At 70.9% G+C, this 112,562-nt stretch carries 106 protein-coding genes (2 of these 106 only partly in view); 53 read left to right on the top strand and 53 right to left on the bottom strand.

What is annotated here, in order from left to right; genetic code table 11:
- From ACIRU3_RS00525 to ACIRU3_RS00535, 3 genes are all read left to right on the top strand, one after another.
- Positions 1-173, top strand: the 3' end of a protein-coding gene (locus ACIRU3_RS00525) for a MarR family winged helix-turn-helix transcriptional regulator (RefSeq protein ID WP_404050498.1). It extends 331 nt beyond the left edge of the window; 173 of the gene's 504 nt are visible here — the last part of the coding sequence; the start codon falls outside the window, past its left edge; its stop codon occupies positions 171-173.
- Positions 174-303: 130 nt separating this feature from the next.
- Entirely contained in the window at positions 304-807 is a 504-nt protein-coding gene (locus ACIRU3_RS00530) for a sigma factor-like helix-turn-helix DNA-binding protein (protein ID WP_404049325.1), read from the top strand.
- 79 nt (positions 808-886) lie between these two features.
- Complete coding sequence (locus ACIRU3_RS00535; RefSeq protein WP_404049328.1) at positions 887-1,135, top strand: hypothetical protein; 249 nt, start codon at positions 887-889, stop codon at positions 1,133-1,135.
- 29 nt (positions 1,136-1,164) lie between these two features.
- Here the strand turns inward: ACIRU3_RS00535 and ACIRU3_RS00540 are convergent, their stop codons facing one another.
- Positions 1,165-2,319, bottom strand: coding sequence for a cystathionine gamma-synthase (locus tag ACIRU3_RS00540; RefSeq protein WP_404049330.1), 1,155 nt, complete (start codon positions 2,317-2,319; stop codon positions 1,165-1,167).
- Positions 2,320-2,462: 143 nt separating this feature from the next.
- Here ACIRU3_RS00540 and ACIRU3_RS00545 point away from each other — a divergent pair, with 143 nt between their 5' ends.
- From ACIRU3_RS00545 to ACIRU3_RS00570, 6 genes are all read left to right on the top strand, one after another.
- The gene (locus ACIRU3_RS00545; protein ID WP_404049333.1) at positions 2,463-3,581 is read left to right on the top strand and encodes a hypothetical protein; all 1,119 of its coding nucleotides are present in this window, start codon (positions 2,463-2,465) and stop codon (positions 3,579-3,581) included.
- 198 nt (positions 3,582-3,779) lie between these two features.
- Positions 3,780-5,417 carry a M48 family metallopeptidase gene (locus tag ACIRU3_RS00550; RefSeq protein ID WP_404049335.1) on the top strand — a complete coding sequence of 546 codons (1,638 nt, stop codon included), beginning with the start codon at positions 3,780-3,782 and terminating at the stop codon, positions 5,415-5,417.
- 58 nt (positions 5,418-5,475) lie between these two features.
- Positions 5,476-6,567, top strand: a complete 1,092-nt coding sequence (locus ACIRU3_RS00555) for a hypothetical protein (RefSeq protein WP_404049338.1) — start codon at positions 5,476-5,478, stop codon at positions 6,565-6,567.
- Between the two features lie 101 nt (positions 6,568-6,668).
- Positions 6,669-9,104, top strand: a complete 2,436-nt coding sequence (locus ACIRU3_RS00560) for a SpoIIE family protein phosphatase (RefSeq protein WP_404049341.1) — start codon at positions 6,669-6,671, stop codon at positions 9,102-9,104.
- A 55-nt stretch (positions 9,105-9,159) separates the two neighbouring features.
- On the top strand, positions 9,160-10,266 hold the full coding sequence (locus tag ACIRU3_RS00565; RefSeq protein ID WP_404049343.1) for a serine hydrolase domain-containing protein: 1,107 nt from the start codon (positions 9,160-9,162) through the stop codon (positions 10,264-10,266).
- Positions 10,267-10,373: 107 nt separating this feature from the next.
- The gene (locus tag ACIRU3_RS00570; RefSeq protein ID WP_404049345.1) at positions 10,374-11,117 is read left to right on the top strand and encodes a hypothetical protein; all 744 of its coding nucleotides are present in this window, start codon (positions 10,374-10,376) and stop codon (positions 11,115-11,117) included.
- Positions 11,118-11,150: 33 nt separating this feature from the next.
- Here ACIRU3_RS00570 and ACIRU3_RS00575 read toward each other — a convergent pair whose 3' ends face one another.
- Positions 11,151-12,194: an NAD(P)-dependent alcohol dehydrogenase gene (locus ACIRU3_RS00575; protein WP_404049347.1), complete on the bottom strand. Its 1,044-nt coding sequence runs from the start codon at positions 12,192-12,194 to the stop codon at positions 11,151-11,153.
- Between the two features lie 180 nt (positions 12,195-12,374).
- Here ACIRU3_RS00575 and ACIRU3_RS00580 point away from each other — a divergent pair, with 180 nt between their 5' ends.
- Entirely contained in the window at positions 12,375-13,274 is a 900-nt protein-coding gene (locus tag ACIRU3_RS00580; protein ID WP_404049350.1) for a helix-turn-helix domain-containing protein, read from the top strand.
- A gap of 28 nt (positions 13,275-13,302) precedes the next feature.
- Here ACIRU3_RS00580 and ACIRU3_RS00585 read toward each other — a convergent pair whose 3' ends face one another.
- The 6 genes from ACIRU3_RS00585 to ACIRU3_RS00610 form a co-directional block, all read right to left on the bottom strand.
- A complete protein-coding gene (locus ACIRU3_RS00585) occupies positions 13,303-14,073 on the bottom strand; it encodes a group II truncated hemoglobin (protein ID WP_404049353.1) in 771 nt (256 codons plus the stop codon).
- 82 nt (positions 14,074-14,155) lie between these two features.
- Complete coding sequence (locus ACIRU3_RS00590; protein ID WP_404050500.1) at positions 14,156-17,398, bottom strand: S8 family peptidase; 3,243 nt, start codon at positions 17,396-17,398, stop codon at positions 14,156-14,158.
- A gap of 301 nt (positions 17,399-17,699) precedes the next feature.
- Complete coding sequence (locus ACIRU3_RS00595; protein WP_404049356.1) at positions 17,700-18,383, bottom strand: ABC transporter ATP-binding protein; 684 nt, start codon at positions 18,381-18,383, stop codon at positions 17,700-17,702.
- Positions 18,384-18,497: 114 nt separating this feature from the next.
- A complete protein-coding gene (locus ACIRU3_RS00600; protein ID WP_404049359.1) occupies positions 18,498-19,982 on the bottom strand; it encodes an ABC transporter permease in 1,485 nt (494 codons plus the stop codon).
- A gap of 143 nt (positions 19,983-20,125) precedes the next feature.
- Positions 20,126-21,373 (bottom strand): Ig-like domain-containing protein, encoded by a 1,248-nt coding sequence (locus ACIRU3_RS00605; protein ID WP_404049362.1) that lies wholly within the window; start codon positions 21,371-21,373, stop codon positions 20,126-20,128.
- A gap of 219 nt (positions 21,374-21,592) precedes the next feature.
- Positions 21,593-21,940 (bottom strand): hypothetical protein, encoded by a 348-nt coding sequence (locus tag ACIRU3_RS00610; RefSeq protein ID WP_404049364.1) that lies wholly within the window; start codon positions 21,938-21,940, stop codon positions 21,593-21,595.
- A 110-nt stretch (positions 21,941-22,050) separates the two neighbouring features.
- Between ACIRU3_RS00610 and ACIRU3_RS00615 the strand changes: the two genes are divergently transcribed.
- Complete coding sequence (locus ACIRU3_RS00615) at positions 22,051-22,386, top strand: LAETG motif-containing sortase-dependent surface protein (protein ID WP_404049367.1); 336 nt, start codon at positions 22,051-22,053, stop codon at positions 22,384-22,386.
- A 42-nt stretch (positions 22,387-22,428) separates the two neighbouring features.
- Positions 22,429-23,223, top strand: coding sequence for a hypothetical protein (locus tag ACIRU3_RS00620; RefSeq protein WP_404049369.1), 795 nt, complete (start codon positions 22,429-22,431; stop codon positions 23,221-23,223).
- 66 nt (positions 23,224-23,289) lie between these two features.
- Here the strand turns inward: ACIRU3_RS00620 and hutH are convergent, their stop codons facing one another.
- The 3 genes from hutH to ACIRU3_RS00635 all read right to left on the bottom strand — a co-directional run bounded on the left by hutH (position 23,290) and on the right by ACIRU3_RS00635 (position 27,128).
- Positions 23,290-24,858 carry a histidine ammonia-lyase gene (gene hutH, locus ACIRU3_RS00625; protein WP_404050503.1) on the bottom strand — a complete coding sequence of 523 codons (1,569 nt, stop codon included), beginning with the start codon at positions 24,856-24,858 and terminating at the stop codon, positions 23,290-23,292.
- 100 nt (positions 24,859-24,958) lie between these two features.
- Positions 24,959-26,110 carry a diguanylate cyclase domain-containing protein gene (locus tag ACIRU3_RS00630; RefSeq protein ID WP_404049372.1) on the bottom strand — a complete coding sequence of 384 codons (1,152 nt, stop codon included), beginning with the start codon at positions 26,108-26,110 and terminating at the stop codon, positions 24,959-24,961.
- A 223-nt stretch (positions 26,111-26,333) separates the two neighbouring features.
- Positions 26,334-27,128: an enoyl-CoA hydratase/isomerase family protein gene (locus tag ACIRU3_RS00635; RefSeq protein WP_404049375.1), complete on the bottom strand. Its 795-nt coding sequence runs from the start codon at positions 27,126-27,128 to the stop codon at positions 26,334-26,336.
- Between the two features lie 204 nt (positions 27,129-27,332).
- Between ACIRU3_RS00635 and ACIRU3_RS00640 the strand changes: the two genes are divergently transcribed.
- The gene (locus tag ACIRU3_RS00640; RefSeq protein WP_404049378.1) at positions 27,333-27,947 is read left to right on the top strand and encodes a hypothetical protein; all 615 of its coding nucleotides are present in this window, start codon (positions 27,333-27,335) and stop codon (positions 27,945-27,947) included.
- Here ACIRU3_RS00640 and ACIRU3_RS00645 read toward each other — a convergent pair.
- Together ACIRU3_RS00645 and ACIRU3_RS00650 are read right to left on the bottom strand one after the other, a co-directional pair.
- The gene (locus ACIRU3_RS00645) at positions 27,922-29,046 is read right to left on the bottom strand and encodes an adenylate/guanylate cyclase domain-containing protein (protein WP_404049381.1); all 1,125 of its coding nucleotides are present in this window, start codon (positions 29,044-29,046) and stop codon (positions 27,922-27,924) included. The two genes, ACIRU3_RS00640 and ACIRU3_RS00645, sit on opposite strands and share 26 nt — an antisense overlap.
- Positions 29,047-29,587: 541 nt before the next feature.
- Positions 29,588-30,448: a biotin--[acetyl-CoA-carboxylase] ligase gene (locus ACIRU3_RS00650; RefSeq protein ID WP_404049383.1), complete on the bottom strand. Its 861-nt coding sequence runs from the start codon at positions 30,446-30,448 to the stop codon at positions 29,588-29,590.
- Positions 30,449-30,559: 111 nt separating this feature from the next.
- On the opposite strand from ACIRU3_RS00650, the gene ACIRU3_RS00655 reads away from it, so the two are divergent.
- The 4 genes from ACIRU3_RS00655 (at position 30,560) to ACIRU3_RS00670 (ending at position 33,247) form a co-directional block, all read left to right on the top strand.
- Complete coding sequence (locus ACIRU3_RS00655; RefSeq protein ID WP_404049386.1) at positions 30,560-32,152, top strand: acyl-CoA carboxylase subunit beta; 1,593 nt, start codon at positions 30,560-30,562, stop codon at positions 32,150-32,152.
- 24 nt (positions 32,153-32,176) lie between these two features.
- Entirely contained in the window at positions 32,177-32,386 is a 210-nt protein-coding gene (locus ACIRU3_RS00660; RefSeq protein WP_404049389.1) for an acyl-CoA carboxylase epsilon subunit, read from the top strand.
- Between the two features lie 88 nt (positions 32,387-32,474).
- Positions 32,475-32,603, top strand: a complete 129-nt coding sequence (gene mmpB, locus ACIRU3_RS00665; protein ID WP_404049392.1) for a morphogenic membrane protein MmpB — start codon at positions 32,475-32,477, stop codon at positions 32,601-32,603.
- A 26-nt stretch (positions 32,604-32,629) separates the two neighbouring features.
- Positions 32,630-33,247, top strand: a complete 618-nt coding sequence (locus ACIRU3_RS00670; RefSeq protein ID WP_404049394.1) for a Maf family protein — start codon at positions 32,630-32,632, stop codon at positions 33,245-33,247.
- Here ACIRU3_RS00670 and ACIRU3_RS00675 read toward each other — a convergent pair.
- The gene (locus ACIRU3_RS00675) at positions 33,219-33,788 is read right to left on the bottom strand and encodes a hypothetical protein (protein WP_404049396.1); all 570 of its coding nucleotides are present in this window, start codon (positions 33,786-33,788) and stop codon (positions 33,219-33,221) included. The genes ACIRU3_RS00670 and ACIRU3_RS00675 overlap by 29 nt on opposite strands.
- Before the next feature lie 390 nt (positions 33,789-34,178).
- On the opposite strand from ACIRU3_RS00675, the gene ACIRU3_RS00680 reads away from it, so the two are divergent.
- Complete coding sequence (locus ACIRU3_RS00680; RefSeq protein ID WP_404049399.1) at positions 34,179-35,951, top strand: biotin carboxylase N-terminal domain-containing protein; 1,773 nt, start codon at positions 34,179-34,181, stop codon at positions 35,949-35,951.
- A gap of 175 nt (positions 35,952-36,126) precedes the next feature.
- On the opposite strand, the gene ACIRU3_RS00685 is transcribed toward ACIRU3_RS00680, so the two are convergent.
- Both ACIRU3_RS00685 and ACIRU3_RS00690 read right to left on the bottom strand, forming a co-directional pair.
- Positions 36,127-37,065: a DeoR/GlpR family DNA-binding transcription regulator gene (locus ACIRU3_RS00685; RefSeq protein ID WP_404049401.1), complete on the bottom strand. Its 939-nt coding sequence runs from the start codon at positions 37,063-37,065 to the stop codon at positions 36,127-36,129.
- Between the two features lie 166 nt (positions 37,066-37,231).
- Positions 37,232-38,680, bottom strand: coding sequence for an NAD(P)H-quinone dehydrogenase (locus tag ACIRU3_RS00690; RefSeq protein WP_404049404.1), 1,449 nt, complete (start codon positions 38,678-38,680; stop codon positions 37,232-37,234).
- Positions 38,681-38,775: 95 nt separating this feature from the next.
- On the opposite strand from ACIRU3_RS00690, the gene ACIRU3_RS00695 reads away from it, so the two are divergent.
- The 3 genes from ACIRU3_RS00695 (at position 38,776) to ACIRU3_RS00705 (ending at position 41,923) form a co-directional block, all read left to right on the top strand.
- The gene (locus ACIRU3_RS00695; RefSeq protein ID WP_404049407.1) at positions 38,776-39,213 is read left to right on the top strand and encodes a gamma-glutamylcyclotransferase; all 438 of its coding nucleotides are present in this window, start codon (positions 38,776-38,778) and stop codon (positions 39,211-39,213) included.
- A 125-nt stretch (positions 39,214-39,338) separates the two neighbouring features.
- Positions 39,339-40,175, top strand: coding sequence for a purine-nucleoside phosphorylase (locus tag ACIRU3_RS00700; protein ID WP_404049410.1), 837 nt, complete (start codon positions 39,339-39,341; stop codon positions 40,173-40,175).
- Positions 40,176-40,291: 116 nt separating this feature from the next.
- The gene (locus ACIRU3_RS00705; protein ID WP_404049413.1) at positions 40,292-41,923 is read left to right on the top strand and encodes a phospho-sugar mutase; all 1,632 of its coding nucleotides are present in this window, start codon (positions 40,292-40,294) and stop codon (positions 41,921-41,923) included.
- A gap of 128 nt (positions 41,924-42,051) precedes the next feature.
- Here the strand turns inward: ACIRU3_RS00705 and ACIRU3_RS00710 are convergent, their stop codons facing one another.
- A complete protein-coding gene (locus ACIRU3_RS00710; protein WP_404049415.1) occupies positions 42,052-42,741 on the bottom strand; it encodes a PH domain-containing protein in 690 nt (229 codons plus the stop codon).
- 131 nt (positions 42,742-42,872) lie between these two features.
- On the opposite strand from ACIRU3_RS00710, the gene deoC reads away from it, so the two are divergent.
- Genes deoC through ACIRU3_RS00725 form a run of 3 tightly spaced genes read left to right on the top strand, consistent with a single transcriptional unit; the run spans position 42,873 to position 46,191 of the window.
- Positions 42,873-43,832: a deoxyribose-phosphate aldolase gene (gene deoC, locus ACIRU3_RS00715; RefSeq protein WP_404049418.1), complete on the top strand. Its 960-nt coding sequence runs from the start codon at positions 42,873-42,875 to the stop codon at positions 43,830-43,832.
- A 12-nt stretch (positions 43,833-43,844) separates the two neighbouring features.
- Entirely contained in the window at positions 43,845-45,290 is a 1,446-nt protein-coding gene (locus tag ACIRU3_RS00720; RefSeq protein WP_404050506.1) for an aldehyde dehydrogenase family protein, read from the top strand.
- Positions 45,283-46,191 (top strand): aldehyde dehydrogenase family protein, encoded by a 909-nt coding sequence (locus ACIRU3_RS00725; protein WP_404049421.1) that lies wholly within the window; start codon positions 45,283-45,285, stop codon positions 46,189-46,191. The genes ACIRU3_RS00720 and ACIRU3_RS00725 overlap by 8 nt, the downstream gene beginning before the upstream one ends.
- Positions 46,192-46,298: 107 nt before the next feature.
- Here ACIRU3_RS00725 and ACIRU3_RS00730 read toward each other — a convergent pair whose 3' ends face one another.
- The gene (locus ACIRU3_RS00730; protein ID WP_404049423.1) at positions 46,299-46,724 is read right to left on the bottom strand and encodes a hypothetical protein; all 426 of its coding nucleotides are present in this window, start codon (positions 46,722-46,724) and stop codon (positions 46,299-46,301) included.
- A gap of 160 nt (positions 46,725-46,884) precedes the next feature.
- On the opposite strand from ACIRU3_RS00730, the gene ACIRU3_RS00735 reads away from it, so the two are divergent.
- Entirely contained in the window at positions 46,885-47,487 is a 603-nt protein-coding gene (locus ACIRU3_RS00735; protein ID WP_404050508.1) for a uridine kinase, read from the top strand.
- Between the two features lie 160 nt (positions 47,488-47,647).
- Here ACIRU3_RS00735 and ACIRU3_RS00740 read toward each other — a convergent pair whose 3' ends face one another.
- Entirely contained in the window at positions 47,648-48,385 is a 738-nt protein-coding gene (locus ACIRU3_RS00740; protein ID WP_404049426.1) for a SigE family RNA polymerase sigma factor, read from the bottom strand.
- Between the two features lie 228 nt (positions 48,386-48,613).
- Between ACIRU3_RS00740 and afsQ1 the strand changes: the two genes are divergently transcribed.
- From afsQ1 to ACIRU3_RS00765, 5 genes are all read left to right on the top strand, one after another.
- Positions 48,614-49,291 carry a two-component system response regulator AfsQ1 gene (gene afsQ1, locus ACIRU3_RS00745; RefSeq protein WP_404049428.1) on the top strand — a complete coding sequence of 226 codons (678 nt, stop codon included), beginning with the start codon at positions 48,614-48,616 and terminating at the stop codon, positions 49,289-49,291.
- Positions 49,288-50,871, top strand: coding sequence for an ATP-binding protein (locus tag ACIRU3_RS00750; protein WP_404049431.1), 1,584 nt, complete (start codon positions 49,288-49,290; stop codon positions 50,869-50,871). Before afsQ1 ends, ACIRU3_RS00750 begins: the two co-directional genes overlap by 4 nt.
- Positions 50,868-51,479: a hypothetical protein gene (locus tag ACIRU3_RS00755; RefSeq protein WP_404049434.1), complete on the top strand. Its 612-nt coding sequence runs from the start codon at positions 50,868-50,870 to the stop codon at positions 51,477-51,479. The genes ACIRU3_RS00750 and ACIRU3_RS00755 overlap by 4 nt, the downstream gene beginning before the upstream one ends.
- A 104-nt stretch (positions 51,480-51,583) precedes the next feature.
- Positions 51,584-52,144: a VanZ family protein gene (locus tag ACIRU3_RS00760; protein WP_404049436.1), complete on the top strand. Its 561-nt coding sequence runs from the start codon at positions 51,584-51,586 to the stop codon at positions 52,142-52,144.
- Between the two features lie 93 nt (positions 52,145-52,237).
- A complete protein-coding gene (locus ACIRU3_RS00765; protein ID WP_247472803.1) occupies positions 52,238-52,438 on the top strand; it encodes a PspC domain-containing protein in 201 nt (66 codons plus the stop codon).
- A 98-nt stretch (positions 52,439-52,536) separates the two neighbouring features.
- Here ACIRU3_RS00765 and ACIRU3_RS00770 read toward each other — a convergent pair whose 3' ends face one another.
- Together ACIRU3_RS00770 and ACIRU3_RS00775 are read right to left on the bottom strand one after the other, a co-directional pair.
- Positions 52,537-52,893, bottom strand: coding sequence for an ATP-binding protein (locus tag ACIRU3_RS00770; RefSeq protein WP_404049438.1), 357 nt, complete (start codon positions 52,891-52,893; stop codon positions 52,537-52,539).
- Between the two features lie 148 nt (positions 52,894-53,041).
- Complete coding sequence (locus ACIRU3_RS00775; protein ID WP_404049441.1) at positions 53,042-54,250, bottom strand: adenosine deaminase; 1,209 nt, start codon at positions 54,248-54,250, stop codon at positions 53,042-53,044.
- Positions 54,251-54,372: 122 nt separating this feature from the next.
- Between ACIRU3_RS00775 and ACIRU3_RS00780 the strand changes: the two genes are divergently transcribed.
- Entirely contained in the window at positions 54,373-55,134 is a 762-nt protein-coding gene (locus tag ACIRU3_RS00780; RefSeq protein ID WP_404049443.1) for an alpha/beta hydrolase family protein, read from the top strand.
- A gap of 4 nt (positions 55,135-55,138) precedes the next feature.
- Here ACIRU3_RS00780 and ACIRU3_RS00785 read toward each other — a convergent pair whose 3' ends face one another.
- A complete protein-coding gene (locus tag ACIRU3_RS00785; RefSeq protein ID WP_404049446.1) occupies positions 55,139-56,089 on the bottom strand; it encodes a LysR family transcriptional regulator in 951 nt (316 codons plus the stop codon).
- 63 nt (positions 56,090-56,152) lie between these two features.
- Between ACIRU3_RS00785 and ACIRU3_RS00790 the strand changes: the two genes are divergently transcribed.
- Together ACIRU3_RS00790 and ACIRU3_RS00795 are read left to right on the top strand one after the other, a co-directional pair.
- On the top strand, positions 56,153-57,436 hold the full coding sequence (locus ACIRU3_RS00790) for an MFS transporter (RefSeq protein WP_404049449.1): 1,284 nt from the start codon (positions 56,153-56,155) through the stop codon (positions 57,434-57,436).
- A 213-nt stretch (positions 57,437-57,649) separates the two neighbouring features.
- Positions 57,650-58,663, top strand: a complete 1,014-nt coding sequence (locus tag ACIRU3_RS00795) for a sigma-70 family RNA polymerase sigma factor (protein WP_404049451.1) — start codon at positions 57,650-57,652, stop codon at positions 58,661-58,663.
- Here the strand turns inward: ACIRU3_RS00795 and ACIRU3_RS00800 are convergent.
- The gene (locus ACIRU3_RS00800) at positions 58,547-58,933 is read right to left on the bottom strand and encodes an STAS domain-containing protein (RefSeq protein ID WP_404049454.1); all 387 of its coding nucleotides are present in this window, start codon (positions 58,931-58,933) and stop codon (positions 58,547-58,549) included. The two genes, ACIRU3_RS00795 and ACIRU3_RS00800, sit on opposite strands and share 117 nt — an antisense overlap.
- Positions 58,934-59,034: 101 nt before the next feature.
- Here ACIRU3_RS00800 and ACIRU3_RS00805 point away from each other — a divergent pair, with 101 nt between their 5' ends.
- Positions 59,035-59,955, top strand: coding sequence for an AEC family transporter (locus tag ACIRU3_RS00805; protein WP_404049456.1), 921 nt, complete (start codon positions 59,035-59,037; stop codon positions 59,953-59,955).
- 166 nt (positions 59,956-60,121) lie between these two features.
- On the opposite strand, the gene ACIRU3_RS00810 is transcribed toward ACIRU3_RS00805, so the two are convergent.
- From ACIRU3_RS00810 to ACIRU3_RS00845, 8 genes are all read right to left on the bottom strand, one after another.
- Complete coding sequence (locus ACIRU3_RS00810; protein WP_404050510.1) at positions 60,122-61,399, bottom strand: thymidine phosphorylase; 1,278 nt, start codon at positions 61,397-61,399, stop codon at positions 60,122-60,124.
- 78 nt (positions 61,400-61,477) lie between these two features.
- Positions 61,478-61,882 carry a cytidine deaminase gene (locus tag ACIRU3_RS00815; RefSeq protein ID WP_404049459.1) on the bottom strand — a complete coding sequence of 135 codons (405 nt, stop codon included), beginning with the start codon at positions 61,880-61,882 and terminating at the stop codon, positions 61,478-61,480.
- The gene (locus ACIRU3_RS00820) at positions 61,879-63,141 is read right to left on the bottom strand and encodes an ABC transporter permease (protein ID WP_404049461.1); all 1,263 of its coding nucleotides are present in this window, start codon (positions 63,139-63,141) and stop codon (positions 61,879-61,881) included. The genes ACIRU3_RS00815 and ACIRU3_RS00820 overlap by 4 nt, the downstream gene beginning before the upstream one ends.
- Positions 63,141-64,262: an ABC transporter permease gene (locus ACIRU3_RS00825; RefSeq protein ID WP_404049463.1), complete on the bottom strand. Its 1,122-nt coding sequence runs from the start codon at positions 64,260-64,262 to the stop codon at positions 63,141-63,143. Before ACIRU3_RS00825 ends, ACIRU3_RS00820 begins: the two co-directional genes overlap by 1 nt.
- Positions 64,259-65,923: an ABC transporter ATP-binding protein gene (locus tag ACIRU3_RS00830; RefSeq protein ID WP_404050512.1), complete on the bottom strand. Its 1,665-nt coding sequence runs from the start codon at positions 65,921-65,923 to the stop codon at positions 64,259-64,261. Before ACIRU3_RS00830 ends, ACIRU3_RS00825 begins: the two co-directional genes overlap by 4 nt.
- Positions 65,924-66,157: 234 nt before the next feature.
- A complete protein-coding gene (locus tag ACIRU3_RS00835) occupies positions 66,158-67,204 on the bottom strand; it encodes a BMP family protein (RefSeq protein WP_404049465.1) in 1,047 nt (348 codons plus the stop codon).
- A gap of 215 nt (positions 67,205-67,419) precedes the next feature.
- Positions 67,420-68,448: a BMP family protein gene (locus ACIRU3_RS00840; RefSeq protein WP_404049467.1), complete on the bottom strand. Its 1,029-nt coding sequence runs from the start codon at positions 68,446-68,448 to the stop codon at positions 67,420-67,422.
- Between the two features lie 287 nt (positions 68,449-68,735).
- Positions 68,736-69,959, bottom strand: a complete 1,224-nt coding sequence (locus tag ACIRU3_RS00845) for an amidohydrolase (protein ID WP_404050515.1) — start codon at positions 69,957-69,959, stop codon at positions 68,736-68,738.
- Between the two features lie 226 nt (positions 69,960-70,185).
- Here ACIRU3_RS00845 and ACIRU3_RS00850 point away from each other — a divergent pair, with 226 nt between their 5' ends.
- Positions 70,186-70,872 carry a class I SAM-dependent DNA methyltransferase gene (locus tag ACIRU3_RS00850; RefSeq protein ID WP_404049468.1) on the top strand — a complete coding sequence of 229 codons (687 nt, stop codon included), beginning with the start codon at positions 70,186-70,188 and terminating at the stop codon, positions 70,870-70,872.
- 46 nt (positions 70,873-70,918) lie between these two features.
- On the opposite strand, the gene ACIRU3_RS00855 is transcribed toward ACIRU3_RS00850, so the two are convergent.
- From ACIRU3_RS00855 to ACIRU3_RS00875, 5 genes are all read right to left on the bottom strand, one after another.
- Positions 70,919-72,115: a cytochrome P450 gene (locus ACIRU3_RS00855; protein ID WP_404049470.1), complete on the bottom strand. Its 1,197-nt coding sequence runs from the start codon at positions 72,113-72,115 to the stop codon at positions 70,919-70,921.
- 357 nt (positions 72,116-72,472) lie between these two features.
- Entirely contained in the window at positions 72,473-73,621 is a 1,149-nt protein-coding gene (locus tag ACIRU3_RS00860) for a hypothetical protein (protein WP_404049473.1), read from the bottom strand.
- Positions 73,622-73,668: 47 nt separating this feature from the next.
- Entirely contained in the window at positions 73,669-74,607 is a 939-nt protein-coding gene (locus tag ACIRU3_RS00865; protein ID WP_404049476.1) for an N-acetylneuraminate synthase family protein, read from the bottom strand.
- A 12-nt stretch (positions 74,608-74,619) separates the two neighbouring features.
- The gene (locus ACIRU3_RS00870; protein WP_404049478.1) at positions 74,620-75,915 is read right to left on the bottom strand and encodes a cytidylyltransferase domain-containing protein; all 1,296 of its coding nucleotides are present in this window, start codon (positions 75,913-75,915) and stop codon (positions 74,620-74,622) included.
- Between the two features lie 32 nt (positions 75,916-75,947).
- Positions 75,948-77,267, bottom strand: coding sequence for a DUF6716 putative glycosyltransferase (locus ACIRU3_RS00875; protein ID WP_404049481.1), 1,320 nt, complete (start codon positions 77,265-77,267; stop codon positions 75,948-75,950).
- A 198-nt stretch (positions 77,268-77,465) separates the two neighbouring features.
- Here ACIRU3_RS00875 and ACIRU3_RS00880 point away from each other — a divergent pair, with 198 nt between their 5' ends.
- Positions 77,466-78,443, top strand: coding sequence for a glycosyltransferase family 2 protein (locus ACIRU3_RS00880; RefSeq protein WP_404049484.1), 978 nt, complete (start codon positions 77,466-77,468; stop codon positions 78,441-78,443).
- Positions 78,440-79,774, top strand: coding sequence for an alpha-2,8-polysialyltransferase family protein (locus tag ACIRU3_RS00885; RefSeq protein ID WP_404049487.1), 1,335 nt, complete (start codon positions 78,440-78,442; stop codon positions 79,772-79,774). Before ACIRU3_RS00880 ends, ACIRU3_RS00885 begins: the two co-directional genes overlap by 4 nt.
- A gap of 55 nt (positions 79,775-79,829) precedes the next feature.
- On the opposite strand, the gene ACIRU3_RS00890 is transcribed toward ACIRU3_RS00885, so the two are convergent.
- Together ACIRU3_RS00890 and ACIRU3_RS00895 are read right to left on the bottom strand one after the other, a co-directional pair.
- Positions 79,830-82,145 carry a glycosyltransferase gene (locus ACIRU3_RS00890; protein WP_404049490.1) on the bottom strand — a complete coding sequence of 772 codons (2,316 nt, stop codon included), beginning with the start codon at positions 82,143-82,145 and terminating at the stop codon, positions 79,830-79,832.
- A complete protein-coding gene (locus tag ACIRU3_RS00895) occupies positions 82,142-83,605 on the bottom strand; it encodes a glycosyltransferase family 29 protein (RefSeq protein WP_404049492.1) in 1,464 nt (487 codons plus the stop codon). The genes ACIRU3_RS00890 and ACIRU3_RS00895 overlap by 4 nt, the downstream gene beginning before the upstream one ends.
- A gap of 263 nt (positions 83,606-83,868) precedes the next feature.
- Between ACIRU3_RS00895 and ACIRU3_RS00900 the strand changes: the two genes are divergently transcribed.
- Both ACIRU3_RS00900 and ACIRU3_RS00905 read left to right on the top strand, forming a co-directional pair.
- Positions 83,869-85,062, top strand: a complete 1,194-nt coding sequence (locus ACIRU3_RS00900) for an acyltransferase family protein (protein WP_404049495.1) — start codon at positions 83,869-83,871, stop codon at positions 85,060-85,062.
- A 153-nt stretch (positions 85,063-85,215) separates the two neighbouring features.
- Positions 85,216-86,151: a class I SAM-dependent methyltransferase gene (locus ACIRU3_RS00905; protein ID WP_404049498.1), complete on the top strand. Its 936-nt coding sequence runs from the start codon at positions 85,216-85,218 to the stop codon at positions 86,149-86,151.
- 9 nt (positions 86,152-86,160) lie between these two features.
- Here the strand turns inward: ACIRU3_RS00905 and ACIRU3_RS00910 are convergent, their stop codons facing one another.
- The gene (locus ACIRU3_RS00910; RefSeq protein ID WP_404049500.1) at positions 86,161-86,817 is read right to left on the bottom strand and encodes a TetR/AcrR family transcriptional regulator C-terminal domain-containing protein; all 657 of its coding nucleotides are present in this window, start codon (positions 86,815-86,817) and stop codon (positions 86,161-86,163) included.
- A gap of 71 nt (positions 86,818-86,888) precedes the next feature.
- On the opposite strand from ACIRU3_RS00910, the gene ACIRU3_RS00915 reads away from it, so the two are divergent.
- Entirely contained in the window at positions 86,889-88,262 is a 1,374-nt protein-coding gene (locus ACIRU3_RS00915; protein WP_404049503.1) for an FAD-dependent monooxygenase, read from the top strand.
- Positions 88,263-88,435: 173 nt separating this feature from the next.
- On the opposite strand, the gene leuE is transcribed toward ACIRU3_RS00915, so the two are convergent.
- On the bottom strand, positions 88,436-89,086 hold the full coding sequence (gene leuE / locus ACIRU3_RS00920; RefSeq protein WP_404049506.1) for a leucine efflux protein LeuE: 651 nt from the start codon (positions 89,084-89,086) through the stop codon (positions 88,436-88,438).
- Positions 89,087-89,178: 92 nt separating this feature from the next.
- Positions 89,179-90,759, bottom strand: a complete 1,581-nt coding sequence (locus ACIRU3_RS00925) for a methylmalonyl-CoA mutase (protein ID WP_404049509.1) — start codon at positions 90,757-90,759, stop codon at positions 89,179-89,181.
- Between the two features lie 80 nt (positions 90,760-90,839).
- Here ACIRU3_RS00925 and ACIRU3_RS00930 point away from each other — a divergent pair, with 80 nt between their 5' ends.
- Positions 90,840-91,706 carry a L,D-transpeptidase family protein gene (locus ACIRU3_RS00930; protein ID WP_404049511.1) on the top strand — a complete coding sequence of 289 codons (867 nt, stop codon included), beginning with the start codon at positions 90,840-90,842 and terminating at the stop codon, positions 91,704-91,706.
- Between the two features lie 210 nt (positions 91,707-91,916).
- Here the strand turns inward: ACIRU3_RS00930 and ACIRU3_RS00935 are convergent, their stop codons facing one another.
- The 8 genes from ACIRU3_RS00935 to ACIRU3_RS00970 all read right to left on the bottom strand — a co-directional run bounded on the left by ACIRU3_RS00935 (position 91,917) and on the right by ACIRU3_RS00970 (position 99,467).
- A complete protein-coding gene (locus ACIRU3_RS00935) occupies positions 91,917-93,071 on the bottom strand; it encodes a hypothetical protein (RefSeq protein WP_404049514.1) in 1,155 nt (384 codons plus the stop codon).
- Entirely contained in the window at positions 93,071-93,733 is a 663-nt protein-coding gene (locus tag ACIRU3_RS00940) for an RNA polymerase sigma factor (protein WP_404049517.1), read from the bottom strand. Before ACIRU3_RS00940 ends, ACIRU3_RS00935 begins: the two co-directional genes overlap by 1 nt.
- Before the next feature lie 271 nt (positions 93,734-94,004).
- Positions 94,005-94,772 (bottom strand): hypothetical protein, encoded by a 768-nt coding sequence (locus ACIRU3_RS00945; protein WP_404049520.1) that lies wholly within the window; start codon positions 94,770-94,772, stop codon positions 94,005-94,007.
- Positions 94,773-94,874: 102 nt separating this feature from the next.
- The gene (locus ACIRU3_RS00950) at positions 94,875-95,507 is read right to left on the bottom strand and encodes an RNA polymerase sigma factor (protein WP_404049522.1); all 633 of its coding nucleotides are present in this window, start codon (positions 95,505-95,507) and stop codon (positions 94,875-94,877) included.
- Between the two features lie 357 nt (positions 95,508-95,864).
- A complete protein-coding gene (locus ACIRU3_RS00955; protein WP_404049525.1) occupies positions 95,865-96,251 on the bottom strand; it encodes a hypothetical protein in 387 nt (128 codons plus the stop codon).
- Positions 96,252-96,397: 146 nt separating this feature from the next.
- Entirely contained in the window at positions 96,398-96,955 is a 558-nt protein-coding gene (locus ACIRU3_RS00960; RefSeq protein WP_404049528.1) for a hypothetical protein, read from the bottom strand.
- 91 nt (positions 96,956-97,046) lie between these two features.
- Positions 97,047-97,733 (bottom strand): DUF4328 domain-containing protein, encoded by a 687-nt coding sequence (locus tag ACIRU3_RS00965; protein ID WP_404049530.1) that lies wholly within the window; start codon positions 97,731-97,733, stop codon positions 97,047-97,049.
- A gap of 81 nt (positions 97,734-97,814) precedes the next feature.
- Positions 97,815-99,467 carry a glycoside hydrolase family 20 protein gene (locus tag ACIRU3_RS00970; protein WP_404049533.1) on the bottom strand — a complete coding sequence of 551 codons (1,653 nt, stop codon included), beginning with the start codon at positions 99,465-99,467 and terminating at the stop codon, positions 97,815-97,817.
- Positions 99,468-99,621: 154 nt separating this feature from the next.
- Between ACIRU3_RS00970 and ACIRU3_RS00975 the strand changes: the two genes are divergently transcribed.
- From ACIRU3_RS00975 to ACIRU3_RS01020, 10 genes are all read left to right on the top strand, one after another.
- The gene (locus tag ACIRU3_RS00975; RefSeq protein WP_404049536.1) at positions 99,622-100,194 is read left to right on the top strand and encodes a 2-oxo-4-hydroxy-4-carboxy-5-ureidoimidazoline decarboxylase; all 573 of its coding nucleotides are present in this window, start codon (positions 99,622-99,624) and stop codon (positions 100,192-100,194) included.
- 188 nt (positions 100,195-100,382) lie between these two features.
- Positions 100,383-100,763: a succinate dehydrogenase, cytochrome b556 subunit gene (gene sdhC, locus ACIRU3_RS00980; protein WP_404049538.1), complete on the top strand. Its 381-nt coding sequence runs from the start codon at positions 100,383-100,385 to the stop codon at positions 100,761-100,763.
- A 5-nt stretch (positions 100,764-100,768) separates the two neighbouring features.
- Positions 100,769-101,251 (top strand): succinate dehydrogenase hydrophobic membrane anchor subunit, encoded by a 483-nt coding sequence (locus ACIRU3_RS00985; protein ID WP_404049540.1) that lies wholly within the window; start codon positions 100,769-100,771, stop codon positions 101,249-101,251.
- 19 nt (positions 101,252-101,270) lie between these two features.
- Positions 101,271-103,025: a succinate dehydrogenase flavoprotein subunit gene (gene sdhA, locus ACIRU3_RS00990; protein WP_404049542.1), complete on the top strand. Its 1,755-nt coding sequence runs from the start codon at positions 101,271-101,273 to the stop codon at positions 103,023-103,025.
- Positions 103,025-103,786 carry a succinate dehydrogenase iron-sulfur subunit gene (locus tag ACIRU3_RS00995; RefSeq protein WP_116148275.1) on the top strand — a complete coding sequence of 254 codons (762 nt, stop codon included), beginning with the start codon at positions 103,025-103,027 and terminating at the stop codon, positions 103,784-103,786. The genes sdhA and ACIRU3_RS00995 overlap by 1 nt, the downstream gene beginning before the upstream one ends.
- Positions 103,787-103,921: 135 nt before the next feature.
- A complete protein-coding gene (locus ACIRU3_RS01000; RefSeq protein WP_404049545.1) occupies positions 103,922-104,503 on the top strand; it encodes a hypothetical protein in 582 nt (193 codons plus the stop codon).
- An 82-nt stretch (positions 104,504-104,585) separates the two neighbouring features.
- Positions 104,586-104,996 carry a VOC family protein gene (locus ACIRU3_RS01005; protein ID WP_404049548.1) on the top strand — a complete coding sequence of 137 codons (411 nt, stop codon included), beginning with the start codon at positions 104,586-104,588 and terminating at the stop codon, positions 104,994-104,996.
- A gap of 107 nt (positions 104,997-105,103) precedes the next feature.
- Positions 105,104-105,511 (top strand): hypothetical protein, encoded by a 408-nt coding sequence (locus tag ACIRU3_RS01010; protein WP_404049549.1) that lies wholly within the window; start codon positions 105,104-105,106, stop codon positions 105,509-105,511.
- Positions 105,508-106,017, top strand: coding sequence for a thiol-disulfide oxidoreductase DCC family protein (locus ACIRU3_RS01015; protein WP_404049552.1), 510 nt, complete (start codon positions 105,508-105,510; stop codon positions 106,015-106,017). Before ACIRU3_RS01010 ends, ACIRU3_RS01015 begins: the two co-directional genes overlap by 4 nt.
- Positions 106,018-106,026: 9 nt before the next feature.
- Positions 106,027-106,773: a TetR/AcrR family transcriptional regulator gene (locus tag ACIRU3_RS01020; RefSeq protein ID WP_404049555.1), complete on the top strand. Its 747-nt coding sequence runs from the start codon at positions 106,027-106,029 to the stop codon at positions 106,771-106,773.
- On the opposite strand, the gene ACIRU3_RS01025 is transcribed toward ACIRU3_RS01020, so the two are convergent.
- From ACIRU3_RS01025 to ACIRU3_RS01035, 3 genes are all read right to left on the bottom strand, one after another.
- Positions 106,774-108,318 carry an ABC transporter substrate-binding protein gene (locus ACIRU3_RS01025; RefSeq protein ID WP_404049557.1) on the bottom strand — a complete coding sequence of 515 codons (1,545 nt, stop codon included), beginning with the start codon at positions 108,316-108,318 and terminating at the stop codon, positions 106,774-106,776.
- A gap of 212 nt (positions 108,319-108,530) precedes the next feature.
- Positions 108,531-109,793, bottom strand: a complete 1,263-nt coding sequence (locus ACIRU3_RS01030; protein ID WP_404049560.1) for a metallophosphoesterase — start codon at positions 109,791-109,793, stop codon at positions 108,531-108,533.
- A gap of 16 nt (positions 109,794-109,809) precedes the next feature.
- A complete protein-coding gene (locus tag ACIRU3_RS01035; protein ID WP_404049563.1) occupies positions 109,810-110,049 on the bottom strand; it encodes an SCO4848 family membrane protein in 240 nt (79 codons plus the stop codon).
- A gap of 91 nt (positions 110,050-110,140) precedes the next feature.
- Between ACIRU3_RS01035 and ACIRU3_RS01040 the strand changes: the two genes are divergently transcribed.
- Positions 110,141-111,376 (top strand): D-alanyl-D-alanine carboxypeptidase family protein, encoded by a 1,236-nt coding sequence (locus ACIRU3_RS01040; RefSeq protein ID WP_404049566.1) that lies wholly within the window; start codon positions 110,141-110,143, stop codon positions 111,374-111,376.
- On the opposite strand, the gene ACIRU3_RS01045 is transcribed toward ACIRU3_RS01040, so the two are convergent.
- Complete coding sequence (locus ACIRU3_RS01045; protein WP_404049569.1) at positions 111,324-112,241, bottom strand: YihY/virulence factor BrkB family protein; 918 nt, start codon at positions 112,239-112,241, stop codon at positions 111,324-111,326. The genes ACIRU3_RS01040 and ACIRU3_RS01045 overlap by 53 nt on opposite strands.
- A gap of 85 nt (positions 112,242-112,326) precedes the next feature.
- On the opposite strand from ACIRU3_RS01045, the gene ACIRU3_RS01050 reads away from it, so the two are divergent.
- A protein-coding gene (locus ACIRU3_RS01050; RefSeq protein WP_404049571.1) for a decaprenylphospho-beta-D-erythro-pentofuranosid-2-ulose 2-reductase crosses the window boundary here: on the top strand, positions 112,327-112,562 show its 5' portion. The gene runs 520 nt beyond the window's last position; only the first 236 of its 756 coding nucleotides appear in the window; it begins with the start codon at positions 112,327-112,329; its stop codon lies beyond the right edge, outside the window.

Here is a 112,562-nt window from a genome sequence, read left to right on the forward strand (position 1 = left end):
CGCGGCTGGAGGAAGTGCGATCGTCCAGGCGTCAGTTGATGGCCGAGCTGACACACGACTGGGCACCGGAGGAGCGCGAGCAGTTCTGCACGCTCCTCACGCGCTTCAACACCGCGCTGTCCGCGCGGATGGCGGTCCAGGGGCCGTCCGTGGAGCAGCCGCCGGCGTCCTGAGGCACACCGCACCGGTGCGGTCCGAAGTCTTGACCTTGGGCCGCCGCTGGCCTCATATGAGACCGGGTCCTGCGTCGTGCGCGGTTCGCCTGTCCCGTACCGGACAGGGCCCCCTCAGGGGGGAGGCGTGGTGCGTGATCGGCAGGCATCCCGTGCTGCCCGCCGGGCCCGGGAGTTCGAGGCGTTCGTCGCCGGCGCGGCGGGACGGCTGCTGCACACCGCCACGCTGCTCACGGCCGAGGCGCCGGACGCCAACCCGCGCGCGCGGCGCCTGCTGACCCTGGCGCTCGCCCACACCTACGCCCGCTGGAACCGACTCCACGGCGAGGACCCCTACGACTGCGCCCGCCAGTACCTCGCCACCCGCTTCGCGCACGGGTCGTGGCACCACTACGGCGCCTTCGGCCGCGCCCGGCCGCATCCGCGCAGCATCCTCGCCGCCCTGAACCCGCAGGAGCGGCTGGTCCTGGTGCTGCGGATGTACGAGGGAGTCGCCGAGGAACAGGCGGCGGCCCTGCTCGGCCTGCCCGTCGAGCGGGTCCACTCGATCTGCGACCGGGCCACGGCCACGGTGCTGCATCCGGCGCGTACGACCGCCCCGCGCGCGGTGGGCGCGAAGGTGGCGCCGTCATGACGCGGCGGCCGGACCGCGCCCTCGTGAGGCGGCAGTCGGACCGCCCCCTCATGCGGCGGAGGCCGGGCGGGAGGCTCCGGTGAACCGTTCCCAGCGGGAGGCCGCCGTACGGCGGATCCTGGAGCAGACCCCCGCACCCGTGCCGCCGGACCTGTGCGGCGAGGCCGTCCGCCGCGGCGACCGACTGCTGCGGCGCCGGCGGATCGTCCTGCGCCTGTGGTGGCTGCTGCTGTGCGCCGCGGCCGTGGCGTTCACCGTCTGGGCGGTCTCGGTCCACCCTTGGGTGGAGCCGCCTTCGCAGACGACTCCACCGGTCACCGGCTGGTGACGGCAGGGCCCAGCCCTGGCCGAGTACACCTAGCCCAGGGCCTGCTGCAGGTCCTCCAGCAGGTCGTCGACGTTCTCGATGCCGACGGACAGGCGCACCAGGTCGGAGGGGACCTCGAGGGCGGAGCCCGCCGCGGAGGCGTGCGTCATCCGGCCGGGGTGCTCGATGAGCGACTCGACGCCGCCGAGGGACTCGCCGAGGGTGAACACCTTGGCGCGGTTGCACACCTCGACGGCGGCCTCCTCGCCGCCCTCGACCTGGAAGGACACCATGCCGCCGAACGCCTTCATCTGCTTGGCGGCGACCTCGTGCCCGGGGTGCTCGGGCAGTCCCGGGTACAGGACGCGGGTCACGCGCGCGTGCCGGGTCAGCATGTCGGCGATCCGCGTGGCGTTCTCGCTGTGCCGGTCCATGCGCACCGCGAGGGTCTTGGTGCCGCGCAGCACCAGCCAGGAGTCGAAGGGGCCGGCGACGGCGCCCATCGCGTTCTGGTGGTAGGCCAGCTCCTCGCCCAGCGCCTGGTCGGAGACGATCAGCGCACCGCCGACCACGTCCGAGTGGCCGCCCATGTACTTGGTCAGGGAGTGCACGACGACGTCCGCCCCGAGCGACAGCGGCTGCTGGAGGTAGGGCGTGGCGAAGGTGTTGTCGACGACGAGCCTGGCGCCCGCGTCGTGGGCGACCTGGGCGACGGTGGCGATGTCGGTGATACCGAGCAGCGGGTTGGAGGGGGTCTCCACCCACACGGCCTTGGTCTTCGGGGTGATCGCTGCGCGGACGGCGGCCGGGTCGCTGGTGTCGGCGACGGACCACTCCACGCCCCACCGGCTGACGACCTTGGCGAAGAGGCGGAACGTGCCGCCGTAGGCGTCGTTCGGGATCACCACGTGGTCGCCGGGGCTGAGCAGCGTACGCAGCAGGGCGTCCTCGGCCGCCAGGCCGGACGCGAACGCCAGACCGCGGCGGCCGCCCTCCAGCGCGGCGAGGTTCTCCTCCAGGGCGGTCCTGGTCGGGTTGGCGCTACGGCTGTACTCGTAGCCGCCGCGCAGACCGCCGACGCCGTCCTGCTTGTAGGTCGAGACCTGGTAGATGGGCGGGACGACCGCGCCGGTGAGGGGATCCGCGGTGTTGCCCGCGTGGATCGCGAGGGTCTCGAAATGCTGACTGAAGTGCCTGTCGCTCATGTGCACCGAGCGTAGTGCGCTCGGTGCGATGGTGGCGTCCCGACGGACTCCCGGCTCCCTCCCGGAGGGCCGCGGGCCGGGTTTTCCACAGGCCCGGCGGGCGGGGTTGGCCAATTGTCGGCGACGTCTGGTTCGCTTGAGGCATGGCAATTCTCTGGCTGCTCATGGCACTGGTCCTGCTGAGCTTCGTGCTGCTCCCGCTGCTGCGGCGCAGGCGCGGCGCGATCGAGCAGGTCTCCCCGGGGCACCCGGACGCCGCCGACCCGGCGAAGTACGGCTTCGTGCGCCAGGAGGAGCTGGACGTGCGGATGCCCGGCTCCGACCAGGACCTGCTGGACGTCCTGGACCTGGTGCAGCGCACCCACGACTACCACGCGGCCGCCCAGTTGCTGGCCGGAACCGAGGCCGAGGGCGAGCCGCGCTGGCAGCGGGTGCAGGCCTTCGCGGGTGCGGCGGCGCTGGAGCTGCAGCAGCGGCCGGGCGGAGTGCACGAGACGCCGGGCGGACAGTGGCTCAGGGTGTGGCGGGCCGAGCAGCCCAAGGACGCGGGCGGCGCGGCGGTGCACGCCGAGTTCCTGGTGCAGCAGGCGTGGCGGACGTCGACGCCGGGCACGGACGACTTCCGGATCATCATGGAGGAGGCCAGGGAGGCCTGCGGGCAGGCGGCGCTGCTGGCCCCCGGCGACCCGGTGCCGTACATCATCGAGCTGTCCATCGCCCGGGGCCTCGCCTGTCCGCGGCCCGAGTTCGAGAAGCTCTGGCTGAGCGTCCTGGACCGCGCCCCGAACCACATGGGTGCGCATCTGGCCGCGCTGCACTACTGGTGCGAGAAGTGGCACGGCTCGCGCGAGCAGGCGTACGCCTTCGCCGAGGCCGCGGCGGCCCGCGCCCCCGAGGGCTCGCTGCTCGCCGCGCTGCCGCTGTTCGCGGTCTTCGAGCATCTGCCCGAGGTGAACCTGGTCGCGGGCCTCTACCAGAGCGAGGTCGTCACCAAGGCGATGCACGGCGCCCTGCACGCGGTGCACGCGGCCCGTCCCGACGACCCGATGCTCGCGCACGTCCGCCATCTGCTGATCTTCTTCCTGGTCCGCGCCGAGCGCTGGGCGGAGGCCATGGACCAGCTCATACACGTCGACGGCCACGTGGGCGCGCTGCCCTGGACGCTGTCGGAGGACCCGGCCGCCGAGTTCGCCCTCTTCCGCGCCCTGGCGGTGGCCGGCTACGAGGCGAACGGCGGCAGCCCGGCGAGCCTGCCCGGCTGACCTGCCGGCCCGCGGATCACTCGGATTGCCCTGCTGACCTGCGCTAGGGCATACTCCGCATGCTCCGAGTTTGCTCTTGCTTTGCCTTGAGCCGGCTCGGGTGTGCTCCGTATCCCCCCACACTCCGGCAGCACCGCACCGCGGTGTCCGCCATGTCCATTTCTCCGGTTCTCCGGGTCCTGTGGGGGGATCTGCCCGATGGGCGCAACTCTGCGCGCGCTGCGCGCCCTCGTCCTGCTGTGCGGCTTCTATCTGCTGAGCCTGCTGCTGCTCGCGGTGCTGGCCGGTGCCGACGTCGCCGCGTATCTGTGGGGGCTGCGCGGCCCGGCCCTCCTGAAACTCGTCATCGTCTCCGCGCTCCTCGCCGTCCCTGTCCTGCGCGGCGTGATGATGCTGCGCACACCGCGCGGCGAGGACCCGCCCGGCATCGAGGTCACCGAAGCCGACGAACCCGGGCTGTGGGCGCTGGTCCGGGAACTCGCGGCGGCGACCGGCACCCGCGCCCCCGACAGGATCCTGCTCACCGCCGATGTCAACGCGGCCGTCGGCGAACACTCCCGCCTGCTCGGCCTGCTGCCCGGCCCGCGCCGCCTCTACCTCGGCGTACCCCTGCTGACCGGTCTGACCGAGGCTCAGCTGCGCTCCGTACTCGCCCACGAATACGGCCACTTCACCGGCGGTGACACCCGGCTGTCCGCGCTCGTGGTGCGTGGCCGGGCGCAGATCGCCCGGGTCATCGGGCAGTTCCGCGCCAAGGCCGACGGCAAGGTGGCCGCCGAGCGCGCCCGCCAGGAGCAGGCCTCCGCCGAGCGGGTCGCGAAGGGCAAGAAGGCCAGGAACGTCGACACCGGCGGGGCCGGGGCGACGTACCGGATGATGGCCTCGGTCTACACCCTGTACGGCAAGCTCTACCTGCGCGCCTCCCTCACCACGGCCCGCGCCCAGGAGTACGCCGCCGACCTGGCCGCCGCCCGGATCGCCGGACGCGACGCGACCGCCTCGGCGCTGCGCCAGATCCCGGTCCTGGCCACCTCCCACGAGTTCTACCTCGACTCCTACGCCACCCTCGGCCTGCCGGTGCACCTGCTGCCGCCGCGCGGCCAGTTCTTCGGCGGCTTCGGCCGGCTGCTGACGGCCCGCGAGGCGGAGCTGGTGAAGCTGCGGGACCGGCTGCCGACCGAGCCGGCATCGCCGTACGGCTCCCATCCGCCGATCGCCGAGCGGGTGCGCCGGATCGAGGCGCTGCCCGCCGACGGGCGCGCCGAGGAGGCCACCGGCACGGCCCTCGCCCTGCTCACCGACCCGCAGCGGACCCTGGCCGCGCTGGAGGATGCCGTCCTGAGCGACGAGGTCCTCGCCTTCCGGCGAGCCGCCGAGTGGCAGGAGCTGCTGGACGCCTCCATGGCCGAGGGCATGTCCTCCGTGAACACCCCGCTGCACCGGGCGCTCGCCGACTACACCGGCCGGCCGGCGACGCTGTCCGCGCTGCTGGAGGTCATCGACGACGGCCGGCTGTGGCGGCTGGCCGAGCGGCTGCCGTTGTCCGAGCAGGCAGCAGCGGCGAAGGGCCGGGCCTTCCGCGAGTTCGTCCGTCCCCGGCTGCACGGTTCCCTGCGGACGATGGTGCTGGCCGAGTTCAGCGCCCGGTCGCTGCTGCAGTGGGAGTTCTCCTGGGCCCGGGCGGCCACCGTCCGGCTGCCCGGCTGGGCGTCCGAGAACACACCGGACGACGGTCCCGAGGCCGCGCTGGACGCGGCGGTGGACGCGGCGCTCGCCGACCACCCCGACACCGCACCGCTGCGGGCGCTGCTGCCACCGGCCGCGACGCCCGTGTGAACACCGGGCACCCCGCCCTTCCGCCGCCGCCCCTACGACGAACGGACCGTACCCTCCCATGACCGTCCTGCTCTGGATCCTGGCCGTCCTGGCCGTCCCCACGCTGATCTTCGCGGTGTGGATCGCCGGGGTGTTCCTGAAGGAGTTCTTCAACCCGAGCCCCGACGACGGCACCGAGGCCGCCGGAGCCGCCGAGAAGCTCGGCCTGCTGCCCGCCGAACGTCAGAACATGGACCACGCCTCCGCGCTGCCCGCCGGCTGGGCGGCCGCCCTCGCCGCGGTGCGCCACGGCGACTGGCAGCCCGCCGCCGAGCAGCTGAACCTCATCGGCCGGGACTGGGAGCGCCGCACGACGGTCACCGGCTATCTGGCCGAGCTGGCGGCCAAGGACGACGAGTGGCTGCTGGCCTGGGAGGCGGCGCGCCCCGAGGACCCGGACGCGGCCGTGGTCAGGGCACAGAGCACGGTGAATCTGGCCTGGGAGCTGCGGGGCGCGAAGAAGGCCCACTACACGACGCAGGAGCAGTTCCAGGGCTTCCACCGGACGCTGAAGGGGGCCCGCGAGGAGATCGTGCGGGCGGCCGCACTCAACCCCGAGGACCCCACGCCGTATGTGTCGGAGATCTGGGTGGCGCTCGGCCTCGGCTACCCGAACGCCGAGATGGACAAGCTCTGGTCGGAGATCAAGAGCCGCGCCCCGCACCACTTCGGGGCCCACTTCTCGGCCCTCCAGTACTGGTGCGTGAAGTGGCGGGGGTCGCAGCAGCTGGCGTTCGACTTCGCCGAGCGTGCCGCGGCCGAGGCACCGCTGGGCAGCCTGCTGACGGTGCTGCCGCTCATCGCGCACTTCGAGCACGACGAGTCCACCGACACCGCGGCCGACAACACGCCCGAGATGCTGGCCAGGGTCGACGCGGGCCTCGCGGACGCGGCGGCCGCGGACCCCGGGCACCCGGGGCTGGCGAACCTGCGCCACCTGCTGGCGTTCTATCTGCACCTCCAGGACCGGCACGAGGCGGCACTGGAGCAGTTCAAGCTGGTCGACGGCTACGTGGAGGCGCTGCCGTGGAGTTACCGCGGCGACGGCGCGGCCGCGTACTACTGCCAGGTGCGCAACGACACCGTGCAGGCGGTTGCGGCCACGGACTGACCTGTCCCGGCCGCTGCGGATCGGGAGCCGACAGGAGCGGGAGGGTCGCGAACGGAGACCGCAAGGAGGAGCATCGAAGTCACGTAGGCAAGGTGGTGGCCATGGTGACGCCGTCGATGCATTTCAGCGAGAGCCCTGAGGACCCGTTCGCCCTCGGACGTGGCGCCTCGGCTGTGCTCGACGTTCACGGCACCGTGGTCGGCTGGAGCACCCGTGCACAGGAGTTGCTGGGCTATTCGGCCAAGGAAGTGATCGGTCGGTCGTGGCGGGAACTCCTGGTCGACGCCCGTGACCTGCCTGTCGCACGGACCGTCGTCGTGGACGCCGTGAGGACGGGGGGCTGGTTCGGGGTCCTGCCCGTCCGGCACCACGACGGCCGGCGTGTGGAGATGGGTTTCCGGGCCCGCGCGGTCACTCGGGACGGGGACAGTCAGGAGTGGGTCCTGGTCGGAGCCCCCGCCGCAGAGGTCATCGCCTGGCAGCGGGACCGTGCGCTGCTGGACGGCCTGTACCGCCGGTCCCCGATCGGTCTGGTCGTCCACGGCCCGGACATGCGAGTGATTCGGGTCAACCGCGCGGTCGAGAAGGCGAGCGGTGTCCCGGCCGAGGCGCCGGTGGGCCGTCTCCCCCGCGAATTCATGCTCGCCGAGGACGCACGTCACGAAGAGGAACGGGTACGGCACGTCCTGGAGACCGGCGAACCGTTGATCTTCACGGAACAGTCCGCCCGGGCACTTCACGATCCGGGCCGGGAGCGGATCGTGTCCGTCTCGGCGTTCCGGATGGAAGACCCCTCGGGCCGGGTTCTCGGTGTGGCCGAGACGATCTGGGACGTGACCGACCGCCACCGCGCCCAACGCAGGCTCGCCCTGTTGAACGAGGCGAGCGCCCGGATCGGAACCTCACTGGACGTGACACAGACCGCTCGGGAACTGGCCGCGGTGGCCGCCAACGGCCTGGCCGACTACTGCTCGGTGGACCTCCTCAAGCCGGTGACACTGGGCGACGAGCCTGCGTCCATTGCGTCGGGTCCGCTGCTCCGGGCTGCCCTCTCGCCCCCGGAACACCGCGTCCCGTTCCAGGAAGGCGATGTGGTCCCGCTGCTTCCGGACTCTCCGCAGGCGCGGTGCCTGACCGAGCGTCGCCCGATTCTCGACCGGCTGCTGTCCCTGCGCCCCGAGTGGTACGCCATGGACCGGCGGCGGGTCGAGATCGCCCTGGGGCTCGGCGTTCATTCGCTGATCGTGGTGCCCTTGGTGGCACGCGGCCTGGTACTGGGCCTGGTGAGTCTGTGGCGGGTGAGCCATTCGGAGCCGTTCGAGGACGACGATGCCGCGGTGGCCCAGGAGCTTTCCTCACGTGCGGCCGTCTGTATCGACAACGCGCGCCGCTTCACCCAGCAGCAGAGCGCCGCCCTGACTCTGCAGCGCAGTCTGCTGCCGATCGCGGCGTCCGACCTGCCGGCCGTCGAGACGGCCTGCCGGTACCTTCCGGCGAGCGGTGAACCGGGCATCGGCGGTGACTGGTTCGATGTGATCCCCCTGTCGGGAGCCCGGATCGCCCTCGTCGTGGGAGACGTGGTCGGCCACGGGATCCACGCCGCGGCCTCCATGGGCCGCCTGCGCGCCGCCGTGCGCACCCTGGCCAGCCTCGACCTGGAACCGGACGAGGTGGTGGCGCGGCTGGACGATCTGGTCAGTCTGCTGGCCACCGAGCTGGAGGGGAACACCGACGGCAACGGGTCGGCGATCGAGCAGATACTCGGGGCCACCTGCGTCTACGCGGTCTACGATCCGGTCTCCCGGCGCTGCTCCATGGCCCGCGCCGGCCACCCGGCACCGATGCTGACCACACCGGACGGCCAGGTGACCGTGCTCGACCTGCCCCCGGGCCCACCGCTCGGACTGGGCGGACTGCCGTTCGAGACGTATGACCTCGACTTCCCGGAGGGCAGCCTGCTCACGCTCTACACCGACGGTCTTCTGGAGGCACGCAACAGCGACATCGACGGCGCGCTGGAGCACCTGCGCGCGTGTCTCACCCACTCCACCCACCCGCTGGACGGCATCTGCCACGCCGTGGTCGAAGCGCTGCTGCCCAAGGAGTGTGTCCCCATCGACGACATCGCGCTGCTCATCGCCCGTACCCGGGTGCTGCCCGCGGAGAACGTCGCCACCTGGCAGCTGCCCCTGGAAGCGACCGCCGCCGCCCTCGCCAGGGAGCTGACCACGGCGAAACTGACCGAATGGGGGCTGGAGGAACTGACCTTCACCACCGAGCTGGTCGCCAGCGAACTCGTCACCAACACCTACCGGTACGCGACCGGCCCCGTCACCCTGCGCCTCATCCGTACACACTGCCTCACCTGCGAGGTGTCCGACGCCAGCCACACCTCCCCGCACCTGCGACGGGCCCTCAGCACGGACGAGGGCGGCCGCGGGCTCTTCCTGGTCGCCCAGCTCACGGAGCGGTGGGGCACCCGCTACAGCCACGAAGGCAAGACGGTCTGGACGGAACAGCCTCTGCCGCACGCGTGATCGAGGCCGGGAAATTCGGTTGCCCCCGGCGGGCCGCTCGGGCTGAATACCCGGCATGGCCGACATACAGGGCTCATACGACGACCTGTTCACCGCGGTGCCCAGCGCGCTGGCCCGGCTGCTGGACGACGGAGACGTGGGCGGCTCGGTCGCTGTCTTCGTGGACGGCGAGCCGGTGGTGGACGTGTGGGGCGGGTTCGCCGACGCGGAGCGCACGACCCCCTGGCAGCGGGACACGATCACCAACGTCTGGTCCGTCACCAAGACGATGACGGCGCTGTGCGCGCTGGTCCTGGCCGACCGTGGCGCGCTCGACCCGGCCGCGCCGGTCGGCCGGTACTGGCCGGAGTTCGCCCGGGCGGGCAAGGAAAAGGTGCTGGTACGGCATCTGCTCTCGCACACCGCGGGCCTGCCCCACTGGGACGGACCCGTCGAGGATCTCTACGACTGGCCGGCCGCCACGGCACGTCTGGCCGCGCAGGCTCCGCAGTGGGAACCCGGAAGCGCGGCCGGTTACCACTCGCTCACCCAGGGGTTCCTCGTGGGCGAGGTCGTACGCCGGATCACCGGCCGGACCCCGGGCGAGTTCTTCGCCGAGGAGGTGGCCGGGCCGCTCGGCGCCGACTTCCACATCGGACTGTCCGACGAGCACGACCACCGGGTGGCGCGCACGGTCCCGCCGCCCTCCCACGACGAGGACTACACGGCGAGCGCGCCCCGCGGCAGCGCGGCGCCCTCCACCGCCACCGCCATCCGGGTACGTGACGGGAACAGCGTGGCCTGGCGCCGTGCGCAGATCCCCGCGGCCAGCGGCTTCGGCAACGCCCGCTCGGTCGCCCTCGTCCAGTCGGTGCCGGCCAGCGGAGGAGCGGTGCGCGGGACGCGACTGCTGTCGCAGGCGGGGTGCGACCTGGCGAGGGAGGAGCAGTTCGACGGCGACGACCGCATCCTCGGCATGCCGGTCCGCTACGGCCTGGGCTACGGGCTGTTCGGCAACACCTACGGGTGGGGCGGCTGGGGCGGATCCATCGTCATGAGCGACCCCGGTGCCCGTATGACGGTGGCCTACGTGACGAACCAGATGCGCGAACCCGCAGCCGACAACCGGGGCCTGGAACTCGTGACGGCGGCCTACGAGGGGCTGCAGGGCCTGCGGGCCTGAACCGAGGCGCACCTGCGTGCCGCCCGGCGCCGCGAGCAGCCCCCGCGGCGACCGGGTCGTGACCCGCGCGCAGGACACCGCGCACAGCGTGCAAGGGAGGAGTCCGGATGAGCAGCCCTGTGTTTCTGATCGGTGGCGGGTGGGACGCCGTGGAGGTGTACGAGCCGTTTCTGCGGCAGACCGCGGCGCATGCCGGCGGTGTGCCGCGGATCGGGTGCGTGGTCGTCGACGAGGGGGACGGGGCGGAGCAGTTCGAGCGGTACGCGGGGGCGTTGCGGAAGGCCGGCCCGTGCGCGCCCGTGCCGTTGCTCGTGCCGCTCGGCGGGCGGTTCGAACCGGAGGGCGCGCTGGACGGTGTCGACGGGCTCCTGGTGTGCGGTGGTCTGACGCCCGCGTATCAGGAGGCGTTCGCCGGCTGCCTGGACCGGCTGCCGCGGCTGCTCGCCGAGCACGGGGTGCCGTACGCGGGCTTCTCCGCGGGCGCGGCCGTCGCCGCACGGCGGGCGGTGGTCGGCGGCCGGCTGCTGGACGGGGTGCCGGTGTGCCCGGAGGACACGGCGGAGGACCTTGCGGAGATCGAGGTACGAGCGGGTCTGGGGCTCGTGCCGTACGCGGTGGACGTGCACGCCGCGCAGTGGGGGACGCTGGCACGGCTGGTCGCGGCGGTGGGACGCGGGAAGGTTCCGTACGGCGTCGCCCTCGACGAGAACACCGTGGTGGAGGTGGTGGGCGGGGGCGGCCGGGTGACGGGGCTCGGGCGCGTGCATGTCGTACGGCCCGGCCGGGACGCCGACGGCGACGGGATCGCGGTCGTACGGTCCTACGGCGCCGGGGAGGACTTCGGTCTGTGACTGCCGGGCCGCTCGGGGCGGCCCGGCCGGTCCTCAGATGGTGGCCGTGTCGATGACGAAGCGGTAGCGGACGTCGCTGGCCAGCACCCGTTCGTACGCCTCGTTGATCTCGGCGGCGCTGATCAGCTCGATCTCCGCGCCCAGGCCGTGCTCGGCGCAGAAGTCCAGCATCTCCTGGGTCTCGGCGATGCCGCCGATGCCGGAGCTGCTCATGCTGCGGCGGTTGCCGAACAGCGACTGGAGAACGATCTGCACCGGCTCCTCGGGGAGACCGACGTTCACCATGGTGCCGTCGGTGCGCAACAGGGACACGTACTCGGAGAAGTCGAGCGGTGCCGAGACGGTGTTGAGGATGATGTCGAACGTGCCCGCCAGCTCCTCGAAGGTGTCCGGGTCGCTGGTGGCGTAGTAGTGATCGGCACCGAGCCCGAGGCCGTCGTCCTTCTTGCGCAGGGACTGCGACAGGACGGTGACCTCGGCGCCGAGCGCGTGCGCGATCTTGACACCCATGTGGCCGAGACCGCCCAGGCCGACGACGGCGACCTTCTTGCCCGGACCGGCGCTCCAGTGCTTCAGGGGCGAGTACGTGGTGATGCCCGCGCAGAGCAGCGGGGCGGCCACGTCCAGCGACAGCCCCTCCGGGATGCGGACGACGAAGTTCTCGTCGACGACGACCTTCTCCGAGTAGCCGCCGTAGGTGGGCTCGCCGTCCTTGCCGATGGCGTTGTACGTCCAGACGGTGCCGCCCGTGGAGCAGTACTGCTCCAGGCCGGCCTTGCAGTTGTCGCACTCACGGCAGGAGTCGACCATGCAGCCGACGCCCACCCGGTCACCGACGGCGAACTTCGTCACGCCCGAGCCGACCTCGGAGACGACGCCCGCGATCTCGTGGCCGGGGACCATCGGGAAGATGCCCGGGCGCCAGCCGTCCTGGGCCTGGTGGATGTCGGAGTGGCAGATACCGGCGAACTTGATGTCGATCAGGACGTCGAACTCGCCGACCGCACGCCGCTCGATGGTGGTCCGCTCCAGCGGGGCCTTCGGTGCGGGCGCGGCATAGGCAGCAACAGTGGTCATGCCGGGTTCTCCTAGCAGCGGTTTTCGTGCCCGGTCGCCTTCCGGCCGGGTACGTCGTCGAGCCTGCCGCAGGTTCCGTCCACCACCCAGTCCACACCTTTGCGTACGACTGCCGTGCCTACCACTGGCGGGGTCAGGCTCGCGTGCGTACGACCAGGTGACAGGACCGATACTGGCCGTATGGACGAACAGCCGGAAGCCGCCGCGGCCGGCCGACCCCTGGACCGGCGGGCCGAGCTGAGCGAGTTCCTGCGCAGCCGGCGGGCCCGGCTGAAGCCTGAGGACGTGGGACTGCCCGACTTCGGACGGCACCGCCGGGTGCCCGGGCTGCGCCGCGAGGAGCTGGCGCAGCTGGCCGGGGTGTCCGTGGCCTACTACACCCGTCTCGAGCAGGGCAACGGACGGAACGTGTCGGCGGAGGTGCTGGAGTCGATCTCCCGCGCGCTGCGGCTGACCGACGCCGAGCACGCGCATCTGACCCACCTGGCCAAGGGCAAGCAGCACAAGAAGAAGGTGTCGGCGCGGCCCCAGCAGGTGCGGGTCTCACTGCGGCAGCTGCTCGACACGATGGACGGGGTACCGGCGTACATCGTGGGGCGGCGCTCCGAGATCCTCGCGTGGAACCGGATGGCGGCGGCGGTCTTCGGCGACTGGAGCGAGCTGCCGGCCACGGAGCGCAACTGGGCACGGCTGGTGTTCCTGAAGCCCGAGTACCGCGATCTCTACATCGACTGGGAGCAGAAGGCCATCGACATCGTCTGTGCCCTGCGCATGGACGCAGGCTGCTATCCCGACGACCCGCGGCTGTCCGCGCTGGTCGGTGAACTCTCCGTCAAGAGCGAGGAGTTCCGGCGGCTGTGGGCGACCCACGACGTCAAGGAGAAGAGCCACGGGCTGAAGCGGCTCCGCCATCCGCTGGTGGGCGAACTCTCCCTGAACTACGAGACGTTCAGGGTCTCCGACGACTCGGACCAGGGCCTGGTCGTCTATCACGCCGAGCCGCACTCGCCCTCGGCGGAGGCACTGCGGCTGCTGGCGAGCTGGGGAACCGACGCGACGGCCGTACGGCCGACGCTGTGAGGCTCCCCGGCCCGCCCGCGCGCTCCCGTCACCCCTGGTACGGCGGTGCCGCTCCCCAGGTCCACTTCGGAACCGGCTGTTCGGCCGGCGGCTTGGCGTCCGGGCCGGAGAAGTAGACGGCGAGCCTGGTGCCCCACTCCACGTAGGCGAGGAAGGCCGAGCGGAACTCGGCATCCGTGGGCAGTCCCGCCTCGTCGGCCGCGTCCTGGATGAGAGCGACCCAGCGCCGGCGCTGCGGCTCGCCGATGTTCCTGCCGAGGTGCTTGGCGACCATGTGCCCGTGCCCGCCCTGCGTCTGGGAGTAGCGGGCGGGACCGCCGAAGACCTCCCCCAGCCACAGCGCCACATGGGTGGCATGCTCGGGGGCCAGGCCGGCGAAGAGCGGGGCGAGGAGGTCGTCCTTGAGGACCTTGCCGTAGAAGATCTCGGTCAGCCGGGCGAAGGCCTCCTCGCCGCCCGCCCAGTCGTAGAGGGTGGGCACGGCCGCGCCCGTGCCGTGCACCGCCGTGGGCAGGTAGTGCCGCATCTCGTCGATGTGCTCGACATAGGGGCGGATCTCGGCCAGGAACGGGGGGAACTCCTCCGACTTCCGGAAGCCCTCCAGATGGTCCTGCGTCGACGTCCAGGTGATCCGGAGGATGTAGTGCTCGTGGTCCTCCTCGCAGCGGGTCAGCTCGTAGTCGACACACTGCGGGGCCGCGGCGAGGTGGGTCGCCGCTCGGGTGTACGCGGACAGGAACTCCGCGGACTTGTGCTCGGGGATGCGATACCGGATGTACTCGACCGTGTGAGCCGTCATGCGTGCACACAAGCACGAACGGCCCGCCGGAAGCTTCCGCTCCGGCGGGCCGTTCGCTCACGGCCTACTCAGGTACGGCGGCTCACTTGCCGTAGTACGCGTTGTAGATGGTGATCGTCGACGTGTTGCCCTTCTTGTCGGCGATCTTGGCGCGGAACGAGACGGCCTTGTTCTTGGCCGGGTTCTTCACGGTGATCTTGCCGCCGCGGACGTCGACCTTCTTGAAGGTCTTGCCGTCGTAGGAGACGTACACCGCGAGGGACTTCAGGTTCCTGCCCGCGGCCGAGCCCTGGACGGTGACCGGGAAGGTGACCGTCCGGCCGGCCTCGACGCGGCTGTCCAGGCCGGTCTTGGCGCCGAAGTGCAGCGCGGACACGGGGAGCTTCGCGAAGCCGCTCGCGGGCTTCTTGGAGCGGAAGGTCCACGTCGCGTCGATCCGGGAGGAGGCGTCCGAGACCTTGGCCGAGCGCTTGACCGAGGTGGTCAGCTTGTAGGCGGCGTCACCGGCCGGGACCTTGAAGGGCTTGTCGCCGAACAGCGGGTCGTCGTTGGATCCGACCTTGGTGCCGTTGCGGTACAGGGTGGTGTTCACCGAGGAGAACGTCGAGTAGCCGACGTGCCCCGCGCCATCGGCGAACAGCGGCAGCGAACCGTAGATCTCGTTGCCGTCCCGGAAGACACCGAGGTCGGCGTTGACGAGCGGGGCGAAGACCGCGGTGTTGAGGGTCTTCGTGTACGTCTTGCCCGCCGTGTAGGACTGCGCGCCCACCGAGTAGGCGGCGTCGGCGATCGGGAACCCGTCCGAGTCGACCCCGCCGTCCTGCTCGAACTCCAGCTGCCACTTCACGCCGCCCTTGGCGGACACATGCGCGGTGCGGGTGCCGGGCAGCTTCTGCGGGATGCCGATGGAGCTGGCGCCGGAGCTGCCGGGCAGCCAGCCGACGACGTTGACGGAGCCCTTCTTGCCGCTCGCGGCGGCACCCATCCGGGCCTTCAGCGTGGCCAGGTCGCTCGCCTTGTAGTGCTTGGTGTAGCCGGTGGCGAGCTGCTTGACCGGGCCGCCGGAGGTGACGTCGTACTGCTCCGTCGCGCCCTTGGACCAGTGGGCGTCCCACTGCTGGAACAGCGTGCCGGAGGGCAGCTGCGGGCCCAGGTGGGCGGTGTGGAAGTTGTTGTACGTGTCGAGGAACCAGCCGTAGCCGAACTGGCCGTCGCCGATCGTGACGTCCCACTCCGGCGAGGCGAACTCGGACTTGACGCCCGTGGCCGGGACGGTGATGTCCACCGGCTTGGACTTGCGCGCGTCGATCGTGATCGTCTGCTTGCCGGAGACGGTCAGCTTCGGCTGGGCGATCCAGTCGACACCCTTCGTGGCGTCCTGCGGGTCCACGAAGGTGGCGGTGTTGAGGATGTACGTGCCCTTGGGCGCGCGCACCTTCACCGTGCCGGACTTGTCGTAGGGGTTCAGCCACTGGCCGTTGGCCAGGCCCGCCACGCCGGTCAGGTCGGTGTTGTAGTACGGAGCCGGCTTGCCGTCACGGCCGATGAACTTCAGCGTGAGGTCGTACGACTCCACCTCGCGCTGCACCGCGGCGGCCGTGCGGACGGTCTGCCCGCCGCCGGTCGCGGTGACGTACGCGGAGTAGGCGCCGTCGGTGGTGCCGCCCAGCTTGGTGTTGACGGTGAGGTCGACGGAGGCCTTGCCGTGCGCCGGGACCGTCACCTTGGCCGCGCCGAGCTTGAAGAAGCCCGCCGGAGCCGCCTGGCCCTTGGGGTTGGTGGCGGTGCTGGTCAGGTCGAGGGTGACGTCCTTGTCGCCCAGGTTGCGGTACGCCACCTGCTTGGTGACCGGCTTGTCGTCGGTGTGCGGCCACTGCTGCACACCGAAGCTCACCGACACCGGGTCGGCGATCACGGACTGCTTGATGGCCTTGTCGACGGCGATCCGGCCCGAACCCTGCTGGAACGGCGTGTACGTGCCGCCCTTGGCGGAGCCGGTGAGCGCGCCCTTCAGCTCGGCGTAGCCCCAGTCGGGGTGCTCCTGCTTCAGGATCGCCGCGGCGCCCGCGACGTGCGGGGTGGCCATCGACGTACCGGAGATGGTCAGGTAGCCCTCGGGCTTCTCGCCGACCTCCTGGTCGATGACACTGCCCTTGGCCGCGGCGGCGGTGATGTCCACGCCGGGGGCGGTGACGTCCGGCTTGATGGCGCCGTCGCCGGTGCGCGGGCCGGTCGAGGAGAAGTCGGCGAGCTTGTCCTTGTCGTCGACCGCGCCGACGGTCAGCGCGGCGTCCGCACTGCCCGGCGAACCGATCGACTGGGGGCCCTCGTTGCCCGCGGCGATCGCGAACAGGATGCCCTTCTCGGCGGACAGCTTGTTGACCTCGGCCTCGAGCGGGTCGACCTCGGGCGTGTCGTACCCGCCGAGGCTCAGGTTGATGACGGTGGCGCCCTGCGAGGCCGCCCACTCCATGCCGGCGAGGATGCCGGAGTCGTCACCGGAGCCGGTGTCGTCCAGGACCTTGCCGTTGAGGATCTTGGCGTCCGGAGCGACACCCTTGTACTTGCCGCCCGACTTGGCGCCGGTGCCCGCCACAATGGAGGCGACGTGCGTGCCGTGGCCGAAGTGGTCGGTGGCGTCGGCCGCGGGGGTGAAGTTCTTGGCCTCGATCACCTGGTCCTTGAGGTCCGGGTGGGTGGCGTCCACACCCGTGTCCAGGACGGCGACCTTCACGCCCTTGCCGGTGTAGCCGGCGGCCCACGCGGTCGGGGCGCCGATCTGCGGCACGGACTTGTCGAGGGCGGCCTTGCGGACGCCGTCGAGCCAGACGTGCGCGATGCCGGACGCGGTCCTGTCGCCGTTGGTGACGGCGTCCCACAGCTCGGCGGTGTCCTTGACCGGGGTCTGCACGGCGTCCGCGTTCAGCGCCTTGAGGCTGCGGCGCAGGTGGCCCGCGTCCCGCACGTCCTGCTTGGCGGCCGCGGCGGCACCGCGGTAGCCGACGATGACCTTCAGGCCGTTCTGCTGGGCCTTGCGGGTGGCGGCCTTGTTCAGTTCGGTGATGTCGAACAGCCGCTGGTCCAGCGTGCCGGAGGCGACCAGGCGGGCCGCGTCGGCAGGGATGACGAGCGTGTGCCCCTTGGCCTTGCGGACCTGGAACGGTATGTGTTCCCGCCCCTTGGCCCGCTGCAGGCCGACGACGTGACCCTTGCCGTCGAGGGCGACACGGTCGCCGGTGATCAGGGTGACATGGTGCTTGGCGGTGAGCGAGGAGGCAGCGGCCGAGAGGCGCTGCCCGGGCTTCGCCGACGCGGGGCTGGTCATACCCGCTGCGAGGGCGACAGCTGCGGCGGTGGCCACACTGGCCAGAGCCGCACTTTTCACTTGTCTGCGCAAGACTCCCCCTGGAGATGGAGTACCGGGCGAATTCCCCATTCACCCGGCCGGGGGCAGTCCCGTACACCTGCACGTCAACCCCCCGGATCACGAAGTATGCCGGGGGGTGATCAGACGGCTCAATAGATGAGAAGACAGTGTGAAAGCGCTGCCTGGAACTGTTACCCGCCGGGGGGCACACCGTTACAGAATCGCGAAGTCGCCTACGTGTGAACGGTGTTATGGGTCCTCAGGCGCCCGCGTTCTCCTTCACCGTGATCCGGCCCTCGCGGATGGTGGCCAGGCGCGGGGCCTTCTTCGCGATCGCGGAGTCGTGGGTGACCATGACGAAGGTCAACCCGTGTTCCTTCCAGAGGCGTTCGAGTACGTCCATGATCTCGTCCCGCATGCCCTCGTCGAGGTTGCCGGTCGGCTCGTCGGCGAGAAGGACCTTGGGCCGCTTGACGAGGGCGCGGGCGATGGCGACCCGCTGCTGCTGCCCTCCGGACATCTCGGAGGGCAGATGCGCGAGGCGTGCGCCGAGGCCGACCGACTTCAGCGCCTCGGCGGCGAGTTCACGGCGCTCCTTCACCTTGATGCCGAGCGGTACGAGGGCGGTCTCCACGTTCTCCTGGGCGGTGAGCGTGGGGATCAGGTTGAAGGACTGGAAGACGAAGCCGATGTTCTCGCTGCGGACCCTGGTCAGCCGGGCCTCGGAGAGTCCCGCCAGGTCGGTGCCGTCGAGGACGACTTCGCCCTCGGTGGGGCGATCGAGGCCGCCGAGCATCTGGAGGAGCGTGGACTTCCCACCACCGGTGGGGCCTTGGACGACCAGGCGGTCGCCGTCGCCGATGGTCAGGTCTACGCCGTCGAGAGCGTGGATGGTGTCCTTGCCCCGTGTGTAGCGCTTGGTCACGTTTCTGAGTTCGTACATGGTGGCTCCTGGGAGGGTTTCGGGGGTGGTGCGCATCACTGTTGGCCGACTGTCCGGTGGGGGCTTGTCGCGCGGTTCCGCGCGCCCCTGAGGCACTGCGGTCCCGTCAGCCCGTTACTCGACGCGCCTCAACGCGTCCGCCGGACGCAATCGCGACGCTCGCCAGCCTCCGAACGCCCCCGCGATCAGGCCGCCCGCCACCGCAAGGCCCACCGCGATCGCCACCGTCGTCACGCTCACCGGCGCCGTCAGGGCCACGTCCAGGGTCTTCGCCGCGGCGCGGCCGGGGCCGCCGAAGCCACCACCGCCGAAGCCGCCGCCCCCGCCACCTCCGCTGCCGCTGCCGCTGCCGCTGCCGCTGCCGCCCAACTGCGCCTGCAGGGTGGGGCTGATGGCCGTCACCGCGTACGCTCCGGCCAGGCCCAGGGCGATGCCGAGTGCACCGCCGAGCAGGCCGTTGACCATCGCCTCGCCGACCACCTGCCGGGTCACCCTGCCCGACTTCCAACCGAGCGCCTTGAGCGTGCCGAACTCCCGGACGCGGCGCGAGACCGCCGAGGACGTCAGCAGGCCGGCGACCAGGAAGGCGGCCACGAGCACGGCGATCGACAGCCACTTGCCGACGTTGGTGGCGAGGGAGGAGGCCGTGGACAGGGAGCCGGAGACGGTGTCGGCGAGGTCGGCGGAGGTGGTGACCGTCGTACCCGAGACGTTCTTCCGGATCGCCGACTTGACGCCGTCGATCTTCTGCGAGTCGGTGGCCTTGACGTAGATCGTGGTGACCTTGTTCTTCGAGTCGCCGAGGGTCTGCGCCTGCGTGAGCGGGACGTACAGGTTGGCGGCCGAGTCACCGCTGTCGGCGGTGGCGATACCGATCACCTTGAACTTGACGCCCTTGATGGTGACGGTGGAGCCGACCTTGTACTTCTTCTCCTTGGCGTAGGAGGAGTCGGCGACGACGACCTTGGCGTTCGTCTCCGTCGTCTTGAACGTACGGCCGCTGGTGACCTTCGAGGAGGTCAGCGGGCCGAGGCCCGGCTTGGTGACGTCGGTGCCGTAGACGGAGTAGTTGTTGACGTCGAAGTCGGCGCCGCCGCCCTGCACTTCGCCCTGGGCCCGGCCGCTGCCGCCGCCGTTTCCGCCCGGGCCGCTGGGCTGACCGCCGCCGTTGCCGTTCTGCTGGAACTCGCCCCGCCTGAACTGGCCGCTGACCTTGATGACCTGCAGGCTCAGCCCGCCGACCGCGTCCGAGACCCCGGGCTGCGAGCCGACCTCGGCCACCGTCGACGCCGGCAGCGTCTGGAATCCCTGCACCATGACACGGTCGCTGCTCTGGGTGGAGTCGTCGTCGCCCCGCGCGCCGAACTGGAAGCGCGGGCGCTGCGAGCCGCCCGTGCTCGGTGCCGAGGCCTTGGTGACGGTCATGTCCGTGCCGAGGCCGTAGAGCGACTGCAGGACCTTGTCCTGTGCCTTCCCCATGCCGTTGGACACGGAGTTGACCACGATGACCAGTGCGATGCCCAACGCGAGGCCGGAGGCGACGACGAGGGCCGCCTTTCTGCGGCGGCGCAGTTCGCGCCTCAGGTAGGTGAAGAACATGCCCGCAAGCTAGGGACGCACCGTGATGACTCGATAAGGCCGAAATAAGAGAAGCATGAGAAGGCTGTGGCCGCCCCCAGGAAGACCCCGGAAACACCGATGCCGCCCCTGGGGGCGGCATCGGTGGAGCTGTGAAGGGGCTGTCAGACGGCCGAACCGGCCTTCCACTGCGCCCAGTCCATGTTCCAGCCGTTGAGCCCGTTGTCCGGGGAGACGGTCTTGTCGCCGGTGTGCCGGACGACCACCACGTCACCGACGATGGAGTGGTCGTACACCCACGCGGCCGGCGTGCTCGGGTCCTTGGCACCCTTGGTGTCGGACAGGCCCACACAGCCATGGCTGGTGTTCACGCTGCCGAAGATGGACTTCGCACCCCAGTAGTTGCCGTGCAGGAAGGTGCCGGAGCCGGTGAGGCGGATGGCGTGCGGCACGTCCTTGATGTCGTACTCGCCCTTGCCGTCGTCGTCGGTGAAGCCCACGGTCGCGCCGTTCATGCGCGTCTGCTTGAACTTCTCGGACATCACCATGATGCCCTGGTACGTCTTGTTCTCCGGCGAACCGGCGGAGATCGGTATGGTCTTGACGACCTTGCCGTCCTCCGTGACCTTCATCTGCTTGGTCTGCGCGTCGACGTAGGAGATCTGGTTGCGGCCGATGTGGAAGGTGACCGTCTTCTGCTGCACGCCGTAGACGCCGCTCGCACCCTGGACACCGTCGAGCGCCAGCTTCAGCGTGACGGTGGAGTTCTCCTTCCAGTACGTCTCCGGCCGGAAGTCGATGCGGTTGGCGTTGAACCAGTGGCCCACGACCTCCTGGCCGCTGCTGGACGTGACCGTGATGCCCTTCTGGACGGCGGCCTTGTTGGTGATCGCCTTGTCGAAGGTGAGCGACACGGGCATGCCGACGCCGACGGTGGAGCCGTCCTCGGGCGTGAAGTTGCCTATGAAGCTGTTGGACGGCGAGACCGTGGTGAAGGAGGCGTTCTCGTGGGCCACGCGGCCCGCGGAGTCCTTGGCCTCGGCGGCGAGCTTGTAGGTGGTGGAGCGCTCCAGCTGGCCGGTGGGCTGCCAGCTGGTCTTGTCGGCGGACAGCGCGCCGGCGACGGCCTTGCCGTCGGCAGTGGTCATCGTCACACCGGTGAGCGTGCCCTTGGCCACCCTGACAGCGGCCGAGTTGTTGATGGAGGCGTTGTTGGAGCCGTCCTTGGGCGTGATCGCGATCTGGGCCTCGGACGACTTCTTGGCAGCCGCAGCGTCGGCCTTGGCCTGGGAGGTGTCGCCGCTGTCCGCGGACTTGGCGTCGCCACCGCCGGAACATCCGGTGAGTGCCAGCACACCGCCGAGCAGTGCGGACGCGACCGTCAGGCCCTTGCGCCGCTTACTGTCCGTCATCACACGCTTCTCCATCGTCGCCGAATCCGCGAAATCCCCGAGTCCCCCGGTGGAAACCACCGACGCTACGGGCGATTCGTCCTGATCCACACAGATCGCAGGTGTGGGTCGCACCACGTCCGCCCGGGGCGGGTGGTGCGCAAGTCGTCCGTGCGCCCCCTGAGACGACAAAACCCCGGACGGCGGTTGCCGTCCGGGGTCATGGGTTCCCCGGGACGCTCAGCCGATGCCGCCCTCTTCTTCGTCGTCGTCCGCCCCATCATCCTCGTCCAGATCCCAGTCGGGCGAATCAGGGTCGTACTCGATCCGCTCGCTGGACCAGGAGGCCTGCTGGAGCTCCACTCCGGGCACCTCGCTGACCAGGTCGAACGGATCCACGAGATAGGCGAGGGCCTCCGCGGTGTCTTCCGTCACAGCACCCTCGGCCTGGGCCCGCTCCTCCGGAGGCAGTTCCGGATCGTCGGCGAGCCGGCGCAACGCGGCCTTGGTCACCTCGCTCCCGTCCTGCACCTCAAGAACCAGCTCCACCCGAAGGCGCACAAACCGTGATGTCTCATCCGTGGTCATGGCGGGAGCGTACGACCGAAACCTCCCGTGACTTTCCTGTGACCCGCGACTTTCACTAACATCGCCCCACACGGCCAATTCGCCAGCGCCACAAGGGGGATCGATATTCCGTGTCAACCGCTCGCCGCTCGTTGCTGACCGCCACCGCCGCGGGGACCCTGCTGTGTGCCCTGTGGTTCGTCCCGTCCGCCAACGCGTCGCAGGACGGCCCGGCCAGAGCGACCGCCCAGGTGGCCTCGACGACCGCGACGACGCAGGTCACGCAGCAGGCGAAGGCGATCTCCGAGGCGACGGCCACAGCCGGCTCGGATGCCTCGGACGGCACACAGCTCGCCGACACCGGCAGCTTCGACACCACGCCGTACGTCGTCGGCGGCAGCCTGTTCCTCGCCGTGGGTGCCGGATTCGTGGTGTATTCGGTACGTCGGGAACGCCTCGGCTTTTAATTGCGCTTGACTATTCTTTGACAGAGAACGCATAGTCCGCCCATGAAGAGATCATCGGGCGTGCGGCTGTGCGCCACCGCAGCTGTGAGCGCGCTGTCGCTCGCCCTCATCACCGGCTGTTCCGACGGGGGTTCGAAGGACTCCGGGGACGGCAAGGGCGGCAAGGACGAGCAGCCGGCCGCCAAGGCGCTGAGCGCCGCGGAGTTGACGAAGCTGATCATCGCCAAGGGCGAGGTGCCCGGCCACAAGGTCGGGCCCGTCGAGGGGGGCATCCCCGACAAGAGCAAGGTCAAGGCGGACGACGCCAAGTGCGACCCGCTGATCCGGGCCCTGACCGGCATCGCGCCCGGCGAGCCGGCGGCGAACACCAGCCGCATGGCCACCGAGGACAAGAAGGACCCCACGGACGACGCCACGTCCCTGGACGACATGGCCGACGGCAAGTTCGAGGACGCGATCAACGAGTCCATGGACCTGGACGTCACCGTCGTCACCCTGGCCTCGTACGACGGGGACGGCGCCGAGAAGGGCCTGCAGTCGGTCTCCGACGCGGTGAAGGCCTGCGCGGGCGGCTTCTCCGGCGTACAGGACGACGAGAAGGGCAAGTTCACCAAGGTCGCCGAGGAGAAGTCCTCCGGCACGGGTGACGGATCGGTGGCCTTCACGGCGACCAACGACGCGGGGAAGGACGGCGCCCTGCCGCTCCACGCCGAGGTCGTGCGGCACGGGAACACCCTCGCCACGTACACCACCATCAACATCGGCGCGATGATGTCCAAGAAGGCCTACACGGTGTCGGCCCCGGTCATCAAGGCCCAGGCCGCCAAGCTGAAGTGACGTCCCGGACATGAGAGGGGCCCTGTCGGCGGACAGGGCCCCTTCGCCGTGTTGCGGGCTCCCGCCCTACCGCAGCGGTCCGGTGACCGACTCCACGGCGGCGACGAGGTGGCCCCCGCGCACGAACGCGTCGGCGGCGGCCAGGTCGGGTGCCAGGAACCGGTCCGGACCGGGACCCTGCACACCGGCGGCGCGCACGGCCCCGATCACGGCCTGCGAGGCGGGCGCCGGGGTCAGACCCTCGCGCAGTTCGATGCCGCGGGTGGCGGCGTACAGCTCGACGGCGATGATCCGGGTGAGGTTGTCGACGACGGTGCGCAGCTTGCGCGCGGCCGACCAGCCCATGGACACGTGGTCCTCCTGCATCGCGGAGGACGGGATGGAGTCGGCGGAGGCCGGGACGGCGAGCCGCTTCAGTTCGCTGACCAGGGCGGCCTGCGTGTACTGGGCGATCATCAGCCCGGAGTCGACACCCGCGTCATCGGCGAGGAACGGCGGAAGGCCGTGGCTGCGGTTCTTGTCCAGCAGCCGGTCGGTGCGGCGCTCGGCGATGGAGCCGAGGTCGGCGGCCGCGATGGCGAGGAAGTCCAGGACGTAGGCCACGGGAGCGCCGTGGAAGTTGCCGTTGGACTCGACACGGCCTTCCCCGGAGCCGAAAGCCTGGGAGGTGCCCCCAGGCAGCACGACCGGGTTGTCGATGGCGGAGGCGAGTTCCCGCTCGGCGACGAGGCGGGCGTGCGCGAGGGTGTCCCGCCCGGCGCCGGCGACCTGCGGGGCGCAGCGCACCGAGTAGGCGTCCTGGACGCGGGGCGCGTCGTCCTGATGGTGCCCGGTGAGGCCGGAGTCCTTGAGGACGGCGAGCATGTTCGCGGCGGAGGCGCCCTGGCCCGGGTGCGGGCGGATGGCGTGCAGCTCCGGGGCCAGCACCTTGTCCGTGCCGAGCAGCGCCTCCATGCTGAGGGCGGCGGTGACATCGGCGGACTTGTACAGGGTGTCCAGGTCGGCGAGAGCCATGATCAGCATGCCGAGCATGCCGTCGGTGCCGTTGAGGAGGGCCAGTCCCTCCTTCTCGCGCAGTTCGACGGGCTGGATCCCGTGCTCGGCGAGCAGCTCGCCGGCGGGACGTACGACACCGTCGGGCCCTTCCGCGTCGCCTTCGCCCATGAGCGTGAGGGCGCAGTGGGACAGGGGGGCCAGGTCGCCGGAGCAGCCGAGGGAGCCGTACTCGTGCACGACCGGGGTGATCCCGGCGTTCAGCACGTCGGCCATGGTCTGCGCGACCTCGGGCCGGACGCCGGTGTGTCCGGAGCAGACGGTCTTCAGACGCAGGAACATCAGGGCCCGTACGACCTCACGCTCGACCCGCGGGCCCATGCCGGCGGCGTGCGAGCGGACGATGTTGCGCTGCAGCTGGGCGCGCAGTTCCTGGCTGATGTGCCGGGTCGCCAGCGCCCCGAAACCGGTGGAGACGCCGTAGACCGGGTCCGGCTTGGCCGCCAGCGCGTCCACGATCTCCCGGGCCGCCGCGAGGGCCGCCACCGCTTCGGCCGACAGCTCGATGCGGGCACCGCCGCGCGCCACGGCGAGCACGTCGGACGCGGTGACACCGGACGTCCTCACCACCACAGTGTGCATATCCATATTCAGGAGCGTACGCATTGAATGCGTTGATGTCACTAGTGGGGAACGGGAGCGACCCTTACCGATCGGTGTGCTTCACCTCACGGTCGGCCCCTCACGGCCTGCGCCCCCGGAAACGGCGCCGGTCACCCGGCTCGGCCTGCCCGGACGGGGGCTCGTCGGCGAGGCGTACGACCGGGTCGTCCGGCCCCTCCCGGCCCGCCACCACCGGCCGGTCCGCACGCGTGGCCTTGGCCCGGTACTGGGCCGCGTCGGCCAGCCGGAACAGCCGCCGGGCGGAGCGCACGGGCCCGATCGGATCCTCGGTCGAGGCGAGCCCGCAGGCCACCCCTTCCCCCATTTCCAGCTCCCCGGCCCTGCGGCACAGTTCGTCCGCAGCCTTGACCACGTCGTCGGCGGGCGGGCCCACCGACAGCAGACAGAATTCGTCCCCGCCGAGCCGTGCCACGAGCGCGCCGGGCACCATCGCCCCGCACAGCGACAGCACCGAGCCGAACCGCTCCAGCAGCCGGTCGCCCACAGCGTGCCCGAGGGTGTCGTTGACCCTCTTGAGCCCGTTGAGATCGCAGACGACCAGGCTGACGACCACGCCGTCCGCGCGGTGCCGCTCGACGGCCTCCTCCAGGCGTACGTCCACGGCACGGCGGTTGGCGAGGCCGGTGAGGGCGTCGGTGAACGCGAGCCGGCGGGCCTCCTCCAGCCTTTCGGTCTGCGCGAGGCCGGCGGCCACGACGGCGGCCAGCACGGTGGCGAAGTCTGCGTCCGCGGGATCGAACACGGGCGCCCTGACCGCGCGGGCGACATACAGCTCGCCCCAGGCTCTGCCGTGCAGCAGGACGGGGGCGACCACACAGCAGCCGCGGCCCCTGCGGCGCAGGGCGGCGACCCGCCGGTGGAAGTAGCCGGGGGTGCCGGCCGCCGTGCCCTCGGCGGTCTCCACCCACGCGTTCGGCCCGCCGCCGCCCGCCCACCGCTCGTGCAGGAACTCGGTGATCTCCGGGAACTGGTGCACCGGGTAGGCCTCGGCCTCCGGGAACTCCTCCTCGTCCGGGCGGCACTCCCCCACGTTCACCAGGACCCGCAGCCGCCCCAGCTCCCGCTCCCACACCGACAGCGCGGCGAAGCTCCCGTCCAGCGCCCGGCACGCACCGAGTGCGGCGGCCCGCCACGACTCCCGCGGAGTGTGTGCCGCAGCCATCCCCTGAGCCAGCGCCACCACAGCGGCGAGCCGCATGTCCTCACCCATCACTCCAGGTTAGGGAGGATTTAGGCAAAAAAGGGCATTGGTGAGGCGAACAGGTGGCCGGGACCGCTGTGCACCGACGCAGCCGCGAGCAGTCACGCCTCACCCGGCGCCTGTGTCACCCGGGCGACACAGGCGGGCGCGCCGACGACCCGGCGCGCGAGCGAAACCGCCCCCGCCCACGCAGCAGCACCGGCGGCTCAGAAACGTACGTACCGCGCCCGGCTCACTCCCCGGGCCACTCAGGCTTCCGCTTCTCGTTGAATGCCGCCACGCCCTCCGCCCGGTCCGCCGAGAACGCCACCGATCGCCACGCCGCGTCCTCGACCTCGAGCCCGGCCCGCAGATCCAGCCCGTGCCCCAGCCGCAGCGCCCGCTTCGCCGCCCGCAGCCCCACCGGCGAGTTCCCGGCGATCACCGCCCCCAGTGCCAGCGCCTCCTCGCGGTCCCGTCCCTCTTCCACCAGCTGGTCAACCAACCCCAGCTCGGCGGCCTCCGCAGCCTCCACCCGCCGCGCCGAGAAGATCAGCTCGGCCGCCCGCGCCGCTCCGACCCGGCGCGGCAGCAGCTGCGTACCGCCACCCCCGGGAATCACACCCACGGACACCTCCGGCAGCCCCACCACGGCCGTGCGGTCCGCCACGATCAGGTCGCAGGACAGGGCCAGCTCGAAGCCGCCGCCCAGCGCGAAGCCGTGCACCGCGGCGATCGTCGGCATGGGCAGCTCCAGCACTCCGGTGTACGCCCCGCGCGCCACCGGCCGCTGGCGTACCAGGTCCGCGTCGCTGAAGGAGTTCCGCTCCTTCAGATCGGCGCCCACGCAGAACGCCCGCTCATGGGACGAGGTCAGTACGACCACCCGCGCGTCCCGGTCGGCACCCAGCGCCGTGCACGCGGCCGCCATGGAACGGGCCATCTCCGTCGACACGGCGTTCATGGCCTTGGGCCGGTCCAGCACCAGCTCGGCCACCCGCCCGTGCCGCCGCACCAGCACGAACTCCCCGAACCGCTCCTCGCTCATGACACCCTCCGGTTAACGCGGGTTAACTCACTGTCGGGCCCGATCATCGCAGCCGCACCCCGCCCCGGGAAAGAGCCGCCCCGGCCCGCTGTTCTACGCCCGTTCGAGTGACATCCCGGCCGTCTCACCCCACACCGCCCACAGGAGCGCATAGCGTGCGCTCCGCCATGGCGCGCCCTGAGCGCGCGGCGGGGAGGGAACCTCATGACACCGATACGTGCACAGTCCCGTGCAGCTGAAACGGTCCGGCAGGCCGAGCCTGCGCCGGAACCGGTTCCACCGGCCGTCCGCCGCGGCCGCCACCGCAAGCCCCGCCCCCGCAAGGTACTGCTCGCCGCCGGCGGCCTCGCTCTCGCCGCCGGAGTCCTCAGCCTCGTCCGCGTCACACCGGAGTCCGGGGTCGGCGCGCCGGGCACGGCGGAGGCCGAGCCCCGGCTCGACCCGGGAGCCGGCGTCACCGACGGCGCGGCCGACACGGCCGCCACCACCGAGGCCGGGCCCACGGCGCCGCCTTCGGCCACCTCGGTCATGGGCGGGGTCAGCGCCGCACCGACGACCGCGGACAAGACCGCCCCGACGCCCGCGGCCACCACGCTCCCGGGCAGCACCGGAGTCCCGACCACCATCCCGACGGGCGCCCCGCCTCCCACGAGCACCCCGTCCACCCACTCACCACGCCCGGCGCCGACGACACCCACGCCCACCCGGCCGCCCGCACCGAGCCCGACCGCACCCGCTCAGGGGGACGTGTGCGTGCCGGTCATCGGCCTGTGCGTGGATCTTCCGGGCGGTGTCAGGCCTGGCCGTCGCGGCGCGTGAGCAGCCAGGGCTCGACCACGCCGAGCCCGCGGACCGGACGCTGCCACATGGGCTGGAGCGCGAAGCGGTACGTGGGCGGCTCCTCGCCCTCCTTCTCCGCGGCCGCCGCGGCCTCGGCCGCCTCCGCCTCCGAGGCGGGCGCCTCGCCGGAGCGGATCAGCTCCTCGGCGAAGGCGCTGTCCACCAGCACGGCATCGCGCGGTGCTATCGAGGTCAGCCGGGAGGCCAGGTTCACCGTCGTACCGAAGACATCGCCCATCCGGGTGGTCACGGTGCCGAACGCCATGCCGACGCGCAGCTCGGGCATCGTCTCGTCGTTCGACATCGTCTCGACCAGGCGAAGGGCGATGTCCGCGGCCGTGCCCGCGTCGTCGGCGGCGTACAGCACCTCGTCGCCGAGGGTCTTGATCAGCCGCCCGCCCCGGGCGGCCACCAGGTCGGCGGCGGTGGTCTCGAAGGCCTCGACGAGCTCGCCGAGCTCCTCCTCCTCCATCCGCCGGGTGAGCCGAGTGAACCCGACAAGATCGGCGAAACCCACCGCAAGCCGCCGGTCGACCATCTCCTCGTCGTCGGCGGTCTGCACGACGCGCCCGGCCGAGGCGGCGAGCTGACGGCGCCACACGTAGACGAGGAACTCCTCCAGCTCGGGCAGGAGCAGCTCGACGATCGGGTACGTCACCTCGGTGCGGGTCATGCCCGGCTCGGGAGGCTCGGTCAGCCCCTCAAGGAAGGAATCGATCTGCCATTCCGCCAACCGGGCGGTGGTCTGCCCGGTGGACCGGGCCACCTGCACCGCCATGGCCTCACTCAGCAGGCCGGCCTCGACCAGACCGGCCAGACGCCGCAGGGCCAGTACGTCGGCCTCGGTGAGCGCCTTGGCCTGCCCGATGTCGGCGAACCCCATGGCCCGCCAGAACCGTGACGCCAGCTCCATGGAGACCCCGGCACTGCGGGCCGCCTGAAAAGGGGTGTAGCGCCGCTCGGCGCCCAGGATGAGCTGCTCGAGACGCAGGGCAAGCGGATCCTCGCCGGAGTCGACGGCGTTGGGGTCCACCCGGCCGTCCGCGTCCGCGCCGGAGCCCGTGTCGTCGACGGTCACGCCTGATGCCCTTCCGATCTGCCACGGTCACGTACCGACCGGCCTCAACTCTACGGCAGGTGTGCGCCAGCTCACTCCGTCGGGTTCGGCTCATCGGCACCGGTCAGCTCACCGCCGCAGCCGCCCACGACGGGAAGGGGACGGGTCGGGGGGTGTCCGCCCGCAGCGGTTGGCGCGTCGACACCAGCACCTGGGCAGAAGACCGATTCCGCGCCGTTCCGAGGACGGACACCCCCCGACCCGTCCCCGCCACAACGCTCCACTGGGCGCTACGCGCACCACCGCTCAAGCCGCACAGGCGCCGCAGGCACCACCGCTCAAGCCGCACAAGCGCCGCAGGCACCACCACTCAAGCCGCACAAGCGCCGCAGGCACGACAGGCACCACCGCTCAAGCCGCACAAGCGCCGCAGGCACGACAGGCACCACCGCTCAAGCCGCACAAGCGCCGCAGGCACGACAGGCACCACCGCTCAAGCCGCACAGACGCCGCAGGCACGACAGGCACCACCACTCGAACCGCACAAGCGCCGCAGGCACCCTCACGCAGGCCGCAGATGAACGATGTCCCCCGCCCCCACAGGCTCCTGCACACCCGCCTCGGTGGCGATGACCAGCCGCCCGTCCCCATCGACAGCGACCGCCTCCCCCACCACGGCCCGATCCCCCGGCAGCTCCGCCCGCACGACCCGCCCCAGCGTCGCGCACCCGGCCACATAGGTCTCCTGCAACCCGCTCGCCGCCGGATCACCCCCCGCCGCCCGCCACCGCCCGTACCACTCCTCCAGCGACCGCAGCACGGCCCGCAGCAGGGGATCCCGGTCCGTACCCACCGCCCCGGCCAGCGCCAGCGACCCCGCCTGGGGCACGGGCAGCTCCTCGGCCCGCAGACTGACATTGATACCGACGCCGACGACCACGGCGTCGTCCCCGGCCCGCTCGGCGAGGATGCCCCCGGTCTTGCGCTCCTCGCCGCCCACGGAAACCAGCAGGTCGTTGGGCCATTTGAGCGCCGTGTCCACGCCCGCCGCCCGGGACAGCCCGGTGGCCACGGCCACCCCGGTGAGCAGCGGCAGCCAGCCCCAGCGGGCCACCGGCACCTCGGAAGGCTTGAGCAGGACGGAGAAGAAGAGACCCGAGCGGGCCGGTGCGGTCCACTGGCGGTCCAGGCGGCCGCGCCCGGAGGTCTGCTCCTCGGCGACGAGGACCGCGCCCTCGTCCGCCTTGCCGGCCACGGCCCGGGCCACCAGGTCGGAGTTGGTGGAGCCGGTGTGCTGGACCAGGTCCAGTTCCGACCACAGACTCCCCTCGCGCACCAGAGCGCGCCGCAGCGCCGCGGCGTTCAGGGGCGGACGGTCCAGGTCGGACCAACGGCTGTCGTCTGATGCATTGTGCGGCGTCATGCAAGTCACCCTAGGTGTGGGAAACGCCGCACTGCCCACACCGGCGCACACCACTACGCTACGGATGAGTAACCGTCCCCCCTTTTGAGCAGGCAGGGAGCCGCGATCCCGATGTCCGAGCCGGAAGAGATCGACATTCACACGACCGCGGGCAAGCTCGCGGATCTGCAGCGCCGTATCCACGAGGCGACGCACGCCGGCTCGGAGCGCGCCGTCGAAAAGCAGCACGCCAAGGGCAAGCTGACGGCCCGTGAGCGCATCGAGCTGCTGCTCGACGAGGGCTCCTTCGTCGAACTGGACGAGTTCGCCCGGCACCGCTCGACGAACTTCGGTCTGGAGAAGAACCGCCCGTACGGCGACGGCGTCGTGACCGGCTACGGCACGGTCGACGGCCGCCCGGTCGCCGTGTTCTCCCAGGACTTCACCGTCTTCGGCGGCGCGCTCGGCGAGGTCTACGGCCAGAAGATCGTCAAGGTCATGGACTTCGCGCTGAAGACCGGCTGCCCGGTCATCGGCATCAACGACTCGGGCGGCGCCCGCATCCAGGAAGGCGTCGCCTCCCTCGGCGCGTACGGCGAGATCTTCCGCCGCAACACCCACGCCTCCGGTGTCATCCCGCAGATCAGCCTGGTCGTCGGCCCCTGCGCGGGCGGCGCGGTCTACTCCCCGGCCATCACCGACTTCACGGTCATGGTCGACCAGACCTCGCACATGTTCATCACCGGCCCGGACGTCATCAAGACCGTCACCGGCGAGGACGTCGGCTTCGAGGAGCTGGGCGGCGCCCGCACCCACAACTCCGTCTCCGGCGTGGCCCACCACATGGCCGGCGACGAGAAGGACGCCATCGAGTACGTCAAGCAGCTGCTGTCGTACCTGCCGTCCAACAACCTCAGCGAGGCCCCGGTCTTCCCCGAGGAGGCCGACCTGGCGATCAGCGACGAGGACCGCGAGCTGGACACGCTCGTCCCGGACAGCGCGAACCAGCCGTACGACATCCGCACGGTGGTCGAGCACGTCCTGGACGACGCCGAGTTCTTCGAGACCCAGGCGCTGTTCGCGCCGAACATCGTCACCGGCTTCGGCCGGGTCGAGGGCCACCCCGTCGGCATCGTCGCCAACCAGCCGATGCAGTTCGCCGGCTGCCTCGACATCGACGCCAGCGAGAAGGCCGCCCGCTTCGTGCGCACCTGCGACGCCTTCAACGTCCCGGTGCTCACCTTCGTCGACGTGCCGGGCTTCCTCCCTGGCGTGGACCAGGAGCACACCGGCATCATCCGCCGCGGCGCCAAGCTGATCTTCGCCTACGCGGAAGCGACCGTCCCGCTGATCACCGTCATCACCCGCAAGGCCTTCGGCGGCGCCTACGACGTGATGGGCTCCAAGCACCTCGGCGCCGACCTCAATCTCGCCTGGCCGACCGCCCAGATCGCCGTCATGGGCGCGCAGGGCGCCGTCAACATCCTGCACCGGCGCACCATCGCCGAGGCGGAGGCCGCCGGAGAGGGCGAGGCCACCCGCGCCCGGGTCATCCGGGAGTACGAGGACACCCTCCTCAACCCCTACATCGCGGCCGAGCGCGGTTACATCGACGCGGTGATCATGCCGTCGGACACCCGGGCCCACATTGTCCGCGGCCTGCGTCAGCTGCGCACGAAGCGGGAATCCCTGCCTCCGAAGAAGCACGGCAACATCCCCCTCTAGGCCCCGCTGACCTTTGGAGCGGTCATGAACATCAAGGTCGTACGAGGCAATCCCACCCCGGAGGAGCTGGCCGCCGCCCTGGCGGTGGTCCGCGCCCGCGCCGTGGCGGCGGCAGCAACGCCGCCCGGCGCGCCCGGTCCGCGTGACTCCTGGTCGGACCCGGCCCGTATCGCGGGACACCGCGTCCCGCACCCGGGCCCGGCTTCCTGGTCCCGCACCTACTGGCCGGGCTGAGCCACGGCGCACGTCGGTGCGACACCGGGCGCCAAGTTGAGTACATGTACTCAGGCGCCCGGTGTCCGGCCCACCGCACGCTGGAGGAATGCTGTGGTCAGACCCCGAGAACGAGCCGCCCGAGGACATGCGCGACACGCAGGAAATGCTGCGGCGGCTCGGCCTCGTCCTGGCCCTGGCCATGCTGCTCGGGATGATCGTGATCGGCCTGAGGTAGCACGGCGGCACCGCTAACCTGACGGCATGACCGCAAAGCCGCGCAGACGACTCGTGCTCGCCTCCCAGTCCCCTGCCCGCCTCAACCTGCTCCGTCAGGCGGGCCTCGCGCCCGAGGTGATCGTGAGCGGGGTCGACGAGGACGCCGTCACCGCGCCCACCCCGGCCGAGCTGGCGCTCGCCCTGGCCGAGGCCAAGGCCTCCGTCGTGGCGGCGAAGCCGGAGGTGCAGGGTGCCCTGGTGATCGGCTGCGACTCCGTCCTGGAGCTGGACGGGCAGGCGCTCGGCAAGCCCGCCGACGCCGAGGAGGCCACGGCCCGCTGGAAGGCCATGCGCGGGCGGGCCGGGATCCTCCAGACGGGGCACTGCATCTGGGACACGACGGCCAAGCGGTACGTCGCAGGTACCGCCTCCACCGTCGTGCGCTTCGGCGATCCCTCGGACGAGGAGATCGCCGCGTACGTCGCCTCCGGCGAACCCCTCTACGTCGCCGGGGCGTTCACCCTGGACGGCCGTTCGGCGCCGTTCATCGAGGGCATCGACGGCGACCACGGCAATGTGATCGGCATCAGCATGCCCCTGGTGCGGCGGCTGCTGGCGGAACTGGGTGTCGGCATCACAGAGTTGTGGGCACCGGCTGAGTGACCTGGGCGCGGACCGAGTCCTGCGGCTCGTCGTCCCCGTCCCGGGGCTCACCCGTACGGCTCTGCGACGTGCCCGGCACGCCCGCGGGCGCGGCCGGCTCGTCCTCGGCCTTCGGGTCGCCGCCCTGCTCGGGAGCGCCGCCCGAGGAGGCCTGTTCCGGGCCGCTGTCACGGTCGTACGTCATCAGGAGCAGGACGACGAGGCTCAGCACCACCACCATGAACAGGAACGCCGTCCAGCCCACCAGGCCCCAGGTGAACGCGCCCAGCAGGCCGTGCACCACCGCGACACTGATCAGCAGGACCCGGCCGAAGCCGGCGGGCGGGCGGTTGCGTATCGCCACGAGCAGCGCCACCAGGGCGCACAGGGCGAAGTAGAGACCGAAGACCACGCCGCCGATCTTCGAGGACGCCGACATGACGTCCGGATCGAGGCCGGCCAGGGACATCTTCTGCCGGTCCACGACCACCCCGAGGAACCAGTTCAGTGCCCCGATGGCGAGCGCCTCCGCAAGGAGGACGACCGCCACGATCCACGCCACCGGTCTGCGTACCACCGGCCCCCACCCACTTTCGACCTCAGCCCGAGCAGAGCTGCTGTTACCTGAAGTACGTTCGAGTCATCGCGAACGCTACTAACGGGTAAACCCGGGGACAAGGGTTCGGGCACCAGCAAAGAATCATTGGGCCATTCGTAGGGACTCGACAAAGAAACAGAGTGGGCCGCAGCACGCTCTCACAGAGACCTTGACCACATGACAGGGCTAGGGTTTTCCGAAGGAGTCCTGCGTACCGCGGTGCGACAAGGGCTTTCGCGGGTCGGGCGAGCCCCGCATCACGCTCCGTGTGGGCAAGCTCACCATTGGGGACGGGTCGAAGTGCCGTGTCGGCAGTCCCTAAACTCGGCTTGTTTCAAGGAGGGAGCCTCAATCGTGCGCAAGGTGCTCATCGCCAACCGTGGCGAAATCGCTGTCCGCGTGGCCCGGGCCTGTCGGGATGCCGGGATCGCGAGCGTGGCCGTGTACGCCGACCCGGACCGGGACGCTCTGCATGTCCGCGCCGCGGATGAGGCGTTCGCCCTGGGCGGTGACACTCCCGCCACCAGCTATCTGGACATCGAAAAGGTGTTGAACGCCGCCCGCGAGTCCGGGGCGGACGCGGTCCACCCGGGCTACGGCTTCCTGTCGGAGAACGCCGAGTTCGCGCAGGCGGTCCTGGACGCGGGTCTGATCTGGATCGGCCCGCCCCCGCAGGCGATCCGCGACCTGGGTGACAAGGTCGCCGCCCGGCACATCGCACAGCGGGCCGGCGCCCCGCTGGTGGCCGGCACCCCGGACCCCGTCTCCGGCGCGGACGAGGTCGTCGCCTTCGCCGAGCAGCACGGCCTGCCGATCGCCATCAAGGCGGCCTTCGGCGGCGGCGGCCGCGGCCTGAAGGTCGCCCGCACCCTCGAAGAGGTGCCCGAGCTCTACGAGTCCGCGGTGCGCGAGGCGGTCGCCGCGTTCGGCCGTGGCGAGTGCTTCGTCGAGCGGTACCTGGACCGTCCGCGCCACGTGGAGACCCAGTGCCTGGCCGACAAGCACGGCAACGTGGTCGTGGTCTCCACCCGTGACTGCTCGCTCCAGCGCCGCCACCAGAAGCTGGTCGAGGAGGCGCCGGCGCCGTTCCTCTCCGAGGAGCAGGTCGCCGAGCTGTACCGCGCCTCGAAGGCGATCCTGCAGGAGGCCCGCTACGAGGGCGCCGGCACCTGTGAGTTCCTGGTCGGCCAGGACGGGACGATCTCCTTCCTGGAGGTGAACACCCGCCTCCAGGTGGAGCACCCGGTGACCGAGGAGGTCGCCGGCATCGACCTGGTCCGCGAGATGTTCCGCATCGCCGACGGCGAGGAACTGGGCTACGGCGACCCGGCGCTGCGCGGGCACTCGTTCGAGTTCCGGATCAACGGCGAGGACCCGGGCCGCAACTTCCTGCCCGCTCCCGGCACCGTGACCCGCTTCGACGCGCCGTCCGGCCCCGGTGTCCGCCTGGACGCGGGCGTGGAGTCCGGCTCGGTCATCGGACCGGCCTGGGACTCGCTGCTCGCCAAGCTGATCGTGACCGGCCGCACCCGCAAGGAGGCCCTGGAGCGGGCCTCCCGCGCCCTGGAGGAGTTCCAGGTCGAGGGCATGGCCACGGCCATCCCGTTCCACCGTGCGGTCGTCCAGGACCCCGCGTTCGCCCCTGAGCTGACGGGCTCCAAGGAGTCGTTCACGGTCCACACCCGCTGGATCGAGACCGAGTTCGCCAACGAGATCAAGCCCTTCGCCACCCCGGCCGACGCCGAGGCGGAGGAGGAGACGGGTCGCGAGACGGTCGTCGTCGAGGTCGGCGGCAAGCGCCTGGAGGTCTCCCTCCCGGCCTCCCTGGGCATGTCCCTGGCCCGCACCGGCCTGGCCGCCGGCGCCAAGCCGAAGCGCCGCGCGGCCAAGAAGTCCGGCCCGGTGGCCTCCGGCGACACCCTCGCCTCCCCGATGCAGGGCACGATCGTGAAGGTCGCGGTCGAGGAGGGCCAGGAGGTCAAGGAAGGCGATCTGGTCGTCGTCCTGGAGGCCATGAAGATGGAGCAGCCCCTGAACGCCCACAAGGCAGGCACCATCAAGGGTCTGAACTTCGAGGTCGGCGCGTCGGTGACGTCGGGCGCGGCGATCTGCGAGATCAAGGACTGACAGCAGGAACCCGAGTGACGCCCGGTGGACGAACGGTCTGCCGGGCGTTTCCTTTTCGAGTTCTCAACGGCCGGCCCAGGGGGCGGGGAACTGCGCGAACCATGACGCCGAACCCGCAGCCGCCCGACCACGACAGGTCGCACGGCGACCGGGCGCCGAAGCCCACGGGGCCTTGCTAACGCCGCCGCAAATCGGCGACGCGACCCCGCTCGGCGCCCGCCTGCTGCTCCCCGAGCATCCCTCGCAGCCCTCCACCGGGCACCCCGCGCCGAGGCCCGGGAAGGGCCCGCTGGCGCGCCGCAGGCCCCGGCTCACCCCCCGCCGACCCCCCGCTCGCCCCCGCCACGGCGATCTGCACCCCCTGATCGGCGAGTGCCTGCAGCTCGGTTGCTGCGCGGTCGTCGTGCGCGGGCGGCTCGTCGGTGACCAGCCGGGTGATGACATCGGTCGGTACCGTCTGGAACATCGTGTCGGTGCCCAGCTTGGTGTGGTCGGCGAGGACCACGACCTCCGCGGCGGCCTGCACCAGCGCTCGGTCGACGGACGCCGAGAGCATGTTGGACGTGGACAGCCCCCGCTCGGCGGTCAGGCCGCTCCCCGAGAGGAACGCCTTCGACACCCGCAGTCCCTGCAGGGACTGTTCCGCGCCGGAGCCGACGAGGGCGTAGTTGGAGCCGCGCAGGGTGCCGCCGGTCATCACGACCTCCACCCGGTTGGCATGGGCCAACGCCTGAGCGACCAGCAGGGAGTTGGTCACGACGGTCAGACCGGGCACACGGGCGAGCCGGCGGGCCAGCTCCTGCGTGGTCGTACCCGCGCCGACCACGATGGCTTCGCCTTCTTCGACGAGGCCCGCGGCGAGATCGGCGATGGCCGTCTTCTCGGCGGTCGCGAGATGGGACTTCTGCGGAAAGCCGGATTCCCGCGTGAACCCGCCAGGCAGTACCGCACCGCCGTGCCGGCGGTCGAGGAGTCCTTCTGCCTCCAGCGCGCGCACGTCCCGCCGTACGGTCACTTCGGAGGTCTGGACGACGCGGGCGAGTTCACGGAGCGACACGGCCCCGTTCGCTCGCACCATTTCGAGGATCAATTGGCGACGTTCTGCAGCGAACACGAAACTGACAGTAACCCCAACGACCGTCTGCTTTCAGCAGTTTGCGCCGAATAACAGAAGTTGTTCGCATGGCAGGACGGGAAGTGGTATAAGGCCTACCCTTCCCGCCTATGCCGCACGCATGCTCGACAACTCCCCGTGACCAGCGGGAAGTCGGGCGGGCCGGTCAGCCCGCGCCGTTCGCCTTCCGCGTGTGCAACTGCCGTGCCACCTCCGCGATCGACCCCGAAAGGGAGGGGTACACCGTGAACGCGTTCGCGATCTGTTCGACCGTCAGATTGTTGTCGACGGCGATCGAGATGGGGTGGATCAGTTCCGAGGCGCGGGGCGCGACGACGACACCGCCGACGACGATCCCGGTGCCCGGCCGGCAGAAGATCTTCACGAAGCCGTCCCGGATGCCCTGCATCTTGGCCCGCGGGTTGCGCAGCAGGGGGAGCTTGACGGCCCGCGCCTCGATCTTGCCGAAGTCGATGTCGGCCTGGGTGTAGCCGACGGTGGCGATCTCGGGGTCGGTGAAGACGTTGGAGGAGACCGTCTTGAGGTTCAGCGGGGCCACCGCGTCGCCGAGGAAGTGGTACATGGCGATACGTCCCTGCATCGCCGCCACCGACGCGAGCGCGAAGACACCCGTCACGTCACCGGCCGCGTAGACGCCCGGAGCGGTCGTCCGGGACACCTTGTCGGTCCAGATGTGCCCCGAGTCGCGCAGCCTGACGCCGGCCTCCTCCAGGCCGAGCCCCGCGCTGTTCGGGATGGCGCCGACGGCCATGAGGCAGTGCGAGCCGCTGATGACGCGCCCGTCGGCCAGCGTCACCTCCACCTGGTCACCGACACGCTTGGCGGACTGCGCGCGGGAGCGGGCCATGACGTTCATGCCGCGGCGGCGGAAGACGTCTTCGAGGACGGCCGCGGCGTCCGGGTCCTCACCGGGCAGCACGCGATCGCGCGAGGACACCAGGGTCACCTTGGACCCCAGCGCCTGGTAGGCGCCCGCGAACTCGGCACCGGTCACACCGGAGCCGACCACGATCAGCTCGTCCGGCAGCTCGGTGAGGTCGTAGACCTGGGTCCAGTTGAGGATGCGCTCGCCGTCGGGCTGGGCGTCGGGCAGCTCGCGCGGGTGTCCGCCGGTGGCGATGAGGACGGCGTCGGCGACGAGGGTCTCCTCGGTGCCGTCGGCGGCGGTGACGACGACCTTGCGGGAACCGTCGAGGGCCTGCATGCCGTCCAGCCGGCCGCGGCCGCGCATGACCCGGGCGCCGGCCCGCGTCACGGACGCGGTGATGTCGTGGGACTGGGCGAGCGCGAGCCGCTTCACACGCCGGTTGACCTTGCCGAGGTCCACACCGACCACCCGGGCCGCCCGCTCCAGCGGCGGGGTGTCGTCGGCGACGATGATGCCCAGCTCCTCGTAGGAGGAGTCGAAGGTGGTCATCACCTCGGCCGTAGCGATAAGGGTCTTCGACGGCACGCAGTCGGTCAGTACCGACGCTCCGCCCAGACCGTCGCAGTCGACGACGGTCACCTCCGCACCGAGCTGCGCGGCGACCAGCGCCGCTTCGTATCCGCCGGGTCCGCCACCGATGATCACGATCCGAGTCACGTACCCCATTGTCCCGCACGCTTCAAGGTGCTACTGCCCCGGGGCACCCGGCGGCGGCCCCCGGGTCGGGAGAGACGGAGTTTCCGCTGCCGTACCCTCTCCCCATGTCGCTCTATGCCGCGTACGCCGGCAACCTCGAAGCGCGGCTGATGTCCCGCCGCGCCCCGCACTCCCCGCTGCGCGCCATCGGCTGGCTGAACGGCTGGCGGCTGACCTTCGGCGGCGAGCAGCTCGGCTGGGAGGGCGCACTGGCGACGATCGTCGAGGAGCCGGGGGACCAGGTCTTCGTCGGCCTGTACGACATCGCGCCCATGGACGAGGAGTCCCTCGACCGCTGGGAGGGCGTCGGCCTCGGCATCTACCGGCGCGTCCGGGTGCGTGTGCACACCCTGGACGGCGAGGAGCCGGCGTGGACGTACGTCCTCAACGCCTACGAGGGGGGGCTGCCCTCGGCCCGCTACCTCGGGGAGGTCGCGGATGCCGCCGAATCCGCCGGGGCACCCCACGACTATGTGATGGAGCTGCGCAAGCGCCCCTGCTGAGGCGGGCCGGGCGGGGCCTTGCCGAGGATTTGCCCACCCTTTGTCGAAAACGACAAGACAACGAAAGCATTCCCGTGGGCTCTGTCATCTACGCGCGTAGGCGAACACCGGCTACCCTCGTCGGCGTGAACGCATCTCTTCTTCCGGACGACATCCAGGGCGCCACCCCCGCAGATCCCAGGGTCGCCGCCGACGCCGCCGCCGCGCGCCTGCGCGAACTCACCGGCGCCGAGACCCACGACGTCGCCCTCGTGATGGGCTCCGGCTGGGCTCCCGCCGTCGACGCCCTGGGCGCACCCGACGCCGAGTTCCAGGTCACCGAGCTGCCCGGCTTCCCGCCGCCGGCCGTCGAGGGGCACGGCGGCAAGATCCGCTCGTACTCCTTCGGTGACAAGCGTGCGCTGGTCTTCCTGGGCCGCACGCACTTCTACGAGGGCCGCGGGGTCGCCGCCGTCGCGCACGGCGTGCGCACCGCCGTCGCCGCCGGCTGCAAGACCATCGTGCTGACCAACGGCTGCGGCGGCCTGCGCGAGGGCATGCGCCCCGGCCAGCCGGTGCTGATCAGCGATCACATCAACCTGACGGCCACGTCCCCGATCGTCGGCGCCAACTTCGTCGACCTGACGGACCTCTACTCCCCCCGCCTGCGCGCCCTGTGCAAGGAGATCGACCCCTCCCTGGAGGAGGGCGTCTACGCGCAGTTCCCCGGCCCGCACTACGAGACGCCGGCCGAGATCCGCATGGCCCGTGTGATCGGCGCCGACCTGGTCGGCATGTCCACGGTCCTCGAGGCGATCGCCGCGCGCGAGGCGGGCGCCGAGGTGCTGGGCATCTCCCTGGTCACCAACCTCGCGGCGGGCATGACCGGCGAGCCCCTGAACCACGAGGAGGTCCTCCAGGCGGGCCGCGACTCGGCGGCGCGGATGGGCGAGCTGCTCGGTCGGGTGCTGGGCAAGCTGTAAGCGCGATCCCACCCGTCCGCCTGCGGCCGACCGAGTCGGGCGGGCGGGTGGTGAGTGGTGGTCTGGGGGCGGAGCCCCCCAGGGACGAGGCAGACACAGGAGAGGCTGATCCCAAGGTGCACGACGATCTCATCGCCAGGGCCGACGCATGGCTCGCCGAGGACCCGGACCCGGAGACCCGCGACGAGCTGGCCAAGCTGATCGAGGCCGGGGACGTCGGCGAACTCTCCGCCCGCTTCGCCGGCACCCTCCAGTTCGGCACCGCCGGCCTGCGGGGTGAACTCGGCGCCGGCCCGATGCGCATGAACCGCAGCGTCGTGATCCGCGCCGCCGCCGGCCTCGCCGCCTACCTGAAGAAGCAGGGCCAGGCCGGCGGACTGGTGGTCATCGGTTACGACGCCCGCCACAAGTCCGCCGACTTCGCCCGGGACACCGCAGCCGTCATGACCGGCGCCGGCCTGCGTGCCGCTGTCCTCCCCCGCCCCCTGCCCACCCCCGTGCTGGCCTTCGCGATAAGGCACCTCGGCGCGGTCGCGGGCGTGGAGGTCACCGCCAGCCACAATCCGCCCCGGGACAACGGCTACAAGGTCTACCTCGGCGACGGCTCCCAGATCGTCCCGCCCGCGGACGCGGAGATCGCCGCCGAGATCGAGGCGATCGCCTCGCTGCACGACGTACCCCGCCCGGAGGCCGGCTGGGAGACCCTCGACGACGCGGTCCTGGACGCCTATCTGGCCCGTACCGACGCCGTCCTGGCCGCCGGCTCACCGCGCACCGCCCGCACCGTCTACACGGCGATGCACGGCGTCGGCAGGGACGTGCTGCTCGCCGCGTTCGCCCGCGCCGGCTTCCCCGAGCCGGTGCTGGTCGCCGAGCAGGCCGACCCCGACCCGGACTTCCCGACGGTCGCCTTCCCCAACCCGGAGGAGCCGGGCGCGATGGACCTGGCGTTCGCGCTGGCCCGCGCGAGCGACCCGGACCTCGTCATCGCCAACGACCCCGACGCGGACCGCTGTGCCGTGGCCGTCAAGTCGGGCGCGGACTGGCGCATGCTGCGCGGCGACGAGGTCGGCGCGCTGCTCGCCGCCCATCTGGTGGCCCGCGGTGCCACCGGCACCTTCGCGGAGTCGATCGTCTCCTCCTCCCTGCTCGGCCGGATCGCCGAGAAGGCGGGCCTGCCCTTCGAGGAGACCCTCACCGGCTTCAAGTGGATCGCCCGCGTCGACGGCCTGCGCTACGGCTACGAGGAGGCTCTCGGCTACTGCGTGGACCCGGAGGGCGTGCGCGACAAGGACGGCATCACCGCCGCGCTCCTGATCACCGAGCTGGCCTCCGGGCTCAAGGAGGAGGGCCGCACCCTCCTCGACCTCCTCGACGACCTGGCCGTGACGCACGGCCTGCACGCCACCGACCAGCTGTCGGTCCGCGTCCAGGACCTCTCCGTCATCTCCGACGCGATGCGCCGCCTGCGCGAGCAGCCCCCGACCGAGCTGGCGGGCCTTGCCATCACCCGCGCCGAGGACCTGACGCGGGGCACGGACGAGCTGCCGCCCACCGACGGCCTGCGGTACACCCTCGACGGCGCCCGCGTCATCGTCCGCCCCAGCGGCACCGAGCCCAAGCTGAAGTGCTACCTGGAGGTCGTCGTCCCGGTCGCCGGCCACGCCGGTCTCCCGGCCGCCCACACCCGCGCGGCCGAGCTGCTCGCCGCCATCAAGCGGGACCTGTCCGCGGCCGCCGGCATCTGAGTCACCGGCACGTCGGGGTGCCCTGTCCCCAGGGCACCCCGACGACGCACACACTCGCCCGAGCGCCCGCGGAAACAGCGCGAGGACCGCTCCCGCAGGCCCTCATGCCACGCCGGCAGCCGCCGGGCTCACCCCGTCGCCAGCAGCACCGCCAGCAGCACCGCCCCGGCGACCGCGGGCGCGATCACCTCGTAGGACCAGCGCACGGTGACCTCCCCCTGAGCCGACTTGGCCTTCCCCCGCCGCTCCTGCATCTCCCGCAGGTCACCCATGATCTGGTCGGTCTCCGCGCGGGCCGGGCCGTCGTCGCCGACGGCGCCGGGGGCGCCGAACCCGCCGAGCCCGCCGAACCCGAAGCCCCCGGACCGGCTCTCACCTCTGGCCGCCCTCTCCGCCCGGGTCTGCCGTCGGGCCGCCTTCTTGCGTGCGCGCAGCGAGACGGGGACGGCCCACAGCTGGAACTTGGCGCCGGAATTGGCGATGACCTCGTTGGTGTAGCCGGAGCGCAGGGAGGCCACCTCGCCCCAGGGCAGGGTGATCACCCGGAAGGGGTTGCGGACCCGCAGCCGGTCCTCGCCCGCGAAGACCGCCGGCCGCAGGGTGAAGGCGATCACCAGCGGCACGACCAGGATCAGCGCGGCGAGCGCGAGCCAGGGGGTCCGACCGTCTCCCTTGACCAGTGCGTCGATGCCCAGCCAGGCGGCCAGCACCAGCAGCAGCACGCCGGCCACCAGCGCCTGGGGTGAGCGGTAGACCAGGTCCCTGGTGGTGGACGCGGGAGGTTGCGGCGCGGAGGGCTGGCGGTCCGGGGTCGTCATGGTCCCGATTCTGCCCGACGCGGCCGGAACCGCCTCGACGCACCCCGGTCCAGGCGCTCATCCGTGATCAACACCGAGGCAATGAGCACCCGGGGCTATACAGCCGCTACGCGCGTAGATATGCTCGTCTGGTGACCATGCCCACCACTGCATCCCCCGCTCTCGCTGACGTCGCCGCGTCCGACAGCACGCTGCGCCGCTTCCTCCACGGGCTGCCCGGCGTCGACGCGGTCGGCCTGGAGGCGCGCGCCGCGTCTCTCGGCACCCGTTCCATCAAGACCACCGCGAAGGCGTACGCCATCGACCTCGCCATCTCGATGGTCGACCTGACGACGCTGGAAGGCGCGGACACCCCGGGCAAGGTCCGGGCGCTCGGCGCCAAGGCGGTCCACCCCGACCCGACGGACCGTACGACCCCCACCACGGCCGCGGTCTGCGTGTATCCCGACATGGTGGCCGTCGCCAAGGAGGCCGTCGCCGGCTCCGGCGTCAAGGTCGCCTCGGTCGCCACCGCCTTCCCGGCCGGGCGTGCCGCCCTCGAGGTGAAGCTGGCCGACGTCCGTGACGCCGTGGCCGCGGGCGCCGACGAGATCGACATGGTCATCGACCGGGGCGCGTTCCTCGCGGGCAAGTACCTGAAGGTGTACGACGAGATCGTCGCCGTGAAGGAGGCCTGCGGGACGAGCGCCCGGCTGAAGGTCATCTTCGAGACCGGCGAGCTGTCGACGTACGACAACATCCGCCGGGCGAGCTGGCTGGGCATGCTGGCGGGCGCGGACTTCATCAAGACGTCCACCGGCAAGGTCGCCGTCAACGCCACCCCCTCCAACACCCTGCTGATGCTGGAGGCGGTGCGCGACTTCCGCGCCCAGACCGGCATCCAGGTCGGCGTGAAGCCCGCCGGCGGCATCCGCACCACCAAGGACGCGATCAAGTTCCTGGTCCTGGTCAACGAGACCGCGGGCGAGGACTGGCTGGACAACCACTGGTTCCGTTTCGGCGCCTCCTCGCTCCTGAACGACCTGCTGATGCAGCGTCAGAAGCTGGCCACCGGCCGCTACTCCGGCCCCGACTACGTGACGGTGGACTGAGACCCCATGAAGATGGACATGCAGACATCCGCATTCGAGTACGCACCGGCGCCCGAGTCCCGCTCCGTCGTCGACATCGCCCCCTCCTACGGCCTGTTCATCGACGGTGAGTTCACCGAGGCGGCCGACGGCAAGGTCTTCAAGACGGTCAGCCCGAGCACCGAGGAGGTGCTCTCGGAGATCGCCCAGGCCGGTTCCGAGGACGTCGACCGCGCGGTGAAGGCCGCCCGCAAGGCGTTCGAGAAGTGGTCGGCACTGCCCGGATCCGAGCGCGCCAAGTACCTGTTCCGCATCGCCCGGATCGTCCAGGAGCGCAGCCGCGAGCTTGCGGTCCTGGAGACGCTGGACAACGGCAAGCCGATCAAGGAGACCCGCGACGCGGACCTTCCGCTGGTCGCCGCGCACTTCTTCTACTACGCGGGCTGGGCGGACAAGCTCGACCACGCCGGGTTCGGCCCCTCGCCGAAGCCGCTGGGCGTGGCGGGCCAGGTCATCCCCTGGAACTTCCCGCTGCTGATGCTGGCCTGGAAGATCGCCCCCGCCCTGGCGACCGGCAACACGGTCGTGCTCAAGCCCGCCGAGACCACCCCGCTCTCCGCGCTGTTCTTCGCGGACATCTGCCGCCAGGCCGGCCTGCCCAAGGGTGTCGTCAACATCCTTCCGGGCTACGGCGACACCGGTGCCGCGCTCGTCGCGCACCCGGACGTCGACAAGGTCGCCTTCACCGGGTCGACGGCCGTCGGCAAGGCGATCGCGAGGACCGTCGCGGGCACCCACAAGAAGCTCACCCTCGAACTGGGTGGCAAGGGCGCCAACATCGTCTTCGACGACGCCCCGATCGACCAGGCCGTCGAGGGCATCGTGAACGGCATCTTCTTCAACCAGGGCCAGGTCTGCTGCGCCGGCTCCCGGCTGCTGGTCCAGGAGTCGATCCAGGACGAGCTGCTGGACTCCCTGAAGCGCCGTCTGTCCACCCTGCGTCTCGGCGACCCGCTGGACAAGAACACGGACATCGGCGCGATCAACTCCGCCGAACAGCTCTCCCGCATCACGTCGCTGGTCGAGCAGGGCGAGGCGGAGGGTGCCGAGCGCTGGTCCCCGGCCTGCGACCTCCCCGAGAGCGGCTACTGGTTCGCCCCGACGCTGTTCACGAACGTCACCCAGGCGCACACCATCGCGCGCGACGAGATCTTCGGCCCGGTGCTGTCGGTGCTCTCCTTCCGCACCCCGGACGAGGCCGTCGCCAAGGCCAACAACACGCAGTACGGCCTCTCGGCGGGCATCTGGACCGAGAAGGGCTCCCGGATCCTGGCCGTCGCGAACAAGCTGCGCGCCGGCGTCGTCTGGTCCAACACGTTCAACAAGTTCGACCCGACCTCGCCCTTCGGCGGCTACAAGGAGTCGGGCTTCGGCCGCGAGGGCGGCCGCCACGGCCTGGAGGCGTACCTCGATGTCTGAGAAGTCCGAGAAGACCGAGCTGCAGCGACTCAGCGTCTTCAAGACCTACAAGCTGTACGTCGGCGGGAAGTTCCCGCGTTCCGAGAGCGGCCGGGTGTACGAGGTGGCGGACTCCAAGGGCAAGTGGCTGGCCAATGCTCCGCAGTCCTCCCGCAAGGACGCCCGTGACGCGGTCGTGGCCGCGCGCAAGGCGTTCGGCGGCTGGTCCGGCGCGACGGCCTACAACCGCGGCCAGATCCTCTACCGCGTCGCCGAGATGCTGGAGGGCCGCCGCGAGCAGTTCGTGCGCGAGGTCGCGGACGCCGAGGGCCTGTCCAGGTCGAAGGCGGCCGCGGTCGTGGACGCCGCCGTCGACCGCTGGGTCTGGTACGCGGGCTGGACCGACAAGATCACCCAGGTGATCGGCGGGGCGAACCCGGTCGCGGGTCCGTTCTTCAACCTGTCCTCCCCCGAGCCGACCGGCGTGGTCGCCGTACTGGCCCCGCAGGAGTCGTCCTTCCTCGGCCTGGTCTCGGTGCTCGCCCCGGTGATCGCCACCGGCAACACGGCGGTCGTCGTGGCCTCCGAGCGGGCCCCGCTGCCCGCCCTGTCGCTGGGCGAGGTGCTGGCCACCTCCGACGTCCCCGGCGGTGTGGTCAACGTCCTGTCCGGCCGTACGGCGGAGCTCGCCGCGCCGCTCGCCGCGCACCAGGACGTCAACGCGATCGACCTCGCGGGCGCCGACGAGGTGCTGGCCAAGGAGCTGGAGATCGCGGCGGCGGACAACCTGAAGCGCGTCCTGCGTCCACAGCCTGTGGATTACGCGCAGACGCCCGGCATCGAGCGTCTGACCGCCTTCCTGGAGACGAAGACGGTCTGGCACCCGACGGGTTCGCTGGGCGCGTCCGGCTCGTCGTACTGAGCGGGGCGCCCGCCGCAGCGGGCCGGCCCCGCAAGACCGAGAGCCGCGCCTCCCCTCCGTCCGGGGGAGACGCGGCTCTCTCGTCCGCCCAGGGCGCGCGGCCCGGCTCAGGCCGTGCCGCCACCGCCCAGCAGTCCGGCGAACCGCTCCAGCGCCGGGACGGCGCCGAGCGACCCCGTCTGGGTGACCGGGCCCGTCAGCCCGGAGAGCGGGTCGTCACCGCCGTCGTTCTTGCGTGCCGCCTTCCGCGCCTCCGTCTGCTCCGCCTTGCGCTGCGCACCGGCGCGGGCGAAGGCGACGGGGTCGAAGCCCGGGACGGGGCCGGTGACGTACCGCACCGAGCCGGACGACGCCTGGAAGCCGGCCCCCGGGTCCATCCTGCCGAGCGAGGCGGGCTGCCAGGGCACCTCCGCGACGGCAGCGGCGTCGGCGGACGCCGTCGTCGCACCCACGCCCAGGGCCGCCGAGGCGGTCGCGAGGACGACCAGGGCGCGCTGCGCGGTGGGATGCGGGGAGGAGCTGTGTCGGGCCATCACTGATGCCGCCTTCAAGTGCGCAAGGTAACGATAACGACACGTAGCGTAGTTGAGGCGGGAGTCACGCTCAAAAGCCGACCCGCGGGGTCGGCAGACGGCCCGCCATACGTCAAACTGGTGTTCCGTGAGCATTCATCCCCCGTCCCCCGCCCGTGTCGTGCTGCTCTGCGGCCCCTCGGGCTCGGGCAAGTCACTCGTCGCCGCCCGTTCCGGGCTTCCCGTCCTGCGTCTCGACGACTTCTACAAGGAGAGCGACGACCCGACACTGCCGCTGGTGGACGGGAGTTCGGACATCGACTGGGACCATCCTCAGTCGTGGGACGCGGACGTCGCGGTCGAGGCCATCGCCCGGCTGTGCGCCACGGGGTCGACGGCCGTGCCGGTGTACGACATCGCGCTGAGCGCCCGTACCGGCGAGGAGACGCTGTACATCGGGCGCACCCCGCTGTTCATCGCGGAGGGCATCTTCGCCGCGGAGATCGTGGAGCGCTGCCGTGACCGCGGCGTGCTGGCGGACGCGCTGTGCCTGTCCCGCGGTCCGGTCACCACCTTCCGCCGGCGTTTCCTGCGGGACCTGAAGGAGGGCCGCAAGTCGGTGCCGTTCCTGCTGCGCCGCGGCTGGCGGCTGATGCGTGCGGAGCGGTCGATCGTGACCCGCCAGGTCTCCCTGGGCGCCCACCCCTGCGACCGGGACGAGGCGTTGGGCCGGCTCGCCGCGGCCGCGGCGGGCCGTCAGACGCGGCAGCAGACGGTGGCATAGGCGGCAGACGCCGGCTCACGGCCGGACCTGCGAAAACGCGAAACGGGACTGGACGGACCCCCCGGCCCTCCAGTCCCGCTTCTTTGTGCTCCCCCGTGTTTCCCCCGTGGGCCCACCCCCCAGTGGTCCCCGTATCTCCCCCGTTGCTCCCCCCGAACCTTCAGGCGACCAGTTCGCCGAAGGCGTTCTCCTCGTCACGGCCGAAGCTGAGGACCTCGTCCTCGCGCAGCCGGCGCAGCGACCGCCAGATGCTGGACTTCACCGTGCCGACACTGATGTCGAGGATCTCCGCGATCTCCGGGTCCGTGCGGCCCTCGTAGTAGCGCAGGACCAGCATGGTGCGCTGGAGTTCGGGCAGCCGGGCCAGCGCCTGCCACAGGACCGCGCGCAGTTCGGTGCCGCGCATCGCGTCCGTCTCGCCGGGCGTCTCCGGCAGTTCCTCGGTCGGGTACTCGTTGAGCTTGCGGCGCCGCCAGGCGCTGATGTGCAGGTTGGTCATGGTCCGGCGCAGATAGCCGCCGACCGCCGCCTTGTCGCTGATCCGGTCCCACGCCTTGTACGTCGAGAACAGCGCGCTCTGCAGCAGGTCCTCGGCCTCGAAGCGGTCGCCGGTCAGGTGGTAGGCGGTGGCGTACAGGGAGGCGCGGCGCTCCTGGACGTAGGCGGTGAACTCCGCCTCGGTCAGCGAACGACGCTCCCCCGGGTCCTCCCCGTACGCGGATCCCCCGTGCGTCTCCCCCGTGTGCGCGTCAACCACCGTCATGTAACCGGTGTGCTGACGCCCGGTGCCGCGAGCGCACCCCCGCCCGCTCACGGCACCGGACTTCTCGGAACCCCGGTGCACGTCGTGCAGACGCGTGACCACTGCGCTGGTGCTGATGCTGTGCAGCGTGTTCATCTCGCGCTCCCCGTCGTGGACTTCCGGTGTTCGGCTAGCTCGGTGGTGCTTCCTTGCCTGTGCCGAAAAGCTTGCCGAGCGACCTTCATGGCCGTGTCCGTCGACTGTCACAGACCTGTCACAGGGGTCCGGCCCAGGGCCGTCACAGAATGCGCACAGAAGGTGGCGATACAGAGGGCTGTGTCGGGCAGGTCGTACGAGAGCCCGTCCATGGGCCAGAATGTGCCCGTGCCTTCCCTGTTGCTGATCGAGGACGACGACGCCATCCGCACGGCCCTGGAGCTCTCCCTGACGCGCCAGGGTCACCGGGTGGCGACCGCTGCCAGCGGTGAGGACGGTCTGAAGCTGCTGCGCGAGCAGCGGCCGGATCTGATCGTGCTGGATGTGATGCTGCCCGGCATCGACGGCTTCGAGGTGTGCCGGCGTATCCGGCGCACCGACCAGCTGCCGATCATCCTGCTCACCGCGCGCAATGACGACATCGACGTGGTCGTGGGGCTGGAGTCCGGGGCCGACGACTACGTCGTGAAGCCGGTGCAGGGCCGGGTGCTGGACGCCCGGATCCGGGCCGTGCTGCGCCGCGGGGAACGCGAGTCCACCGACTCGGCGAGCTTCGGCAGCCTCGTCATCGACCGCTCCGCGATGACCGTGACCAAGAACGGCGAGGACCTGCAGCTGACGCCGACCGAGCTGCGGCTGCTGCTGGAGCTGAGCCGGCGGCCCGGTCAGGCGCTGTCGCGGCAGCAGCTGCTGCGCCTGGTGTGGGAGCACGACTACCTGGGCGACTCACGCCTGGTGGACGCGTGTGTGCAGCGGCTGCGCGCCAAGGTGGAGGACGTGCCCTCGTCCCCGACCCTGATCCGTACCGTGCGTGGTGTCGGCTACCGCCTGGACGCTCCTCAGTGACCGATACGCATGGGGGGCTGCGCGGCTGGGCCGCGGGGCGCAAGGGGAGTCTGTCGCGGCTGCGGTTCACCAGCCTCAGGCTGCGGCTGGTGGTCGTCTTCGGGCTGGTCGCGCTCACCGCCGCGGTGTCGGCGTCGGGCATCGCGTACTGGCTGAACCGGGAGGCCGTGCTCACCCGCGCGCAGGACGCGGTGCTGCGCGACTTCCAGCAGGAGATGCAGAACCGGGCGGGTGCGCTGCCCGTGCACCCCTCGCAGGACGAACTGCAGCGTGCGGCGGGCCAGATGGCCGGCAGCAGCCAGCGGTTCAGCGTGCTGCTGGTCGCCGAGGACCCGGACGGCAAGACGGTGTACGGCAACTCGGGCGGCATCAACGGCTTCTCGCTGGAGGACGTGCCGGGTTCGCTGCGTGCCGCGGTGAACAAGCGACAGAAGGTGACCGACGGCAACAAGTCGCCGTACCACCTGTACTGGCAGCGGGTCGACGACCACGGCACGCCGTATCTGGTGGCCGGTACGAGACTGATCGGCGGCGGTCCGACGGGCTACATGGCGAAGTCGCTGGAGCCGGAGGCCAAGGACCTCAACTCGCTGGCCTGGTCGCTGGGGATCGCGACGGGTCTCGCACTGATCGGCTCGGCGCTGCTCGCGCAGGCCGCGGCCACGACCGTCCTGAAGCCGGTGCACCGGCTGGGGGTGGCCGCCCGGCGGCTCGGCGAGGGCAGGCTGGACACCCGGCTCAGTGTGTCGGGCACGGATGAACTCGCCGATCTGTCACGGACGTTCAACAGCGCGGCGGAGGCGCTGGAGAAACGGGTCGAGGACATGGCCGCCCGTGACGACGCCTCCCGCCGCTTCGTCGCCGACATGTCGCACGAGCTGCGCACTCCCCTGACCGCCATCACCGCCGTCACGGAGGTGCTGGAGGAGGAGCTGGAGTCCGAGGCCGGCGGCATCGACCCCATGATCGAACCGGCCGTACGGCTCGTGGTGAGCGAGACCCGGCGGCTGAACGACCTGGTCGAGAACCTGATGGAGGTCACCCGCTTCGACGCGGGCACCGCCCGCCTGGTCCTGGACGACGTCGACCTCGCCGACCAGATCACCGCCTGCATCGACGCCCGGGCCTGGCTGGACGCCGTGGAGCTGGACGCCGAGCGCGGCGTCCACGCCAGTCTGGACCCGCGCCGCCTGGACGTCATACTGGCCAACCTGATCGGCAACGCGCTCAAGCACGGCGGGTCACCGGTGCGGGTGTCGGTGCGGATCGACGGAGACGACCTGGTCATCGCGGTGCGCGACCACGGGCCCGGCATCCCCGAGGACGTCCTGCCGCACGTCTTCGACCGCTTCTACAAGGCCAGTGCCTCCCGGCCGCGCTCCGAGGGCAGCGGCCTGGGTCTGTCCATCGCCATGGAGAACGCCCACATCCACGGCGGTGAGATCACCGCCGCCAACTCCCCCGACGGGGGTGCGGTGTTCACGCTGCGGCTGCCGCGGGACGCCTCACGGCTGACCGAGGAGGGCGACGGGGGCGACGGGGACAACGCGGCCGGGGACTGCGGGAAGGAGGGGTCATGACCGCGAGGTCCGTACGAGGCCTGCTGGCGGTGCCCCTTCTCGCCGCGCTGGTCACCGGCTGCGGGATCCGCCCCACCGAGGTGCCGACCGACTTCGGCGGGGCGCCCTCCCGGGTGCCCTGCTCGCTGTCCGGGCCCGCTGTGTCGACGCAGTCCTCGCGCGGGGTGCCGGTGCAGGTCTTCCTGCTGTGCGGCTCGTCCCTGGTGGCCGTCGACCGGGCCGTGCGGGTCCCGGAGGGCACGCCGGACGCACGGCGCCGGGTGATCGTGGCACAGGGCCTGCTGGACCAGCTCGCCGCGTCCCCGTCGGCCGCGGAGAAGGGGGCGGGCTACACGACGCACGTGCCGGGCGGCCTGGGCGTGACCGGGCCGGGCCCCAAGGACCCGGAGGACGCGCTGCGGCTGAGCACCGCGCCGGACCGGCTCACCTCCTACGCGCTCGCCCAGCTCGTGTGCACGCTGTCCGACTCGGCGGCGACGGAGGGCGACGGCTCGGTGATCCTCGGCGGGCCGGCCAGCGAGCCGCTGCGCCGCTACGCGTGCACCGACGACGTCCGCAACCGGCCGGGCACCACCGAACCCCCCTCCGGCGACGTGACGGCGGGCTGAGCTGCCCCGTAGAGCCCCGTAGAGCCCCGGTGTGGCGGACGCCTCATGTGCATCCGCGTGACGGATGCGGAACCGATCGTGCACACCGGCGCGTCTAGGGGGGCGTGCAGCGTCAAGGCTCCATCGGCGGCAGCGCCGCGATTCGCATCCAGGTGACGGGAGGCGTCCTCCTCGTCGCACACCTCGGGCTTGTCGCCTGGCTGATGTTGCGGCCCCTGGACGTCCCCTGGGTCATGCCCGCCAACCTTCACCCGCTCGCCGGCATCCGGGCCGACCTGGCGCTGGGCGGGCCGGAGGCGGCCAGACGCATCGGCGAGGGGCTGGCACTGCTCGCGCCGCTGGGCGTGCTGCTGCCGATGGCCCACGGCCGGCTCGCCGTCTCCCCGCTCGCCTCGCTGGCCCGTACGGCGGCCACGGGGGCCCTGATCTCGCTGGGCATCGCCCTGCTGCAGACGGGGGTTCCGGGCCGGGTGGTGGACGTCGACTCGCTGCTGCTGAACACCGTGGGCGTGGCGCTGGCCCACCTGGCCGTGGTGCCCGCGGGCCGGGCCTGGCTGCGGCGGCGGGGCGAGCACGGGCCCCGCAGGGCCGGACAGGTCACCGTCCAGGAGGACCTCCCTCAGGGGCGTACCCCGACGATTCCCAGGGTCGGGATCGCCCCGTAGAGCGACGCTTCGTCCCGTTCGTCTCCGTACCGTGGAACACAGCTGAAGCCGCCGGCCGGGCGGCTTCACCCGATGCTCACGAAGGAGCCGCAGATGTCCAGCCTCGCCCGCCCCACCCAAGGCCGCATGATCGGCGGAGTGTGCGCCGCGCTGGCCCGGCGCTTCGGCACCTCCGCGACGACGATGCGGGTGATCTTCCTGCTGTCGTGCCTGCTGCCCGGCCCGCAGTTCCTGCTCTACATAGCGCTGTGGATCCTGCTGCCGTCCGAGGACAAGGCGCGGACCGCCTGGTGAGTCCGGGCGGCGGTCCGGTGAGTCCGGGCGCCGAAACGCGGCAGGGGCGCTCCCGGACAGTTCCGGGGCGCCCCAGCGGCGTCGTGCGGAGGCCGGCCTCAGCCGAGCGGGATCCCGTTCATCAGCATGTTCTGCGTGGGCAGGCCCGTGCTCTGCAGCGGAAGTCCGCCGATCCGACCGTGAATCGGCCCGCTGGGCCCCTCGGCCAGGACCCTGCCGACGGCCGGCTGCGCGGCGGGCGCCTGGCCGACGGCATTCTGCCCCTGGGCGAGCGCCGCGCCGGCGGCCGGCAGCGCCTGGGAGACGTTCTCGGCCGGCAGCGTCTTGCTGACGGTGTCCAGGGCCGGCGTGGCGGCCGGGGCGGCCGGGGCCGCGCTGGCCGCACCCGCGCCCACGGCGGCGAAAGCGACACCGAGAGCGGCGACACCAAGGGTCTTGACAGCAGACTGCTTCATTGAATGCGTCCTTGAATGCGGAGACGGGAAATCGAAAAAGAGCTGAGCGGTTCACGACCGTAAACATGCCGCACCACCCGCCGCAAACACCGAAATGAGGACGACTTGTGAAAGCCCGTCCGCATTCCGTATCCCCGATCGAGCCGCGCTAGCCCGCCGAACGAGCAGAACCGCTGGTGGAGGCGGCCTGCCGGAACAGCCATTCGGATTTCAACTCTGCATATCCGGGCTTGACCACGTCATTGATCATCGCAAGGCGTTCATCGAAAGGAATGAACGCTGATTTCATCGCATTGACGGAGAACCACTGCAGATCCTCGAGTGTGTAGCCGAACGCGTCGACGAGGTGCTCGAATTCCCGGCTCATGCTGGTGTGCGACATCAACCTGTTGTCCGTATTGACCGTCGCCCTGAAGTGCAGCCGCCGCAGCAGCCCGATCGGGTGCTCGGCATAGGAGGGCGCGGCGCCGGTCTGCAGGTTGGAGCTGGGGCACAGCTCCAGCGGGATCCGCTTGTCCCGGACGTACGACGCCAGCCGTCCGAGCCGCACCGAGCCGTCCTCGCCGACCTCGATGTCGTCGATGATGCGCACCCCGTGCCCGAGCCGGTCGGCGCCGCACCACTGCAGCGCCTGCCAGATGGACGGCAGCCCGAACGCCTCGCCGGCGTGGATGGTGAAGTGGTTGTTCTCGCGCTTGAGGTATTCGAACGCGTCCAGGTGCCGGGTGGGCGGGTAGCCGGCCTCGGCGCCGGCGATGTCGAAGCCGACCACGCCGAGGTCCCGGTAGCGGTTGGCGAGTTCGGCGATCTCCAGGGCGCGGGCCGCGTGCCGCATGGCGGTCAGCAGGGCGCCTACGCGGATGCGGTGGCCGTTCTCCCGGGCGAGCCGCTCCCCCTGCCGGAAACCCTCGTTGACCGCCTCGACGACCTCTTCGAGGCTCAGCCCGCGCTCCAGATGCTGCTCGGGCGCGTAGCGCACCTCGGCATAGACGACGCCGTCCTCGGCGAGGTCCTCGGCGCACTCCCGGGCGACCCGGACGAGCGCCTCCCGGGTCTGCATCACGCCGACGGTGTACGAGAAGGTCTCCAGATAGCGTTCCAGCGAACCGGAGTCGGCGGCCTCGCGGAACCAGATGCCCAGCTTGTCCGGGTCGGTCTCGGGGAGTTGGGAGACGGGGGTACCTCCCACGCCGTTCGGGCTGTGGGGGACCGCCTCCTGTGCGAGTTCGACGACGGTGCCGGGGCGGAGCCCGCCGTCGAGATGATCGTGCAGCAGAACCTTGGGGGCCCGGCGGATCTGGTCCGGCGTCGGGACGTGCGTCGGGACGTTCCCAGTCGGTGCAGTCTGGCTCGTCATTTCCGCACTCTAACGCCTACGCGCGTAGAGCACCCGTAGGACGACCTTTACTTTTCCGTCGATATGTAACGGTGACCGCACGGACGGGTTTCGTACACCGCGCCTTCTGACACTGTTCTGTCATGGGACAGCAAGCGACGCCGGTCCGAACGGCCAGGCTGGGGAAGGCAGTCGGCCCGGAGCCGACGGCGGTGAGCGGAGCGGTGCTGCTGCTCCCCGGCGGCGAGGAGGTCTCCGCCCGCCGGCCGTCCCTCGTCCGGGCGACGGCCCTCGTCCGCTCCCTCGGCCGCCGCATCGCCCGTGCGGGTCGCGAGGAAGGGCTGGCCGTTCACACCGTCCACTACCGCTACCGGGGCTGGAACGGCGGCGAGGCGCATCCGGCGGCGGATGCGGAGTGGGCCGTCGACGAGGTCGTACGACGCTACGGGGATGTTCCCGTGTGCCTGGTGGGGCTGGACATGGGCGGCCGGGCCGCGCTGCGCGCCGGAGGCCACGAGGCCGTCAACTCCGTCGTGGCCCTCGGCCCCTGGCTGCCCGAGGAGGACGTGGCCGCGCCCGTCGAGCCGGTGAAGCAGCTGGTGGGGCGCCGGGTGCTGATCGTGCACGGCACGAACGACGAGCGCACCGACCCCGAGCTGTCGTTCCGGCTGGCGGCGCGGGCGAAGAAGGCGAACCGGGAGGTGTGCCGGTTCGAGGTGCACTCCGATGGTCATGGGCTGCATCAGCACCGGGACGAAGTGGTGTGTCTTGCGGTGGACTTCGTGATGGGGGCGTTGTTCGGCCGCTCGGTGGCCCGGCCGGTGGAGGATGCGTTGGCCGCACCGCCGCCGATCGGTCTTCGGATGCCGTTGGCCGCGGGGTTCGGCAAGTCGTTGCGCCGGTAGCGCCTCACGGGAGCAGGCTCCCTCTTCTCGACAACAGGAACTTCTTGAAGGCCGCCACCGGTGGGGTGTCGGGACGGTCGGCCAGCCAGGCCACGCCGATCTCGCGGACCGCCCGGGGAGCCGTGACCGTCAGTTCCACCACCCCTGGCCTCGGGACGGTCGGCGGCGGCAGGAGGGCGACGCCCAGTCCGGCCGCCACCAGGCCCCGCAGGGTTTCCGCCTCCTCGCCCTCGAAGGCGGTCCGGGGCTTGAAGCCGGCCTCGCGGCACAGGTCGTCCGTGATGCGGCGCAGACCGTAGCCGGGTTCCAGGGTGACGAAGGTTTCGTCGGAGGCCTCGGCCAGCCGGATGCGCCTACGGGTGGCCAGACGGTGGTCGGCCGGGACGACCAGCAGGAGCTTCTGTTCGTCCAGGCGGCGGGCGACGAGGTCGGGGGCGTCGGGGACCGGAGAGGTGAGACAGAGGTCCAGCTCGCCGGCCCGCAGCCGCTCCAGCATCGCCTCGCCGTAGTTCTGGACAAGGCTGAAGCGCACGCGCGGATGGCCGGCGCGGAAGGCATGCAGAAGGCCCGGTACGGTCTCGGCGCCCATGGTGTGCAGAAAGCCGAAGGCGACCTTGCCGGTGGCCGGGTCGGCGTCGGCGCGGACCTCCTCGGCGGCGCGCTCGACCTCGGCGAGGGCGCGCTCGACGGAGGCCTGGAAGGTGCGGCCGGCGGTGGTGAGGGAGACCGTACGGCCGTGGCGGGCGAAGAGGCCGACGCCCAGGTCCTGCTCCAGGCGGGCCATCGCGCGCGAGAGGGTCGACTGGGGGACGTTCATCTCGTGGGCGGCCCGGGTGACGTGCTCGGTGCGGGCGACGCCTGCGAAGTACGCGAGCCGAGGCGCCAGCAACAGCGCCATGTCTTCTGCGTCACCGGACGATGACAGTCGAGCCTGTGAGCTTTGCTGATGCGTCATGGGATCGATTATGGCGATTCCATGCATTGGACGGATGATCGGCATGGTACGTAGCTTCGAAGCATGTCTCCCGCCAGTACCGGGGCGTCCACCACCGTGGGCGCCGTTTCCCCCGTTCGCTCCTCAAACACCGACTCCCGCATGACACCGGGCGGCCCCGGCTACCGCCGGATGAGCTTCGCCCTCTTCCTCGCCGGCGTCGCGACCTTCGCCCTTCTCTACTCCACGCAGGCCCTGCTGCCGCTGATCTCCGGCGAGTTCGGGGTGGCGGCGAGCGAGGCGAGCTGGACGGTGGCGGCGGCCACCGGCGCTCTGGCGCTGTTCGTGCTGCCGATGAGCGCCCTGTCGGAGCGCTTCGGCCGCCGTACGGTGATGACGGCCTCGCTGGCGGTCGCGGTGGGCGTAGGCCTGCTGGTGCCCTTCGCACCCTCCATCGGCACGCTGGTGGTGTTGCGGGCGGTGCAGGGCGCCGCACTGGCCGGCCTGCCCGCCTCGGCGACGGCCTACCTGGCCGAGGAGGTCCGGCCGAAGGCGCTGATCACGGCGATCGGGCTGTTCGTGGCAGGCAACAGCGTCGGCGGGATGAGCGGCCGGGTGATCACCGGCTGGGTCGCGCAGGAGTGGGGCTGGCGGGTCGCCGTCGGTGTGATCGGCGTGATCGCGGTGGCCTGCGCGCTGGCCTTCCGGCTGCTGCTGCCGGCGCCCAGGCACTTCACACCGGGCTCCCTGCGCCCGCGCGTCCTGCTCGGCACGGTCCGCGACCATCTTTCCGATCCGCTGCTGCGCCGCCTGTACGCGATCGGCGCGCTGTTCATGACGGTGTTCGGCGGCGTGTACACGGTGATCGGCTACCGCCTGACCGAGGCGCCGTTCTCTCTCCCGCAGGGCATCATCGGCTCGGTCTTCCTGGTCTACCTGGTGGGCACGGTCTCGGCCTCGACGGCGGGCCGGCTGGTGGGCCGGCTGGGCCGGCGGGGCGCGCTGTACCTGGCGGGCGGCACGACGGCGGCGGGTCTGCTGCTGTCCCTGGCCCAGTCCCTTCCGCTGGTCCTGCTGGGTCTGGTCCTGATCACCGCCGGTTTCTTCGCGGGCCACGCGGTCGCCTCCTCGGCGGTCAGCAAGACCGCCACTCACGGCCGGGCCCAGGCCTCCGCCCTGTACCAGTCCGCGTACTACATCGGCTCCAGTGCCGGCAGCACGGTCGGCGCGACGGCCTTCCACGCGGGCGGCTGGTCCGGCACGGTCACGGTGGGCCTCTTCGCGGTCCTCGGCGTCGTGACGATCACGGTCCTCGGCTCGCGGGCGGCCCGGGTCGCAGCCCGGCGGGAGCCGGTCGCGGCGCACTGAACCGGCGGCGCGCGAGTGTGCGGGGTACGGGCTGGCGCCCGTACCCCGCACACTTGTCCGCGGACTGCCCACCATCCGCTCAGGTCTGTGAAGCGACCGGTCCTGGCTGGGCTTTTTCGCACTCGGGGAGCCATTGTCAGTGGGCTGCGGTAGCTTCCGAAGTGCTGGGGCGCGAGGGCGCGCGAACAGAACGGCCACAGGGGTGGGTGGACGATGGGCAACAGCACGGCGACCACGGAGCTCGAGGACGCACTGGAGAAGCACCGGACCGAGCTGACCGGGTACTGCTACCGCATGCTCGGCTCGTCCTTCGAGGCCGAGGACGCGGTGCAGGACACCCTGGTGCGGGCCTGGCGGAGCTACGACAAGTTCGAGGGCCGCTCCAGCCTCCGCTCATGGCTGTACCGGATCGCGACGAACGTGTGCCTGGACATGCTGACAGCGGGCAACAAGCGGGCCCGGCCCATGGACCTCACCGAGTCGACACCGCTCGCGCGGGCGGCCCTGTCCCCGCGCCCGGACAACACGTGGCTGGAACCGATGCCGGACGCGCGCGTGCTGCCGACGGTCGAGGACCCGGCGGAGGCGGCCGTCGCCAAGGAGTCGATCCGGCTGGCGTTCATGGCGGCCCTGCAGCAACTGCCGCCCAAGCAGCGGGCGGTGCTGATCCTGCGCGAGGTGCTGGCCTGGAGGGCGAGCGAGGTCGCCGAGCTGCTGGACACGACGGTCGCCTCGGTCAACAGCGCGCTGCAGCGGGCCCGGGCGACGCTCGCCGAGCGCGGGGACGGGGACGCCGAGGGTTCGGTCTCCGACCCGCTGGACGAGGAGCAGCAGAAGCTCCTGGAGCGCTATGTGAAGGCGTTCGAGGGGTACGACATGACGGCGCTGACGGCCCTGCTCCACGAGGACGCCATCATGACGATGCCTCCGTTCGACCTGTGGCTGCGCGGCACGGCCGACATCACCGGCTTCATGACCACCCTGGGCGCCTCCTGTGCCGGCTCCCGTCTGCTGCCGGTGCAGGCCAACGGTCTGCCCGGCTTCGCGCACTACAAGCCGGACGAGGAGAAGGGCGGCTTCAGCCCCTGGGCGGTGCAGGTGCTGGAGATCTCAGACGGCCGGATCACCGGATTCCACTGCTTCCTCGACACCCAGCGCTGGTTCCCCCTCTTCGACCTGCCCCTCCATCTGGAAGCGGAGCCCGACCAGGTCGAGGAGGGCGTGTAGCGCCGGGTCGGGGTCGCGCAGCCGTATCCGCCCGCCGGCCCGGCGGGCGGCCAGCTCCAGCCGCGCCAGCAGGTCGACGGTCCTGAGCCCCGGCGGCCCGAGCCCACCCACGTCGCACACGATGACGCCGGCCCCACTGACCTCCAGCAGTGCCCGTACGTCGTCGCACAGCCCCTGCACCTCGTCCCGGGTGACAGGGCCGGCCAGCATGAGCACAGCGGGTGTCTTGGCGTCCACGTGCGGTAGACCGGCGAGGCGGCCGTAACTCATCGCGGGCCCTTGCCCCGGCCCCTGCCCCTGCCCCTGCCCCTGCCCCTGCCCGGCACAGATCACATTGACCCGCTCCCCCGCTCCGCCGGAGGGTTGGCCCTGTGCAGGGGGTACTGAGCGGGTTCGCAGTGATCGCGGTCGTCATCGGGGTGGGCTATGTGCTCGGGCGGCGCGGCTCGCTCGGTGATCAGGGCCGCGAGGTGCTGACCGGGCTGGCGTTCACCGTGGCGGGTCCGGCGCTCCTGTTCACGACCCTGGCCAGGGCCGATCTCGCGGTGCTGTTCTCCAGCCGTCTCCTCGTGACGGCCCTGAGCACGGCCGCCGCCATGGGGGTCTTCGTGGCGGTCGGTGCACTGCGCCGCTGGGGCGTGGGCCGCACCACCATCGGCGCCCTGTGCTCGGGCTACGTCAACTCCGGCAACCTCGGCATCCCGATCGCCGCGTACGTCCTGGGCGACGCGTCCCTGGTGGCCCCGGTGCTGCTGTTCCAGGTCGTCCTGGTCACCCCCGTCGCCCTCACGGTGCTGGACCTCTCCGGCATGGGCGAGAAGGGGACGGTGTGGCGGCGTCTGCTGACGCCGCTGCGCAACCCGATAGCGGTGGGCTCCCTGTCCGGAGTCCTGGTCGCGGCGGCGGGCTGGAAGGTCCCCGACCCGGTCATGGACCCGCTCACCCTGATCGGCAACATGTCCGTTCCGGCGGCCCTGCTGGCCTTCGGCATGTCGCTGCACGGCAGCACAGCCCCCGGCCGGGGGCGGGACCGTCAACTGGTCCTGCTGTCTGTGGCGTTGAAGTCACTGGGCCAGCCACTGGTGGCCTGGGTGCTGGCGAGAGGGGTCTTCGGGCTGCACGGTGCGCCGTTGCTGGACGTGGTGGTGACGTCGGCGCTGCCGGCCGCGCAGAACCTGTTCACGTACGCGAGCCGCTACCGGGTGGCCGAGGCTCTGGCCCGCGAGTCGGTCCTGCTGTCGACGGTGGTGTCGGTGCCGGTGCTGGTGGGGGTGGCGGCGGTGTTGGGGTGAGGGTCAGTCGACGGGGAACTCGCCGTGTCGATCATGACGCCGAACGGATCCGGCAGCTATCGGTGCGTCACCGATCGCAGCATGCCGAACGGGACCGGCAGTGGTCTACCGATCCCGTTCGCCCGAATGGGCTGTGCCCTCAGCGGCCTCCGGCCGCGGGCGCAGGTCAGGCGATACGTTCCAGCACCACCGGCGTGGCCGTGAAGTCCGTGCCGGCCGGGGCCACCTCGTAGGAACCCTCCACCGCCTGGAGCGCGTACTCGAAGCGCTCCGGGGTGTCCGTGTGCAGGGTCAGCAGCGGCTGGCCCTCGGTCACCGTGTCGCCCGGCTTGGCGTGCATCTCGATGCCCGCACCCGCCTGCACCGGGTCCTCCTTGCGGGCACGGCCCGCGCCGAGGCGCCAGGCGCCGACGCCGATGTCGTAGGCGTCCAGCCGCGTCAGGACACCGGAGGACGGCGCCTTGATGACGTGCTGCTCCTTCGACGTGGGCAGCTCCGCGTCCGGGTCGCCGCCCTGGGCCGCGATCATGCGGCGCCAGACGTCCATCGCCGAGCCGTCGGCCAGCGCCTTCGCCGGGTCCGCGTCCTTCACGCCGGCCGCGTCCAGCATCTCGCGGGCCAGGGCGATGGTGAGTTCGACGACGTCGGCCGGGCCGCCGCCCGCCAGGACCTCCACCGACTCACGGACCTCGAGGGCGTTGCCCGCGGTGAGGCCGAGAGGAGTGGACATGTCGGTCAGGAGCGCGACCGTCTTCACTCCGTGGTCGGTGCCGAGACCGACCATCGTGGACGCCAGCTCGCGCGCGTCCTCGATCGTCTTCATGAAGGCGCCCGTGCCGACCTTCACGTCCAGGACCAGCGAGCCCGTGCCCTCGGCGATCTTCTTCGACATGATCGAGGAGGCGATCAGGGGGATCGCCTCGACCGTGCCGGTGACGTCGCGCAGGGCGTACAGCTTCTTGTCGGCGGGGGCCAGGCCGTCGCCCGCCGCGCAGATCACCGCGCCCGTGGTGTCCAGGACGTGCAGCATCTCCTCGTTGGAGAGCAGGGCACGCCAGCCGGGGACCGACTCCAGCTTGTCCAGCGTGCCGCCGGTGTGGCCGAGGCCCCGGCCGGAGAGCTGGGGGACGGCCGCGCCGCAGGCCGCGACGAGCGGAGCCAGCGGCAGGGTGATCTTGTCGCCCACGCCGCCCGTGGAGTGCTTGTCCGCGGTCGGGCGGGACAGCGAGGAGAAGTCCATGCGCTCTCCGGAGGAGATCATGGCCGCCGTCCAGCGGGCGATCTCACGGCGGTTCATGCCGTTGAGCAGGATCGCCATGTTGAGCGCGGCCATCTGGTAGTCGGCGACCTCGCCGCGGGTGTACGCGTCGATGACCCAGTCGATCTGCTCGTCGGTCAGCTCACCGCGGTCCCGCTTGGTGCGGATGACGGAGATGGCGTCCATGGCCATGGCTGATGGCTTCCTTCCGGGAGGTGCGAAGTGCACGGCCCCCCTGCGCAGGTCAGGGGGGCCGTGAGGGAGTTACTTGGTGAGATGGTCCGGGCCGAAGGCCTGGGGCAGCATCTCGGAGAGCGGCAGGACGCCCGCGGGGGTGTCCATGAGCAGGTCGGGGCCGCCGAACTCGTACAGCAGCTGGCGGCACCGGCCGCACGGGACGAGCAGCCCGCCCGTGCCGTCCACGCAGGTGAAGTGCGTGAGCCGGCCGCCCCCGGTGCGCTGCAGCTGCGAGACCAGACCGCACTCGGCGCACAGGCCGAGACCGTAGGAGGCGTTCTCGACGTTGCAGCCGGTGACCGTGCGCCCGTCGTCGGCCAGGGCCGCCACGCCGACCGGGAAGCCCGAGTAGGGGGCGTAGGCGTGGGACATGGCCTCCCGCGCCTCGGCGCGCAGCGCCTCCCAGTCGAACTCGGCGGCCGGGGTGGTCACTTGCCCTGTCCCTTCCGGTACGGCAGGCCGTCCGCCTTCGGCATGCGCAGCTTCTGCGCGGACAGCGACAGGACGAGCAGCGTGACGATGTACGGGGTCGCCGTCACCAGCTGGCGCGGGACCTCGTTGGTGGAGGAGTACCAGAGGAACATCAGGGCCGCGATGACGACCGTGATGACGGCGGGGACGTACTTCTTCCGCCAGGCCTGGAAGGCGGCGCCGAACACGAGCAGGATCGCCAGCAGCAGGATCAGCGCGTGGACGTTCACCGTGCCGCCGCGCAGGTTGAGGCTGTCGGTGTAGCCGAACAGGCCGGCGCCGAGGGCGAGGCCGCCCGGCATCCAGTTGCCGAAGATCATCGCGGCGAGACCGATGTAGCCGCGGCCGGCCGTCTGGCCGTCGAGGTACACGTTCGAGGCGACGATGGACAGGAACGCGCCGCCGAGGCCGGCGAAGCCGCCGGAGATGATCACGGCGATGTACTTGTACTTGTACACGTTGACGCCGAGGGACTCGGCCGCCACCGGGTTCTCGCCGCAGGAGCGCAGGCGCAGGCCGAAGGAGGTGCGCCACAGCACCCACCAGGTCGCCGGGATCATGGCGACCGCGATGACGGTCAGCGGCGACAGGTCGGTGACCAGACCGCCGAGCAGGCCGGCGATGTCGGAGACCAGGAACCAGTGCTTGCCGTTGAGCGTGTTCAGCCAGTCCGACAGACCCGGGATGCTGAACTCGCCGAGGGAGTCGATCGGCGGGGACTGCTTGGTGGAACCCTGCGGGGCGTTGGCGAAGGTGAACTTCGACAGATAGCGGGTCACGCCGAGGGCCAGGATGTTCAGCGCCACACCGGAGACGATGTGGTTGACGTTGAAGGTGACGGTGGCGATGGCGTGCAGGACGGCGCCGAGCGCGCCGCCGATGATGCCGAAGACGACACCGGTCCACGGGCCCCACTGGTAGCCGGCCCAGGCGCCGAACCAGGTACCGAGGATCATCATGCCCTCGAGGCCGATGTTGACGACGCCCGCGCGCTCGGCCCACAGGCCGCCGAGGCCCGCGAGGCCGATCGGCACCGCGAGCTGCAGCGCGGTGGACATCTGCCCGACCGAGGTGATGCCGTCCGCGCCGGTGATCACGCGGACGATCGAGGTCAGCACCAGTACGCCTGCGATGACCAGCAGGAGTACCGGGAGCGACATACGGCGGCCGCCCTTGCCGGGCTGCTTCGCCTGCGGCTTGGCGATGGTCGCGGTGGACATCAGGCAGCCACCTCCTTCTTGGTGTTCTGGGCGGCGGCCGCGGCCAGCTCGGCGCCGACCTGGCGCTGCTGGCGGCGCAGAGCCCACTGCTGTACGGCCGCGTACGAGATGACGACCGCGAAGACGATCAGGCCCTGCATGATCGTGGCGATCTCCTTGTCGTACGCCACGGGGGTCGCGTAGTCGAGGGCGGGCGAGGCCTTGTCGAGGAAGGCCCACAGCAGGGCGGCGAGTGCGATGCCGCCCGGGTTGTTGCGGCCGAGCAGGGCGATGCCGATGGCGGTGAAGCCGAGGCCGGCCGGGAAGCTCAGGCTGTAGGTGTGGGTGTCGCCGAGCAGCAGCGGCAGACCGGCCAGGCCCGCGACGGCGCCGGAGATCAGCATGGAGATCAGCACCATGCGCTTGGCGTCCACGCCGGAGGCCGCGGCGGCGGTCTCCGAGGCGCCGGTGGCGCGCAGGTCGAAGCCGAAGCGGGTGCGGTTGAGGACCACCCAGTAGGCGATGCCGAGCACGACGGCGAGGAAGACCAGGCCGTAGATCTCGCCGACGTCCGAGCCGAGGTTGATGCCCGGGAACCAGCCGGACTCCTTCATCACGCCGGTCGTCACGTTGTCGCCGACCTGCACGCCCCACACGTCGGTGAGGGTGATGTAGCCGATGACGGCGGTGGCGATCGAGTTCAGCATGATCGTCGCGACGACCTCGCTGACGCCCCGGGTGACCTTCAGGACACCGGCGATGCCGGCCCAGAAGGCGCCGGTGGCCATGGCGACGATCAGCAGCAGCGGGACCTGCAGCGCGCTGGGCAGGGCCACGTGCGCGCCGACGACGGCGGTCATCACCGCGGCGAGGCGGTACTGGCCGTCGACGCCGATGTTGAACAGGTTCATACGGAAGCCGAGGGCGACCGCGATGGCGGCGATGTAGTACAGCGACGCCTGGTTGATGATCAGCACCTGGATGTCCGAGTACGGCAGCTGCTGGAGCATCAGGATGTACGGCTCGATCGGGTTCTTGCCCGAGGCGAGCAGGACCACGGAGGTCAGCACGATCGCCAGGACGAGCGCGATGACCGGTCCGGCCAGCGCGACGAGCACCCGCTCCTTGTCGAACTTCTTCATCGGGCCTCGTCCTCCGGACCGGCGTTGTCGTCGCCCTCGGGGGCGGTCTCTTCGTGCTCCAGGTGACCGGACGCGGCACCCGTCATGGCCGAGCCCAGCTCCTCCGGCGTGATGGTGGCCGGGTCGGCGTCGGCGACCAGCCTGCCGTCGTAGATGACGCGCAGGGTGTCCGACAGGCCGATCAGCTCGTCCAGGTCGGCGGAGATCAGCAGCACGGCCAGGCCCTCGCGGCGGGCCTCGCGGATGCGGTCCCAGATCTGCGCCTGGGCGCCGACGTCCACACCCCGGGTCGGGTGGGCGGCGATCAGGAACTTCGGGTCGTGGCTCATCTCGCGGCCGACGATCAGCTTCTGCTGGTTGCCGCCGGACAGGGAGGCCGCGGTGACGTCGATGCCGGGGGTGCGGACGTCGTACTCCTCGACGATCCGGCGGGTGTCGGCCTGGGCGCCCTTGGGGTTCAGCCAGAAGCCCTTGGCGTTGGGCTTCTCGGTGACGTGACCGAGGATGCGGTTCTCCCAGAGCGGGGCCTCCAGCAGCAGGCCCTGCCGGTGGCGGTCCTCGGGGATGTAGCCGACGCCGGACTCGCGGCGCTTGCGGGTGGCCCAGGGGGTGATGTCCTCGCCGAGGAAGAAGATCTGCCCGGAGTCGGCGTGCTTGGTGCCGATCAGCGCGTCGATCAGCTCGGTCTGGCCGTTGCCCTCGACACCGGCGATGCCCATGACCTCACCGGCGTGGATGGTGAAGGAGACGTCGTCGAGGACCTTCTTGACCTCGCCGCGCTGGACCTCGTCCATGAGGTACGAGGCCGACGACTCACCGAGCGAGACCATGCCCGAGGTGTAGACGGTGAGGTTCCTGACCTCCAGCACGGGCCGGTCGGTGACGGTGGACTCGGCGGTCTCCGGGGTGGGCAGCTCGCTGCCGACCATCAGCTCGGCCAGCTGGCGCGGGGTGGTCTCGGAGGGGATCGCGGTCCCGACCGTCGTACCGCGCCGGATGACGGTGATGTCGTCGGCGACGGACAGCACCTCACCCAGCTTGTGGGAGATGAAGATGACGGACAGACCCTCGGACTTCAGCTCGCGCAGGTTGTCGAAGAGCGCGTCGACCTCCTGCGGGACGAGCACGGCGGTCGGCTCGTCGAGGATCAGGGTGCGGGCGCCGCGGAAGAGGACCTTGAGGATCTCCACGCGCTGACGGTCGGCCACACCGAGGTCCTCGACCAGGACGTCCGGGCGGATCCCCAGGCCGTAGCGGTCGGAGATCTCCTTGATCTTCTTGCGGGCGCCGCCGCCGATGCCGTGCAGCTTCTCGCTGCCGAGCACCACGTTCTCCAGCACGGTCAGGTTGTCGGCCAGCATGAAGTGCTGGTGGACCATGCCGATGCCACGGGCGATGGCGTCGGCCGGGCTGGAGAAGCTCACCTGCTCACCGCCGACCGAGATGGTGCCCTCGTCCGGCTTCTGCATGCCGTAGAGGATCTTCATCAGGGTCGACTTGCCGGCGCCGTTCTCGCCGACGAGGGCGTGGACGGTGCCCTTGCGGACCGTCAGGTGGATGTCATGGTTGGCCACGACACCCGGGAATCGCTTGGTGATGCCCGCGAGCTCTACCGCGATTGTCGACTGAGCGGTGAGCGGAGGGCTGCTGGACGCGTCGATGGCGCACTCTCCTCGGGAAAGGGGCCGCTCTACGCGCGTAGCGCCCCTGCTTTAAATAGTGCCCGGATCTGATCGACCTTGATCAAGAAATGCATCTCGATCAAGAAACCGATCCGTTCCGAGCATTCTGCCGCGCGAACGGGGTGCGGGCAGGTCATCCTCTCCGCACCCCGTTCCGTGGCCGTAACGCTGCCATTACAGCGTTCTGTTGGCCAAGGCTTCTGACCTAGATCGTCAGGAGGACTTCACCTTGATGGTGCCGTCCTTGATGCCCTGCTCGGCCTTCTTGACCGCGGCCTGGATGGCGGCGTTGTTCTTGAAGGTCGGGTTGGAGTCCGACAGGCCGACGCCGCCGTTGTCCAGCGAGCCACGGATCTCGCCCGCGAGCGGCTTCTTGTCCTTGATGGCGGACTTGGAGAGGTCGTAGACCGCACCCTCGACGTTCTTCAGGGCCGAGGTCAGGATGTAGTCCTTGTACTTGGCCAGCGCGCCCTGCTTGTACTGGTCGGAGTCGACGCCGATGGCCCACACCTTGTGCTCGGCGGCGGACTTGATCACGCCCTGGCCGGAGAGGCCGGCGGCGGCGTAGACCACGTCGGCGCCCGCGTCGATCTGGCCGTTGGCGGCGTTCTCACCCTTGTCCGGGCTGGAGAAGCCACCCTCCTGAGCCGTCTGGGTCAGGTACTGCGACTCGACCTTGATCTTCGGGTTGACCGACTTGGCACCCTGGATGTAGCCGGCCTCGAACTTGTGGATCAGCGGGACGTCCACGCCGCCGATGAAGCCGATGTGGTTCTTCTTGGTGGCCTTGGCGGCCGCGACACCGGCGAGGTACGAGGACTGCTCCTCGTGGAAGACCATGTCGGCGACGTTCTTCGCCTGGGTCTGGTTGTCGTCGATGATGCCGAAGGTGACCTTCGGGAACTTCGCCGCGGCCTCCTTCACGGCACCCGCGTAGGCGAAGCCGACGCCGATGACCGGGTTGTAGCCCGCCTTCGCGAGGGTCACCAGGCGCTGGGTCTTGTCCGCGTCCGACTCGTTGTCCGTCGGCTCGACGTCACGGCCGCCGACGCCGAAGTCCTTCTGGGCCTTCTCGAAGCCCGCGTAGGCGGCGTCGTTGAAGGACTGGTCGCCCTTGCCGCCGACGTCGTACGCGAGGCCGATGCCCTTGGACTTGCCCTCGGAGGAGGAAGAGGTGGACGAGCTGCCACAGGCAGAGACAGTTACGGCGAGCGCTGCGGTCGCAACGCCTGCAATCGTGATGCGGGACACCCGGCGCATGGAACTTGACTCCTTTGTGCAAGCGCCCAAACCAGGCGCTGGTTCCGCCGCAGCGTAACGCGCGTAGACCAGACGGAAAACCCCCAATGTCCGGTCCGTTATCGAGCTGTGGCCACACTCACTGTCAAGGTTACGTACAGCAGTACGCCCCTTGCGCGAGGCAAGGGGCGTACGGGTGCAACGGCGCCCTGGCGGGCGGGAGACCGGGGTTCAGATCACTTGGTGTCGACCGTGATCTTCCCGTCGATGATGTCCTGCTTGGCCTTGTCCACGGCCGAGACGACGCCGGTCATCGCCTTGTACTTCGGGTTGGAGTCCGCGAAGCCCACGCCGCCGGACTTCAGGTCGCCGCGGACCTCGCCGCTGAGCGGCTTGCCCTCGTAGACGGACTTGGCGAGTTCGTAGACGGCGCCGCCGACGTTCTTCAGGGCCGAGCCGAGGATGTAGTCCTTGTACTTGGTGAGCGCGCTCTGCGTGTACTGGTCGGAGTCCACTCCGATGGCCCACACCTTGTGCTCGGCGGCGGACTTGATCACGCCCTGACCGGAGAGGCCGGCCGCGTGGTAGATCACGTCGGCGCCGGCGTCGATCTGGCCGTTGGCCGCGTTCTCGCCCTTGTCGGGGCTGGAGAAACCGCCTTCCGCCGGCGTCTGGGTCAGGTACTGCGACTCGATCTTGATCTTCGGGTTGACGGACCGGGCGCCCTGGTCGAACCCGGCCTCGAACTTGTGGATCAGCGGGATGTCCACGCCGCCGATGAAGCCGACGTGGTTCTTCTTGGTGGCCTTGGCCGCGGCCACGCCCGCCAGGTACGAGGCCTGCTCCTCGTGGAAGACCATGTCGGCGACGTTCTTCGCCTGGATGGTGTTGTCGTCGATGATGCCGAAGGTGATCTTCGGGTACTTGACGGCGACCTGCTTCACGGCCGGCGCGTAGGCGAAGCCGACACCGATGACCGGGTTGTAGCCGGCCTTCGCCAGGGTCTCCAGGCGCTGCACCTTGTCGGCGTCCGACTCTCCGGATTGCGGCTCGACGTCCCGGCCGCCGATCTTGAACTCGTCCTGAGCCTTCTGGAAGCCGGAGTAGGCCGCGTCGTTGAAGGACTGGTCGCCCTTGCCGCCGATGTCGTAGGCGAGGCCGATGCCCTTGGCGGAGTACTTGCCGTCCTTGGTGGACGTGTCGGTGGATTCGGTGCTGGACTTGCCGCATCCGGCAGCCGCGAGGGCGACGACCGCGACGGTCACCGCAGCCTGGGAGAACCTAGTTCTCCGGGAGATCTTCCGAGAGAGCAGACGCACAGCAAGCACCCCTTAATCCCCACGGCGCCGTCACGGGCCGCTGTCCCCAATATGCCGCCAGTGGTGGCGATTCGGCGCACAGTAACGCGCGTAGAAGGGGAGGGGAACGGGGTTTCTCACGGCCGTTATCGATTCGTGCCGACTCCGGGTCACGGCCGTGCGCCGCCGGTTACGCCTGGGTGACACAGGAGGACGAAGGGGCACCAACCGGGCACCCCTGTCCCCCGGGCGGCCTACTGGTCGTCGAGCAGTACGGCGGCCGTGAACATCTCCACGCCGACCGTGATGGCGCGCTCGTCGGCGTCGAAGTCGCCCTGGTGCAGGTCACGGACCGTGCGGTCACCCGGGGCTCGGACGCCGAGGCGGGCCAGCGCGCCGGGCACGTGCTCCAGGTACCAGGAGAAGTCCTCGCCGCCGAGGCTCTGCTCGGTGCTCTCGACGGACTGCAGCCCGCGCCGGGCCGCCATGGATTTGCGGAGCAGTTCGGTGGACTCGCGGTCGTTGACGACCGGCGGCACACCCCGTACGTACGTGATCTCCGACTTGGCGCGGTGCAGGGTGGCGACCTCGTCGATGGCCGCGTGCACGATGTCGGGTGCCTCGCGCCAGGCGTCCAGGTCCAGGCAGCGGACGGTGCCGGACAGCTCGGCGTGCTGCGGGATGACGTTCGGGGCGTGGCCCGAGTCGATCCGGCCCCAGGTCACCGCGAGTCCGCTGCGGGTGTCCACGCGCCGGGCCACCAGCGCGGGCACGTCGATGGCGACGCGGGCGGCGGCGGTGACCAGGTCGGTGGTCAGGTGGGGGCGGGCGGTGTGGCCGCCGGGGCCGTCCAGCGCGATCTCCAGCCGGTCGCAGGCGCTGGTGATGGGCCCGTGCCGCAGCCCGATCCGGCCGACGTCGACCTTGGGATCGCAGTGCACCGCGAGGATCCGGCCGACCCCGTCGAGCACGCCGTCCGCGATGGCGCCGAGAGCGCCGCCGGGCATGACCTCCTCGGCGGGCTGGAAGAGCAGCCGCACCGGGCGGGGCAGCAGCCCCTTCTCGTGCAGGTCGGCGAGGACGAGCCCGGCGCCGAGCACCACGGTGGTGTGCACGTCGTGGCCACAGGCGTGGGCGCGGTCGGGCACGGTGGACCGGTACGGGCAGTCGGTCTTGGTGTCCGGGATGGGCAGGGCGTCGATGTCGGCCCGCAGGGCCATCAGCGGGACGGCGGGCCGGTGTCCCTCGGCATGCCCGATGTCACAGATGAGCCCGGTTCCGGTGGCGAGGACGCGGGGGTGCAGCCCGGCCCGCTCCAGCCGCTCCTTGATCGCGGCGGTCGTACGGAACTCCTGGTTGCCCAGCTCCGGGTGCATGTGCAAGTCGCGGCGGAAGGCCACGAGTTCGGCGTGCAGGGACTCGCTGAGCGCGCCAGGGAGCACATCCCCGGGGAGATCGGCCTCGGACTCTCGGGACATCGTCTGGTTCACCCTCTGAAGGGTAGGACGCGCGACCGGTCAACTGACCCTCGATCAACAAAACTTCAGCCCGTTAGGTGAAGAAAATCTGACCGGCGGACGCATGGCGGCGGACTCTGATGGGTAAAACCTATGTTTCCTCCTTCCACGGATACCACGCATCGCCATAGTCCCGCTCTATTTGTCCACGGACCGGACCTGTCCCTGCCCGGTAGGCTCCGCCGTCGTGAGCGACTCGACCGAGGACTTCCTGCAGACCACCCGCTCCTCCTACGACGCGATCGCCAAGGACTACGCGTCCCGCTTCCCGGAAGGCCTGTCCCATCCCCTGGAACGGCAGCTGGTCACCGCCTTCGCCGAGCTGGTCACGGCGAACGGCCCGGCCCCCGTGGCCGACCTCGGCAGCGGCCCCGGCTACGTCACCGCCCGCCTGCACGGCATGGGCGTCCCGGTCTTCGGGGTGGACATCTCCCCCGCCATGGTGACACTGGCCCGCGAGGCGCACCCCCAACTGCGGTTCCACGTGGGCTCGATGACGGCTCTGGACCTCCCGGACGCGACGCTGGGCGGTGTCCTCTGCCTCTACTCCGCCATCCATGTCCCCGACGACCGCCTCCCGACCGCGTTCGCCGAGTTCCGCCGCACCCTGGTCCCCGGCGGCCACGTCCTCCTCGGCTTCCAGTCCGGCACGGAACCGGGCCGGCTGCACCTGTCCGAGCGTTTCGGCCACGAGATCGACCTGGACTACTACTGGCGTACGCCCGACCAGGTCACAGCCCTGCTGACGGAGGCGGGCCTGGAGCCGACGGCCACGGTCGTCCGGGAACCGCAGGAGGAGGAGACCCGCCCGCGGGCGTTCCTGCTGGCCCGGAAGCCGGCGGACGCCCCGGGTCACCGGGACCGGGCCCGGTGACCGGGGGACGGGAACGTCCGCTCCCGGAACCGATGCCGGCCCGCATTCACCAGGTGACGGGGAGTTCGTTGAGGCCGTAGACCAGGCTTTCATTGCGAAAGGCCAGACCAGCGGCGTCACCGACGAGGCGGATGTCCGGGAAGCGGGCGAACAGCGAGGTGATGGCCATCTCGATCTCACGGCGGGCCAGCGGGGCGCCCGGGCAGAGATGGGTGCCATAGCCGAAGGAGACGTGCTTCTGTGCGTCGCGGCTGATGTCGAACCGGCCGGGCTCGTCGTAGACGGAAGGGTCGTGGTTGGCGGACGGGATCGCCACGATCACCGCTTCGCCCTTGGTCATCCGTACGCCGCCGAAGTCCATGTCGGCATCGACGAGGCGCAGGATGTTGTCGTGGGAGACGGACCAGAAGCGAAGCGATTCCTCGATGAAGGGGTGGATCTGTTCCGGGTCGTTCCGGAGGGTCGCGCGCAGTTCGGTGTCGGTGAGCAGGCTGAGGACGCTCAGCGCGATCTGGTTGGTCGTGGTCTCGTAGCCGGCGATGAGCACGAGCCGGATCAGCGGGACGAGGTCCTCGCGGGCCAGCTGCCCGGTCAGGACGTGGTCGGTGATGAGGCGGCTGATCAGGTCGTCGGCCGGGTTGCGCTCCTTCTCCCCGGCGAGACGGTGCAGGTAGGCGGTCATGTCCTGGTAAGCGGCCAGCGCCTTGTCCGGCGCGTCCAGGGCCAGGCACAGCCTGCTCTGCTCGGAGAAGGTGAGGTAGTCGGTTTCCGGCACTCCCAGCAGCCGGGCGATGACGAGTGTCGGCAGCGGCAGGCAGAATTCGGTGAACAGATCGAGGGGCCGGGGAAGCTCTTCCAGCTTGTCGAGCAGATCGTCGACCAGGCGCTGGATGCCGGGACGCAGTTCCTTGATGCGCCGGGCGGTGAACTCGGTCATGACCATGTGACGCTGTTTGCCGTGCTCGGGCTCGTCCATCCGCCAGAACGAGTTCATGTTCCGGTCCGGCGGCAGCTGGATCCGGCCCCTGAATCCGGGCTTGGAGTCGTCGGAGCTGAAGCGGGGGTCCATCAGCGCCTGTCGTACATCCGCGTGCTTGGTCACCAGCCAGGCCCAGCCGCCGTCCGGCAGATTCACCTTCCGGGGCGGGTCGGCGCGCAGTTCGGTGTAGGCGGGCGGGGGTGCCATCGGACAGGTTCGGGCCAGCGGCCAGGACATGTCCTGCTGTATCGCGCTGTCAGGCATGATCATCCTCGCGAGGTGTGAGGGTGTGAGCAGCACCACGCACACCTCGCAGTGGCCGGGTCGGCCGGGTGACGAGGCGTGCTGTGGGTGCGCTGGTTCCCGAAGCGTATGCATATGCACTGACCCTGCGCTGACATGCGCGCAGGCGCCGCCGCCGGGCACCGTCGCCCGGGGCCGGCCACACCCGCCTGGCCTGGGGGGTGTCGTTTGGATCACCTCGGATCAGGCCGCGGCGCATGGTGCGGTGCATCGCAAGGCGGAGCATCACCCGCGTACTGGACGTACTCGGGTGATGCGACGACGCGGCGAGGTGCCGTGCCAGGCGTCGCGGACCCGGGGTGATCCGAACGACACCCCCTAGGCCGGAGCCACCGCCGCCAGCCGGTGCACGTCGCGGGCCGTCCCCGTGACCCCCGACAGGAAGCCCTGGGCGCGGGGTGAGGCGGTCTCCGTGAGCCAGGTCGGGTCGATGTCGCAGACGGCGACGCGGACGCCGGTCCCGGCCAGGGCGAGCGGGAGGGTGTGGACGACCGTGGAGGGGAAGCTGAGGATCGTGCGGCCGATGGGGCCTCGGCGGGCGATCAGTTCCAGGGGGAGGTCCGGGCGGACTATCTCCAGACCGGTCTGGGTGGCCAGGCGGTGCAGCTTGTCGGTGCTTTCGCGGCGGTGCGCGAAGTAGCGGGTGGCACCGTGGGCCCTGGCCAGGTTGTGGACGGCCTCGAGGTAGCGGTCGCCGTCCACCACGCCGGTCTCCACCAGGGAGGTGCCGACCAGGTCGGCGCCCTTGGTGATGCGCGGCGGGCCGAAGCGGGCGCGGGTCCAGGCGAAGTCGTTGGCGGTGACCGTGACGCCCTCGGGGGTCTCCGTCACCGGCATGGAGGAGAAGACCTCGACCCGGCGGCGGGCGCTCGGGGTGAGACGGCGGCGCGCCGAGGAGGAGACGGGGGCGAAGAGCAGGTCGCGGGCGCCGGGGCGGCCCCCCTTACGGTGCCAGCGGACCAGGCGCTCGCCCCGGGCGAGCTGGGCGACGAACTCCATCGTCGCCGTGCCGTCGTCCACGACCACCAGGTCGCGGGCGCGGGTGATGGTCAGCAGGAGCTGTACGTAGCGGGAGAAGGGATCTCCCATCACGATCCGGTCGGCTCGGCGCAGGGCGCCGGCGAGGCCGCCGATGGTGTGGAAGGGCGCGGTCGTACCGCCCCGCGCCTCTTCCCAGCGCACCCGGTACCCCTCGTCCCGGGCCAGGTCCGCCATGCGGCGCAGCTGGCCCCGGGTCATGGGGTCGGTCGGGGACAGGACGACGACGGTGAGCTCCGAGTCGGCCGGCTGCCCGGCCCCGGCCGGCGAACGCCGTGCCTGGGCGGGCAGGGAGAGCCGGACCGGCTCGGCGGCGCCGCGCAGGCCGTGGAGGTGAGCCCACTCCAGTACGTTCAGCAGCTGTACCGGGCTCTCCACGAAGGCGAGCGTGTGGGCAGGGTGGCCGGCCTGACCGGCGCGGGGGCTCATCGTCGTACGACCGTCCCGTCGTAGGGCAAGTAAGGCGATCAGGGCACTCAGACCGCGACCGGCTCGCCCGCCGCCGCCGCGATCTCCGCCTCGGCGACGACGCCGGCGACGCGGCGCAGCTTCTTCATCGGGCCCATCTCCGAGTCGTAGACCTTCTTGACGCCGTCACCGAGGGAGGCCTCGATGGTGCGGATGTCGCGGACCAGGCGGACGAGGCCCTGCGGCTCCACGGAGGCGGCCTGGTCGGAGCCCCACATGGCGCGGTCCAGGGTGATGTGGCGCTCGACGAACGTGGCGCCCAGGGCGACGGCGGCCAGCGTGGTCTGCAGGCCGGTCTCGTGGCCGGAGTAGCCGATCGGAACGTTCGGGTACTCCTTCTCCAGCGTGTTGATCACGCGGAGGTTCAGCTCCTCGGCCTTCGCCGGGTAGGTGGAGGTGGCGTGGCAGAGCAGGATGTTGTCCGAGCCCAGGACCTCGACCGCGTGGCGGATCTGCTTCGGGGTCGACATGCCCGTGGAGAGGATGACCGTGCGGCCCGTGGCGCGCAGGGCGCGGAGCAGCTCGTCGTCCGTCAGGGAGGCGGAGGCCACCTTGTGGGCCGGCACGCCGAACTTCTCCAGGAAGGCGACGGCCTCGGTGTCCCACGGGGAGGCGAACCAGTCGATGTTCTTGGTCTTGCAGTACTCGTCGATCTGACGGTACTCGTCCTCGCCGAACTCCACGCGGTGGCGGTAGTCGATGTAGGTCATCCGGCCCCAGGGGGTGTCGCGCTCGATGTCCCACTGGTCGCGCGGGGTGCAGATCTCCGGGGTGCGCTTCTGGAACTTCACGGCGTCGCAGCCGGCCTCGGCCGCCACGTCGATCAGCTTGAACGCGTTCTCCAGCTCACCGTTGTGGTTGATGCCGATCTCGCCGCAGATGTAGACGGGGCGGCCCGGGCCGGCCTCACGCGTACCGAAGGTGCGGATACGGGAGTTGGTGCTCATCAGGAGATGTCCTTACTTGGGGAGGGAATCGAGAGAGGGGCCGAGGATCCAGCTGGCGATCTCTCGGATCGCGCCGTCACCGCCGGGGACCGTGGTGACCGCGCGTGCGGCGCCGCGTACGACGTCGTGGGCGCTCGCGACCGCCACGGGCCAGCCGACGAGGGCGAAGCACGGGAGGTCGTTGACGTCGTTGCCGACGTAGAGCACGCGCTCCGGCGCGATGCCCTGCTCCTCGCACCACTGCTTGAGGGCGAGGTCCTTGCGGTCGATGCCGTGCAGCACCGGGAGCTTGAGCTTCCGGGCACGGGCGGCGACCACCGGGTTCTGTTCCGTGGACAGGATCAGCATCTGCAGACCGCTCTTGCGCAGGGCGGCGATGCCGAGTCCGTCTCCGCGGTGCACGGAGACGAACTCCCGTCCGTCGGAGTCGATCAGCACCCGGTCGTCGGTCTGGGTGCCGTCGAAGTCGAGGACTACGGCGTCGATGTCGTCGTAGGTGGGAAGGGCGCCCGGGCGGTCCGCGTCGAAGAGCGGGGCGAGGGCGCGGGCGCGGGCCAGCTCGTGCGGGTCGTCGATCTCCAGCACCCGGGCCGGGTCGGTGCGGACCAGCTCGGTGTGGCCGAAGAAGCGGTGCTGGTGCTCGCGGAAGCCGGCCGCGTCCATCGCGTAGGCGGCACCGGTCTCCAGCAGGTCCTGGGGGCGGTCCTGGCGGCGGGGGCGGAAGGACTTGTCGTGGTTGACGCCGTAACCACCGCTCACGGCAGTGGAGTTGGCGACAGTCACGGATCCGCCGACGGCCGTCGTCGACTCCGTGTCGACCGCCATCGGGTCGTCGGCCGCGTCCCGCCAGATGAAGCCGTGGAAGGGGGCGACGGTCACCGCGGTGTCGGCGCCGTTCTCCACGACGGCTCCCGCGACCCCGTCCACGTCCTCGCGGACCAGGAAGGGGCTGGTGCACTGCACGAGCAGGACCACGTCGACGGCCGCGCCGTGCAGGGCCTCGTGGGCGTCCATGGCGTGCAGGACGGCGGCCTCGGAGGTGGCGGTGTCGCCGGCGATGGCGGCGGGCCGCAGGACGACCTCGGCGCCGGCCTGGCGGGCGGCGGCCGCGATGGCCTGGTCGTCGGTGGAGACGACCACGTCGGTCACCAGGCGGGCGGCGCGGCACTCGCGCACCGCGCGGGCCACCAGCGGGACTCCGCCGACGGGTGCGAGGTTCTTGGCGGGGACGCCCTTGGAGCCGCCGCGCGCCGGGATCACCGCGAGCACGCGGCGCACCGCGGGGGTGTCGGGACTGGCCTCGGTCATGTGCTCCACTCCTTGCCGTGGGATCCGGTCGCTCACAGCTCTCCCATTCGTCGGATCACGGGGGCCACGCGCTGCACGCCGTGGCGGTAGGCGCCGCGCGCGGCCCGGCGCACGATCTGGCGGACGGGGCCGGGCTCCTTGTCGGCGGCGGGCGCGCCGGGCAGCGGAGCGCCGTCGGGGCCGAGGTGGTGGCGCGCGAGGATCCCGGGGAGGTAACCGGGCGCGGTCTCGGGTGTGTAGTAGGGGTTCAGGGGCGGCAGGCCGCCGGGGCGGTCCAGCAGCTCGGTGATGCGTTCGCGGGCCGCGTCGAAGGCGGTGGCGTAGGAGCCGTCGGCTGCCACGCCCTGCCGGGCCACCCACTCCTCGTTCGGTGCCGGGCGGTGGCCGGCGTCCAGCTGGTCCCAGGAGGCGAGGCACCCGGAGCCGGTGAAGTGGTGGTTGCCGAGCACCTCGCGCACGCCCAGGTCGCTCAGGACGACCGTCGGGACACGGCGGTGCAGGGCCTCGAGGGCGGCCGTGGAGCTGACCGTGACCAGCAGGTCGGTGCGGTCCAGCACCTCGCCCATGTGGCCGTACACCAGGCGGAAGTTGGCGGGCAGGTCCTTGCCCTGGACCAGCTTCTGGTACGGCAGCTCCTCGATGTGGGTGGTGTGCTCGCCGGGCTTGGAGCGCAGCTTCAGCAACACCTCCCGCTCGGGGTGCCGGCGGGCGTGCTCGATCAGCCGGTTCAGCAGGTAGGTACGGTCCTTGCGGCTGTCCGGGACGGAGGGCTGGGCCGCGAACACCACCGTGTAGGGGTCGTGTTCGCCGGCGTACGGCGCCCCGCCGAGGAACGGCAGCGCGACCTCGGTCACCGCGGTGGCGTCGGCGTCGACCCCCTCGTACACGGCACGGAACCGGTCCGCGTCGTGACGGGAGTTGGCGAGGACGAGGTCCGCGCCGTGGCGCAGCAGCAGGCCGTCGGCGAGCTTCTCGTAGACGACGCCGACGTAACCGGTGACGACCACGGGACGCTTCCCGGAGCCCCAGGCATGACGCAGCCCGTGCAGCATCGCCTGGACACCGCCGCCGACCAGGGCGAGGACGAGGACGTCGTACCGGTCTTCGGTACCTTCGCCCATGGCGCGCAGGAACTCGACGCCGGTCACCTCGCGGAGGGAGTCGGCGTGGATGCCGACTTCCTTCAGCTGGCGGGCGGTGGGGGTGGCTCGTCCCCGCAGGAGGTAGCCGTCGAGCCGGATCTCGGCGCCCGTGGGGGTGACGCGCTGCGCGGTGAGCGCGCCCCACTTCCACCGGGTGTCGGAATCCGCGAGGACGGCGACCCGCAGGGACTTCGTTGCACTTGCTGGCACGTCGAAGACGCTAGGAAGCCATTCCGAGGTTCCGCCCAACCCGAATACAACAAAGGGTTAACAGCACATCGCCGAATGGCGAATCAGGCCGTGATCACACCGGAAAAAAGCCTGGTTCACAGCTTCGCCACGCGTCGTTCACCTGGTATCAAGGCGACGGTCAAGACGAATGACGGGCTTCCCCCTAACGTCCCCCACGTGGTCAAGCTCTCCGTCATCGTGCCGTTCTACAACGTGCAGCAATACGCGCCCGACACCCTGAGGAGCCTCAGTGCGAACGCACGTGAGGACTTCGAATTCATTCTCGTCGACGACTGTTCCCGCGACGGGACACCAGAGATTCTCGCGCGCGCGGAGCGCGAGCTGCCAGGCGCGGTCTTCGTCAGACACGAGCAGAACGGAGGACTGGCGACCGCCCGCAACACCGGCATCGACCGGGCGCGCGGCGAGTACCTGACCTTCCTGGACGGGGACGACTGGCTCGCCCCGGGCTACTACCCGAAGCTGGTCGCCGCCATGGAGGAGCTGGGCTGCGACTTCCTGCGCACCGACCATGTGCAGTGCACCGCGCGGGCGCGCACCGTGCACCGGGTGCCGCACGGCCGGCGGGGCGTGGTGATGAGCCCGCGCGAGGCGATCCTGCCCACCGACCGGTCCACCTCCGTGGACTACGCCTACGCCTGGGCGGGCATGTACCACCGCCGGCTGGTGGACAAGGGGCTGCTGCACTTCACGGACGGACTGCGCACGGCCGAGGACCGGCCGTGGATCTGGAAGCTGCACCGGGAGGCGGAATCCTTCGCCGCGGTGAGTCTGCTCGGAGTGTTCTACCGGCGCGGAGTCGCCTCGTCACTCACCCAGATCGGTGACGTCCGGCAGCTCGATTTCATTCGCGCGTTCGACCAGGTCATCGCGGAAACCGCCGCGGACCCGGAAGCCGATGCCCTCCTGCCGAAGGCCGTACGCACGTATTGCGCCATCATTTCCCATCATCTGGGATCCATCGAAAGGTTCGAGCCCGCGGTGGCGAAGAAACTGAAATCCATGAGCGCAGCGGCCCTGCGGCGGATGCCGCAGGAGGTGCTGGACGAGGCGCTGGACTCCATGGACCTCGAGCGCGCCACCAAGCTGCGTCGGCTGCGCCGCCGTCCCGCCCCCGCGGGGGTCGCCGCGTGACCACCCAGATCTTCCAGGCGTCGACGCTGTACGGCACGGCCACGCTCGCCGCCGCCCTGGACTCGGGCTGCTTCCGTCCGGCCGGCCGGCGCATCCTGCTGGTCTGCAACAACGCGGCAACGCCCGAGACCACGCCCGGCCTGGACGAGATGCCCGGTTTCGAGCGGCTGCGCGAGCGCTTCGACGAGGTGCTGTCGTACAACGAGTCGATCTTCCCCTTCCACCCCGGCGGCTGGGCGCCCCGGGTGGAGGACATGCCCCTCTGGGAGCGGTATCTGCGCCACGAGTGGCAGCTGGGCGACGACGACGTGGAGCTGGCCGTCGAGTCGATCCAGGTCAACCCCTCGCTCGCGCTCGCCCAGATCTTCACCGGCGCCCCGGTGACCGTCTACGCCGACGGCCTGATGAGCTACGGCCCCACCCGCAACAAGATCGACCCGCTGGTCGGCACCCGGGTGGACCGTGTGCTCCACCTCGACCTCGTGCCGGGTCTGAAGCCGCTGCTGCTCACCGAGTTCGGCGTACCGGGCGAGATCCTGCCGACGCAGGCCTTCACCAAGGTGCTGTCGGAGCTCTCCCCCTCAGGCGACGATCTGCCGGCGGTCGAGGAGCCCGCACTGCTGCTCGGCCAGTACCTCTCCGCGCTGGACATCCTCACCGCCGAGCAGGAGGAGAACCTGCATGTGCGGATGCTCAAGGGGGCCGTCCAGCTCGGGCACACCAAGGTGGTGTTCAAGCCGCACCCGACGGCTCCGGCCCGCTTCGCCCGCACCCTGGAGCAGGAGGCGGAGAAGCTCGAGGTCGAGCTCACCGTCCTCGACACGCCGGTCCTCGCCGAGGTCCTGTACCAGCGGATGCGTCCCGCCCTGGTCGTCGGCTGCTTCTCCACCGCCCTGCTGACCGCCTCCGCGCTGTACGGCCTGCCGGTCGCCCGGGTCGGCACCGATCTGCTGCTGGAGCGGCTGACGCCGTACGAGAACAGCAACCGGGTGCCGGTCACCGTGGTCGACGCGCTGCTGCCCGAGCTGAGTGACCGTGCCGCGGTCACCGAACAGCGCGGGAGCATGGATGTAGAGGCGCTGGGCGCGCTGGTGCGTGCGGTGGGCTTCGCGATGCAGCCGAAGATCCTGCCGAGGCTGCGCGAGGAGACCGAGCGCTACCTCTCGAAGAACCTGACCGAGGGAACCATGCGCTACTTCAAGCGCAAGCGTCTGACCTCGCTGGCACTGCCCGGCGGGGTGCCCGCCCAGCTGGCGTTCATCCCGCGCAACGCCACGGTCCGCCGGATGGCGCGCAAGGCGCGCAATCTGCGCCGGGCCGTACGTCGCTGAAGCTGTTCCACCTCGTGGGGGCGGGCCCGGCACCGGGCCCGCCCCCACCGCTTGCTCAGCGGCCCAGGACCGTCCGGATCCGGGCCGCGTTCTCCTGGGTGACCTTCCACAGCAGCTCCTGCCGGTCGTGCACGTCGGCGACGCTGCGGCTGTGGTGGTCCAGGATGTGCAGCGCCCGCTCGGTGAGCACGGCGCCGAGGTTCCTCTCGTGCACGGAGACACCCCAGTCGGGGCGCTCGATGTCGCTCAGGAAGTACGCCATCTTCGGGTGCGAGATCAGGCTGACGACGGGCGTGCCGACCCCGAAGGGGATCATTCCGGCGTGTCCGCGCATGCCGATGACCAGCCGGGTCTTGGCGTACGTCTCGCGGATCCCGTCGTTGTCGAAGTCGTACATCGGGATCACCGGCAGCGAGATCCCGTGCTCGCGGCGCAGGTCGAAGGCGATGCGCTCGTCGTCCAGGGAGTGGGCGACACACTTCACCTCGGTGTGGGCGCCGATCGCGCGGACCGCCTTGGCCATCTCGGCGAGGAAGTGCCCGTAGTCGTGGCCGAAGCGCAGGCCCGCTCGGTCGTAGGCGGCGTTCAGCAGGACGGTGTCCTCGCGGTGCAGCGGGTCGGTCCAGCCGGCCACCAGCTGCCGCATGACCGTGGTGGGGCAGGGCTGGAAGACGACCTTGTCGTGCAGCTCGGGCGGGAGCATCGCGCGGACCTTGGCGATGGAGCCATGGTTGCGCAGACCGAAGAACGCGGCCTTCTCCACCAGCAGGCGCAGGCTCTCGTTGAAGCGCCGGGCCCGGTACGACTGCCCGTCGAAGGCGTTGAAGCCGACCGCGAACACCATGATCGGCACGTCGACGGCGCGCAGGTGCTCGTCCGGGACGTTCCACTGCCAGGCACTGTTGCCGTTGGGCATGGTGTCCGGGATGAAGAGTCCGCCGCCGCCGATGACCAGGCCGCGCCGGGCGTTGACCCGCTCCAGGGCGGCCGGGTCGAAGAGCCGGTGGGCGTGGACGGAGTGCCAGCGCCGGGAGGTGGTGTCGGGGCCGAAGGCGAGCCGGACGGTCTCGGGCAGCAGCTTGTCGCCCGCGTTGCCCTGCCGGTCCATGTAGAAGGCCACGTGGGCCAGCTGGTCCTCGGCGGCGCCCTGCTCCTGGGCCGGTACGCCCGCCGCGCGCTGGGCCCACAGACGGCTGGAGCGGTGCGTGGGGTCCACGGTGAGGCCGGCCGTGGCGTACGTCAGGGCCTCGGCGTTGTCCCCCTGCACCCAGGCCATCTGGGCGAGGCGGGCGTAGGCGGTGGCGGCCCGGTTGGGGGCGGCCGTGGCCAGCAGCAGCTGGGTCTTCGCCTCTTCGTAGCGGGAGACGCTCATCAGGGCGTGGCCGAGCACCTCGTGCGGCCAGGCCTCGTCCACCGGGATGCGGACGCCGCTCAGGACGTCGACGGCGTCCTGGTACTCGCCGGCCGCGATGTGGGCGGCGGCGACCTTGCGGGCGGCCTCGAGGTCACCGGTGCGGCGGACGTGCGGAGTGCCGTAGTGCACGAGCAGGTCGTGGTGGAGGTTTCCGCCGCGCGCCAGGTAGGCCGCATGGAACTCGGCGTCGCTCAGCTCGAACTCGCGCCAGCGCTCCTCGGCCTGCGCATATCCGGCCTCGCCGCCCTGCCAGGGCTTGTGCCGGCCGGTGAAGTGCAGGATCGCGGTGTCGTCCGGGACGGGCAGGTCGCCGGAGAGCCGCCGCTTGACGAAGTTGTAGCGGGCGTCCAGGCGGACGAAGTCGCCGTCGAGGACGGCGTTCAGGATGCCCTGGTCGTGCTTGTCGAGCTCGTAGGTGCCGCCGCGCCCGACTGCGTCGATCTTCGCGCAGAACGCGTCGGACAGGTACTCGCGCTGGATGACCAGCAGCCCGGAGTTGAGCTTGTGCTGCCCGTAGAAGAACTGCGGTACGGCGGCGAGGCCCTCGCGCAGCTCCAGCAGTTCACCGAGGTCGCCGAGGACGACCATGTCGGTGTCCAGGGTGACGACCGTGTCGTAGTCGCGCAGCTTGAAGATGTCGAGAATGAAGTACGCCTTGCGGACCAGGTAGTTGTCCTGGTCGCCCTTGGCGTAGGAGTCGTAGTGCTCGGCGTCGACGCGGCGCAGCACGATCCGCGGGTGCAGGGCGCGGATGCGGGCGATGGAGGAGGGGCGCAGGTCGTCGTGGAGGACGACGAAGTCCTCGCAGACGCCCGGGTTGGACAGGGCGAGGCTGCGCAGCAGGACCAGGAAGCCGGGCAGGTAGTTCTCGTCCACGAAGCTGGCGAAGGCGATGCGCCGCTTGCCCGTCAGGGCCTGCGCGGAGGTCTCCGGTGCTACCGGGGTGATGGTGGTCATCGCAGGGATATCCTCATGTCGGTCACGCTCTGGGCACGCTCCATGACCCATGCCTTCTCGCTGGTGTATTCGTGCACGGAGGTGATGGCGAGCTTCATGGCCTCCGGCACGCGGTAGGCGCCGCTCTCGTAGAAGTCGAAGCCGATCAGGTCGAGGGTCGGGCTGACGTCCAGGAAGTCCAGCAGCCACAGCATGTTGAAGCCGGTGGTCGGGATGCCGGACCAGACGTCGTTGCCGAGCTGGCCGATGATGCGGACGGGCCAGCGCAGCGACTCGTCACCGAGGTACTGCTGGGCGCCGGGCACGAGACGGTTGCGCAGGGAGTGCTTCCAGTCGCCGGAGACACCGCCGAAGACGAGCCGGGTGGTCACCGGCTTGTCCCAGTTGAAGCCGTGTTTGTGGATCGTGGCGTGAATGTCGGTACGGCTGCCGGTGTGCTTCGCGTCGATCTTGTACGAGTTGAAACGGACGACCAGGTCGTAGTCGTCGATCCGGCCTCCCAACGAACTCTCGCCCACGCGGCCGGAGTTGGCGATCAGGCAGACCGACTTGCCGGCGATCTGGTTGCGGAACTCGCCGAGGCTGATCCAGTGCACGCCGCCGACGGTGGGGTCGGCGACCGGGCCGCGCATCCTGATGCGACGCTGCTCTGCGTAGAGGGCGACGGCCTCGGTGAGGGCGGCCGCGTCCGCCGCCGTCCCGGTGCGCAGGTCGAGGTACTGGCTGAGCAGTTCCTGCCGGTCGGCGACCGGGGCCTCCTCGGCGGCCAGTGCGAGCAGGGCGCCGACCAGCCGGGGCTCGGCCGCGTCCCGGTCGCCGAGGGCGTGCAGGGCCAGGCCCTCGGCCCACACGTCGGTGGCGGGGCCGCGGGCGAAGTCGGCGGCGCGCGGGCACTGGCGCTGCAGCAGGGCGAGCAGTTCGCGCTCGCGCTCGGCGGCCCGGCGCAGTCCCTCGATCCGGGCGGACACGCCGAAGCCGTCCTCGCTGGTCAGCTCCAGGTAGCGCTCGTACGCCCCGACGGCCTCCCGCTCCTCGCCGAGGGCCTCCAGGATGCGGGCGCGCAGCCGCCAGCCGGCGCGGGAGTTCTTCCGCTGGGCGAGGACGGTGTCGCCGATCTGGAGTGCGAGGTGCAGCTCGTCGTCGTAGCCGCACTCCAGGGCCTTGTTGGCGACGGCCAGCAGCGCGTCCAGCAGATCGTTGGGGATGGAGCCGGTGGGTGCGCCGGCTCCCTTGACGGCCCGCTTGAGCAGGGCGGTCGCGCCCGAGGCGGGGGCGGGCGAGGGGACGGACGTGCCGATGGTGCTGGACACCACGAGCAGCTTGCGCAGCTGTTCGGCCAGTTCGGCGCGACGGCGGTCGAGACTGCCCACGACTTTGCCGCTGTGCACGGCGCAGGCGCGCAGGCAGTCCTCGAGTTCCCCGCCACGCGCAGGTGTCCGCCGGTTCTGGACCCTCGTCATAGCTCTCCTGATTTTTACCAAGCAAATACGGTGTTTACGGCGGCATGCCGTCACATTGCCAAAGCGTGGGGGTGGATGGAGAAACTAGGAAGCCAAAGCGACGCGCAGATGAACGAACAGGGTCGGTCGAGCGAATGGTTGGATCCTCAACCAAGCAAATTCCTGTGATGTGCCCAGGTGACGGCGGTACGGCTCGACGCACCACGGAAATTCACATGAAAATCTGAGCTGAGCAACGTTTGTTCGGGAAAATGTCGAGCATCATGCCTGCTTCGCCCTCCACCCTCGCCAGCGCTCCGCCCGCACCCGGGACAGCCGCCGCCCCGTCCGCCTCAGGCGGCCGCCGGAGCCGCCGGAGCCGCCTGCACGCCCTGGACGGCCTGCGGCTCCTGGCCGCGCTGATGGTCTGCCTCTACCACTACGCCGGACGTGGCGGCACAGTCTCCGAGTCCTGGCACCAGACACCCGCCCACGTCTTCCCGACCCTGTCCCAGATGGCCACGTACGGCTGTCTGGGTGTGCAGTTCTTCTTCGTCATCAGCGGTTTCGTCATCTGCATGAGCAGCTGGGGCCGCACCCTCGGCGACTTCTTCCGCTCCCGCGTCGCCCGCCTCTACCCCGCCTACTGGGTCGCCCTGGTGCTGGTCACCGGCGCGGCCCTCGTCCTGCCGGCCGTCGTCCATGCGGTCCGGCCGGACGAGTTCCTGGTCAACCTGACCATGCTGCAGCAGCCCATGGGCGCACCGCGCGTGCTGGGCGTGTGCTGGACACTGTGGGTGGAGGTCCGCTTCTACGCGCTGTTCGCCCTGTTCGTCGTGGTGCGCGGGGTCACCTACCGCCGGGTCGTGCTGTTCTGCAGCGTGTGGACCCTGGCGGCGGTGCTGTGCAACACGTCCGACAACGAGCTGCTGAAGCAGCTGGTCATGCCGGACTACGCGCCCTTCTTCATCGGCGGTCTCGCCCTCTATCTGATCCACCGCTTCGGCAGCGACCTGCTGCTCTGGGGCATCGTGGCCGTCTCCTGGCTGCTCGGGCAGAGCAACGCCACGCGCGGGCTGTGGCACGCGGGTGCCCACGGCGACTTCGTCCGCCACCCGTACGTCATCCTCCTGATCGTCACCGTCGCCTTCGCCTCCGTGGCGGCCGTGGCGCTGGGCTGGACCAGCCGTGCCAACTGGCCCTGGCTGGCCACGGCCGGCGCGCTGACGTACCCGTTCTACCTGGTCCACGAACACCTGGGCTGGTTCGTCATCCGGGTGCTGCACCGGGGCCTGGGCCTGCCCGCGTGGCCGACGCTCGCGGCGACGGTGCTCGGCATGCTGCTGCTCGCGTGGCTGATGCACCGGTTCGTGGAGAAACCGTTCGGCCCGCGACTGAAAAGGGCGTTGAAGAGATCTCGTACATCTGAAATCTCGACGCAGTTCACCTTGCCGAAAGACGGAAAGGGGATCGGCTGAACAGACCGGAGGGCCGGAAGTTGGGCAGCCGTTCATCTCTTCTTGGGTTTTGAACCAACCCTCGGGGCAGGCACCGTGGTGCCCTGCCGCCACCCCCACAGGCTTTCCGCAGGGATGACCCAGACTGCCGTACCGAGGGAGTGCCCCCGCCCCATGGCCACCACCCAGGAAGCGACACGACCGCCCCACCGCCTCGACGACGTGCCCGGCTGGTTCCCGGTGCTCGATCAGCTGCTCTTCGACTGGTTCCTGACCCGGCAGGAGACCGCCGGAACCCACGGCGACCTCCTGGAGGTCGGTGTCTACATGGGCAAGAGCGCGATCTTCATCGGCCGGCACCGGCAGCCGGACGAGAAGTACACCGTGTGCGACCTCTTCGAGGGCGACGCCCCGGACGACGCCAACCGGGCCGAGTCGACCAAGTCCTACGGTGCGCTGACCCGGCACGTCTTCGAGGAGAACTACCGCTCCTTCCATGACGAACTGCCCCGTGTGCTCCAGGGGCCCAGCTCCCTGGTGCCCGCGGAGGTCGTGCCCCGCTCCTGCCGGTTCGTGCACATCGACGCCTCGCACCTGTACGAACATGTGCACGGCGACATAGGAGCCGCGCACGATCTGCTGCTGCCCGACGGCATCGTCGTCCTCGACGACTTCCGCTCCGAGCACACGCCCGGTGTGTCCATAGCCACCTGGGAGGCCGTGCTCAACCGGGGCCTGCACCCCGTCTGCCTGAGCACGCAGAAGCTCTACGGCACCTGGGGCGATCCCGAGCCGGTCCAGCAGGAACTGCTGGCCATGGTCCGCGAGCGGTCCGACTGCCACCTGAGCGTCCAGGAGGCCGCCGGGCACCGGATCGTCCGCCTGAAGTCCCAGGGGATGCCGGCGCCGGTGTTCCCGCCCGCCAGGCACGCGGAACGAGCCGCCGGGGCGGCGTCCGGGGCCGTGGAGCCGACGCGGGCACCCGGGCTCGCGTCGGCGGCCGCCCGGTCCGCGCCCCGGCGCGGCAGCCGGGTCCGCCGGGTCGCCGTCGACCTGTTGCCGCCGGTGGTCACCCGGGCGATACGCAACGCGCGCGCGGCCAGGAGCTGATTCGCCCGCTCAGCCGGCCCGGTCCCGGTACCGGGCCTCGATGCCCGCGATCACCAGCGCCAGCCCCTCCTCGAACTGCTCGTCGTAGCCGTCGAAGAGGACCTTTCCGGCCTCGGCCGCGAGCGGGAAGCCGGCCATGCGCCGGGCGCGCTCCTCGACGTCGTACCCCTCCCGGCGCTCACCCGGGAGGGGCTGCACGCCTTGCTCCTCGGTGACGAACCCGAGGGTGTACATGCTCGCCGTCCGCGCCGCGCTGACCGCCTGCTGCAGGGTGAAGCCGGCGGCCACGAAGACACGCAGATGCGCCTCCATCTCGCGGGCGTGGTCCGTGCCCGTGAAGCGTGAGCCGCTGAAGACCTTGGCGCCGTCGCGGTAGCCGAGCAGGGCGGCACGCAGCCCGCGGGCGGTCTTCGACAGCCGCTCCTGCCAGGTGTCGGCGGGATCGAGCGCGACACCGGCGACCATCCGCCGGTACATCTCCGTCGCCATCTCGTCCAGCAGCGCCTGCTTGTCCTTGAAGTGCCAGTACAGCGCGGGCGCCTTGACGTCCAGCTCCTTGGCGATGGCGCGCAGGGTCAGCCCGTCGAGGCCGACCTCGTTCAGCAGCCGCAGCGCCGTGTCGGCGACCCGTCCGCGGTCCAGGGGCACACGTCGTTCCGTACTCACGCTTGACAGCTTAACAGCGTTAAGGGCAAGCTCGTGCCCGACGGCACTTAACAACGTTAAGGAGAAGAGTGATGGATGTCCTGATCGTGGGGGCCGGCCCCACCGGCCTCACCCTCGGCATCGACCTCGCCCGGCGCGGCGTGGACGCACTGGTCGTGGAGCGGGCGGAGGCGCTCTTCCCCGGATCCCGCGGCAAGGGGATCCAGCCGCGCACCCAGGAGGTCTTCGAGGACCTCGGCGTGCTGGACGCGATCCGCGCCGCGGGCGGGCCCTACCCGGTACGGGCGATCTGGAAGGACGGCGAGCGGATCGGCGAGCAGCCGATGTTCGAGCCCGTCGAGGCGGACGAGAGCGCGCCGTACACCGAGCCGCTGATGGTTCCGCAGTGGCGGACGCAGGAGGTCCTGTACGCGCGCCTGGTGGAGCTGGGCGGCAGGGTCGCGTTCGGGCACGAGCTGACCGGCCTGGAGCAGGACGCGGAGGGCGTGAGCGCCCGGTTCGCCGACGGCTCGGCCGTCCGTGCCCGCTACGCCGTGGCGGCCGACGGCGGGCGTTCGGCGGTGCGGCGCGCGCTGGGCGTGGCCATGACCGGGGAGACGGTCGACCCCAGCCCGTTCCTGGTGGCGGACCTGCGGATGACCGGGCTCGACCGGGAGTACTGGCACACCTTCCCCCGACCCGACGGCACCGGTCTCGCACTGTGCCCGCTCGCCGGGACCGACGACTTCCAGCTGGCCGGGAAGTTCCCGGAGGGCACGGAGTTCGACCTCTCCCTGGACGGCGTCCGCAGGCTGGTCGCCGCGTACACGCACCTCGACGCCGAGGACGTCACCGAACTGCGCTGGGCCTCGGACTTCCGGCCACGGGCAGCACTGGCGGACCGGTTCCGGGTGGGCCGGGTGTTCCTCGCGGGCGACGCGGCGCACGTCCACTCACCGGCCGGCGGGCAGGGCCTGAACACCAGCGTGCAGGACGCCTACAACCTGGGCTGGAAGCTGGGCGCGGTGCTGAAGGACGGGGCTCCGGAGCCCCTCCTCGACACCTACGAGGAGGAGCGGCGCCCCAACGCCGCCGCCATGCTGGGCCTGTCGACGGGCGTGCACCGCGGCGAGGTGCAGCGGGGGAAGGCGACGGTGCAGCTCGGGCTGGGCTACCCGGAGTCGGCCCTGAGCGAGGACCGGCGCGCCGCCCCTGCCGGGGTGCGGGCGGGCGACCGGGCGCCGGACGGCAGGGTGGACGGAGTACGGCTCTTCGACGCTTTCCGCGGGCCGCACTGGACGCTGCTGGGCGCGCCGGCCGCCGCTGCCGGGGTGCATGCGCTCCCGGCGGCCCCCAAGTCCTACGGCCCCGGCGTCTTCCTGGTCCGCCCGGACGGGTACGTCGGCTGGGCGGGCGACTCGGCGGAAGGACTCGGCGCCTATCTCGCCCGGGCCGGCGTCCGCTGACCACCTGGCCCAAGGGCTGTCCCGTAATACCCGGCGGGCGCACGACGACAGCCACGGCACCTCGCCGCGTTGCCGGATCGCCCGAATACGCCCAGTACGAGGGCGACCCTCCGCCTCGCGATGCACCGCATCCGACGCCGCGCGCTGATCCAACGGTGACTACGGGACAGCCCTCAGGCGCCGGCCAGCGACAGCTTCACCGCGAACCCGAGGAACAGCGCCCCCGCCGCCGAGGTGGCCGTCGCCGACAGCCGCTTGCGGCGGCGGAAGGCCGCGGCCAGCCGGGTGCCGCCGAATATCAGCGCGCTGAGGTAGAGGAAGCTGGCCAACTGCGCGAAGACACCGAGGACGACGAAGGAGAGGGCCGGGTAGGCGTAACCCGGGTCCACGAACTGCACGAAGAAGGCGACGAAGAAGAGGATCGCCTTGGGGTTGAAGAGGCTGACGACCAGGGCCCGGCGGAACGGCCGCTCATAGCCGGCACCTGCCGGGTCGACCTCGTCCAGTGCCTTCTCCCGCCGCGTCCGCCACATTCCCCACGCGGCCCGCAGCATGCCGATCGCCAGCCAGGTCAGATATCCGGCACCGGCGTACTTCACGATCCCGAACAGCACGGCGTTCGCCTGCAGCAGCGAGGCGACTCCGGCGGCGGACAGCGTCATCAGCACGGTGTCCCCGCACCACACCCCGGCAGCGGCGGTGTATCCCGCCCGCACACCGCGCCGGGCGGCCACGGAGAGCACGTACAGGGAGTTGGGACCGGGCAGCAGGACGATCAGGACGAGACCGGCCAGGTAGGTGGGGAGATCGATGACGCCGAACATGAGAAGGAGTGTCGCACGGGGGTACGGCAACGAGAGTGCGGCGGGTCGGTCGTCGCCGTGCGGAGCAGGCGCGGCACGGCGGGAGCCGTCGCTCAGAACGCGTCGGTCGGCACATGACTCCCCCAGACCTCCCGCAGCGCGTTGCACACCTCCCCCACCGTCGCCCGCCCGCGCAATGCCTCCTTCATCGGATACAGCACGTTCTCCTCGCCCGCCGCCGCCTTCTTCAGCGCGGCGAGGGCCGAGTCCACCGCCCCCTGGTCCCGCTCGGACCGCAGCCGCCGCAACCGCTCCGCCTGACGGGCCTCGATCGCCGGGTCCACCCGGAGGGGCTCGTACGGCTCCTCCTCGTCCAGCTGGAAGCGGTTGACGCCCACGACCACCCGCTGAGCGGAGTCCGTCTCCTGCGCGATGCGGTACGCGTTCCGCTCGATCTCGGCCTTCTGGAAGCCCCGTTCGATCGCCGCCTCCGCACCGCCGAGATCCTCGACCCTCCGCATCAGGGCGAGGGCGGCCGCCTCGACGTCGTCCGTCATCCGCTCGACGGCGTACGAACCCGCGAACGGGTCCACGGTCGCCGGCACGTCCGTCTCGTACGCCAGGACCTGCTGGGTGCGCAGCGCGAGGCGCGCGCTCTTGTCCGTCGGCAGGGCGATCGCCTCGTCGAAGGAGTTGGTGTGCAGGGACTGGGTGCCGCCGAGTACGGCGGCCAGGGCCTGTACCGCGACCCGGACCAGGTTCACCTCGGGCTGCTGGGCCGTCAGCTGGACCCCCGCCGTCTGGGTGTGGAAGCGCAGCATCCAGGACTTCGGGTTCAGCGCGCCGAAGTCCTCCCGCATCACCCGCGCCCAGATCCTGCGGGCCGCGCGGAACTTGGCGATCTCCTCCAGCAGTGTCGTACGGGCCACGAAGAAGAAGGAGAGCCGGGGTCCGAAGTCGTCGACGTCCATGCCGGCCGCCACCGCCGTACGGACGTATTCGATGCCGTCGGCGAGGGTGAAGGCGATCTCCTGCGCGGGGGACGCGCCCGCCTCGGCCATGTGGTAGCCGGAGATCGAGATCGTGTTCCACTTCGGGATCTCGGCGGTGCAGTACTTGAAGATGTCGGCGGTCAGGCGCAGGGAGGGCTTCGGCGGGAAGATGTACGTCCCGCGCGCGATGTACTCCTTCAGGACGTCGTTCTGGACGGTGCCGGTCAGGCGGTCCGCCGCCACGCCCTGCTCCTCCGCCACCAGCTGGTAGAGCAGGAGCAGCAGCGCCGCCGGGGCGTTGATCGTCATCGACGTGGAGACCTGGTCCAGCGGGATGCCGTCGAACAGCACCCGCATGTCCTCGATCGAGTCGATCGCCACGCCCACCTTGCCGACCTCGCCGTGCGCGAGGGACGCGTCGGAGTCGTGGCCCATCTGGGTGGGCAGGTCGAAGGCGACGGACAGGCCGGTGGTGCCGTGCGCGATCAGCTGCCGGTAGCGGGCGTTGGACTCGGCCGCCGTGCCGAAGCCGGCGTACTGGCGCATGGTCCAGGGGCGCCCGGTGTACATGGTCGGGTACACCCCGCGGGTGTACGGGTACGCCCCCGGTTCGCCCAGCTTCCCGGCCGGGTCCCAGCCGGACAGGTCCGCCGGCCCGTAGACCGGCTCGATCGGCAGCCCCGACTCCGACTCGCGCGCCATGGATGCCTCCGCAGTACGTTTTGTCCCCCCTCACCATGCCCCGTAGTTCGACGGCGGTCACGCGGGGAAGCATCTCGGGCATGAGGATCTCGGGGAGACCTGCCGCCGTACTCGCCTCGACCGCCACCCTTGCCGCGCTCTGCGGCTGCACCGTGCAGCCCCCGGACGACGACGGCAAGCACCGCCTGCCGGTACACCTCCAGCTGCCCTCCGGCAGCACTCCCGAGCCCACCGGGACGGCCGAGCCCACCGGGACGGCCCAGCCCACCCGGACGGCCCAGCCCACCCCCGCGGCCAAGCCCGCACAGCCCGCCCCCCAGGTGCTGTGGTCGCGCGGGGACAGCGGCCCGGGCGTGCGCGAGCTGCAGGCCCGCCTCCGCCAGGTCGCCTGGCTGTTCGACGGGCCGACGGGGACGTACGACGACCTGACCGAACAGGCCGTCAAGGGGTTCCAGGGCAAGCGCGGGCTGCCACGGACCGGCGAGCTGGACACCGTCACCTGGCAGCGGCTGCTGGCCATGACGCACGAGCCGGGCCGGTGGGAGCTGTATCTGATGGGCGGTCAGCCGGCCGGCGCGCCCGATCCGCGCTGTCTGGCCGGCCGGGTGCTGTGCATCGACAAGACCAGCCGGACGCTGCGCTGGATGATCGACGGGCGCACCGTGGACACGGTGTCCGTCCGCTTCGGCACCCAGTACACCCCCACCCGCGAGGGTGTGTTCAGCGTCTACTGGAAGTCACGGCACCATGTGTCGACGATCTACCACTCGCCGATGCCGTACGCGATGTTCTTCAGCGGCGGCCAGGCGGTGCACTACTCCAACGACTTCGCGGCCCGCGGTTACGCGGGCGGTTCGCACGGCTGCGTCAACGTACGGGACGAGGCGGCGATCGCGGCGCTGTTCGCGCAGGTGAGGATCGGCGACAAGGTCGTCGTCCACTGGTGAGACGTGCAGGGCGCGGGCGGGACCGGGGGAACGTGTCCCGCCCGCGCCGGGTTGCACGAGCCACGGGTACGGGGGGAACCCCGGCTCTGTGCGACGGCCGATGACCAGTCGGCTCACTCAGTACTGCGCCACATGGGCCAGAAACGTCACACCTCCCGCGAAAAAAATTTCGCGGTTTACAAAATTGCAGGTCAGAGGCATAAGCAGAGGTCAGAGCGCGGTGTACGAGGGGCTCGGCGAGGGCACCGGTGCGGTCGTGCGCCGACCCGGGGCCACGGGTGCGAGGGCCGAGCGCGCGGGAGAGACGGCACGGTCCCGGCGGTCGTCGTCCCGGCGGACGGCGTCGTGGCCCCGGCGGTCGCCGCCGTGGCCGCGGCCGTGGTGGTGGCCCCGGCCGGGATGACCTTCGTCGTCACCGCCCTGGCCGTTCCCGTCGCCCTCGCCCTTGTCCTTGCCCTGGTCTTTTCCGCGGCCGTCTCCGGTGCCCTTGCCGCCGCCGTCGTCGCCGGTGCCCCTGCCCTCGCCGGTGTAGGCGTAGTGGCCCGCCAGGACGTACTTGCAGTAGGTGGTCACCCGCACCGAGCCGCCCGCCAGGCCCTCCAGTGCGCGTCTGCGCTCGGCGCCCAGCTCCTTGCCGTCCCGCAGGTCGCGGCAGGCCCTGGCGGCGACTCGCCACCAGGTGCCGGGACTCCTGGAGGGGGCGCGGGAACCGGGCGTGGCGCCCTGGTCCGTGCCCGGGTCCGGCGCGGTGGCCCCGCCGGAGGGGGCACCGAGGGATCCGCCCGTGCCACCGTCGGGCGCGATCGTGCCGGGGGCGAGGCCCTGGGTCGACTGCGCCGAGGGCGAGGCGAGCGGCTGCTCGGGGGACTGGGCTGCGGAGACGGAGGCGGTGGGGCCGGGGCGTTCGTCGTGGAACGGGAGCGGCAGCACTCCGCCGGTGGCCATCGCGACCCCGCCGAGCGTGCCGGCGGCCACCGCCGCGGCAAGCGCGAAGCGCACCGGGCGGGCCCAGCGCGGGCGCCGGGAACGCGTTCCGGTACGGGTCGGGGCGCCAATGCGTACCAGGCCCGCGTCGGCGTCGCGGGTGGGCGAGCCGGAGCGCCGGGCGGGGGTGCCCTGAGCGAGCGCGGCGGCCGTCCGTTCGGCCTCGGCCGCCTCGCGGACCTTGCGGAACGCGGCCAGCGCGGCCTGCTCGCCAGGGAGTTCACCGGTTGCCGGTGCCGCCTCGGCGGAGAGTGCGCCCAGCGCCTTGGCGAGGCGTTCGGCCTGGTCGGGGGCAGGGGCATCGACGGCTTCCAGCGACTCACCGCGCAGCAGACGTTCCGCCGTTTCACCGGTAAGCCACTTGTACTGCTCGTCGGCCATCACATGTCCTTCTGCGTCCGCGCACGCGTATGCGTCACAGTGGCGGACGTCACCGCGCGACTGCGCGGTTCTCGCTGGGGCGGCAGCGCGTCGAGCACGCCCGCCGATTCCGGATCGTCGCCGAGCAGCTCCGCGAGCCGCTTCAGACCACGGTGCGCCGCGGTGCGTACGGCACCCGCGCGCTTGCCGAGGGTCTCGGCGGCGGACTTGGCGTCGAGGCCCACCACCACGCGCAGGACGACCGCTTCGGCCTGGTCCTGCGGGAGCCGCGCGATGAGCGAGAGGGTGCTGTCGGTGGCCAGGGCCTCGATGGCCTCGCCGGCCGTGTCGGACTCGGCGGCCCGGCCGGTCAGTTCCGTCTCGTCGCCGCCGACGGCGGGGCGGCGGCCGCGCATCCGTATGTGGTCCAGGGCGCGGTTGCGGGCGATCCGGGCGGCCCAGCCGCGGAACCTGTCCGCGTCGCCGCTGAACCGGTCGAGGTCCCGGGCGATCTGCAGCCAGGCCTCGGACGCGACGTCCTCGGCATCCGGGTCGCCGACCAGCGTGCGTACGTATCCGAGCAGCCTCGGGTGCACCGCGCGATACACCGTACGGAACGCGGTCTCGTCCCCGTCCTGTGCCGCACGCACCGCGGCGGTCAGCTCCGCGTCGTCCCCCAGCACCGCACTCCCTTTACGCCCGTCTTCGGTCCGGCGCGAAAGGCACGTTACGGCGTGAAACCACGCCCCGTCCATGTCTGTAGAAGATGCAACTAACTCGTGACACGCCCATGTGTGACAGAAAACGCACTCACGGCGCTGAAGAGAGTACGGGCCGCACCGCGACCCGCGAGCGCGACGGCCGGGGCCTCTCCTGTGGGGGGTGGCGGCCCCGGCCGTTGCCCTGGCCCTGCTGACGGGCGAAATTCCTGGCTCCGCCCGTCGGTGAACGGGGCTACTTCTTCCCGTCGGCCTTCTCGGAGTCGGCGGCCTTTTCGCCCGCCTTGTCACTGATAGCGCCATTGCCGTTATTGCTGCTATTTCCGCTACTGCGCCACTTGTTGTCCTTGTTCCTGTTCGCGTCGTCGGCGCGCGCGATCTGCTCGGCGCAGTAGGCGGCGATGTGCTCCTCGCCTCCGGCGGCCGTGACGAGCCGCTGCCGGCTCGTCGCCTCCCAGGCCCTGCCACGGCCTTCGGTCCGCACGTAGAGGCGGCAGTGGGCCAGGGTGTCCTTGGCGGTCGCCGGGTGGTTCGGGCGTACCGAAGGGGCCTTGGACGTGCCGGCTCCCGGCCCGGCGGCCGGCTGTTCCGCAGTGCTCGCCGAGGGGTGCGCCCGCCGTCGGCCACCGGCGTCGTCGTGCCCCTCGGATCCGGCGGAGCCGATCGCGGCGACGGCGACGCCGCCCAGCGTGATGCTCGCGAGGAACACGGAGAGCGTGGTCTTCAGCGAGGGCCCCGCACCGCGCGACGGCCGGGGCCGCCAGTCGTCCCGCCGCCGGGGCCGTGCCGCGTGCGCCCCGGCGTCCCGGGCGACACGGAACGCGGCCACGGCGCCCTGCTCGGCCTCGGGGTCGATGCCGTCCGGGTGACCGGCCTCGCGGAGCGCGGCACCGAGCCGCGCCTCGAACCCGGGGTCCCGGCCGGCAGCCGCCGGTCCCAGGACGGTGCCGCCGGGGCGCGCGCGCCGACGGTCCGGCCCGTCGCCGTCGTGCCGTTCACCCATGTCCGTTCCCGCTCCTAGTCCGGCCCGCCCGGCCCGTCGGATCCGCCGGGGGCCTCGCCCCGCCGTCTCTCCCGGATCCATACGGCCGGTGTCCTTCACCGTTCATTTCGACTCCCCCAGCGTTCGGGAAGCCTCATCCGTCACACCCTCGTCCGCCTCGCCGCCGGCGCCCAGCTCGCGGGCGAGCCGCTTCAGCCCGCGGTACGCGGCCGTGCGCACCGCTCCCGGGCGCTTGCCGAGGACGCGCGCGACGGCCGGGCCGTCCAGGCCGACGACCACCCTCAGCAGCACGGCCTCGGCCTGGTCCCGCGGCAGCCCGCGCACCAGGGCCAGGGCCCGCTCGGTGGAAAGGGACTCCAGCGCCTGCTCGTACGTGCTGTGCGGCCCGGGCAGATCCAGCACGTCCTGTTCGGTCCCGCCCGTCCGGGGCCGTACCCGCTGTCTGCGCAGATGGTCCAGCGCCCGGTGCCGGGCGATGGTCGCTGTCCAGCCGCGGAACCCGGCGCCGTCCCCCCGGAAGCGTCCGAGGTCGCGGGCTATCTCCAGCCAGGCGTCGGAGGCCACGTCCTCCGCGTCCTCGCCGACCAGCCCGCGCAGATAGCCGAGCAGCCCCGGCTGCACCATCCGGTAGGCCACCGCGAAGGCGTTCTCGTCACCGTCCTGGGCCCGCGCGACGGCCGCGCCCAGTTCCCCGTCGCGCGCCCGCAGGCTACGGGGCTCTCCTCCCTGGCCCAAGAACCGTCCTCGTCCGTACCCAGCCCGGGCCGGTGCCCGCGCTCGCAGTGGATCCGCATGGTGCGACAGGGCCGCGCATGTGCCATGCCCCACGGTCATCAGCGCCGGAGCTCACAGATTTGTCACAGCCTCCGGCGGCCTTGTCCCGCCGGTCACCCACGCAGCGCGTCACCGATCGGCACTACGCCGGCGGCGCTGTGTAGTACGGCGCGGGGATCGCCCGGGCGGCGGCGCAGGCGGCGCCGACGGCCCGAGGACGCCGACGGACGCGGCACTGGGCGCGGTCCTGACGCCGTAGCCACCCCGCGGCCCGTCCGGCCGGGACCCCCGCACGCCGGGGGCCCCGGCCGGCGGCGGTCAGCCAGGGGCGGTCGCGTCCCGGCACAGCAGGCGCAGCGAGCCGTGGCCCGCGAAGCACCGGCGGGCCTCGTCGATGGGGTCCCACAGCCGGCCGTCGGGCGTGCGGATCCAGTGGTCACGGCCGGTCGCCCACCACTCGGCGCCGGTCTGGCGGACGACGACCTCGCCGGCGTAGGCGCCGAAGCCGCGCAGCGCGCTCTCGACCGCGGCGTACGGCGGCCCCTCGCGGCGTATCTCGTCGATCATCCGGTCCACCCGCCACAGGCTCTGCGCCGAGTAGTCGAGCCGCACCCGCGCGCCCTCGCGCATGGTCGCCACGGCGTCGGCCGCCCACCGCACGGGCTTCGCCGCGGCGTGCGGCCTGGTCTCCTGCTGTGCTGTCACGTACTGGGCTGTCACATAGGGAAAAGCGGGCTCGGCCCGGCATCCGTCACGCGGATCCGGCCCGTTTCCGTAACCGGTGCAGGACCGCCCCAGCCCCACCGCACGACGGTCACAGGACTCGCCCAGAAGCGGGGTTTGAACTCCGGTCAGCCGCGGCCGCGGGCCCGGCGGGACACCACCGCGCGCAGCACCCGGCGGCCCTCGACCGACACGTCCAGGGCGCGACGCAGCCCGTTCGTGCCGTGCTCGGCGAGGAGTTCCAGGACGACGACCTGGCGCCGCAGCTCGGCGGCGACGAGCGGGGACGCGTCGTCGGCGCCGCCGGCGCGCCCGGTCTCCAGGCCGTCGGCCGACGAGGTGCCGTCCGCCGCGGGGTCGAGGAGCCGGTGGATGCGCAGGGAGGCGACGGAGCAGGCGTCGGCCCAGGCCCGTATGCCGTTGGGGGTGCGCTCGGCGGGGACCGCGTCCAGCATGCGGCGGGCGAGCAGCGCGGCCTCGTCCTCGCCGGATCGGGCCATGCCGAGGGCGCCGCGCGCCTTCTCCAGGCTCCCGGCCCATGCGGAGTCGTCGGCGAGGCTCGCCCACAGCGGGCGCAGCACCTCGTCGTCACCGCCCAACAGCGGCACGCACCGATCCAAACAAGCCAGCCCACTGGCGGCCAGTCCGCGCTCGTCGGCCTGCGCGATCAGTTCCACCAGGCTCATGGAAGCCTCCCTCGCCAGGGCGCCGCCTTTACGGAGCCCGCACTTCCCCTTACTGCGTGCGACGGCGCGGGAGTGTCACAGTGACAGGTTTTCAGCCAATCGCCAAGACCGGCGCAGGGCCCGCGAGGGCCTTCTGATGCTGCATCCGGGTCAGCCGCAGCACGAGGCGGACGGCGAGCAGGGCGGCCAGGATGTCGACCGCGTCGGCGGCCATGACATGTGTCGCGGCGTCACGGATCGACGAGCCGGTGTGCGCAGCGTCGTACTCGCTCGACATGAACGGGCCGATGACGCTGGTGAGCAGCCAGAACGCCCACCACAAGTTGATCAGTCCGTGCCGGGCGGGCCCGCCGCCCGGGCGGCTGGCGTCCCAGATGTCGAGGGCGACGCGGCGTGGATACCAGAAGGTCGCCAGGGGCACGACCCAGCCGGCGATGGTCCAGGCGCGCGCCTTGCTGTGCCCGTCCGGGCTGAACACCTCGGCGTTCACACGCACCCGGTAGAACCAGATCAGGAACACGACCGCGCAGCCGAACCAGGCCACGGTCTGCGCGACCCCCGCCGCCGTGTACAGGGTGTCCGCCCGGTCGGCGCGCCCGGAGAGGTGCGCGCCGAAGGCGCCGGTGCCCACCGCCAGGTCGTCCGCCACCCGGTACACGCCGACGCCTGCCGCGACGGCGACCAGGTCGGTCAGGGCGACCAGTCCGAGAAGCACGACGGTGGCCGTGCCCAGCCCGAGCGGCGACCGCAGCCGGGCGCCCTGCGTGCTGGTACTCATGGTGGATCCCCCCGTTGTCCCCAGGTGCGTTGTGGCACGCGGAAGATACGGTTCACCGCACCCGTACGTCCACCCGGACGCTCAGCCCAGCCGGTCCGCCAGCGCCTTGAACTCGGTCCAGGACAGCTCGGGCGCGCCCGGGTCCCACAGCTTCTGCACGGTGGCCCGCAGCGGCATCCGGATGCCGGCGGCGACCTGGTCCTGCGTCTGGGCGTTCGCGAGGTCGCTCCAGACCGCGAACGTCCCGCCGAGGATCTGCCCGTCGTAGCCCGCCGGTACGGCGGCCGTGCCGCGCAGCACCCGCGGGTTCCACTGCTCGTAGATCCGCTGCCCGGTCGGATAGACGAAGGTCTGCGGCTGTCCCAGGACGTAGTACAGGAACTCGTCGTTGTAGTTGATCACCTTGCGGCCGGCGCTCAGGTACTCCACCGGCGGCCGGGCGCCGATCTCCTTGCCGGTCCAGTAGGCGACCTGGAGATCCTTGGCGGGCTGCACCGAGGTGTCCCGGAAGAAGCCGTCGTTCCAGGCCCGCATGGTCCGGTCGTGGGCGCGCACGGTGGCGGCCCGGTCGTTCAGCCAGCCGGTGGCGAGGTCGGCGACGGTCGCGCCGGAGCCGTACTTCTGCTGGGCGGCGGCCGCCAGCTGCGGATACGAGGCCTGCGGGTTCGCCACGGTCAGCGCCTGGTACTCGTCGCCGCCGAGGTGCCACTGGTTGCCGGTGAAGAGCCCGGCGTACTCGTTGAGCAGGTCGTCGACGATCTTCGCGGAGGCGCCCTTGGAGATGTCGATCGCACCCCGCGTCGCGACCCCGTTGACATTGCGCAGCTGCAGGTCGGGGTGGGCCGCGATGACCGCGCCCAGATGCCCGGGCGAGTCGATCTCGGGCACCACGGTGATGTGCCGGGCGGCCGCGAGACCGACGATCTGCTTGACCTGCGCCTTGGTCAGATGGTCCTTGGAGACGATCTCGGGATGGCTGCTGGACTCGATCCGGAAGCCCTGGTCGTCCGAGAAGTGCAGCCCCAGCTCGTTGAACTTCAGGTCGCCCAGCTCGCGTATCCGGTCCTCGATCCAGGACGCGGTGAACGGCTTGCGCGCGATGTCCAGCATGAAGCCGCGCACCGGCTTCGCGGGCTCGTCGCGTACGACGCCCTCCGGCGCCGTACGGCCGCCGTGGACCTCCTGCTTGAGCGTGCGGGTGGCGTAGAAGACGCCGGCGTCGGCCGGCCCGCTGATGTCGATCCGCCCGCCGCGCACGGTCATGGTGTACGACTCCGGGTTGCCGCCCCCGCCGAGCGCCAGCCGCAGGTCCCCGGCCCGCACGTCGTTCTTCTCGCCCGCGTACGCCAGCCCCAGCTCACCGGCTATCAGCTTGCCCTCGTCGGCCAGCTGCGGATCGTTCACCACCACCCGTTCGCCCCGCTGCGGCCGCCAGCCGGGGCCGCGCGCCGGGGTGTGGGAGCGCACCGCGGGAATGGTGCGCGGCGCCCGGGAGAGCGGATAGGACCGGCTGGGCGCGGGACTGCTCGGGGTGGCGGCGCGGCTGGACGCGGCGGTGGAGGCAGGGTCCGACGACGCCTGTGCCACACCCCCCGCCGGGCTCCCGCCGCCGTCCGCCGAGGCCCAGACACCGACGCCCACGCCGAGCGCGACGGTGCCCGCGAACGCCACGGCGATGACCGCCTGCTTCCGCCTCACCTGCTGCACCGGGGTCCGGCGCTTGTGCTGGCTCACTCAGCCAACGTACGACTGATCCGCCGTGACTTCGTCACCAGGCCGATCTGAAACTCTCCCGTACGGGTGAAATTCAGGTATCCGTCGGACACACAGTGACCACTCTCGATAACGTGATGACACACTTTTCACGGCATCCCCTGCCATTCCACCTGTGACGCGAGGACCCACGCTGCCTGCGCACCGTCTGCCGTATCTCCCCAAGCCGCTGGACGCCTTCAACGCCGCCCCCGGCGACGAGGCCCGCGTGCTGCTCCTGCACTGCCTCCACAGCCTGCGCTGGTCCCGCCGTATCGCCGACCACCGCCCCTACCCCGACCTGGACTCCCTCCTGGCCGCGGCGGACGAGGCGGCGTACGACCTGTCCCCGGGAGATCTGTCGGAGGCCCTGGCGGGCGAGTCGCTTCCGGAGCTTCCCGAGGGCACCTACTCGGCGGCCCACATGGCCCTGAGTGCGGCACACGCGGCCTACGAAGCGAAATTCGGACACACCTTCGTCATCCATCTGGGCGATGGCCACCCGGACGAGGTCATCGACCGCATCCTCGAAGGCATCCGATCACGATTGACAAACGATCCCGAGGAGGAGCGGGTCCTGGCGGCGGACGAACTCCGGCGCCTCGCCAGGGAACGGCTGGGGCAACTCCTCGGGGGCGCAGGACAGTGCCCGTCCGCGGCTCCGCCGTGGGGCGCGACCAGCCACAACGGTGCCACCCCCGGCAGGTAGCGCACACACCGTCCCGGATGCCGCGTCTCTAGCCCGTCCGGTGCCACTTTGATCACACAAGTAGGCCCCCCGTCAGCCACAGCGCACCGCATGGATACGATGCTGGGGGCCGGTGGACCGTACCCGGCCGGGCCCGACCGACACCGAAGCCGGCGCGGCCCTAGTCCCCGCTCCCGGAGGGTTCTTCCGTGCCGGCTGGAACGCTGTACCGCGGCCGGGAAGGAATGTGGTCCTGGGTGGCTCATCGAGTCACCGGCGTCCTCATCTTCTTCTTCCTGTTCGTTCACGTGCTGGACACTGCTCTCGTCCGTGTCTCCCCAGAGGACTACGACAAGGTCGTAGCCACGTACAAGACGCCGATCGTCGCGCTGCTGGAGTACGGCCTCGTCGCCGCAATCCTCTTCCACGCGCTCAACGGCCTGCGCGTCATCGCCGTCGACTTCTGGTCGAAGGGCCCGCGCTACCAGAAGCAGATGCTCTGGACGGTCGGGATCGTCTGGCTCGTCCTGATGGGCGGGGCGGTCTACCCCGTCCTCGGCCACGCCGCTCGTGTCCTGTTCGGGAGCTGACGCCCATGTCCACGACTGAAACCACCGCGCCCGGAGTCGGCCCCGTCGAGGGCGCCCCCGTCTACAACGTCGACAACCCGGCTCCCCTCATCGAGGCCCCGCGCAGGCGCACCAAGAAGACCCCGAGGTCGACCCGGGGCAACTTCGAGATGGCGGCCTGGCTCTTCATGCGCCTGTCCGGCGTCGTGCTGGTCGTTCTCGTCCTCGGCCACCTGCTGATCCAGCTGGTGCTGGACGGCGGCGTCTCCAAGATCGGCTTCGCCTTCGTGGCGGGCCGCTGGGCGTCCCCGTTCTGGCAGGTCTGGGATCTGCTGATGCTCTGGCTCGCCATGCTGCACGGCGCCAACGGCCTGCGCACGGTCATCAACGACTACGCGGAGCGCGCGAACACCCGGCTGTGGCTCAAGGGCCTGCTCTACACCGCCACGGTGTTCACCATCCTGCTGGGCACGCTGGTGATCTTCACCTTCGACCCGAACATCCGCTAGGCACGGGGCTGCGAGAAACATGAAGATCCACAAGTACGACACCGTCATCGTCGGCGCCGGCGGCGCCGGCATGCGCGCGGCCATCGAGTCGACGAAGCGCAGCCGCACCGCCGTGCTGACCAAGCTCTACCCCACCCGCTCCCACACGGGCGCCGCGCAGGGCGGTATGGCCGCCGCGCTCGCCAACGTGGAGGAGGACAACTGGGAGTGGCACACCTTCGACACGGTCAAGGGCGGTGACTACCTGGTCGACCAGGACGCCGCCGAGATCCTGGCGAAGGAGGCCATCGACGCCGTCCTCGACCTGGAGAAGATGGGCCTGCCGTTCAACCGGACGCCCAATGGCACCATCGACCAGCGCCGGTTCGGCGGTCACTCCCGCAACCACGGCGAGGCCCCGGTCCGCCGCTCCTGCTACGCGGCCGACCGCACCGGCCACATGATCCTCCAGACGCTGTACCAGAACTGCGTCAAGGAGGGCGTGGAGTTCTTCAACGAGTTCTACGTCCTGGACCAGCTGATCACCGAGGTCGACGGCGTCAAGAAGTCGGCCGGTGTGGTGGCGTACGAGCTGGCCACCGGTGAGATTCACATCTTCCAGGCGAAGGCCGTCATCTACGCCTCCGGCGGCACCGGCAAGTTCTTCAAGGTGACGTCGAACGCCCACACGCTGACCGGTGACGGCCAGGCCGCCTGCTACCGCCGGGGTCTGCCGCTGGAGGACATGGAGTTCTTCCAGTTCCACCCGACCGGCATCTGGCGCATGGGCATCCTGCTGACGGAGGGCGCCCGTGGTGAGGGCGGCATCCTCCGCAACAAGGACGGCGAGCGCTTCATGGAGAAGTACGCGCCGGTCATGAAGGACCTCGCGTCCCGTGACGTCGTCTCCCGCTCCATCTACACGGAGATCCGCGAGGGCCGCGGCTGCGGTCCCGAGGGCGACCACGTCTACCTCGACCTCACGCACCTCCCGCCGGAGCAGCTGGACGCCAAGCTCCCGGACATCACGGAGTTCGCGCGCACCTACCTCGGCATCGAGCCCTACACGGACCCGATCCCGATCCAGCCCACGGCGCACTACGCGATGGGCGGCATCCCGACGAACGTCGAGGGCGAGGTCCTGTCGGACAACACCACCGTCGTCCCGGGTCTGTACGCGGCCGGCGAGGTCGCCTGTGTCTCCGTGCACGGCGCCAACCGCCTCGGCACCAACTCGCTGCTGGACATCAACGTGTTCGGCCGCCGCGCGGGCATCGCCGCCGCCGAGTACTCCCAGAAGGCCGACTTCGTCGAGCTGCCGGAGAACCCGGAGACCCTCGTCGTCGAGCAGATCGAGCGGCTGCGCAACTCCACCGGCAGCGAGCGGGTGGCCCACATCCGCCGCGAGCTGCAGGAGACCATGGACGCCAACGTCATGGTGTTCCGCACCGAGCAGACGATCAAGACGGCCGTCGAGAAGATCGCCGAGCTGCGCGAGCGCTACAAGAACGTCTCGATCCAGGACAAGGGCAAGCGGTTCAACACGGACCTGCTGGAGGCCGTCGAGCTGGGCAACCTGCTCGACCTGGCCGAGGTCATGGCCGTTTCCGCGCTGGCCCGCAAGGAGTCCCGCGGCGGTCACTACCGCGAGGACTATCCGAACCGCGACGACGTCAACTTCATGCGCCACACCATGGCGTACCGCGAGGTCGGCGACGACGGCACCGAGTCCATCCGTCTCGACTACAAGCCGGTCGTCCAGACCCGCTACCAGCCGATGGAGCGTAAGTACTGATGGCAACCCCTGTTCTGGACAAGGTCGAGGCAGAGTCCGCCGCCTCCCCCTACATCACGGTCACCTTCCGCGTCCGCCGCTTCAACCCGGAGGTCTCGGCCGAGGCGACGTGGGAAGACTTCCAGCTGGAGATCGACCCGAAGGAGCGTGTCCTCGACGGTCTCCACAAGATCAAGTGGGACGTCGACGGCACCCTGACCTTCCGTCGCTCCTGCGCGCACGGCATCTGCGGCTCCGACGCCATGCGGATCAACGGCAAGAACCGTCTGGCGTGCAAGACGCTGATCAAGGACATCAACCCCGAGAAGCCGATCACGGTCGAGCCCATCAAGGGCCTGACGGTCCTCAAGGACCTGGTCGTGGACATGGAGCCGTTCTTCCAGGCGTACCGGGACGTCATGCCGTTCCTGGTCACCAAGGAGACGAACGAGCCGACGCGCGAGCGTCTGCAGTCCGCCGAGGACCGCGAGCGCTTCGACGACACCACGAAGTGCATCCTCTGCGCGGCCTGCACGTCCTCCTGCCCGGTGTTCTGGAACGACGGCCAGTACTTCGGTCCGGCCGCGATCGTGAACGCCCACCGCTTCATCTTCGACAGCCGTGACGAGGCGGGCGAGCAGCGCCTGGAGATCCTCAACGACCGCGACGGCGTCTGGCGCTGCCGCACGACCTTCAACTGCACGGACGCCTGCCCGCGCGGTATCGAGGTCACCAAGGCGATCCAGGAAGTGAAGCGCGCGCTGATCACGCGTCGCTACTGATCCGCCCTCGCCCACGGCGAGTCTGGGCCCCGTCTCCGGTTTCCGCACCGGGGCGGGGCCCATTGCGTGTCCCGGGCAGGGAGCTGACAGGATGATCCATCGATCCGGCAGAGTGACGCCCAGGGGGACGAGAGCATGACCGATCCGCATCATCCGCAGAGCGGCGCGAACCAGTGGGGCCCCGGGCACCCTCCGGCGGCGCCCGCGCAGCCCCCGGGCTTCGCCCCGCAGCCGCAGGGGGCGCCGGGCTACGGCTATCCCGCCCAGCCCGCGGGCGCGCCCGGCTACGGCTATCCGGCCCCCGTGCAGCAGGGCTACGGGTTCCCGCAGCAGGCGGCTCCGGGCGTTCCGGTGGCTCCGGCGCCCATGGGCGGTGCCGTGCTGGCCATCGGGGACATCACGGTGACGGGTGAGCAGATCGTGACCCCTGCCGGGCAGATGCCGCTGCGGGGCGCGGTGTGGAACGCCACCGACATGTCGCACACCGAGGAGAAGATCCCGACGCACGCCGTCGTGCTCGCCATCGTCTTCTTCCTGTTCTGCCTGCTCGGCCTGCTCTTCCTCCTGATGAAGGAGAAGAAGACCACGGGCTACATCCAGGTCACCGTGACCAGCGCGGGCCGGCACCACTCGACGATGATTCCGGCGCAGGGCCCGAACACCTTCCCGGCGCTCATGGGCCAGATCAACTACGCCCGGTCGCTGAGCAGCATGTAGATCCGGGCCTTTCCAGGGAGCCCCGCCGAATCTTCGGTGGGGCTCCTCGCATCATGTCAGGATTGCACCCTAATCTGACGACATGTCTGACGACCAGTCGTACGAGCTGCTCGGGTTCGACAACATGCTGCTGCCCGTCGGGGACCTCGGTGAGGCCGCCGGGTTCTACGAGCGGGCCGGGTTCGCCGTGGCGTTCCGGTTCGACGAGGCCGGGATCGCGCTGCTGAAGGTCGGTGGCGAGACGCCCGGGATTCTGCTGCGGGTCGAGGACGGGCTGGGTCACCGGCCGCCGCCCTGGCCCTCGCCGCGTCTGTGGGTGGAGGTGCCGGACGCGCGGGTCGCGGCACGGGAGCTGGCCGCCGCCGGGATCCCGCCACTGGACGAGGCGTTCTCCGGGGCCACCGGCTGGACCGTCGAGATCGCCGACCCCTGGGGGAACATCCTCGGCCTGACCGACTACACCAAGCGGCCGGAACTGGCCCGCAGAAACTGAGACGAAGACCTCACCGGTCCCCTGCCACCCTTGAGTTGAACACGTTCAAAAGCAGGTCTACAGTCATGACCGTCAGCGTTTTGAACGCGTTCAAGGAGGGGTGGGGCATGGATCTCACCGTCATTGCCTACGTCATCTACCTGGTCGTCAGCATCGCGCTGACCGTCTGGGTGGCCCGGACGCTCAGCCACAACGGCCGGGTCTTCCTCGCCGACGTGCTGCGCGGCAACGAGCAGCTCGCCGACGCCGTCAACCACCTCCTGGTGGTCGGCTTCTACCTCGTCAACCTCGGCTTCGTGGCGCTGTTCCTGACCGACAGCGGGGACGTCGACGACGCCCGGGGCATCTTCGAGGCCCTGTCGATCAAGCTCGGCGTGGTGCTGCTGGTGCTCGGCGCGATGCACCTGGGCAACGTGTACGTGCTCAACAAGATCCGGCGGCGCGGGATGATGGAGCGCGAGCAGCAGCCTCCGGTGAGCCCGCAGGGCTGGATCCCGCCGACGGTCGGGGCGTGACCGCCGTGACCACCGGTCAGGACCGGGGCGCCGCGAGCGTTCCGGTCCGCGGGCTCACCGTCCTGTACGACGCCCGGTGCACGCTCTGCACCCACCTGCGCAACTGGCTCGTACGGCAGCCTCAACTGGTGCCGCTCGACCTGGTTCCGGCCGGCTCCGCCGAGGCGTGCGGGCGCTTCCCGGGGCTCGATCACGCGGCCACCCTCGACGAGGTCACCGTGATCGGGGACAGCGGTCAGGTCTACCAGGGCTCCCGTGCCTGGATCGTCGTCCTGTGGGCCCTGCGCGAACACCGGCCGCTGGCCCACAGACTGAGCACTCCGGCCGGCGCGAAGCTGGCCCGCGGCGCGGTGCTGGCGGCCGCGAGGTGGCGGGGCGCGCAGTGGGGCGGGCAGTCGTACCGGCAGGCGGACACCAAGTCGGGCGGCGGGTGGGCCCATCACCCGGGTACGGGGTGGCCCTACAACCCGCCGTCCTGCTCCGACGGTGCCTGCGCCACTGGTTAGGCTCCTACCGTGTCCGCGAAGAACGACGGCCCCGAGGCCGGCCCCCAGACCAAGTCCGAGCAGACCCGCGCGCTGATCCTGGAGACCGCGATGCGGCTGTTCCAGGAGCGCGGCTACGACAAGACGACCATGCGGGCCATCGCCAAGGAGGCCGGGGTCTCCGTCGGCAACGCCTACTACTACTTCGCGGGCAAGGAGCACCTGATCCAGGGCTTCTACGACCGGATCGCCGCCGAGCACCAGCTGGCGGTCCGGGAGGTCCTGGACCGGGAGACCGACCTGGAGGCGCGGCTCGCGGGCGTGCTGACCGCATGGCTGGACATCGCCAAGCCGTACCACGAGTTCGCGGTCCAGTTCTTCAAGAACGCCGCCGACCCCGACAGCCCGCTCAGCCCCTTCTCGCCGGAGAGCGAGCACGCCCGCGAGCAGGCCATCAGTGTCCATCGCGACGTACTGGCCGGCTCCAAGTCCAAGGTGGCACCCGAACTCCGGGACGTGCTCCCGGAGTTGATGTGGCTCTCCCAGATGGGTCTTGTCCTGTACTGGGTGTTCGACCGCACCGAGGGATACGAGCGCAGCTACCGGCTGGCGCGCCGCGGGGCACGGCTGACCGCACGCGGAGTCGCCCTGGCCCGCTTCCGGGTGCTGCGCCCCCTGGTCCTCGAAGTCCACGAACTGTTCACGGACTTCCTGCCGGGGATGACGAAGGCACTGCCGGACCCGGGGGCCAGGGCGCGGCGCGACGAGACCGGCTGATCAGATCCAGTTCAGCCGCCACAGGCGGAAGACGCCCGTGCCGTCCGTGAGGTACTGGCCGCCGCCGACGTCCTCGGTGCTGACCACGTACTCCTTGCGCTGCCAGAGCGGGATCAGCGGCACGTCGGTCGCCACGTCCGCCTGGATGGAGCGGAAGTCGTCGGCAGCCCGTGTCCGGTCGGGGTACTGCTGGCTGTCCAGGATGAGACTGTCCACGGTCTTGTTGCTGTAGCCGGTGCTCATGGTGGAGCCGGTGCCCACGAGCGGGGAACCGAAGGTGTCCGGGTCGGGATAGTCGGCCACCCAGCCGACCGCCCACGCGTCCATCTTCCCGTCGGCCCAGCGCTTCTGGAAGTCGGTCCACTCGTAGCCCTGGACGTCCACCTTGAACAGGCCGCCCGCCTCCAGCTGCTTCTTCAGCGCCGCGGCCTCCTCCTCACCCGCGCCCCGGTTCTTGCCGTAGCCGAAGGTGAAGCGCACCGGCAGGGTCACCCCGGCCTCGGTGAGCAGCTCTCGCGCCTTCTTGGTGCTCTGCGTCGGGTAGTTGTCGAAGAAGGACGTGGTGTGGCCGGTGATGCCGGTCGGGATGAGTGAGTAGAGCGGGTCGACCGTGCCCTTGTACACCGTGGCGGACAGCTGCTCACGGTTGACCAGCCAGGCCATGGCGCGGCGCACCCGCACGTCGTGCAGCGGGGAACGGGCACGGGTGTTCAGGTAGAGGTTGCGGGTCTCGGAGCTGTCGGACTCGGTGACGCGCTGGTTCGGATCGCTCGGGTTCAGCGCGGCCTGCACGGTCGGCGGCAGCGTCCGGGTGGCGACGTCGACCTTCTTGGCCGCCCAGGCGTTGTCGAGCTTCTGGGAGTCGGCGTAGTAGCGCAGTTCGACGGGGCGTCCCGTGCCGCTCAGATAGCCCCTGTAGCTCGTGTACGGCGCCAGGTCGGCCTTCTCGTCCTTCGTGTACGAGGTGAGCGTGTACGGGCCGGTGCCGTCGACACCGGAGTCCTTGCGCAGGGCGTCCGCCGGGTACTTGTCCTTGTCGACGATCGAACCGGCTCCGGTGGCCGCCTTCAGCGGGAAGGTGGCGTCCGGGGACGACAGATGGAAGGTGACCGTCGTCGCGCTGTCCGCGGTCACCGAGCGGAGCGTGGAGAACAGGGACGCCGGGCCGACGTCGGAGTCGATCTTCTTGACCCGCTCGAAGGAGTACTTCACGTCCTCGGCGGTCATCTTGCGTCCGCTCGGGAAGATGATGTCGTCGCGCAGCTTGCACTGGTACGTGCTCAGTCCTCCGCCCTCGAACGCGCAGCTCTTCGCCGCGTCCGGGACCGGCTCGACGCCGCCCGGCTCGAAGGTGAGCAGCGTCTGGAAGACGTTGCTGAACAGGGCCCAGGAACCGGCGTCGTAGGCGCCGGCCGGGTCCAGTGAGGTGACGGCGTCCGTGGTGCCGACGGTGATGCTCTTGTTGTTGTTCTCCTGCGACGGCAGCAACTGCCAGCCGCCGATTCCCACGACCGCCAGTACGAGCAGCGTCACGAGAATGCGCATGCGAACAGATCGCATGGTGGTGCCCTCCCCAGGCCCTTCAGAGCCCTACCCCTGGCCAGCACAATTTCGCCACTCCCCTAAGCGGCGGGGCTCACCTAATCACAGGACTTTCACCTGGGGGAAGGGCTTTCTGACCAGATGTACAAGAACTTACCGAGGCGTTGTTCCCGCCGGGCTTCACAGCGTCTTCACAGACGAAGGAGCGGATTCGGTCACGCGCGCGTGGCGGCGAGTTCGATCACCGTCACGTCCGAGGGCGCGGCCACGCGCGTGGGCGGCCCCCAGGCGCCCGCGCCCCGGCTGACGTACAGCTGCGTGTCGCCGTAGCGTTCGAGACCGGCCACGGTCGGGTTGGCGGCGGCCGCGACGAGGTTGCCGGGCCAGAGCTGGCCGCCGTGCGTGTGGCCGGAGAGCTGGAGGTCGACGCCGTGCCGGGCGGCCTCGTGGATCTGCACCGGCTGGTGGGCGAGGAGCACACAGGCGCGTGCCGGGTCCCGGTCCCCGAGCGCCTTCCCGAAGTCGGGGCCCTCGCCCTCGCTCTCGCCCTGGAGGTCGTTGACCCCGGCCAGGTCGAAGTACGGCAGCTCGGTGCGGGCGTTCTCCAGCGGGTGCAGGCCGAGGGTGCGTACTTCGGCGACCCACTGCTCGGCGCCGGAGAAGTACTCGTGGTTCCCGGTGACGAAGTACGCGCCGTGCCGGGCGCTGAGCTGCGCGAGGGGCGCGGCGGCCGGGCCGAGGTCCTTGACGCTGCCGTCCACCAGATCGCCGACGACCGCGATCAGGTCGGGCCGGGTCGCGTTGACCGTGTCGACGACCTGCTGCGCGAAGCCGCGGCCCAGGATCGGGCCCAGGTGGATGTCGCTGACGACCGCGATCCGGAAGCCGTGTGCGGCGTGCGGCAGCTTGGCTAGCGGCACGGTGACCCGCTTCACCCGCGGCCCGCGCAGCACACCGTAGGTGCCCTGGCCGACGGTCCCGACGGCGACGGCCGCGGCGGCCCCGCCGACGACACGGGAGACGAACAGACGGCGGGAGGGGTCCCTCGCCTCCTCCGGCTCCGGTTCGCCCGCCGCCGGCGAGGGCTCCGGTGTGCTCGGTGGCGCCGCCCCCGCCGGTACGGTTTCCGGCTCCCTCACGACGGCCTCGGCGCGCCCCCGCCGCAGCACGAGCCGCCGCAGCAACGGCCGTACGGCCTCTCCGGCCACCACCGCCAGCAGCAGGTACAGCGCCAGCGCCATCCACAGGAAGCCGGGCCAGGCGAGCGTGCGCTGGAGCCAGAAGGGGGCGCCGGAGCGTTCGGCGACCAGGGCCGTGATCATCAGCAGCGGGCCGGCGACGAAGAGGGCCGTGCCGCTGCGACGGGCCGGGCCCGGACCCCGGGTCGTGTCCCGCACCAGACGGCGCCACACATACCAGTGGCCCAGCGCGAGGACGGCCAGGACGGCCAGCGCGACAAGGACGAAGACGATGACCACGCTGCCGTATCCCCCGCTATGACGTCCGGCGCAGTGCGCGCAGTCCACGCAACCCGATGACCCCGACGACCGTCCCCAATACGAAGGAAACGACCGCCAGCAGCAGGTGCACCCAGAAGTACGCGGTCGGGTGGCCGTCGTCGAAGGCGAGCCCGCTGCTGTCCTTGACCAGGTTCTTGACGAAAGTGACCCAGATGACCCAGCTCCACACCCCGAAGGCGAGCAGGAACCAGGAGACCGGGCGGCTGAGCTTCATGCCCTCAGTATCGCCGTACGGTGTCCGGTTCCGTGTCCGGGGTGGGGTGCGGGGCGGGACTTCGCGACCCGTGCCGGGTACGTTCTCGACCGTGCCCGCTCCCAAGAAGACCGTCAGGCGATCCCTGCTGGTCACCTCCGCCACGCTGCTGTCCCTGTCCGCCACCGTGCCCGCCGCCCTCGCTGCCCCGACCCCGTCGGCCGGCGCGACGGCCACGCCTCCGGCGCAGATGTCACAGGTGGGCGGTGCCCGGCTGGGGCAGCCCGGGACCCAGGTGAATCTCGCCGACGGCGTGCCCGTGCTCCCCAAGGACCTCACCGCGCGGTCCTGGATCGTCTCCGACGCCGAGTCCGGCGAGGTCCTGGCCGCGCACAACGCGCACTGGCGGCTGCCCCCGGCGAGCACTCTGAAGATGCTGTTCGCGGACACCCTGCTGCCGAGGTTCCCGAAGACGACGGAGCACAAGGTGGTGCCGTCCGATCTGGCGGGCATGGGGATCGGCTCCAGCGTGGTCGGGATCAAGGAGGGCCACACCTACACGGTTCACGACCTGTGGCTCGGTGTCTTCCTGCGGTCGGGCAACGACGCGGTGCACGTGCTGTCCGCGATGAACGAGGGTGTCGGGCAGACCATCAAGGACATGCAGGACCACGCCGACGAACTGCAGGCCCTGGACACCCAAGTGGTCAGCCCGGACGGCTACGACGCGCCGAGGCAGGTGTCGTCGGCGTACGACCTGACGCTGTTCGCCCGCTCCGGGCTGCAGAAGAAGGACTTCCGCGACTACTGCTCGACCGTGTCGGCGAAGTTCGGGTCCGGTGAGATCCGGAACACCAACCGGCTGCTGAGCGGCGACACGGACGTGCCCGTCTACCAGGGCATCGCGGGCGTGAAGAACGGCAACACCACCAACGCGGGTGCCACGTTCACCGGTGTCGCCGAGCGGAACGGCAAGGTGCTGCTGGTCACGGTGATGAACCCGGAGAAGAACGAGCACAACGAGGTCTACAAGGAGACCGCGAAGCTGTTCGACTGGGGCTTCGGGGCGGTCGGCAAGGTCAGCCCGGTGGGCCGGCTGGTCCCGCCGAAGAGCGCCGCGCAGCCCACCACCCAGCCCGGTGCCACCGCCTCCGCCGGACAGTCGCACGGGACCGGCGGATCCGGCTCCAAGCCGGTGGCGAGCTCCACCGCCGCGGGCGGCTCCAGCGGCGTCGGGATCGCCGTGGCCGTCGCCGGCGGGCTGCTGGTGCTGCTCGGCGGCGCGGCGTTCCTGGTCAACCGCCGTTGGCCGCTGCCGGATCTGATGCGCCGTCGGACGCGTTCCTGACGCCCTCCCGTTCGCTCTCCTCGCTCTGCGTCGCCGTCCAGGCGGCGCTGAACAGGACGAGTTTCGCGGTGAAGTTGATCCACAGCAGCAGGGCCACGGGGACACCGAACGCGCCGTACATGCTCTTCGTGGCGACCCCCTGGATGTAGCCGCTGAGCAAGAGCTTCAGCAGTTCGAAGCCGACCGCGCCGATGAGCGCGGCGATCACCAGACGGCGGCGCGGCGGCTCGACGCCGGGCAGCAGGGTCAGGACGTAGAGCAGGACCAGGAAGTCGGCGAGCACGGCGACGGCGAACGCGGCGGTCCGCAGCAAGATGCCGCCCCAGCCCGCCCGGTCGATGCCGAGCTGGTCGGTGATCCAGCCCACCATCGCGGAGGCGATGGTGGAGATGGCGAGCGTGGCGATGACGGCTCCGCCGAGACCGACCAGGATGCCCGCGTCCTTGGCCTTGGCCAGGACCGGGTTCTCCTCCTTCTCGGGCAGCTCCCACACGGCGCGCAGGCAGTCGCGCATCTGGCCGACCCAGCCCATGCCGGTGAACAGCAGCAGGGCGCCGGCGATGAGCCCGACGGTGCCCGCGTTCTCCACCAGGGAGTTGATGTCCAGCTGATCGGCGATGCCGGGGATCTGGTCGGCGATCTTGTTCTGGAGGTTCTGCTGCTGCGACTTGCTGAGCGTGGCGGCGCCGATCGCGGCGGCCAGCGTCAGCAGCGGGAACAGCGCGACGAAGCTGATGAAGGTCATCGCGGCGGCCAGCCGCGTCCACTTCACCCGGTCCAGCCGCTCGTACGACCACCACGCGTGGGTGGCCATCAGCCACGCGACGATCGGCCCGATCCCGGGGAGCTTCTTCAGCCAGTCCATGATCGGACTGTGCCCGCTCCGAGTGGACGTCAACACCGCGTTTCTTCACCAAGACGGTCATATGCGGGCGATACGGTCGGCTGTCATGAAGGATGCCACCGATCTGCCCCTGTCCCTGCTCGTCCTCGGCGGCACGTCCGAGATCGCGCTGGCCACCGCCCACCGTCTGATCGCCCGTCGCACCCGAACCGTCTGGCTGGCCGGCCGCCCCTCCCCCGACCTGGAACAGGCGGCCGAGAGCCTGCGCGGGCTGGGCGCCGACGTCCGCACGGTCGCCTTCGACGCCCTCGACCCCGAGTCCCACGAGACCGTCCTCGGCAA

Source organism: Streptomyces sp. NPDC101151 (assembly GCF_044768335.1).
Taxonomy (GTDB): domain Bacteria; phylum Actinomycetota; class Actinomycetes; order Streptomycetales; family Streptomycetaceae; genus Streptomyces.

Coding starts and splice junctions, on each gene's coding strand:
- ACIRU3_RS00540 (WP_404049330.1), bottom strand. CDS start 2,319: ATGAGCGACAGGCACTTCAGTCAGCATTTCGAGACCCTCGCGATCCAC.
- ACIRU3_RS00545 (WP_404049333.1), top strand. CDS start 2,463: ATGGCAATTCTCTGGCTGCTCATGGCACTGGTCCTGCTGAGCTTCGTG.
- ACIRU3_RS00550 (WP_404049335.1), top strand. CDS start 3,780: ATGGGCGCAACTCTGCGCGCGCTGCGCGCCCTCGTCCTGCTGTGCGGC.
- ACIRU3_RS00555 (WP_404049338.1), top strand. CDS start 5,476: ATGACCGTCCTGCTCTGGATCCTGGCCGTCCTGGCCGTCCCCACGCTG.
- ACIRU3_RS00560 (WP_404049341.1), top strand. CDS start 6,669: ATGGTGACGCCGTCGATGCATTTCAGCGAGAGCCCTGAGGACCCGTTC.
- ACIRU3_RS00565 (WP_404049343.1), top strand. CDS start 9,160: ATGGCCGACATACAGGGCTCATACGACGACCTGTTCACCGCGGTGCCC.
- ACIRU3_RS00570 (WP_404049345.1), top strand. CDS start 10,374: ATGAGCAGCCCTGTGTTTCTGATCGGTGGCGGGTGGGACGCCGTGGAG.
- ACIRU3_RS00575 (WP_404049347.1), bottom strand. CDS start 12,194: ATGACCACTGTTGCTGCCTATGCCGCGCCCGCACCGAAGGCCCCGCTG.
- ACIRU3_RS00580 (WP_404049350.1), top strand. CDS start 12,375: ATGGACGAACAGCCGGAAGCCGCCGCGGCCGGCCGACCCCTGGACCGG.
- ACIRU3_RS00585 (WP_404049353.1), bottom strand. CDS start 14,073: ATGACGGCTCACACGGTCGAGTACATCCGGTATCGCATCCCCGAGCAC.
- ACIRU3_RS00590 (WP_404050500.1), bottom strand. CDS start 17,398: ATGACCAGCCCCGCGTCGGCGAAGCCCGGGCAGCGCCTCTCGGCCGCT.
- ACIRU3_RS00595 (WP_404049356.1), bottom strand. CDS start 18,383: ATGTACGAACTCAGAAACGTGACCAAGCGCTACACACGGGGCAAGGAC.
- ACIRU3_RS00600 (WP_404049359.1), bottom strand. CDS start 19,982: ATGTTCTTCACCTACCTGAGGCGCGAACTGCGCCGCCGCAGAAAGGCG.
- ACIRU3_RS00605 (WP_404049362.1), bottom strand. CDS start 21,373: ATGACGGACAGTAAGCGGCGCAAGGGCCTGACGGTCGCGTCCGCACTG.
- ACIRU3_RS00610 (WP_404049364.1), bottom strand. CDS start 21,940: ATGACCACGGATGAGACATCACGGTTTGTGCGCCTTCGGGTGGAGCTG.
- ACIRU3_RS00620 (WP_404049369.1), top strand. CDS start 22,429: ATGAAGAGATCATCGGGCGTGCGGCTGTGCGCCACCGCAGCTGTGAGC.
- hutH (WP_404050503.1), bottom strand. CDS start 24,858: ATGCACACTGTGGTGGTGAGGACGTCCGGTGTCACCGCGTCCGACGTG.
- ACIRU3_RS00630 (WP_404049372.1), bottom strand. CDS start 26,110: ATGGGTGAGGACATGCGGCTCGCCGCTGTGGTGGCGCTGGCTCAGGGG.
- ACIRU3_RS00635 (WP_404049375.1), bottom strand. CDS start 27,128: ATGAGCGAGGAGCGGTTCGGGGAGTTCGTGCTGGTGCGGCGGCACGGG.
- ACIRU3_RS00640 (WP_404049378.1), top strand. CDS start 27,333: ATGACACCGATACGTGCACAGTCCCGTGCAGCTGAAACGGTCCGGCAG.
- ACIRU3_RS00650 (WP_404049383.1), bottom strand. CDS start 30,448: ATGACGCCGCACAATGCATCAGACGACAGCCGTTGGTCCGACCTGGAC.
- ACIRU3_RS00655 (WP_404049386.1), top strand. CDS start 30,560: ATGTCCGAGCCGGAAGAGATCGACATTCACACGACCGCGGGCAAGCTC.
- ACIRU3_RS00660 (WP_404049389.1), top strand. CDS start 32,177: ATGAACATCAAGGTCGTACGAGGCAATCCCACCCCGGAGGAGCTGGCC.
- mmpB (WP_404049392.1), top strand. CDS start 32,475: ATGCTGTGGTCAGACCCCGAGAACGAGCCGCCCGAGGACATGCGCGAC.
- ACIRU3_RS00670 (WP_404049394.1), top strand. CDS start 32,630: ATGACCGCAAAGCCGCGCAGACGACTCGTGCTCGCCTCCCAGTCCCCT.
- ACIRU3_RS00690 (WP_404049404.1), bottom strand. CDS start 38,680: ATGGGGTACGTGACTCGGATCGTGATCATCGGTGGCGGACCCGGCGGA.
- ACIRU3_RS00695 (WP_404049407.1), top strand. CDS start 38,776: ATGTCGCTCTATGCCGCGTACGCCGGCAACCTCGAAGCGCGGCTGATG.
- ACIRU3_RS00710 (WP_404049415.1), bottom strand. CDS start 42,741: ATGACGACCCCGGACCGCCAGCCCTCCGCGCCGCAACCTCCCGCGTCC.
- ACIRU3_RS00720 (WP_404050506.1), top strand. CDS start 43,845: ATGGACATGCAGACATCCGCATTCGAGTACGCACCGGCGCCCGAGTCC.
- ACIRU3_RS00725 (WP_404049421.1), top strand. CDS start 45,283: ATGTCTGAGAAGTCCGAGAAGACCGAGCTGCAGCGACTCAGCGTCTTC.
- ACIRU3_RS00730 (WP_404049423.1), bottom strand. CDS start 46,724: ATGGCCCGACACAGCTCCTCCCCGCATCCCACCGCGCAGCGCGCCCTG.
- ACIRU3_RS00740 (WP_404049426.1), bottom strand. CDS start 48,385: ATGAACACGCTGCACAGCATCAGCACCAGCGCAGTGGTCACGCGTCTG.
- ACIRU3_RS00755 (WP_404049434.1), top strand. CDS start 50,868: ATGACCGCGAGGTCCGTACGAGGCCTGCTGGCGGTGCCCCTTCTCGCC.
- ACIRU3_RS00765 (WP_247472803.1), top strand. CDS start 52,238: ATGTCCAGCCTCGCCCGCCCCACCCAAGGCCGCATGATCGGCGGAGTG.
- ACIRU3_RS00770 (WP_404049438.1), bottom strand. CDS start 52,893: ATGAAGCAGTCTGCTGTCAAGACCCTTGGTGTCGCCGCTCTCGGTGTC.
- ACIRU3_RS00775 (WP_404049441.1), bottom strand. CDS start 54,250: ATGACGAGCCAGACTGCACCGACTGGGAACGTCCCGACGCACGTCCCG.
- ACIRU3_RS00780 (WP_404049443.1), top strand. CDS start 54,373: ATGGGACAGCAAGCGACGCCGGTCCGAACGGCCAGGCTGGGGAAGGCA.
- ACIRU3_RS00785 (WP_404049446.1), bottom strand. CDS start 56,089: ATGACGCATCAGCAAAGCTCACAGGCTCGACTGTCATCGTCCGGTGAC.
- ACIRU3_RS00790 (WP_404049449.1), top strand. CDS start 56,153: ATGTCTCCCGCCAGTACCGGGGCGTCCACCACCGTGGGCGCCGTTTCC.
- ACIRU3_RS00795 (WP_404049451.1), top strand. CDS start 57,650: ATGGGCAACAGCACGGCGACCACGGAGCTCGAGGACGCACTGGAGAAG.
- ACIRU3_RS00800 (WP_404049454.1), bottom strand. CDS start 58,933: ATGAGTTACGGCCGCCTCGCCGGTCTACCGCACGTGGACGCCAAGACA.
- ACIRU3_RS00810 (WP_404050510.1), bottom strand. CDS start 61,399: ATGGACGCCATCTCCGTCATCCGCACCAAGCGGGACCGCGGTGAGCTG.
- ACIRU3_RS00820 (WP_404049461.1), bottom strand. CDS start 63,141: ATGTCCACCGCGACCATCGCCAAGCCGCAGGCGAAGCAGCCCGGCAAG.
- ACIRU3_RS00825 (WP_404049463.1), bottom strand. CDS start 64,262: ATGAAGAAGTTCGACAAGGAGCGGGTGCTCGTCGCGCTGGCCGGACCG.
- ACIRU3_RS00835 (WP_404049465.1), bottom strand. CDS start 67,204: ATGCGCCGGGTGTCCCGCATCACGATTGCAGGCGTTGCGACCGCAGCG.
- ACIRU3_RS00845 (WP_404050515.1), bottom strand. CDS start 69,959: ATGTCCCGAGAGTCCGAGGCCGATCTCCCCGGGGATGTGCTCCCTGGC.
- ACIRU3_RS00855 (WP_404049470.1), bottom strand. CDS start 72,115: ATGCCTGACAGCGCGATACAGCAGGACATGTCCTGGCCGCTGGCCCGA.
- ACIRU3_RS00860 (WP_404049473.1), bottom strand. CDS start 73,621: ATGAGCCCCCGCGCCGGTCAGGCCGGCCACCCTGCCCACACGCTCGCC.
- ACIRU3_RS00865 (WP_404049476.1), bottom strand. CDS start 74,607: ATGAGCACCAACTCCCGTATCCGCACCTTCGGTACGCGTGAGGCCGGC.
- ACIRU3_RS00870 (WP_404049478.1), bottom strand. CDS start 75,915: ATGACCGAGGCCAGTCCCGACACCCCCGCGGTGCGCCGCGTGCTCGCG.
- ACIRU3_RS00890 (WP_404049490.1), bottom strand. CDS start 82,145: ATGACCACCATCACCCCGGTAGCACCGGAGACCTCCGCGCAGGCCCTG.
- ACIRU3_RS00895 (WP_404049492.1), bottom strand. CDS start 83,605: ATGACGAGGGTCCAGAACCGGCGGACACCTGCGCGTGGCGGGGAACTC.
- ACIRU3_RS00900 (WP_404049495.1), top strand. CDS start 83,869: ATGCCTGCTTCGCCCTCCACCCTCGCCAGCGCTCCGCCCGCACCCGGG.
- ACIRU3_RS00905 (WP_404049498.1), top strand. CDS start 85,216: ATGGCCACCACCCAGGAAGCGACACGACCGCCCCACCGCCTCGACGAC.
- ACIRU3_RS00915 (WP_404049503.1), top strand. CDS start 86,889: ATGGATGTCCTGATCGTGGGGGCCGGCCCCACCGGCCTCACCCTCGGC.
- leuE (WP_404049506.1), bottom strand. CDS start 89,086: ATGTTCGGCGTCATCGATCTCCCCACCTACCTGGCCGGTCTCGTCCTG.
- ACIRU3_RS00925 (WP_404049509.1), bottom strand. CDS start 90,759: ATGGCGCGCGAGTCGGAGTCGGGGCTGCCGATCGAGCCGGTCTACGGG.
- ACIRU3_RS00930 (WP_404049511.1), top strand. CDS start 90,840: ATGAGGATCTCGGGGAGACCTGCCGCCGTACTCGCCTCGACCGCCACC.
- ACIRU3_RS00935 (WP_404049514.1), bottom strand. CDS start 93,071: ATGGCCGACGAGCAGTACAAGTGGCTTACCGGTGAAACGGCGGAACGT.
- ACIRU3_RS00945 (WP_404049520.1), bottom strand. CDS start 94,772: ATGGGTGAACGGCACGACGGCGACGGGCCGGACCGTCGGCGCGCGCGC.
- ACIRU3_RS00960 (WP_404049528.1), bottom strand. CDS start 96,955: ATGAGCCTGGTGGAACTGATCGCGCAGGCCGACGAGCGCGGACTGGCC.
- ACIRU3_RS00965 (WP_404049530.1), bottom strand. CDS start 97,733: ATGAGTACCAGCACGCAGGGCGCCCGGCTGCGGTCGCCGCTCGGGCTG.
- ACIRU3_RS00985 (WP_404049540.1), top strand. CDS start 100,769: ATGTCCACGACTGAAACCACCGCGCCCGGAGTCGGCCCCGTCGAGGGC.
- sdhA (WP_404049542.1), top strand. CDS start 101,271: ATGAAGATCCACAAGTACGACACCGTCATCGTCGGCGCCGGCGGCGCC.
- ACIRU3_RS00995 (WP_116148275.1), top strand. CDS start 103,025: ATGGCAACCCCTGTTCTGGACAAGGTCGAGGCAGAGTCCGCCGCCTCC.
- ACIRU3_RS01000 (WP_404049545.1), top strand. CDS start 103,922: ATGACCGATCCGCATCATCCGCAGAGCGGCGCGAACCAGTGGGGCCCC.
- ACIRU3_RS01005 (WP_404049548.1), top strand. CDS start 104,586: ATGTCTGACGACCAGTCGTACGAGCTGCTCGGGTTCGACAACATGCTG.
- ACIRU3_RS01010 (WP_404049549.1), top strand. CDS start 105,104: ATGGATCTCACCGTCATTGCCTACGTCATCTACCTGGTCGTCAGCATC.
- ACIRU3_RS01025 (WP_404049557.1), bottom strand. CDS start 108,318: ATGCGCATTCTCGTGACGCTGCTCGTACTGGCGGTCGTGGGAATCGGC.
- ACIRU3_RS01035 (WP_404049563.1), bottom strand. CDS start 110,049: ATGAAGCTCAGCCGCCCGGTCTCCTGGTTCCTGCTCGCCTTCGGGGTG.
- ACIRU3_RS01045 (WP_404049569.1), bottom strand. CDS start 112,241: ATGGACTGGCTGAAGAAGCTCCCCGGGATCGGGCCGATCGTCGCGTGG.